The following is a 115343-nucleotide window of genomic DNA, read 5'->3' as shown; positions in this document are numbered from 1 at the left end:
CAACGGCGAGAACTGCGTTATCAAAAATTCCGTAATATTGGTGTTTTCTTAGAGGCCACGGCATAGTTGATTCCAGATTGATTAGCTCAACCTTGATTCTGAATTTAAGGCACAAATCTGCCCTAACCACTACCTAGCTAGGGAGCTTAGATCGCCTACGAGTAGGCGGCCTTGATTCTGAGTGATATAATTCACGAGGTAACATTTTTTTACATTTCCTCGGTGGCCTCTAAATGCTTCACCATGGAAGTGCTCGTTCTGGTCGCGACCTGCAACCACTAACTGCTTAAAGACAAGAGAGAGATTCTCAAAATTCAACGGGAGTGAAATGGTCTCAAACAGGGAATCCCTTCGGTTGGTTTTAAAGCTGTGGTTGTGCTGCGGCAACGATTAACTTGCTTACTAACTACTTAAAAATTGCATCAGCGAATCTCAAGTTTCCGATAGCTTAGATTGCTGGAATTGATGAGAGCGAATCAGGATATTTCATGGCTTCTCTAATAGAACGGCACGCTCTGATTACAGGAGCGAGCAGTGGAATTGGCAAAGCAACGGCCTTAGCGTTTGCCGAAGCTGGGATTCATTTGGCGTTAGTCAGCCGCTCTGAATCGAAGTTGGCGGCGGTCGCCGATGAGGCGAGACAGGCAGGCGTTACAGTGAAAACTTATCCGCTGGACTTGTCTCAAGTAGACCAAGTGAAAGAGCGCATGAGTGCGATCGCAGCAGATTTTGGTCCACTAGACATCCTGATTAACAATGCTGGCATTGCCTACACCGGCAGTCTAATGGAAACTCCATTAAATGACTGGCAACAAGTGCTGGATCTCAACCTGACAAGTGTGTTTCAGTGCATCCAAGGTATTTTGCCTAGCATGCGCGATCGCCAACAGGGAACCATCATTAATGTGGTGTCCATTGGAGGGCAGCAAGTTTTTCCCAACTGGGGAGCTTACTGCGTCAGTAAGTTTGGCCTCATGGCCCTCTCCAAAGCCCTAGCGGCTGAAGAACGAGCTAACGGTATTCGTGTCTCTGCTATTTGTCCAGGCTCAGTTAACACACCGCTTTGGGATACTGAGAGTGTTCAGGCTGACTTCGACCGCTCGGCGATGTTAACACCAGAAGTTGTGGCTCAAGTAATTCTACAAGCCGTGCTTTTACCCAAGCAGGCTGTGATGGAAGAGTTAACCTTGATGCCCAACGCAGGAGTGTTTTAAGTTTTTCCCACTCCTGATTCAGCAACACCCACTTTGCAGCTACAAAATCTCTAACTTATGACTACTGCTTCTTCCAACAGTGCTACCGGCTCTAACGTACCTACTGTGTCTGATTCCATAACCCCTGAAGTTCGGCCCGATCGCAATACACTTCATGGTCAAGAGGCCAAAGTAGTTCCTCCTGCGGATAACGAACTCAAGGATGAGATGGCAGATGCCGTCCGGACTCTTTTGCTAGGGGTTGGAGAAGATCCGGAGCGAGAGGGATTGCTGAAAACTCCCAAGCGAGTGGCAGATGCTATGCGCTTTCTTACGAGTGGCTATACCCAGTCTTTAGAGCAACTGGTGAATGGTGCCATTTTTGATGAAGGCCACAACGAAATGGTCTTGGTGCGAGACATTGATGTTTTCAGTCTCTGCGAACATCACATGTTACCGTTTATGGGCAAAGCGCATGTTGCTTACATCCCCAACCAAAAGGTGGTAGGTCTGAGCAAATTAGCTCGGATCGTTGAGATGTATGGCCGTCGCTTACAAGTGCAAGAGCGCCTAACTCGTCAGATCGCTGAAGCGGTACAACAGATTTTGGATCCCAAAGGTGTGGCTGTTGTCATAGAAGCGACTCATATGTGTATGGTGATGCGGGGTGTGCAGAAGCCAGGCTCTTGGACAGTCACCAGCGCGATGGTCGGTGTGTTTCAGGATGACCAGAAAACTCGTGAAGAGTTTCTCAACCTGATTCGTCATCGTCCTTCTTTCTTCTAAAGCACCATTCTGGGTGACCTAACCCCCAGCCCTTCCCTAGCAGGGAAGGGGAGCAAAATAAAAAAGGTAGGGGTGAGTCTAACTGACCCCTATTTTTTGTGTTTGTTGAAGTTGGTGAAAGAGTTGAGCCACCTGGGCTAAATCCTTGTCGCCGGGCGATCGCTCAACTCCACTTGAGAGGTCGATACCGTCGGGTTGTAGTTGAGCGAGTGCTTGAATAATATTGTCTGGGTTTAAGCCGCCAGCTAAAAACCAAGGACAAGCGGGCGCAAATTGTTGCAAGCTTTGCCAGTCCAGGGTGACACCTGTGCCTCCTAGCATTCCAGGGTGATAAGCATCCAGTAGAAGGGTATGAACGTGACTATAGTAAGCGGCGGCTTCCTGGAGTGCTGCTGCCGTTTTGATTCTGAGCGCTTTAATCACTTCTGTGTCTGGTAATGTCTCACGTACCTGAGCACAGAATTCTGGGGTTTCTGCGCCATGCAGTTGAACAGCGTTCAAGCCAGCGATCGCGACGACTTGACTAATCTCAGCTAACGTTGCGTTGGCAAACACACCGATCCGATCTACTAAGTGACCTGTTTGGGGATTAAGGGGTAACTGCTCTACTACCTGACGAATTTGGTCAGCCGAAACATAGCGAGGGGAAGCTGGAACACAGATAAACCCTAAAGCCGTAGCTCCCAGTTCTGCGATCGCTCGTCCTTGGTCTGGTTTGGTAATGCCGCAAATTTTAACCCGCATGCTGACTTGTAAACTCGTTAAGTAGGTCGTCGGTAAGATATTTAACCAAGGTTCAGGATTGATCGAGGTGGTTGCGATCGCGAACGGTTGCCGAAACTGTTGCGGATTTGTAGCAAAAGTTTAGTGGACTGTTAACTCTTAAGACAAATCCTAATTATTTAGAAGGCTCTTTTTATAATCCTTCTTGTTTGTATAAGTTTATCAATGCAGGAGACGAAATCTTGCTTTATCCGACCTTACTAGCGCTACAGGTAGCCTCGGCTCGCTCCACTGATTGGAGTCCCACTATCGGGCTAATTATGACTGCTTGCTGCTTATTTGCAGTTGCGATCGGTCGCTTTGCGATCAGAAAGAAGGGTGTAGGTCCAAAACTTCCTGTCGAAACCCCTGCTCTCTTTAGCAATTTTGGCGTTCCTGAGTTACTCGCCACCATGAGTTTTGGTCATATCTTAGGTGCAGGTGTCATCCTGGGGCTCACCAACGCAGGTGTTCTCTAGACTCCGCACTTTTTGAAACTCTCAATCTAGTTCAGGTAGTAGCGCTCAGCCTTGCGAAGTTTCTTGACAGGCTAGCACTACTACTTTTTTTTGCCTATTTTCTAGCTGCTGATTATCTACGGCACCGCTAGCCTGATGTTTCCGTGAGCCATTGTCTATGCTAGTAGGGAGAGGGCTCTAGCTAGATGGTTGTTTCATAAAATTAGTACCGCATACATCGGCTGAGCCTGACTTAGCTGCACCTTTAGGAAAGGCAGCGCAGAACAATGGGGCTGGGTTTTGGCCGCATTGATCAACCTCAATTTAGGAAATTCCTATGCAGGCAGGCTGGCGAATCGGATCTGTATTTGGTATTCCCCTCTTTATCGACCCCAATTGGTTGTATGTTCTCGCGTTCTTTTCGATCCTCAACAGCGAGAACTACCTCAAACAACAATCCTGGAATCCAGCTTTTGCTTGGGCTGCGGGTTTCATGCTCGCTCTGTTGCTGTTTACCTCGGTACTGCTACACGAATTGGGTCATAGCCTGGTAGCACAGTCGCAGGGAATCAAAGTTAACTCGATTACGCTGTTCTTGTTTGGAGGGATTGCCTCCATCGATCAGGAATCTAAAACTCCAGGCAAAGCGTTTCAGGTTGCCGTTGCGGGGCCTGCGGTTAGCCTCAGCTTATACCTGCTGTTGCGAGCGATCGCGCATATTCTGCCAGCTCAGAGCGTGGTTGCAGTCGTCACCGCTGATCTATACCGCATCAACTTAGTTTTAGCCTTATTCAATTTGATTCCTGGATTGCCACTGGATGGAGGCCAAATCTTTAAGGCGGCAGTGTGGAAGGCGACAGGCAACCGATTTCAAGGTGTGCGTTGGGCAGTACGATCTGGACAAACTTTGGGCTGGTTTGCCATTATCCTCGGAATGTTCGTTGTCTTTTTGGACTCAGACTATTTCATTAGTGGATTGTGGGTAGCCTTTCTGGGTTGGTTTATCTTGCGAAATGCTAGCGCTTACGATCGCATGACTGACTTGCAAGAAGCCTTGATGCAGATCAAAGCCGCAGATGCGATGACCCGAGAATTTCGGGTAGTGGATGCCAATCTCACCTTGCGTCAGTTTGCGGATGACTATTTGCTAGAAGTTGCTCGACCTCCCACTTACTTTGCCGCTTCAGAGGGGCGCTATCGCGGGATGGTGGCAGCTGATGACTTACGCCAAGTGGAGCGGAGCCAATGGGAAAACCAAGCCCTACAAGCGGTGCTGCATCCACTGACCGCAATTCCTGCGGTCCAGGAGTCTACTACTTTGATTGAGGTGATCAATCAAATGGAGACTCAGCAGCTCAACCGGATTACCGTATTGTCTCCAGCTGGTACTGTTGCAGGCGTGATCGATCGCGGTGATATTGTCCGAGCAGTTGGCAATAAACTGAATATTCAAGTGTCTGAAGCGGCCATTAAGCGCATTAAGGAAGAAGGCAGTTACCCTCCAGGCTTGCCCTTGCCTGCGATCGCTAGAACTACCGCAGAATCATTTTCTCTAGAAGCTAACTAACCGCTACTGGCCCAGAGCCAACGGGTGATCGGCTCAGCTCTGCTTGGGCCATGACGGCTTGCCACTCCGCGTCTGAGAGCGGTTGCGGCACTAGTTGCACTCCAAAGCAGCGTTGCAATGCTGTAGCTAAGGCTTCTATAAGCGTTTGAGTCAGGGCTGCTCCCTGTAAAGATAAAGGCAACTTCGGCAAACGCAGGTTATCGGGGCCAAACACTTGGGTAAAGAGAATAGCATCAGGTTCTAAGCGCATAGAGCCATGCTGTAGAATTACAGACCCTCGGCGTAGCTGGGCACTACCAATCAGTTTTTCGCCGTTCGGCAGAACTAAATCTGCGCTAGTGGCTGTGCCAAAGCAGTTGGGATTGTGAATGTAGCCTCGGCCCGCCTCGCCATATTGCAACTCAACGCCAAGCGATCGCCAGCCCTGAATTAAAAACTCGCAAATGGCTTGGTATGCTTGCGTGCGGTTGCCTGGAAAACTGGAAGTAATCACGGCATAGGTTAAGTCGCCTTGATGCAGAACAGCGCGACCGCCAGTCGGTCGTTGCACCAACGCTAATGGCCTTTCCTGCCAAGTAATTTCTTGCCACTCAGCAGGCCACTGCCGCTGATGGAAGCCCAAGGAAATTGCTGCTGGAGCCCAAGTGTAAAACCGTAAGGTGGGTGGGTGAAGTCCTAAGCAATGCTGACGAAACAGCCAAGCATCCAAGGCCATCTGCACTCGGCCTGGCGCTTGGAATGGGGGAATGAAGCGCCACGGAGTTGCTAGACTCAAGCGGCACTAAACTCAGCTTGAAGGGCATCGTCGTTGTCATCGGCAATAGAGGCGACCACAGTAATGGCACGGGAGATTTCCCCCGGCGATAACTCTGCAACGGTGCGGGTGGCCACAACGACAACTTGCTCATCAATCAGAGCAAAACGCGCTTCAAAGGTGTCGCTCCAGTTCATCTCCAGCAATTTGCGTAAAAGCTGGGCTTCATTTTGCACAGGTAGCTTCAAAATCTGCGCCCAAGTGGTAAAAGTATCGTCGTCTGTGTTGCCCGTGAGTTGGACAAAGACTTCAACGCTGCCGTACTTAAACTTCCACAGATGGCCGCTCTCGGTATGGTTGACCATCGCGCTTTGGTCTTGATCCAAACTAGAAATCACTGTTTCAATCACATCTGCGTGATTGTTCTGAGTAGAATTCTCGATTAGCTCGTTAACCAGCTGATTGCTAGATAAACTCTGGGTTGAGACAGCTTCCGCATCGGGTTGATAGTTAGTCATAGGAGTTCCTGCTCAGTAGAGTAGATCGGCGTGACGCAAGTACCAATCTACCTCACGTCTCGTCGGTTGTCGCTACCCCAACTGTAGCTTGTGAGGGATTTTTCAATCACGGAATAATTCAAGTAAGGGCAGGTCTTGTGCCCACCCTGTCACCCAGCAGGGCAACCACAAAGAATTGCCCCTACGGGCAGCATTTCATAATGTGCAATGCCATTATGTGCGTTTAGGCGATCGCCAGACCGCTAGGCGGTGGCTTTGGCGTTTTCTGGCTTGCTGGTGCTTGGTTTGCTGATGCCACTGATAAACATGGGGACAAATTTTTGTAAAAAAGCTTGAGGGTCACGCTTCCAAGCCCGTTGCACCACGTCAATCCGGGTTTGTTGCAGATCGGGCGCCAGTAGGGTTTGGGGCAACCGCTCCATCAGGTATTGAGGGCGTTGCCACAATGGCATGGTCTCCGCGATCGCCATCAGTTTCTCAACCCGACGAATTTCAGCCCCAAGCGTAATGTCCATACCTGATTCAAAGGCAGCTTGCTCTACAGCCCCATACTTGCGCTTGGCTAAATCTACTTTCTGAGCGTGTTCTGGACTCTTGCGAGCCAGTTCTGCTAGCCAGCGGTTGCCCCAGCGTACATGCCCCGCTTCCTCAGGCAAAATCCGCTCAATGGTTTCCCGGATTTTGATATTTTCCTCAGTTTGCGGCGCTTTTTTCAAAGCATGAATGTGAGCTGAAAAATACTCACAACCGCGCTTTTCAGTGACATTAATGGCTGCTAGAACTGAAATCAAGAATTCATCGCGATCGCGTCCTAGATCCACAGCCTCGCTATCAAGTAAGCGCTCAAACTCTTGAATATAAGAAGAACCAGGTGGCAAGCCGACATTGGCACCCAAATCCACCAAGAGATCCGTCAGCCACATGGCGTGCCGAGCTTCATCAGAAATATGTCGAGAAAGATCACGGATTAGCTCCGGAGGCTGCCCATCCAACTGTTCGATTAAATCAGTTAAGTCTTTGCAACTGCGCTGCTCACTATAGCGGTAGCGGTTGAGAGTGACTAAATGTAGCTCGCGATCGCGCACTACTTGGCTCAAAATCTCGCGTGCGCCCAGCGTGTTGAGCAGCTTGCGAGGATAAGCAACAGTCATACTTTTTATGTGGTTTTGTAAAGCAACTCTCTCATCCTAGCGTAGTCATTCCTGGCTTAGCCTAGAAAATTGATGCGCTATGCGAGCCATAAAAAAGCCACCCCGTAGAGTGGCTTGCAAACTACCCTGAGCGGTAGCTAAAAAACTAGATGTTCAGGGCATTCAGGAGATTAGACATCGTAGTAGAGCGCAAACTCGTAGGGGTGAGGCCGTAACCGCATGGGGTTGACTTCGTTGTCGAGCTTGTACTCAATCCAGGTATTGATAAAGTCTTCGGTGAAGACGCCACCCACAGTCAGGAACTCATGGTCTTCTTCCAGAGCCTTTAGGGCATCGAGCAGAGAGCCAGGGGTGGAAGGAATCTTCGACAGCTCTTCAGGGCTGAGGTCGTAGATATCCACATCCAAAGGCTCACCCGGATCGATTTGATTCTTAATTCCATCGATACCTGCACAGAGCATGGCTGCGAAAGCGAGGTAGGGGTTAGAAGTCGCATCAGGACAACGGAACTCCAAGCGCTTCGCTTTGGGGTTAGTGCCAGACAGCGGAATCCGGATAGAAGCAGAGCGGTTGCCTTGGGAGTAAGCCAAGTTTACAGGCGCTTCAAATCCAGGCACTAAGCGCTTGTAGGAGTTGGTGGTGGGGTTGGTGAGAGCCAACAGAGCAGGAGCATGCTTGAGGATGCCACCAATGTAGTGGAGAGCCATCTGGCTCAGGTTGGCGTAGCCATCACCCCAGAATAGAGGCTGACCACCTTTCCAAATGGATTGGTGAGTGTGCATACCAGAACCGTTGTCGTTAAACAAAGGCTTAGGCATGAAAGTAACAGTTTTGCCGTGACGCTTGGCAACGTTCTTGATCACATACTTATAGGTCATCAAGTGGTCTGCGGCACGAACCAAGGTGTCAAAGCGGAAGCCCAGTTCGCACTGACCGCCCGTAGCAACTTCGTGGTGATGCTTCTCAATGGGCACGCCGCACTCAGCCATCACCAGCAGCATTTCGGTCCGGATGTCTTGCAGCGTGTCGGTGGGCGCAACGGGGAAATAGCCTTCCTTGTAGCGAGGCTTGTAGCCCAAGTTGCCGCCTTCTTCTTTGCGACCAGAGTTCCAGCGACCTTCTACCGAATCCACATGGTAGTAGCCTTCGTTCTCGGTTTGGTCAAACCGTACATCTTCAAAGACGAAAAATTCTGCTTCAGGACCTAAGTAAGCGGTGTCACCAAGGCCCGTGGAGGTGAGGTAATCGACTGCTTTTTGAGCAATGGTGCGGGGACAACGGCTGTAAGGCTCACCCGTTCTAGGCTCTTGAATACTGCAAATAATGCTGAGAGTAGGCTCAGCCATGAACGGATCAATCCAAGCGGTGTTTGGATCGAGCACCATTGACATGTCTGATTCATTGATGGCTTTCCAGCCCCGGATGCTGGAACCGTCGAAGGGCACCCCGTCGGTGAAGCTGCTCTCATCGATTTGGTCATGATAGACCGTGAGGTGCTGCCAGGTTCCTGGCATGTCAATGAATTTAAGATCAATCATCTTGATCTGTTTTTCTTTGATCAGATTCAAGATGTCTTGTGCAGTCGCCATGAATTACTCCTTAATGTCTGGGCAAATCTAGGAAGGGAGAGGTCTGCGAGCGATGGAGGTCAGCCAGGTGATATAGATGGAGCACAACCTGATTCAGAACTGCACTGCCTCAACAGTGTGACAAAGGTAGAGCCGAGACATGAGCAGTCAGCCAATCCCAAAGTCACTAGCGGTTGATGGGTGATCAGTCACAACTTTTACTTGATGATTCCTGCGACTCGTTATTTCTAGAGGCACTTTGCATTTTGCAATGTTTGCGGCGTCTTTTAGCACACACTCATCGGCAGGGTTGGTTATACCTGAATCATCCTAAAAATAGGGTTGGGGATAGTTTGTATCCTTTGCTACCAAACTCTCTTGAAGCTTACCAAAATACGGACGAAATTAATCTTGATCGTTGTCCTCCTTCAGCCTTCTCTTGAAAAATGAAAAATTGTAGCGGAATTGACAGTTTTTCATTTTTAGGCTGAGTTGGCCCTTAAAATAGTATCAGAAGCTACAGTTCCGTATTTCTAATCACTATGATTTTTGAAACTGATTTTGACCAACAAGAGGCCCTGAAATATCGGCCAGGCCAGAAGGTTGAGCTGAAGCATCAGCCAGGTATGGTGGACGTGATTGCCAGTTACGACCCGATGATGGTACCGCCCATTTCTCTGGTGAGTGACCCTATGCCTCGCTACCCAGAAGAATTGCACGTTTTGCCAGCTCCAGCCCTGAGCCGCAATTGGCTGAGTTTCTCTGGACAAACTCAGTATCCAGCTTGTTCGTTGGGCGATCGCGAAGCATCACGGCGGGTGAATCGTGAAGTGTCACGTCAAGCGAACCGTCGAAGTCAGCAGTCAACATTTGGTCAGCGCTCTAAGGACAAAGTTTTCTCTTAAATCTTTAACCCTACTAATTCCTACTATTTCTAAATGTTGAGAATAGTAGAAAATAAGGCACATAAAACTTAACAGATTAGAAGCCATTCAGCTCGAATTCAGCGCCAATTACGCTGATCTTGCCGTGGTAAACTTAACCCTAAATCCTAATGCACCAGCCCGACTCACGGTTGAAGTCAGCGCTGCGCTAGGGGTACAGAGTCATTTTGTGCAGTAAGCTGTAGCAATTGCATGGGCCATCTTCAACCTATTAAAACGTCAGCGTTTAGTAGCTAGAATGACTGACTATTGACAGGTTGACGCGGGTCAAAAATAGCAAACACGTATAGGAACCACTTAGGAGAGTCATTTCATGCGGGACGCAGTGACAAGCCTGATTAGAAACTACGACATTACGGGCCGATATCTTGATCGGGACGCCCTTGACTCACTGAAATCCTACTTTGGCAGTGGCACAGCTAGAGTTCAGGCCGCAGCAGTCATTAATGCGAATGCTGCCACCATCGTCAAGCAAGCAGGATCGCGCCTGTTTGACGAACTTCCGGAATTGATTCGTCCTGGTGGTAATGCTTATACCACTCGTCGCTATGCAGCCTGCCTGCGGGATATGGACTACTACCTGCGTTATGCCAGCTATGCTCTGGTCGCAGGAGATATGGACGTTTTGGATGAGCGAGTTTTGGAAGGTCTACGGGAAACCTACAACTCTCTAGGAGTTCCCATCGGCCCCACAGTACGTGGCATACAATTAATGAAGGACATTGTCAAAGAGCAAGCAACCGCCGCTGGTATTGCTGATCCTGCCTTTGTGGATCAACCCTTTGACTACATGACTCGTGAACTCAGTGAGCAGGACGTTTAATTGCTCGATTAACCCCTAGGTTTTGGGGTGAGTCTTGGCATTCAGGTTTGAGTTAGATAGGGGTAGGTTTGGGAGCAAGATTTGCGAGTGGGCAAAGGTTGTTGCTGAGCTTACCCCTATTAGTTTTGCCCTTACTACTTTTTAAGTTTTGGCATTTGCTGCCAGGATTAAAGGTGCCGGAAGTCTAACTCAGCATCCAGTTCTAATACCCAAACCACATCTCCCTTAACGCTGCTAGTAATAACAGTTTGATCACCACGACGACTCAGCCTAGCAGCAACCTCAAGTGCTTGGGCTCGGTCTTTAACAACTTTGAAGAAGCTGTAATACTGTCCCTCGACTGCAATGGCTGACAATCGGTGCTCCAAATCCGGGACTCGGATATGGCAGGGACGATATTGGTTGCGAGATTCCAAGACTTTAGCTGTTGCTGGGCTTGTTTTGATGCCCGTTGCCTGTGCCGTGGGTGCTGAATCAGTCTGAGCCGGAAGATCTAGATAAGCCTCTCGCTCCAAGACCCAAATTGCATCCCCTTTGATGGTCGCCGTTATTACGGCTTCTTCACCTTTGTTGGCGAGGCGGTTGGCGATCTCTAGAGCTTGCTGTCGCTCTTTCACTAGCTTAAGTAGGCTGTAGAACTTACCATTCACACGAATTGCAGCAACGCGAGCGTCTAAGTCGGGTACGCGGATGTGGCAAGGCTGATATTGAGTTCGAGACTCTAAAATGCGAGGAGGAGGATTCACGGTCGTCTGCGAAGAACCTTCGGTGGCATGGTGGAAGATGAGATGGCCTCAAAAGCTTTATTTTATAGGTGTTCCTTCATTTTAATTTTTTAGTGCAGTTCCTTGGCTAAGCAACGACTCGATACCTTACTAGTAGACCTAAGACTCTGTGATTCTCGACAGCAGGCCCAGCGCTTGATTCGAGCTGGAGAAGTTAGAGTGAATCAGCAGGTCGTGGATAAACCGGGTACCGAGATTGACCCTACGGCTCAGATTGCCGTGAAGCAGCGATCGCCCTACGTCTCTAGAGGCGGCGAAAAACTAGCCAAAGCCCTAGAAGCCTTTCCCATTGAAATCACTGGACGCACTTGCTTAGATGGCGGCATTTCTACAGGTGGCTTTACCGATTGTCTGTTGCAGTCAGGAGCGCAGAAAGTCTACGGCATTGATGTTGGCTATGGGCAAGTAGCCTGGACCTTGCGTCAAGACCCCCGTGTGGTCCTCCGAGAGCGCACCAATCTCAGGCACTTAAAACCAGAAGAGCTGTACGAGCAAGGTCAGCCCGATGCTGATCTAGGAGTTGCCGATGTCTCCTTTATCTCCTTAACGAAAGTATTACCCGCCCTGTGGCAATTGCTCAAAGAACCGCGAGAAGCAATTTTGCTTGTGAAGCCACAATTTGAAGTGGGGCGATCGCGCGTTGGCAAGAACGGCGTAGTCCGCGACCCCAAAGACCAAGCAGAAGCGATCGCCCAAGTGATCCAAACTGCCCAAGCCCTCGGCTGGCACTACCAAGGCTTAACTTGGTCCCCCCTACAAGGCCCAGCCGGAAACATCGAATACCTTTTATGGCTGAGCATGAGTGCTTCTGCTCCTACCCCGGATCTAGGCGCGATCGTCCAGATCACCAAAGCGGCTCAGCAAGCACTTACAGGAATGAAGGATGAGGGATGAAGGGGTTAAGCGGCAAGTGTCGGAGGGCGGCGAGAAAAGTTCAAGATATCGAAATACTTCTACTAAAGCTCGTTTGGAGGGGGTCTGGGGGACGCAACCGTCCCTCAGCGGGGGTTTGGGGGCGAGTGCCCCCAAGCCTTGGTAACTCAGCTTCACTAGCTACCCCAAAAACTCCCCAATCTCCTGCCGCAAGCGATAAACAATCGTATTCGGCTCAATTTGGCTCAAAATATCTTGAATCACCGTATTTGGCCCTTGTGGTCCCCAAGTACAACCTTGCTCCAAATACACCTGAGCTGCCCGTCCGATCGCGTAGGCTCCATACCCAGCCGCCGCTGCTTGCACCACAGCTACCCCAGCATAGGCAGAAAAGTTAGCGGGATTCTCACCCGAAGCGATCGCCGCCGTACTCTTGCCTAAACCCAACAAGACTCCACTGCCCAACTCACTCAGCAGCAAACTACCAGAACTGAGCAAAATGGTTTTCCAAAGCTTCCCAGCTTCATAGCGAGTCATCGGTAGGCCATAGAGCCGCGCCAACTCTCGAATTAGCGCTAAATCCGCCACCACACCTCCCGCTAAATCCAAAAACGCGATTGGATTTAAGGCGATCGCCATTGCTTTATAGCGCGTAAACTTCCAGATCAGCGCCTCCGCTTCCGGACTGCACAGCTCAATCGTCGTTTGGGCAATCTTGGTTTCGGCCTCCCGCGCTTGCCGCAGGGCATTCAACGCTAGGAGCGATCGCCCTTCCCGGTTCAACAACGTCAGCAGCTTATCTTGCAACGGCTCAATCTGGGGTGGGGGCGATTCCCACTCATAGGTGACACGACCATCGGGCCACTCTACCCGCACTTGCAACGGGGCAGGCTCAGCCGCCACCATGACAATCTCCTCAGTCGAGAGCAATTGCTGGAGGCGTCGGCTGTCTCTGGTGTTGGCTCCTAGTTGCTGTAGGTTTTTATAAATCGCTTGGCGATCGCGATCAGGATACAGATCAATTTTGTTAAACACCAAAAGCAGCGGTTTTTGAGCATCCCGCAATTCGCACAGCGCTTGATACTCAGTGCGAGTAATATCACCAGAGACCACGAACAAAATCAGATCTGCTTGGCGCGCCACATCGCGAGCCATTTTGGCCCGAGCCTGTCCTTGCACCTCATCCAAGCCAGGCGTGTCAATTAACTCAACTTGCACCTTGCTGTCTGCATTCGGCACCCAACGCACCGAGCGGGGCCATTGCGTGACCCCATTCAGCGGACCCGTTTGCAAAACTTTTTGGCCTAACAGAGCATTCAATACGGCTGACTTCCCGCGACTTACCAACCCAAAGGTAGCAATCCGGATCACTCCTTGGTCCAGCTTATTCAGGGTGGCAGCTAAGCTCTCTAGCTCTGTTTGCAAAGCCGCTTGTAACTCTAAATTGTTAGGCAGCTTAAATTGCCGCAAACGGTGGGTATGCCGTGCCAAGATTTCCCGTAGGCTGGCTCTAGCTCGACTAAAATGTGATTCTTGAGCAGTAGAACGAGCGGAACTGGAGACAGACGGAGAGGTAGCAGAAGCGTTAGGTTGAGAGGAGGGAGGATGACTCAAGGCTAGTACTGGAAAGACTGACCGCAGATCTATTCTCCTCTACCAGCTCCAATTCGTGGCTAGCCAGCTGTAGGTTTGGCAACGGGATAGATGCCAATGGTAAGGCTGGCTCTGTGGCCGCGATTAATTGCAATTGAGGTTGTGGCTGAGGAGAGGGATTGGGAGTAAAGCGCTCTGTCACCTGCTTTACTAGAGCCTGGAAGAGACTCAGTTGCTGGTTTTGCTGGAATACGGTTTTGAGAACTTGAGTCAGGCGATCGAGACTGAGGGGATTTTCTGCCTCTGAGCGAATCGAGGCACTTTGTTCCTCAAAATATTCACTCAAACTCAATCCGGCTAAGCGAGTTAAATAAGCAGCACTAGCACCTTGCACAGCTCCACCTGCCACATAGGTAATGGCATGGCTCTTGAGCACGGTACCGATCGCCTGGGTAGATAGCTCGACTAAACCTAATTTCAGCAGCAAACCCGCCATTGTCTTAGCAATGGTCTGCGCCTGTTGTAAGGAAAACTTTTGCTGATAAATGGCACTCAGGTCTAGAACTAGCTGAGCATTAATGGCGCTAGTGGCTAAGAGATCTAGAGCAGGGACGGGGCTGGCAAAAGCCGTAGCTGCGGCAATCCATTGGTATTGCTCAATCAGCGGCAAGGCCCGATCGCGGCGAACCTGATTTAGAACTGCCTGCACCTCTGCCTTCAATGCGATTGCGCTGCGCCAAGTGGTTGCCCAAACCAATTGCTGACTCTCCTGAGCTAACAACTGCTGCAACCGCTCGGAGAGTAAATTAATTTCGGGTTGGGGCTGTTCCATCCATTCCTGCACTGACCCATCGGCTTGGTGTTGGCGCACTTTCAAAGGGCTAGGAACTGCCGCGATCGCGACTACATCGGCACTACTTAAATAATCTTGAGTGCGCGTTTGCAGTTGCTTGAGCACCAGCGATCGCTCAGTGGGTAAATACTGATCTTGCTTGTTCAGAACTAGAAGTAAGCGCTGATTGGCCGTAGCCAGTTGTTGCACCACCTGCAACTCTGACGCAGTCAAATCTCCTGCCACCACAAAGATAACTGCGTCTGCGGTTTGCGCCTCAGCGATCGTATCGGCATCGAGGGTGGAAGTTTCTGCTGCGAGCAGGGCGGGTAGATCTTGCCAAGAAACAGATGGCGATAAAGACAACCCTTGCGCTTGCAGGACGTGAACTAAAGAAGTTTTGCCCACCGCTTGTCCCCCTACCACGGCAACTCGAAGTACCTGCCGCTCTAATTCCGGAGTTAAGGCTTGAAGCTGCGCTTTTAGGGTTGGAATCCGGGCAATGGTTTCCGGGCGCACCTTGTCTAAGGTGGCTACTTCAGCTTGTAACCGCTGAATTCTGTCTTCAACTTCCGTGAGGCTTTGCTCAACCTGTAGACGGCTCACAGGAGACGCTGGAGCAGAAATGGGAGCAATTTGAGCGTTAGGTTTCTGCAGAAACCAAAGACCTGTCCCTGCTGCGATCGCTCCTAGGGTGACTAAACCGCTGACCTCTGCCAACGAGTGTGCCATACTCTCTAGAAACCACAGCCCAAAGGTAAGCCCTACTCCCCCGACTAAAACAGGTCGCCGCCACAGGACAGTCATAGAATTACCAGCAATTGATAAAAAGTTTTTGTTAGCAGTTCTAGCCTGACTAGTATCACTTCTGCGGCGAAAAATTCCACGCCTGACCAAAAGTGTTACTTGCCCAGCTTCACATTGCCCTTGATACCTCTATTCTACGGGTAGGACTCTGCTTCTAGAGGGTGTAGTCGGGTGGCTGACAAATTCAAGACAAAAATAAAGCTCTGTAGCGATTAACTACAGAGCTTTATTTTTATTTGGTGGCGGGGCATGGATTTGAACCATGGACCTTCGGGTTATGAGCCCGACGAGCTACCAGACTGCTCTACCCCGCGTCGGCTTTATTAATATAACCAAAAGCTTCTGAGATTGCAACCCCCAATTTCTAAATTAGGGATAATTCACCCAAAACGTCTAAACGCTTGAATGAACTCAGGGTAATAAAGCTCTCGGTTAGAGTCTCTGCGATCGCCGGTGTCACCCAACCCAGCTGCTTCAGAATGTGAATTGCTGCTGCGTATTTAGCTCGCTTAGCTCCATCCACCACCTTAATGGCTAGCCCTAAGCCTTCACCCACTCGACCAATGCACTGCACGCCTTCAGCACCCGATTTGCTGACCAACTCGCCTTGAGTCAGACGCATGACCTCGGTGTCAAACTCGCCCTCTCCCGCCACCATATTTGGGTGATGGGTCATGGCTCGGACAATTCGCTCCATATCTAAACTGCTGCCAGAGGCAAGCTGGGCATAGAGGGTCGCCATTTGTCCCAACTGCAAGAAATAAGTAGGAGCACCGCAGTCATCGCGTGCACCTATAAATTCCTCGGCTGGCATGCGGAGCAGCTCGGCAACCTTAGCCAAAATCAACTTCTGAACTGGATGATTGCGTTGTAAATAATTAGACAGCGGCCAGTTGCGTTGTTGACAGACTGCTAGCATCCCAGCATGTTTGCCAGAGCAGTTGTACTCCAATGGGCTGCGCTTGCCTTCAGGAGTTGGGCATTGCAGCGCCGATGGATCAATGTCGCTCCGCCACAGGATATTAAAAGCCTGCCGCACTTGCTCAATCGTGCCCTTGTGCGAGCTACAAATAATCGCTAAATCTCGATCGGTCAGGTTGTAGCGCTCTAATGTGCCCGTTGTGGTTATAGATAGCGCCTGAAACGGCTTGAGTGCAGAACGCACAAAGGTAGCAGTTTCTGCATTGCCTGCAACTGACAACACCCGCCCTCGGTCATCACAGGCGACAGCTTGGACGTGATGGCTGGACTCGACCAAACCTTCACGCAGTAATCTAACTTCTAGCTCAGCGGCTTGAGTTCGTTTTCCCCTAGTCATGGCTAAGACTTTGACATACTCCAGTTCCCAAGGCAAGCCTAGCTTACAGAGCTATAACACTTGCAATATTTTGGTTAATTTTTGTGGGACTAATTTTGTCGGCTAATGTTCTGGGGCTTAGATTTGGGGCTTAGAGGTATTGCCAAACAATGCCACCACAACAGAAAAGCGCGATGAGACCTCCGAAGCTGCGCTGTAAACGCCGTAAAACCGGTTGAATTTCGTAGCTGACAATTAAGCGATCGCGCGTCAGCACTTCCGGCGGCTTGGGCCAATATTGACCGTCATACCAACCAGACTCTTCGTAGAAGACAGTTTCGTTGAGGAGGCGATCGCGAATATAACTCCAGCCCAAATATAGGCGGAGTAAAGGCAGCGCCACCATCAAGCTGGCCCCTGCTGCACCGCTGAGCGCAAACTGCACTGGATGCTTCACCCAGGAAAAGCTGTAGGTTGCCACTGGCCCAACCACAACCCAACTGCAAACCCAAATCCAGAGCATTGTGGTGAAGTAAGTTTGCAGAGGTAACGTAGCCCAACGGAAAAACCAAGACTCCTTCAAGTCTTGGTATTCGTTGAGCGGTTGCTGCTCAGAAGGAACGGGACAAATAGGGGTAGAAATATCCATAGGCAACACTAGCAAGTGCAGAGGCTACCCGAGAGCCATCTAGTCCCTTTAATTTACCTAATCCTTTGCCAACGTGGAAAATTCAATTTTTTCCGCATGGCCCCAAAAGGCTTCAAGATTATAAAATTCTCGCTGCTCTGGCATAAAGATGTGGGCAATAACATCGCCGTAGTCTTGCACCATCCAGGTACCATCGCCTTGGCCTTCTGTGCGGAGTGGGAAGCGTTGGGATTCTTCCTCTACCTTGTCCTCAATGGAGCGTGCGATCGCCCGCACTTGGACACTGGAGAAACCTGTGACTAGGACAAAATAATCTGCTAAGTAGGAAACCTCAGAGACTTTGAGGATGACAATGTCAGCTCCCTTGCGATCGTCGGCCGCTTCAGCAACCATCAAAGCCAATTGCTTACTAGTATCTTGCTTCGCCACATCAGCCGGTTGAGATGAAGTAGCAACCGCTGGGTAAGAACGTACTTTGAAATCGGTCATTATTTAGTTCTCAATTCCTTGTGTAATAACAGAATTCGTGGGATGCGATCGTTTCAAGAACCAATTGCGCGTGAGAACAGTTCGAGGATGAATTAGCCGATGGGTATTGAGAAAATACTTCAAAGAATAGTCACAAGTTAAGTAAACTGCTTGGTGTAAATCCTGCAAACTGCTTTGTCGCAAGGCCTCTAATTCAGGATTCTCTCCTCGCCCTGGCTCTAAACTATCTGCTAAAAAGACAACACAACTCAATAAACCCATTCCAGGTCTACCTAATGTGTGGTCACAGATAGCTTGCAAGACTTCTTCGTCTTCAATCCCAAACTCATCTCTAGCTACAATGGCACTTGCGGGTGCATGAAGTAAATGAGGATGGGCCGCCTCTACAGGGTCTATCTCCAAACCCTCAGCTTCAGCCATTTCCAGGAGACGTTGGGGCTTGAAATACTTTGCGAGATCATGCATCAAGCCTGCCTGGGCCGCTCTCTCTACATCTAAACCATGATGCTGAGCTAGCTCTACAGCAGTTTGCTCCACTCTCAAAATATGCTTGAGCCGCGCGTCAGGCACATTTTCTGCTAGCCAACTCAACACCCGTTCGCGTTCTACTATACCTGGCTGATGGTCAATGCCAGGAGGGCGAGGGCCAGAAGCATTTGGAGAGTGATTAGAAGGACGATTGCCCAAACTAGAAGATGGTTTGACCTGCAAAATTTTTGAGGAAAGATTTATTCAATCTGTCTCCCATTTTAGCCGAATTATTTGTAGCAGCACCTAAAGTTAGGGGTTTGTAAACCGTACAAAAATGCCCAGATACCACGATACCTGGGCTAGCTCTGGTTTTCAGTGTGAAGTTTCTCTCCCAGAAGAATTAGAGATCAACCAAAGATTTTTCAGTCACAAGTTCTGGTAAAACAGGGCGCTTATTAGAAGCGTTTGCTGCCACAGTCTTAAACAGAGCTTCATACTGGTTAAGTGCTTGGTCAAAGGCATAGCGCTCAACCGCAAACTGTCTACCTTTCTGGCCTAGCAGTTGGGCTTTAGCAGGATTGGCGTGCAGTTCTAAGATGGCAGCGGCCAGTGCTTCAGGACTTTCTGGCTCAACCACAACACCCCCCCCACTTTGCTGGACTGCTCTAGCAGCCGTTCCAGTGTCAGGAACGGAGGCAATAATGGGGCGACCACTCGCCAATAGCACCTGGGTTTTGGATGGCATATTGAAAGAGATCACATTGCTCTTTTGCACAATCAAGCCAATGTCCGAGGCGGCGAGCATTTCCGGCAATTTCTCTCGTGGTGCAAAAGGCAAGAGCAGTACATTATCTGCCCCTCGAGATTGGCAGTAGTTTCGCAAGCCTTGCAGCGCTTTTTCCTCACCTACAATCACTACAGCGATTTCGGGAATGTGGCGTAGGCGGGTAGCGGCTTCAACGACTGTTTCTAGTCCTTGGGTCAGCGCGATATTGCCAGAGTAGAGGACGACAAACTTGTTTTCGAGTTTATGGGCGACTCGAAAGGCATTGTTTTCTTTAGGCAGGGGTCGGATGAAGTTGACATCCACCCAGTTGGGAATGCAGACCATCTTGTCTGGATCAACTCCCTTCGCGGTGAGGTTGTCCACGAACCCCTCCGTAATCACGCTGATTTTGGTAGCGGTGCGATAAGCAAATTTTTCTAAGGCTGAGAAGACACGAATCATAGTCTTACTCTTCAACAGCCCGACATGCACCGCTGCATCAGGCAAAATATCTTGTAGATTCAGTACCACTGGGCAGCGTCGTATCCAGCCGAGTAGCGCAGCAGGAACACTAACGGGTAAAGGTGGAACCGTGAGCAAGATGACATCAGGCCGCCAACCGCGCATGGCTTGCAGGAAGCTGGTCAAGACAAAGCTGCCATCTAGGAGAATGCGATCGAGTAAACCAGGCTTTGGCTTCACCCAAACAAAACTGCGTTGGATTGTAACTCCGTTTTTTTCTTCAGTGACATACCACTTCCCTTGATATTCGTCGTAAATGCGACGTTGGGGGTAGTTGGGCATGCCAGTGACGACGCGAACTTCGTGGCCTCGTTGCACCAATCCTTCTGCCAATTCGGTCATTAAGGGGGCAATCCCGATTGGCTCTGGATGGTAATTATAGGAATAAATTAGAATTCGCATAGTCGCTAAACTTAGATCGTTCTACGGAGCTGCGAGTCCAACGCACACCTTCAGAGTTTGCCTATATTGCATAGGACTCTAGAATGTTGCTGCGTCCTCACTAGCAACTTAGCGATAGATCACATACTTAAGAAACTTTAATGGTTATGCTTCAGCGAATCTTTTTGTAGGATTTTGTTCTTTTAAAGATCCGATGAACCTTTCCTCTAAAAGCGGCTGTTTTTCTGAGTAGGGCCACTGAACCTAGAGACACCCCGAATTTTGCGCTGTTTGGTCGTCTACAATGGGTTTTCCCTGCTAACGGCAATTGTTGAGATGACCGCTGACACCGCCACAGCTCGCTTGGTTGAAGTCTTTTCAGCTATCCAAGGCGAAGGACTAAATGTAGGCACGCGCCAACTTTTTATTCGGTTTGCTTTCTGCGATTTACGTTGCCACTTCTGTGATAGCGCTCATACCTGGACTGCCCCTGCTACTTGTCAAGTTGAGCGATCGCCTGGACTACGAGATTTTGAGACGCATCCTAATCCAGTGACTTTACCCACTTTATTGGAGTGGGTGCAGCGGCAAAATCAGCCAGGGCTACACGACAGTATTAGCCTGACAGGAGGCGAACCTTTGCTGCACGCAGCATTTTTAGCCGAATTTTTACCTCAAGTGCGTCAGCAAACAGGACTGCCCATTTACCTCGAAAGTGGTGGGCATCGCCCTGAGCAGTTGGCAATGATTTTGCCGTATCTAGATGCGGTGGGCATGGATGTGAAGCTACCTAGCGTCAGTGGTGAGACTTTGTGGCAAGCTCATGCCGAGTTTCTTCAACGCTGTCATGATGCCTCGGTAGAAGTGTTTGTCAAGGCGATCGCCTCCCAAGCCACCAAACTAGAAGATTTAGAGCAGACGGCTGAATTAGTAGCTACGGTGGATCCAGCGATTCCAGTCTTTCTTCAACCTGTAACTCCCCTAGATGCTGCTCACTCCCTGGGTCATGATTTTTCGCCACCCACTCCCGCTCAAGTCCTGACCTGGCAAACTCTGATGAAGCGCTATTTAAAACAAGTTCGGGTTGTCCCCCAAACTCATAAAATGTTGGGCCAACGGTAGGGGTGAACGCCATTCGCCCCTACAAGAATCTGTAAGGCAGAGTTAGGGAGTTGGTATAAGTTAAAACGGAGCTGAGTGTTTCCCCAACTCCGTTTAAGTCAGCCAAAAAGTCTCGGCAACGGGGCGTAATGATGAATTTGTTACAGTTCCGGACGGCTACCCTTGGCTTTGGCTTTAGCTTTCGCTGCACTGCGCTTCAAAGCTTCCAAACGGGCTTCGTATTTGCCTCGTTGCCGCTTCTTGGGAGTTTGATCAATTAAAGCTTTGAGGGCACTACCTAAACTCTTGTAAGCATTGGGTAAGCTGTAGCCGAATCGAGTTGCTAGGGCGATCGCCTTCTCATCGGCATCGATCGCTTCTCGGACTGTACGCTCGTTATTGTTCTTCTGGAACAAGCGGTAGCCCGAAACCCCGCACAATCCTAGGGCCAGCAACAACAGCAACCCATCTTGGACCCAAAGTTCTCCTACAGCGCCACCCAGACCAATGGCTAAAGCTGCCATTTCCCAACCATCTTTGGGGATTGTATCGTTCTGGATGCGAGCGACTTCGTGCCAAAACAGTAAGTTACGCTGATCGATCGCTAGTTGCTCCCAGCGAATTAAGTCAATCTGAATTTCAACTTGATCCTTGCCAATCTCTTCAGCCGTAATCAGGGGAGGGTTAACAGTTGTGGCTCCCTCCACCATGACCCAACTTTGCAGTTCAGGGGGTAGCAAGGCTTTTAAACGCCGGAGTTCGCTCATCTCGGCTCTGGTCGTGGAGGTTGCATACGATGTCATAGTCCGGGCCTTGGCAACTCGCAACAAGAAAAGATACTACTTTGGAGTATAGCCGTCTTTCTATGCCAATAATTCTCTGCTTATCTAGTTAATCTAGGGCATTAGACGAGAATTACATCAGCAAGAATAAACTAGCGATCGCCTCCGCCTTATTTATTATTTACTCAGAAGGAAACGTGCCTCGCCGCTTCCGGGCCTCCATTGCTCGCTCTAACAGCTCTAAAAGTCCCGGTGCTTGTTCTTGCAGCGCCAGTAATAGTCTTTCTCCTTCTTCTTCGTAGCCTGGGTCTTGCCCAGTCTCCATCACAGCTTGCAATCGTGGCATCGCAACTTCATCTACGATTTGCACTAAGCCTGCTAAACAGCGGTTAAATTGGCGCTCTGTCAGTAGAGAATCTTCGAGAGGGAATTCAATAATGGCTCGAATTTCACCATCAGACGGATCATATTCCCATTGCAGCATCTTAGTTTCCCAAGAGATGCACAACATGGTTTGCAGGATGGCATTTTTATAGGGGTGATTTTGGATGTCCGAAAGGACTTGAGGGGCAAATAGCTTAAAGAATTTGCCCTCCTCGTCTAGCTGAACCACAATGACGAAGTTTTCTACATTATCCGCCTCAACACCTGTAACGATACGGTAGTCTGCTTCATCAAGATCGTAAGTCCAACCTTTGTTATCTAAATATTTGGCAATCTGTTGCAATGTCGCGCCCATAGGTGCCTCATCGGTGATTCGCTAAGCAAGCGGGTGAAATCAAAATGCTTAATCCTCTGCCCTATTGAATTTATCTGAGAAGAGGTAATCAGACAAAACCCCCACCAAGGGTGGGGGCAGAGCAGAGGCATAGATCACAGGAGGTAGATGCTGACAGACTAGAGTTTGGCTTCTTCTCGGACCAGCTTATCCCAACCCAGGTCTTTCAGATTATTGTTCCGACGGAGGGGCCGAGTCACTAGTTCTAGGATGTCGCGGGAGTTGGTAAAGCCGTGAATCTGGGCGAAAGTAAACTCCACAGACCATTTGGTATTGATGCCCCGCGCTTCCAGAGGATTGGCGTGGGCCATACCAGTGATCACTAAGTCTGGTTTGAGTTCGTGAATCCGTTGAATTTGGTTGTAATTGTCAGGCTTTTCGACAATTCGTGGAGTCGGCACTCCCATTTCGTGACAAGTCTTCTCTAGTAGCGCCAGTTCAGCCGCTTGGTAGCGCTTGTCCATATAAGGGATGCCGATCTCTGGACAACTCATGCCACAGCGAATCAAGAAGCGAGCCAGAGAAATTTCTAGCAAATTGTCTCCCATAAAGAAGACAGATTTGCCCCGAATTAACTGGAGGTAATCTTCCAAGCTGGCCCAAATCTGAGCTTCCCGCTCGGCTAAACCTTGGGGTTCAATGCCGAAGACTGAGCAGATTTTTTCTAGCCAAGCCCTGGTGCCATCGGGACCGATGGGGAAGGGAGCACCAATCAGCTTGCATTTGCGACGACGCATGAGTGTAGTAGCAGTGCGGCTGAGGAAAGGATTTACCCCAGACACATAGTAGTTTTCTTCGATTACGGGTAGCTCGGTGTAACGTTTGGCAGGTAGCCAGCCACTGACTTTAATCCCTTGCCGCTTCAACTCCAGGGTGAGTTGTGTAACGACAGGGTCAGGCAATGAGCCAAACAGAACGAGAGGAGGATGCTCGGCGTATTCCGATTCTTCGGCGGCGACTTCTTCTTTCTTGCGGCCAAAGTTGAGCAATTTAGCGATCGCATTTTGCTCATTTTTACCTGCTTCGGTCGTCGCAGGCTTGTCTGGGCAACGCTGAGCCATGGCCGCTAGAACGGTGTCTTCTCCTTGAGTAAAGGCGTAGTCCAACCCATTAGCGCGGGCTACTACAATCGGAATTCCGATTTCTGACTCTAGCCTAGGAGCCAAGCCTTCCAAGTCCATTTTGATGATTTCGGTGGTGCAAGTGCCGATCCAAACAATCACGCTGGGGTTGCGATCGCGCTTAATCTGATCGCACAAGCGCTTGAGTTCTTCGTAGTCGTTGAGCTGGGCCGAGATATCTCCTTCTTCTAGCTCTGCCATCGCATAACGAGGTTCGGCAAAGATCATCACACCCATCGCGTTCTGTAGGAAGTAGCCGCAGGTCTTGGTGCCAATGACCAGAAAGAAGCTATCTTCAATTTTTTGGTATAGCCAAGCCACGCAACTAATCGGGCAGAAGGTGTGATAGTTACCAGTTTCACACTCAAAATTGAGGGCTTGGGGCTGAGTATCAGCAAGGGTCATGAACGGTGTTCCTCTCCAGGGTTCTATTAATTTGGGGCGGCTGGTGCTTAAACCATCATTAGATCTAGTTCTTCGTCTTCTCTCTTGGGCGCTGGGGCGGGGTTGAGATAGAAATCGGACAATAGAGCAAACAGATCCCGATCAGGAGTATCGGTGGGTACGACACCTTCGGGTTGAGCCAAGATCTGGTCAGCAATGTTGAGGTAGTAGTCGCAGACAACGTTCAAGGAAGGATCGGACTCGGCCATCTCGAACAAAGTTTTGCCCTTGACTCGGGAAACCCGGATGTCTTCGATCAGAGGTAGCACTTCGAGTACAGGCATGGGCACTTCTTCAATGTACTTGTCAATCAAGTCGCGCTTGGAAGTCCGGTTGCCGATCAAGCCAGCGAGGCGCAGAGGGTGAGTTCTAGCTTTTTCTCGGACAGAAGCCGCAATCCGGTTTGCTGCAAATAAAGCGTCGAAGCCGTTGTCGGTCACGATTAGACAGTAGTCGGCATAGTTGAGAGGTGCCGCAAAGCCACCACAAACGACGTCGCCCAAGACATCAAACAAAATCACATCGTACTCATCAAAGGCGTTGAGTTCTTTCAACAGCTTGACGGTTTCACCTACGACGTAGCCACCGCAACCTGCCCCAGCGGGTGGACCACCAGCTTCCACGCAATCTACGCCACCATAGCCTTTGTAGATGACATCTTCTGGCCAAACATCTTCGTAGTGGTAGTCTTTGGCTTGCAGTGTGTCAATGATGGTGGGAATCAAAAAGCCCGTGAGGGTAAACGTGCTGTCGTGCTTTGGGTCGCAGCCAATTTGTAAAACCTTTTTACCGCGCTTGGCTAGAGCGGCTGAAATATTGCAGCTCGTTGTCGATTTGCCAATTCCGCCTTTGCCATAAACTGCTAGTTTCACGCCAGTCTCTCCTATAGCTTCGTATCAAAATCTGGGGGACGCATTAGCTGCACGGCGCTTGGTGTGACCGTGGAATGCGCTTTAGTCAACCTGTTGAATGCATTATTGTTGAACCTCCAAGGAAAAGAAAGGGGGTGTGGAGACGTTTGGAGGCGCATAACGATGCTAGGGAGTCTTTAAAGTTCTGTAAGAGCGTTGAATCTGACAGAACCCACTTCAAGGTTATAAAACCCCAACCAGACAATTTTATTAAACTATATTTATATAAATTGGAACAAAAAACAAAAAATTGTTCTGACTCAATTCTTATGTGGAGAGGATTTGGACTCTTTCAAACCGCGATCGCTCTCAACCCAATCAATCTCTCACCTAAAGCCTCAGAAATGATTAAGCGGCGATCGCGACACTCTAGGCTCCCTTTATCTCTGCTGTAATGGTTCGAACCTGAGAACGCTTGAATACTCAGCAGTTTTAGTCAGCAGTGAACAATTGAGTGAAGGGCGATCGCCAACTTGAAATCAACCTGCGATAAGTACATATCCTCAGGCGAAAAAGGCAAGACCAGGCAGTTTCAAGAGTTTTGTTAAATATGGTGAATTTTGCCCTGATCAGCCCCAAAGCTTTATCAAACGTCACATCGCATCTAATTCTCCAACAATATCCACAAAAAATTGGGGCGAGATTCACTCACCCCAACTCGTAAAGATGACAAAGATGGTGATTACTTTTGTTCTGGGTGCTCGGTGTTGGGAGAAGGCAGACCCAGGCGATTAATGGCAGCAATCAGTTGGTACAAGCGGCCTAAATCGCGTTGATTGAAATACAAGGCCAATCTAGGTAAATCGATTGTCTCGTCTGGAGCTTCTTGTGGCAGAGTTTTGCTTCTTTCGATCCGACCCTTCACCAAAATGTCGCCGAACTCTTCATTCAGCTTTTCTATATCTTTATCCATTAACTCGGATTTGAGCCGAATGATCAGTAGACTGCCGACATAACGACTAGAGTGAAACACTCGATAGAAACTCGCGATCGCCTCGCAAGCTAAATCTAGATCATCAGTAACCGTATACAAGCTGGGGTCTTCTGGACTAATTAAGCCTCGCTGTAGCAACTGCTTGTCAATGTATTCAGCCCAGCTCCGCCAATAATCTCCACCTGGGCGATCGATCAATACCAGAGGGACAGGAGCAGATTTACCCGTCTGACTGAGCGTTAAAGACTCAAAAGCTTCATCTTGTGTCCCAAAACCACCCGGAAATAGCGCTAGAGCGTCACTTTCCTTTAAGAACACAAGCTTACGAGTAAAGAAATACTTGAAATAGACCAGCTTGGGATCGCCTTGGATGAAAGGGTTGGCTCCTTGCTCAAAAGGCAAATGAATGTTGAGGCCGAAAGATTGACCTACTCCCGCTCCTTCATTGCCTGCCTGCATAATGCCGCCGCCTGCTCCGGTGATCACCATGAAGCCTTGTTCTGTGATGCGACGGGCAAACTCAGCAGCCATTTGATACTCAACACTGTCAGGTTGAATCCGGGCAGACCCAAACATAGAAATTTTGCGAACGTGGCGGTAAGGATAGAAAGCCTTAAAGGCTCGCTCCATATCCTGTAAGGAAGCAGTCACAATCTTCCAATCCAAGCGGTCTACTTCACCCTCGGCCATCCGTATAATAGTGACCAAAGCTTGTTGAATTAACTCTCCCTGCTCATGTGTCGGCAGACGATTAATTAATTCAGTGAGATTGGTCTGGAGCGATGCAAGCTCGTTGAAAGATGACGAGGAGACCATGAATGCTTCTCAACTGGCGGCATTCTATTCTACCGAGATTCCCAGACGATTTGTACGTTCCAGAAGGAAGCTGAGGCCTGAGGGATCACGATAGGGATCAACGCTGGAGGCATAAAAATTAGCAAGAACACACTAAAACTTTGTGTAGTCGTTAAGGCTGAAAAATATAAAAAAATGCAAAAAGCGCTTCGGCATTTACATCCCAAGCGCTGATATTAAGAGAAGGCTTAAGTTCTAAGACATTAAAGCAGACAAAGCTTCGTAAACCAGGCTATTGAATCAATTAAGACCTGAGATACAAAAGATTTCTCAACAAAATGGTTTGGCCCGATCAACTTAAAGATACTTTTCTAAAGTGTTCGCTAGGGTGGTCTTTGGTACAGCGCCAACTACCATATCCACTCGCTGCCCTCCCTTAAAAATCATTAGCGTTGGGATGCTGCGGATACCATATTGGCTAGCAACGCTAGGATTTTCATCGGTATTGACTTTGACGACCTTGATTTGCCCGTCGTACTGTTGGGCAATTTCGTCAACGACAGGAGCGACCATCCGACAAGGACCGCACCAAGGAGCCCAAAAATCGACTAAAACTGGAACTTCACTCTCAAGTACTTCTTGCTTAAAACTAGAATCCGTAACTTGTGCGGCTGCTGACATGCTCGGAAATCCTTGCCTACGTTGTTTTCCAAAATTTTATCATAGACAAAACAGTCCCCTTGGCTCTTAAAGCTTATACATTTAGGTAGAGATTCCAGGGCTCCAATCCTCAGAAAATCTTCCTTTAAAATTAAGAACCGCCCGAACGGTAAGTCCAGGCGGAGTGTGGTGTGAGGAGTGAACGGAAACATGCGTCTCCGCTACTTCTATTGTAAGCGACAGCTTTATTTTTTCCAGGGTTCCTGGGTAGAGACCGGAAAAGTTTTAAGAATTTGTTGGGAAGTAAAATTACTTGCCCATTCCTAGCTGTTGCGCTTTCTGATAAACCTTGCCTTCGGTGAGCAAAGAGGGAGCAATTACGACTTCAACTTGCTGCATTTCCTTGATGTTTTTAGCGCCTAAGGTGCCCATGCTGGTTTGCAAAGCACCGAGGAAGTTGTGAGTACCGTCATCAAGTTGGGCAGGGCCACGGAGAATTTGCTCTAAGGTGCCTGTGGTACCGACTCGAATCCGGGTTCCGCGTGGCAGAACGGGGCTAGGAGTGGCCATCCCCCAGTGGAAACCGCGACCTGGTGCTTCGGCTGAGCGAGCAAAGGGAGAACCAATCATCACCCCATCTGCACCGCAAGCAATACACTTACAGATGTCGCCACCTGTTACCAGTCCGCCATCCGCGATCACGGGGACGTAGTTGCCCGTTTCTTGGTAGTAGTCATCCCGCGCTGCGGCACAGTCGGCGATCGCGGTAACTTGAGGCACGCCCACACCCAGGACTCCACGAGAAGTACAAGCCGCACCTGGGCCAATGCCGACCAATACACCTGCTGCTCCTGCTTTCATCAGGTTTAGGGCCACTTCATAGGTGACACAGTTGCCTAGAATCACAGGCATCGGCATTTCTTGGCAAAACTGAGCTAGATCCAGGGGCACAATGGACTCTGGAGATAGGTGGGCTGTAGAAACAACCGTTGCTTGAATAAAGAACAGATCAGCGCCTGCTTTAGCCACAATCGAACCAAACTTGGCCGCTCCAGCGGGAGTTGCGCTAACCGCAGCAATACCGCCTTGGCTCTTAATTTCTTGAATTCGCTGCTCGATCAGCTCTGGTTTAATCGGCTCTGCGTAAAGCTCTTGCATCAGGGGAACAAACTCGGTGGTTCCTACCGAAGCGATTCGATCCAGAATGGGGTTGGGGTCAGCATAGCGGGTTTGAATGCCCTCTAGGTTCAATACACCCAACGCTCCCAACTGAGATAGGAGCACAGCCATTTTGACATCTACAACCCCATCCATTGCACTCGCAATGATTGGGATTTGCCGTTCGATGCCACCAATCTTCCAGCTTGTATCGGCCAAGCTCGGATCAAGCGTCCGCTGACCGGGCACTAACGCAATTTCGTCGAATCCGTATGCTCTACGAGCCGTCTTACCCCGCCCAAGTTGAATTTCCACGCTTCTATTTCTTCACAAGACCATTTGGACTAGACTACCAAATTTGGGTGAAGGATGGGTCTTGTCAGCGTTAAGGATTTGGTCTTTTTCGATTAAGGGTGTGGCGATCGCGTAATTTTGTTTGTCTATCCGGGAAAGCACTAAGCGGTTTTTAGTTTAACCCTGGACTATCTATTTCTTTGTCAAAAGCTAAAAGAACTTAACGATCAGCCTGCTGGCCGAAATTCTCAATCTTCAAAAGACTCATCTTGCTGGGTATGGATGGTGGGCGATCGCAGGACAGAAGCAGCTCGTTAGCTCGTTACAATATAGATAGAAGCGTAGAGGTTCGATGATTCGGACTCGCTAAGTTTAAGATTATTTAATCAATTCCCAGTCACCCATTCGTTGAGACTCGGCACTCAGACTTTGATTCAAGCTGAAACTTTAGACCTTTTAGAATGGCCGCGCCTGTGCCAACATTTATCGACCTTTGCGGCTACCAAGTTGGGGGCGATCGCAGCGCGACACCTCACCATTCCCAATACATTAGATGAAAGTTTAGGGTTGCTGGCCCAAACCAAAGAAGTTTATCAACTAGAAAGTCGCCTCGCATCGGGGCTTTTGTTTGAGGGCATTAGTGATATTGGGGAGGCGCTAGAACGGGCAGAGCGCCAAGGGCTATTGACTGGAGAAGAATTATTTGCGATCGCGACGACATTGGCAGGAGCACGTAACCTCCGCCGCGTGATCGACAACCAGACGGATGTGCCCGTCTTAACTGAGTTAGTAGCAGAACTGCGAACTTATCCAGAGTTAGAGCAAGAAATTCACCGCTGCATTGACGAGCGCGGCAAGGTGATGGATCGAGCTAGCCCCAAATTGGGCGAAATTCGGGAGCAGCAAAAGCAGGTGCGCGATCGCGTCTATCAAATGTTGCAAAACATCCTGCAACGGCAATCAAATGCGGTGCAGGAACAGTTGATTACGCAGCGAAGCGATCGCTTTGTGCTGCCAGTGAAAGCGCCGCAGAAAGACGCGATTCCAGGCATTATTCATGACACCTCTATGAGTGGGGCGACGCTGTATGTCGAGCCTCATTCCACGGTGCAGTTAAATAACCAGTTGCGGCAACTTCTCCGGCGAGAACAAGCGGAAGAAGAAGCGGTACGTCAAGTGCTAACCGCTCAAGTGGCTGAAGTTAAGGCGGACTTGGAGCGGTTGTTGGCGATCGCGACGACGCTCGACTTAGCCACTGCCCGCGCCCGCTACAGCTTGTGGTTGCAAGCCAATCCGCCCCGCTTTGTGGATCGAGTGGCAGGGGAAAACGTGACGTTGCGAAACTTGCGCCATCCACTTCTGGTCTGGCAACAACAGCACGAACAAGGGCGAGCCGTAGTCCCCATCGATCTAATGATTCGGCCCCAAATTCGTGTGGTCGCCATCACCGGACCCAACACGGGCGGTAAGACCGTGACGCTGAAAACCTTGGGCCTGGCGGCTTTAATGGCGAAGGTCGGACTGTTTATCCCGGCTCGTGAACCTGTGGAAATCCCCTGGTTTGACCAAGTTCTGACTGACATTGGTGATGAGCAGTCAATTGAGCAGAGCCTTTCCACGTTTTCCGGGCACATTCGCCGGATTAGTCGCATCCTGGAAGCGATGACCGAGCGATCGCTGGTGCTGCTTGATGAAGTCGGCGCAGGTACCGATCCTTCGGAAGGTAGCGCCCTAGCAGTAGCTTTATTGAAGTACTTAGCAGATCAGGCTCAACTGGCGATCGCGACCACTCACTTCGGCGAACTCAAAGCTCTGAAGTACCAAGACGATCGGTTTGAAAATGCCGCCGTTGAGTTTGATGATGTATCGCTCTCACCCACGTACCGCTTACTGTGGGGCATTCCTGGCCGCTCGAATGCTTTGACGATCGCTCGCCGTCTCGGTTTAAAGGCAGAAATCACCACCCAAGCTCAGCAATATGTGGGTGGCGCTTCCGAAGAGGTAAACGAGGTAATTGCGGGCCTGGAAGCACAGCGCCGACAGCAAGAAACTAAAGCCCAAGAAGCCTCCCAACTGCTAGAGCAAGCGGAACGGTTGCATCGCCAAGTTTCTCAGAAAGCAACGGCACTCCAAGAGCGAGAGCGGGATTTGCAACTGGCACAAGAACGAGCGGTACAAGATGCGATCGCCCAAGCCAGAGGGGAAATTGCCCAGGTAATTCGGCAGTTGCAGCAAGGCCCCATGACCGCCCAGGAAGCGCAAAAAGCCACCAACGCGCTGAACGAAATTGCGGGTCGCCGTCTGCCGTCGAAACAGAAGCCAGCACCACCCAAGCCTGCTTTCCGTCCCCAAGTGGGCGATCGCATTCGGATTCCCCGCTTAGGTCAGACCGCCGACGTCCTTAGCGGTCCTGATGACGATGGCGAGCTGACCGTGCGGTTTGGCTTGATGAAAATGACAGTGAAGCTCCAGGATGTCGAATCGCTGGACGGGCAAAAGCCAGAAATAGTAGCCAAACCCAAACCAGCTCCAGAACCTGCTCCGGTAGAGGTAAAGCCTGCTCCGGTGATTCGCACCTCTCGCAATACCGTAGATATTCGAGGCAGTCGTGTAGCCGACTCGGAAGCCACCCTTGAAGCAGCGATTAGAGAGGCTCAAAGTCAGGGAACCGTGTGGATTATTCATGGTCATGGCACTGGCCGTTTACGCCAAGGCGTGCATGAGTTTCTCAAGCACCATCCCCAAGTCGAGCGGTTTGAACTAGCTGAACAAGCGGAAGGCGGTTCAGGCGTAACGGTTGCCTATCTCAAATGAAGGTGGACCATTGAGTTAGTAAAATTGCAACAGCTCAGGAGCATTTCTGCGATCGCGGCGGTCTATCTTAGGAAAGAGGCGGACTGGATCTGTCTCTATCCAAGAGGGTGATTGGATTGCGTCAGGCTACTCGTTAGACTAGCTAAAATGGCCCTTAAACCCTCGCATTCCTATTTTCTTCTGTTAGGTAAAAGTTAAGAGCTTTACCTGATGCCCCCAGTCTTGTTTCAAGACCTGTAACCGTCTGCTTGTGTCTTGCCCCGTTCTCTATCCTGAAGATATGCGCTCCACCGTTAAGCCGCCTGCTTCATCTCAATGGGAAGAGTTTCCCCTACCCTCCCAACCCGACTCTGGACAACTGGACAATATCAAAGCTCATCTGGACTTGATATTGCTGGCCCTAGAGGCATTGGCAGGAATTGGTTCTGAGGCCATGCTGCAAGCAGCCACAGATCTAAACCTAGAAGAGATGGTGAGCGATCGCGTGGCTCTATGGCGGTTGCGGCAGTCGAGTCCGCTACGTAAGGGCCAAGGGGGGCGCAAGAAGTTGGATGTTGAGGAGGCGCGATCGCTCGTTTTAATTAGTTGTCACCTGGCCAAACAGCACCAAGAATTAATTCGTCGAGCTGTGGCGCTACTCGAACAACTCACAGAACAAAACAAGGAACCTCACCAAGCAGCGCTTCTGGGAGATTATTTAGACAAATTCAATAACACCTATCAGGAGCGCATGGAAGAAGGGGAAGACACGCCACCCGACATCCTGACTCACTTGGCGCTCAAGCTGCTGATCGACCTCTTGTTCTACAGTGCGCCTGGTGGCCCTCGTCGTTTCTGGCTAGCCCTCTTGGATCGTTCACGGGATGGCGTAGCCGCTGTCTAACCCTGTGGGTTAGCACCCTTGCTTCACTCAGTTCCGATTGCCTAGCCTACTCCGACGCATTCCAGAACCACCCATGCCTTTTTTGTCTACCTCAGTCCTGCGACGGTATACTCCGCCCACCTGCACCCTAGAAATCGTTGCCAATGATTCGCCCTTGTCCCGTTGGGCAGGTCGTCCACTTCTGAGAAAACTGCGATTTCATCTAAGTTTGGATGACCCTCGTTTGACAGACTCTGAGCAGGTTTCTTTACGGGGCGATCGCTTTCAGCTAGATGAACTGTCTGATGCGGTGAGTGCCTACGTTCAAGACTTCCTCAATCAATCGCCCGCTTTGATCAGTGCCGGGGGGCGATCGTCAGTCGCAACCCTGGAAGCACCACCATTAGTTCCTCCTCCCATTGATCTCAATGCTGCCAGATCTGCGAGAACTGCGGCGCTGAGCGTCATCGAGCCAGAACCGGATGCTCTCTCAACTGAGCAATCTGGTGAGCTAGCCAGTGCGGCGGAGGCAGCGGCTCCCTCGGCTCCATTGGTGCTTGAGTCACCCAGAATTTTTCTGGAACCACAAGGGCTTCTATCCCACAGACTTCACCTAGGATCTCTAGCCAGTGGATTGTCTAGACCATTCATCACGTTAAGCGCCACTCAATTGGCTGACTTAGCCACTGCGTTAGATGAATATGCGGCAGATGCGATGGCGCTGCCTGAGCTGAATCAACGTAGCTGGGTTCCAGTTCTGCCAGCTTGGGCACCCACGGCTGCGGCTGTTTTGCTAACCGCTGGTGTGACTGCTGGAGTAGTCAAGAGCCTGGATCAACCGACGCCTGAACTAAAAACAGCGGTCTCCCTTTCGACCCCTCAAGCGACCGGGCAGCAAGCAATGGTGCCAGGACAAGTAGCAACTGGACCTTTAGGTGTTCCTGCTCCTCCTCAAATGGTGCCGCCACCGCCACCCGCAGGAGCGCTCAAGTCAGGATTGCCGATTGTGCCAGTACCAGATACGGCTGCTCCGAATGCGATCGCTCTGGCTCCAGTGCCGCCCGCTCCAGCAGGTGCTAGTTCAACTCCTGCACCTACTACCAATAAGCCGATCGCCTCAATTCCGGTAGAGTCTGGACCAGTGGCTCTAGCACCCCAAGCGGAATCCGCGCCACAGCTTGAACTGGAAAATGTGCCGGAGGCAGAACCTGTGCCGCCACCACCAGCAGCAAAGCTTCCAACCCTAGATGCAGCTCGCAATGCCGCAGCGCCAGAGGCAGCAGGTGAAACTGCTCGTTCGGGTGCAGAGGCGGCTCAAGCTCCTGCGGCTGACGAAGCTGCTGATTCTGCGTTTGATAGCATTCCTCAAGTAGCCGAAGTGAGGAGTTACTTTGAGGAGCGTTGGCAACCACCGGAAGGATTGACGCAGACGCTAGAGTACACGCTTCTGATTGGGGCAGATGGCTCAATTCAGCGCATCGTTCCTTTAGGCCAATCGGCAGGAGACTACATCGATCGCACGGGAATGCCTTTAGTCGGTGAGGCTTTTGTAACTCCGATTCAGGGAGGCCAACCTCCACGAGTTCGAGTGGTGCTAAGCCCAGATGGACAGGTCCGCACTTTCTTAGAATGAAGCTAAGCTATGGCTTGCGAAGTAAAGGCAGTGCTTTCCCTAACCCAGGCAGGCTAATACCGTCTATGCTTTTGTGTGCACTTCAGGAACTGCCCTTGTGATTCATGTAGCTGTTGTTTGAATTGATACATTGAGCCACAAAGCCAATTGAATTACAAGGGGCGATCAGTAAACTATGCAAGATATGGGACCTCAAGTTCACAGCCCAGGCTGGCTTATTCAGTCTTGGGCATCTTTTGCTCTCGCAATTTCTGCAACAGCCATCGGCATTGCTTATCTGCCCGTAGACAACTGGACTAAAGGGTTTATGGGCATGGGCCTAACCTTCTCGGTTGGCTCTACATTCAGCGTTGCTAAAACTACCCGTGACTCCCATGAGGCGAGAAAGCTAGCTTACAAACTAGATGAAGCAAGGGCAGAAAAGTTGCTCAAAGAACATCACCCTCTCGTTTAGGCTGAATGCTGCTCCAAGCCCAGATAAGCATAAAAAATAAGCAAGGGTGTCTAGTTCCCCTTGCTTATTTTTTAGCTCTCTCAGCGATCGCTCAATCAACGCTAACAAATCACTTACGGCGAATTCTCAGCTTTTGACGACGACGATTGGTAGCAATTACAGCTCGGTCAACTGGAAAACCTGGAAGTGGTATGACTTGATACTTCCGTTCTTCTTCTAGCTGCTTAAGTTCGGTGTAGTCTACCCAATGAATGCAGTCTACGGGACAAGTATCGATCGCTTCTTGAACAATGTCTTCCGGATCGCCATCCTGACGAATTACTCGCGATCGCCCATAATCTGGCTCGATATAGAAGGTATTTCGTGCCACATGAGCACAATGCTTACAGCCAATGCAGGTAATCTCATCAACGTAGACTCCCTTCTGCCTAAAACTGCCGCCCAGTTCTGGCTCCAGACCAGAGCGTTCAGCAGCGTCCCGCCAGTGACCACCGAGTTCTGGTTCAAAACCAGTTCGCAAGTCTGCTTGGCCTTCACCTCCCACATGCGAACTGTTAGGGTCTGCGAAAGGTGAAGGAAAGTCAGGCATTACGCACTCCAGCGCTGTAGCACTAAGCGAACTGAACCGTCTTCATTTTGTTGTTGCTCAGCAACTTGAAACCCCGATTGAGCGCCTTCTCTGACAATGGTGTGGTAGGCGTAGCGCTGCGTCACTTTGTTGAGGAAGCGATCGACAGACCAATTTTGTTGCCAAAACTGCAAATCTGCCACTAACTCGTAGGCACTGCCGTTCCAGCTAAAACCAATGTCGTAACCATTCTTCTGTTCAATAGTGAGATCAGCCGTGGTGGTTTGCCCACGATATCCTCTGACAGCCTGAGGACCAGACTTCCAGTCAACTCCTAGATCGCTCAATGCTGCTTGTAAGGAGGTGAGGTTGCGGATTTGAGTTTTAATTTGGCTAAAGTGTGACATAGTTTTTTGTCAAAAAATTAAACAAGGACAAAACTGAATAAACAACTTACCACTCACTAAAAGTAGCCTGAGTGGATACCGTCGTAGCCTGTTGCACCGTTGTAGCAAAAAACTCTGAGGTCGCCTCATGGCTGAGTACCTGCCCTAGCTGAGCTTCAATGGCTGCGGTAACTTCAGCACAAGAGGCACCGACAATCCCGGTTACTTTTTCCAGGACCCGACCATCTGGGTAAATCACAAACTCCAATGTTTCCATGCTTTGGCTGAGGGCTGTAGGGTGATTCTAGGTAGGAGCGCGTTCAGGGGTCACTAAAACGCTGCATTATTAAATGTTTATATGATTTTAAGAGAAGGGAACTCAGTTAGCCACTGGGCTGAATTTTTATTAACCGAGATATAAAGAGTTAAAGCTTAACGAAACTTGTTATTTGAAGTGAGTTTACTCCAGTAACTGTCAGTTTCGCTTAACTCTCCAAACCAGTCAAGGGAGAGCGAGACCGCAAAATTAAGGTTTACAAAAATATAAAATCATTTCTAATGTTTCTGCTCTTCCGCCTATGGGTTGATCTAACACCTAAATAACCCAGGATAATGAGAGTCTAATTTGATTCATGTAATCGGTAATGAGCGAAGCGCAAGCGACAAATTTGAACTATTCTCCATCCAGTTTTTCGTCTGTAAAGGCACCCATTCGAGTTGGAATCCTTGGCTTTGGTGGATTGGGTCAGGCAGCGGCTAGAGTTCTCGCTCCTAAACAAGAGATGCTCTGGGTCGCAGTAGCTGACCAAAAGGGATACGCCTATGCATCTGAAGGGTTATCTCCGCAGCAATGTATCACAACATATCAGGCCCAAGGTTCTATTGGATACTTAGAAACTGGAGGTGTGCTGAGTAATAGCAGCATTGCTGACTTGATTCAACAGGTAGGTAACGTCGACGGCTACTTCTTAGCGTTACCAAACTTGCCCAACACATTTATGGCTTCTGTGGCGCGGCAGTTTATCGAAGCAGGTTGGCAAGGCGTACTGGTGGATGCGATCAAGCGCACTAGTGCTGTGGAACAGCTTTTGGGTATGCAAGTGGAATTGCAAGCGGCAGGAATTACCTATATGACAGGGTGTGGAGCGACTCCTGGCTTGTTAACGGCGGGTGCGGCTTTAGCAGCCCAAAGTTATGCGGAAATTCACAGCGTCAAAATTACTTTTGGGGTAGGGATTGCTAACTGGGAAGCCTACCGAGCAACCGTGCGAGAAGACATCGCCCATCTGCCTGGCTACAACGTCGAAAAAGCGAGAGCCATGACCGATGCCGAGATAGAAATGCTGTTGGACCAAACCAATGGTCTAATTACGCTAGAAAATATGGAACATGCTGATGATGTGATGTTGGAGCTGGCAGGCATCTGCCCTCGCGATCGCGTTACTGTGGGAGGCGTAGTTGATACTCGTAACCCCAAAAAACCCCTCAGCACTAATGTCCAAGTGACGGGACGAACCTTTGAGGGCAAAATCTCAACTCACACCTTTACTTTAGGGGATGAAACCAGCATGGCTGCTAATGTCTGCGGTCCCGCCTTCGGTTATCTCAAAGCTGGGTTTAATCTGCGTCAGCGTGGGATCTACGGATTGTTGAGTGCTGCGGAAGTGATGCCGCAATTTGTGCGATAACAACTTCGGGTGATTACTTCAGTCTTTGAATCATTTACACTAGGAAAATTGATTTTTGCCATATACAAAGTCAATTTTTCTAGTTCTTTGCCGTAGCATTGCTCATCCCCTGGGGCTGAAAGCCTTGAGGGGTCTAACACCGTGGTAGTTCCAGCCTGAATACGTAAGAATCATTACCTTGGTGAGGACCTATGAGTTCTTGCCAAGTTGGGATGGTTTGGCAAAGAACTACAAATAGCAATGACGCCCCCTTCAATTCCTGTAGGAACGCTGTTACGGCAACGGTACGCAATTCAGCAAGTTTTAGGCCAAGGTGGATTTAGCCGCACTTATTTAGCGCTGGATGTGGAACGTTTTAATGAACCTTGCGTGTTGAAGGAGTTGGCGGTACCGCAGCAAGATGGAGCTTTATTGGCAAAAGCCGAGGCTCTGTTTCAGCGAGAAGCTACGGTACTCTACCAAATTCAGCACCCGCAAATTCCTCGGTTTCTAGCCGCTTTTGAGGATAATCAACGCTTGTTTTCTGTGCAAGAGTTTGTAGATGGTCAAACTTACCGTCATCTTTTGCAAGAGAGAAAAACGCAAGGAAAAGTGTTCTCAGAGCTAGAAGTCTTGCAGTTTCTCAGCCATCTGTTACCAGTTTTGACCTACATTCACGATCGCAACATTATTCATCGTGATATTTCTCTCGAAAACATTATTTTACGGCTGCGACCCAGTCGAGCTGAAGAGGTCGCTGCTAACTCTACTCTGGGTTTACCCATTCTGATTGATTTTGGGGCGGTCAAATCGGTTGCTAATTACCTCTATACTGCTTTTCCTTCGTTCTCCACGTCTTCTTATCCTTCGGAGATTACTTGTGTAGGCAAAGCAGGCTACGCACCTCCAGAGCAGTTACAAACGGGTAAGGTGCATCCTCATAGCGATTTATATGCTTTAGCTGCCACTAGCTTAGTTTTGTTAACTGGCAAAGAACCGAAGACTTTGCTGGATAGCGGCACCTTAAACTGGCAGTTGCGCCCCTATGCGCAGATTAGCGATCGCTTTGAAGCCATTTTGTCCAAGATGCTGTCGTTACGTCCAGGCGATCGGTACCAGTCTGCTCAAGCAGTGCTCACCGATCTGCAACCTCTGCTAGAAACGGCTGTACCGACGACCCAGCTAAATTCCGGGGCCAATGTTGCAGCTTCTGCCGCCGTTATTTCAGGCTTATCCATTCTGCCGTCCAAGTTAGGCCAGGCTGTTAGTGGCGATCGTTCCTTCATGCAATTTGGAGCCACTAACCAAAATAAAACTTTGAAAGGTTCCAGAAAATGGCACCGCTGGATCGGCGTGAGTGTTGGCATTGCCATCACGTTGCTGTTAGCGCTAACAGTACCAATGCTGTGGCGCTTGACCGTAGCAGGTGGACCACAGCGCAATGAGGTTTGGGTGTCTGGAGCCCGCATTCCTCAATCGGAAGCATCTCAAATCATTGGCTCTAAGCAAGATGCCAATGCCACTTCATCTAGAGCGAATCAGGCTGAACCGATTCAGTTTGACGCAGGAGCTATTTCCAGCGTCATCCAGGGCAACTTACAAAACCAACCGGTGAAATCTTATGTTCTTAGGGCCGCTCAAGGTCAAATTATGACGGTGGCTCTGACTGGACCTGAGGTGACAATGAACTTACTAAGGTCTGATCAACAAGGCATTGATGCGGCTGCTTACGCCACTCAGAACTGGACGGGTCAGTTGCCCAAAGATGACGACTACTTAATCCAAGTGGTTGGTGCTGGGGCTTACAAGCTAGAAGTAGCGATTACACCGCTAAGCCAGGCGATCGCAGTCTCTACCCAAGCGATCGCTCGCATTACAATTGCTCCTGGGGCAACGGGCGCTAAAGTTGCCGGAAGCGTTGTTCCAGAACAGCCCCGCCGATACTTATTAGCGGCTAGGCGAGGCCAAACAGGAGTAGTTAAGGTGATACAAGGGTCGGTTCGTATCCAGGCGATCGCACCCAATGGTCAGTCTATCGGTAACTTGAATGGGCAACAGCCGCAAGCTTGGCGCGGCAAATTTCCTGTCGATGGAGACTATACACTCGAAATTTCGTCTCTCAAGCCTGAAAAGTTTACGATCTCCCTGCAATTTCTCTAAGGTAGCCGCGAGCTGCAAACTCTCACTCATTCTTCCAGATTTAAGCTGCTAGAAGTTTCAGGCTCTCCTGCCTCCTCTACCTCATTCACGCTGCCAAGCGATTGATTCACGAAAGGTAGCGTAGCCCCTGTAAGGCCACGCTTGATTCTGGCTGGTGTTTCATCAAAAGTGATAAACAAAGGGTGAACAGCTTCCGCTCCCTCATTCAAAATATGTTCATAGCGTGGCGGCATGAGCCATTCATATCCACGATCGAGCCATACTTGAGTTTGTCGCCAACGTCCCAGTAAGGTAGAAAAGTCTTCTTGAGGGCGATGAATAAAGACTAAAATCTCAACTCCTGTTTTAATCTTCCATTCTGGATCACACATCATAATGGCTACCTCACAAGGCAGCCGAACTAATTCCTTAGCCCTAGGACGAGTCTGACTATAATCAGCAGCATTATGCTCTTGAAATCGCTCAGCTTGGTTTACCCTGACTAAGGGTAAAGGAATAGTAATAATGCTCTCTTCAGAACGGCGCATGCTAGGCACCATTTCTAAGTAAGGCCGATGCTGTTTTAATAGAGCGATCGCTGCTAGCTGGTTACTGTACTCAGCTAATAGCTCTTCGTAATGAGATGGTTTAATCGCCATAACTTTATTAAACTTTTGGAGTAAGCAATAGACCTTTTCTGTATTGTACCTAGGCTTAAAAGTTCAGAGTTCAATGTTTCGAAAGCAGCATTGTCTGAATTAACATTGCCTGAATCAACGCTAGTGAGAACTTGTACTAGCTGAACCATCCTTAACTCAGACTCTCCTACCTACAAAGAAACCCCCTACTAAAGAGCAGAGGGTTTAGAGAAACTGAAAGTCAAAGCCTTTTAATGTTTAGCCAATGCTTTCGAAAACCTTGAACATAGGCAGATACATGGAAAGCAGAATTGAACCCACCATGCCTCCTAAAAACATGATCATAATCGGTTCCATAATGCTAGTTAGAGCTTTTACTGCCTGCTCCACCTCATCCTCATAAAAATCGGCGACTTTCATCAGCATTTTGTCAACTTCCCCAGTTTCTTCCCCAATGCTAATCATCTGAATAGCCATGATTGGGAAGACTTGTTCTCTCTGGAGAGCAATGCTAATCATGCCGCCTGTCTGAATTTCTCTTCGGGCTTCATCAATCGCATTAGAAACGACTTGGTTACCCGCCGTATCTCTCACAATCTCTAGAGCTGTAAGGATGGGCACTCCAGAACGGGTTAAGGCTCCAAAAGTACGGCAAAAACGAGCAGTTGCGGTCTTCTGAATCAAGTCACCAAACAAAGGTGCTTTCAGGGACAAGCGATCGATAGTTTCGCGACCTGCCCGTGTTTTGTAGTACTGCTTATAGGCAAAACTAAGGCCAAAGAGAATCAGAATTAGGCCTACAACGTACTGGGGAGTTCTTAGGAATTTACTAATAGCGAGCATAGCTTGGGTAAAAGCTGGCAGCTCTGTTCCTAATTCCTCAAAGATAGAAGCAAAGGTTGGTAAGAGGAAAACGGTCATACCAATAAAAATAACCGTTGCCAAAACACCGACGGTTACAGGATAAGCCATTGCTGACTTAATCTGGTTTTGCAACCGAGCAATATCTTCTAAAAGTTTAGCTAGACGATTTAGTACCTCGTCGAGTACACCGCCTACCTCACCTGCTTGCACCATGCTGACGTACAACATATCAAAGCACTGGGGATGCTTGCGCATTGCATCCGATAGGTTAGTACCTTGCTGTACGTCTCCATTAATTTCTAGAAGTGATGCTTTGAGTTTAGGATTTGTGCATTGCTCAGATAGCACACCTAAACTACGAACCATTGCTACCCCAGCATTCACAAGCGCAGCAAACTGTCGGGAGAAAACGGCCTTATCTTTGACTGAAACGCTCGTGAAAGCAAGCTGAAACTTTTGAAGGTCAATCTTACTAAGGTCAAGGCTCTTGTCCTCCTTAAGGTCTTGGACCACAAAGCCTTGTTCTCTTAACGTAGAACGAGCTTCACCCGGAGAATTTGCAGTGATTTTTTGTTTCTTGGCATTTCCTCTGGCATCACGTGCACTGGCAATGTAAGTAGGCATAGTGCAAATCTGGCTGAAAGTGGTTAAATTGGCTCAAAATTGGTTTAGGGGAGCAGCGAAGCCTAACTTAGTATCCGCTGTCAAAAACAGCGATGCTACTTCTCCCCAGATATTTATTAACTTATCTGACCTGTAAAAATTACTCGAGACATGGCTAAATGGTAACGGTTTCTAGTTTCTGCTAATCAGCATGACTGATTCAATAAGTCATTATTAGTCAGAAACTAGAACTTGCTTACAACTTAACTAGTGTCTAGCGGCTGTACCTGCCTGGGCCGCAGCAGGTGCTCCACCAATCATCCGCTGCATCTCGTCAGGTCGTGAAGTCTTCGAGATGGCAGCCTCGAAAGAAATACTTCCAGCTTTATAGAGATCGGACAAAACTTTTTCCAAGGTTTGCATCCCTAATTTACCGCCTGTTTGAATCGCAGAATAGATTTGGGATGTTTTTCCTTCTCGAATCAAATTAGCAATAGCTGGGGTGACAACCATGATTTCCTGAGCCATGATTCGACCGTATTCACCCGGCTTGACGTTCTTTTTGGGAACGAGAGTCTGACTGAAGACGGCAACTAAGGAGTTGGATAATTGTACTCGTACTTGCATTTGCTGCTCCGGGGGAAACACGTCTACCATCCGGTCAACGGTTTGTGAAGCAGAACTGGTATGCAATGTACCAAATACTAAGTGGCCTGTTTCAGCGGCTGAGATGGCAAGCTGAATCGTTTCCAAGTCCCGCATTTCACCTACAAGGATGACGTCTGGGTCTTCCCGTAAAGCCGCTCTTAGCGCATTCGCGAAACTCTTGGTGTCTTCACCGACTTGGCGCTGGTGAATCACGCTCTTAACTGATTCATAGACAAATTCAATTGGGTCCTCAACCGTGAGAATATGCTCTGCGCGAGTCATATTGATGTTGTTGATCATGGAAGCCAAGGTGGTTGACTTACCCGATCCGGTTGGGCCAGTAACGAGCACCAAGCCTCTAGGCTTTTCTGACATTTCTCGGACAATGTCTGGCAACCCTAAGAGGTCCATGCTAGGAATTTTGGAACTTAAAGCTCTTAAACAAGCGGCGTAGGTTCCTCTGTCCTTATAAACGTTGACTCGGAAACGAGCCAATCCTTTAACACCATAAGAGCAATCTAGCTCCCAGTTCTGCTCCAAATTCTTCCGCTGGGTGTTGTTTAACATGCTGAAGATGAGTCTCTGGCAGCTCTCAGACGTCAGGACTTCGTGCTCTGTGGGAGTTAAGTGACCGCTGACGCGAATGTAGGGGGGCAGTCCAGAAGAAAGGTGCAGGTCTGAACCACCCCGCTCAATCACTTCTTCCATCAGGTCTTCAATCATTAATTCCATAGATTTCTCTCACAAATTTCAAGGTAGATGGGTAAGATTCGCCTATAGCTGGGGGCGATCGCAAAAGTAGTTAACTCAGTTTTCGTCAATCTTGGAAACGAGGAGTAGTGCAGTAAGGGCAGTCTATCCATTCTGGTTTAGCCTCAGCTCCGCAAACCCGACAAGTTAGGGAACTCTTGCGCTTAGCTTTAAGCTCAGCTTCCAAGCCTGTGTCAGTAAAGGTTACCCGTTCCACTTCTTCTAATGTCGTAGCACCTCGACGCACTAAGTTAAGACTGTAGGCGAGTAAGGTCTGCATGCCTTCTTCAACGGCAACCTCTTTGATCCGCTCCGTAGGTGCACCTTGGGCAATCAGAACTTGCAGTTGCTCCGTAATTCGCATCACTTCATAAACACCATTACGCCCTTTATAGCCAACGCCATTACAAACAGAGCAAAGCTGATTTTGCGCTCTAGCTTCCTGAATTTGCTCTGGCTGTAGTGTGTTCGCTTTATAGAAAGTGACTCCAGCGTCGTGAGTGCTAGACATCCCAAACTTGGCTAGTTCGTTAGGGTCAGGGTTATAAGGAATCCGACATTCGGGGCATACCCGTCGCATCAGACGTTGAGCCACAACTCCGAGCAGGGCACCGGAAACCATGAATGGTTCTACGCCCATTTCATCCAGACGGGCGATCGCGCCAGCAGCGTCATTGGTGTGAAGGGTGGTTAATACCAAGTGCCCAGTCAAGGCTGCCTCAATCGCCGTTTTCGCGGTTTCCTTGTCCCGGGTTTCACCCACCAGAATCACATCTGGGTCTTGTCGAAGGAACGCCCGCAGAATGGCCGCAAAGTCCATACCCTTTTCACGAATGACCTGGACTTGATTGATACCCGGTAAAGAGTACTCAATTGGGTCTTCTGCCGTACTGATATTGACGCCTGGATCGTTACGTTCTGCTAAAGCTGAGTACAAAGTAGTGGTTTTACCAGAACCAGTCGGCCCCGTCACCAGAATTAGGCCGAAGGGACGTTTAACCATCTCTTGGACAATCTGCAAGGAGTCTGGATCAGAGATCAACTTATCTAGGCCCAGTTGAGTCGCTGAGTTATCAAGGATTCGTAAAACTACCTTCTCGCCATAACGGCTAGGCAGGGTGTTGACCCGGAAGTCAATTTTGCGGTCCTGAAAAACCCGCCGAATCCGACCGTCTTGGGGAGCTCTACGCTCAGCAATGTCTAGTTCAGAAATAATCTTGAAGCGGGCTGTGACGGCTGGAATGATTTTTTTGGGTAGTGGATCAAATGCCTGACGTAGCACTCCATCCTTGCGGAAACGAATTCTTAAGTATTCCTCTTGGGGTTCAATGTGGATGTCAGAGACTCCGTCTTGCAACGCTTTGATGAGGATTTTGTTGACCAAGCTAATGACTGGAGCGTCGGATGCTCCTTTGGCGACATCATCTAGATTGGCTTCCATATCTTCAGGGGCATCCTGAAGATCCAAATTTTCTAAGCCTTCCAAGTCAGATTGAACATCAACAGACTTTTGAATTTCGATTTGCTTAGTTTTCTCAACTTGCTCATCTAAGTATTTAGAAATCAGCTGGTTGTAGTCTTCCAGCGTGATCACCATCCGAGACAAAGCTAAGCCTTGAGCCCGCAGAATGCGATTGAGGTCATCCTGAGCGTCTAAGTTGTCAGGATCAACCATTGCGACCAAGACACCAGGGGGGGAGTCATGCCTAGAGAGCGGTACTAATCGGTAGCGGCGGCAAATGTCAATGGGGATCAGAGTATCAATTAAATGCCCCACCTGACTTGCAGTAATGTCACTGACTTCAGGGTCAAGGGACTCAACCCCATAGAGAATCTTCAGTTCAAAAAGCTGCTGTTTCTTGTATTGCCGCAGCAAGTCGGGAGTAAGTTGACGCCCGGTAATAGTCTCTAGAACTTCTGTAATCGGTCTGCCAGATTTACGACTCTCAATCAGAGCCTGCTGCATCTGTTCGTGGTTGACATACCCAGACTGAATGAGCTTATTCCCAAAGGGAGAGAAGTCATTCTTGACGATAAGGGCGCGCCGCTGTGATGAAGAGTTAGTCATAGCTGATGAAGAAGATCTCCTTTTTAAGTGTTCCCACAAGTCCTGGGCAGAATTACGAGTAGTAATATGATGTTTGGTAAATCTATGATCCCAACTCTTTATTCTTTGGATTCTTGAGTACTTCTAGCCTTGACAAGCTGGGAGGTTTAAAGGTCACGTCTAGGGACTGCTGTATCATCTCGATCCTTTAAACTCAAAGCGCTATGACAGAAGGTGTGAGTTGGGAAGGCAAAAATTAAATTGGCTTTAGGTATTTTTGCTGTTTAGCTAACTAGCAGTTGCCAAAGCGTAGGCTATCTACCTTTGGTTTGATGTTTAGACTATAACGAAGTTCTCAGGATCATAGCCCTTGAGCTAAAAATTAGTAGGATTTTGCAACACACTTTGGTGGTATTGCACTTATAAATAACTCATTGCCCAATTTGTGAATTTTCTGACTCAACTATTTTAGTTGGGCAGCTAAGCGTCTTGGTCTAAAGACTTAATTTACAGATTAGGCAATTCTGGGGCTGCGATCGCAATTGCCAAGTCAGTCGGGGCACTTACTGACCCAGTCGTTACAATTAGGAATGGTATGTCGTGGAAGTTTACGGCTGCTAGCTCGTGGTTGGCCAGTTGAGAGTTAGTCATCTCTTGGCGATAGAGTTTCCTTTAAGGCATTTTAGGGAATGCCAAGAGCGGGGTTGTCAAGGTAGCATTCTCTTAATGTAGGATTAGTGCACAATGATGGGTGAAGAAAATCAGCTAGAGAACCTTCAAGATCTGACAGTTGATTCTTCTGGGTCTCCTGAAGAAATAGCCGACCAAACCATGTCAACAGAAGCAGATTTAAATTCCGAAGAATTCAACTTGGCCTCCCAGGCCAATGATGATAGTCCTACAGCAGCAAGCTCTGAGAATGGAACTTTCACTTTGGAGCCTGATAATGCTGCAAGTGAATCTGAATATCAGGCAGCTCTAGAAGAGTTATCTCAAGAAGTGGAGTCTCTCAGGACTCAGGTAGACGACCGGACTAATCAATATGTCAGGATCGCCGCAGACTTTGATAACTTCCGCAGACGAGCTCAGAAAGAAAAAGAAGAGCTAGAAGAAAAGATTAAGTGCTCCACCATTACCGAGTTGTTGCCTGTCGTAGATAACTTTGAGCGAGCTCGCTCCCACATCAAGCCGCAAAATGACGGCGAGATGAACATTCACAAGAGCTATCAGAGTGTCTACAAGCAGCTAGTAGACTGCCTGAAGCGAGTTGGCGTTTCGCCGATGCGATCTGAAGGTAAAGACTTCGACCCAAACCTGCATGAAGCAGTGATGCGAGAAGCCACAGATGAGCATCCAGAGGGCACCGTTGTAGAGGAGTTAGTCCGAGGCTATATGCTTGGCGATCGCGTCTTGCGTCACGCAATGGTGAAAGTTGCTGCTGCTCCAGACCCCGTGGTAACCTCTGAGGAGAGTGACCGAGGTCATGGAGACAGCTGATAGGCTTTGATTTGACAGGAATCCTTGTGAGCTTCAGATGCAGTTACGGGTAGTCTAGCTTCTGAGTGCTTAAGGGTTGAATTAGTTACGGAATCTCAAAGCATGGTTCCTTGCTTTGAGATTAGGGTTCCACAAACGCTCAAGCTCTGTCCACTTCTGTTGTCCTACATTAACCGCCGCTAGCTATGGGAAAGGTCATTGGTATCGACTTAGGCACGACGAATAGTTGTGTTGCTGTCTTAGAAGGCGGGCAACCGAACGTTATCTCGAACTCTGAGGGTGGGCGGACAACTCCGAGTATTGTGGGATTTGGTAAGGCTGGCGATCGCTTAGTTGGGCAACTGGCTAAGCGTCAAGGCGTAACCAACGCTGAGAATACAATCTTCAGTATCAAACGATTTATCGGTCGCCGCTGGGAAGATACCGAAGCTGAGCGCGGTCGGGTTCCGTATGGGTGCATTAAAGGTCGAGACGAAACCGTTGATGTGCAAGTGCGCGGACGGACCTATACTCCGCAAGAGATTTCAGCCATGATCTTGCAAAAGCTCAAGCAGGATGCTGAAAACTATTTGGGTGAGCCTGTTACCCAAGCTGTGATTACAGTTCCTGCCTACTTTACAGATGCTCAGCGGCAAGCAACTAAGGATGCAGGGACCATTGCTGGCTTGGAAGTCCTGCGCATTATTAATGAACCGACTGCTGCTGCCCTTTCTTATGGCTTAGACAAACAAGATCAAGACCAACGAGTTTTGGTTTTTGACTTAGGTGGTGGCACCTTTGACGTTTCCGTTTTGCAGTTAGGCGATGGAGTATTTGAAGTAAAAGCCACAGCAGGCAACAATCACCTCGGCGGCGATGACTTTGACAACTGCATTGTTCGCTGGATGATTGATTGCTTCCGCGATCAAGAAGGCATCGACCTCTCAATGGATAAGATGGCACTTCAACGTCTGCGGGAAGCGGCGGAAAAGGCCAAGATTGAGTTGTCTAGTACAGTGACAACCTCCATCAATCTGCCCTTCATCACTGCCGATGAGACTGGACCCAAGCATTTGGAGATGGATCTCAGTAGAGCTAAGTTTGAAGAACTGGTCGGACATTTAGTCCAAGGCACCATTGACCCGGTTAGTCAGGCCCTAAAAGATGGTGATCTAAAAACTGATGACATCGATCGCATTATTTTAGTGGGTGGTTCCACTCGGATTCCGGCGGTACAAGACGCAATTCGGAAGTTCTTCGGCGGTAAAGCTCCCGATCGCTCTGTGAATCCTGATGAAGCAGTGGCTTTGGGTGCTGCAATTCAAGGTGGAGTGCTGGGTGGCGAAGTCAAAGACTTACTGCTCCTAGATGTGACTCCTCTATCTCTAGGTATTGAGACGCTAGGCGAAGTCTTTACCAAGGTGATTGAGCGAAATACAACCATTCCAACTAGTAGGACTCAAGTTTTCTCGACCGCAACAGATGGTCAAACCTCGGTAGAGATTCATGCTCTCCAAGGGGAGCGGGCGATGGCTAGAGACAACAAAAGCCTAGGAAAATTCCAGCTGACTGGGATTCCTCCAGCTCCTCGCGGTGTCCCTCAAATTGAAGTAGCTTTTGATATTGATGCGAACGGTATCTTAAAGATCTCCGCCCGTGACAAAGGTACAGGACGCGAACAAAGCATCCAGATTACCAACACAGGGGGTTTGAGTGACAGCGAAATTGAGCGGATGCGGCAAGAAGCTTCTCTCTTTGCTGACGAGGACACCAGACGCAAGCAGGTAGTCGAACTGAAGAACCAGGCAGACAGTTTGTTCTACAGCTACGAGTCTACAATTAGAGACAATGGTGCTTTAATTGGGGACGCTCTCAAGGCTCAAGCTAACGAAAAAGCGACAGAGTTACAAGCCGCTCTTGGCGATCGCTCCATTAGTATTGAAGAAATGAAGCAGCGGCTCGATACCTTCCAGCAAACCTTGTTTGCAATTGGAGCAGCTGTTTATCAACAAGCAGCAGATTCGAGCGACGATCAAGATTACTCTTTCACTGACGGTGACCCCACGTTTGATGGCAGCGGTAACTCTAAAGCTTCTCAAGATGAAGACGAAGATGTGAATTTCGATGATGATACAGTAGCCGCTGACTACGAAGCCATCGACTAGCCCCGGTGGTAATGCTCGACTCTATTGAATGGTTCGTTCCGCTCTTTTAGTTATTTTTTTATCCTCAATCACCCCCAGAACAGCATTCTATGGCCCGCGATTACTATGAAATACTTGGTGTCTCTAGAGACGCTGACAAGGAGGAAATTAAGCGTGCCTATCGTCGTTTAGCACGAAAGTACCATCCTGATGTCAATAAAGAGGATGGGGCTGAGGAGCGCTTCAAAGAGATTAATCGGGCTTACGAAGTTCTTTCCGAGCCAGAAACTCGTTCTCGCTATGATCGTTTTGGTGAAGCAGGCGTAGGCTCCGCAGCGGGAGCTGGCTTCCAAGATATGAGCGATATGGGGGGCTTTGCGGACATCTTTGAAAGCTTCTTTAGCGGCTTTTCTGGGGGGATGGGCTCAACTGGGCGGAGACGTGGCGGTCCAGCGCGAGGAGATGACCTTCGTTTAGACCTGAAGCTAGACTTTCGCGATGCGGTTTTTGGTGGCGAAAAAGAAATCCGGATTAGTCACTTGGAAACTTGTGCAACTTGCAGCGGCTCTGGTGCTAAACCGGGAACTAGACCGCGTACCTGTTCTACTTGCACGGGTTCTGGCCAAGTGCGTCGCGCGACTCGCACTCCCTTCGGTAGCTTTACTCAGGTCTCAGTCTGTCCGACCTGTAATGGTTCTGGGCAGATGATTGAGGATAAATGTGAGGTTTGCAGTGGTAACGGCCAAAAGCAGGAAACCAAGAAGCTGAAGATTACAGTTCCTGCTGGGGTTGATAACGGCACTCGGTTGCGAGTTTCCAGTGAAGGCGATGCTGGGCAACGGGGTGGCCCACCTGGCGACCTTTATGTTTACCTCTTCATCAACGAAGACCCAGAATTTCAGCGAGATGGCATTAATGTCCTTTCGGAAATAAAAATTAGTTACCTTCAAGCGATTCTAGGGTGTCGCTTAGAGGTGAATACAGTAGATGGTCCAGCTGAACTCCTGATTCCCCCAGGGACACAGCCGAGCACTGTATTAACGCTGGAAAATCGAGGCGTGCCTCGCCTGGGTAATCCTGTCAGTCGGGGGGATCACTTAATTACGATTTTAATTGATATTCCAAATCGCATTACGGCTGAGGAGCGAGAGTTACTCGAGAAGCTAGCCAAAATCAAAGGCGATCGCACGGGTAAAGGCGGATTAGAAGGATTTCTGGGAGGACTGTTTCGGGGATGAGCAACGCTGAATCATTGACGAACTCTGGTAGCCCAGATGCTCAAATTGATCTGCGTGGCACCCCCTGTCCGCTCAACTTTGTGCGAGCCAAGCTCCGCCTAGAACAAATGGCTCCTGGTTCACTGCTAGAGGTCTGGCTTGATCCAGGAGAACCGATTGAGCAAGTGCCTGACAGTCTAGCAATGGAAGGCTACGGCATTGAACTAGTGGAAGATCGGAGTGAATTCTTTGCTTTAAGGGTTCGACGGCCAACTGTTTCTACATGAATGTTGCTGGAGTAGAACTCAATGCTGCCGAAGCTACACCCCAGCTTCTCGGAACGGTTGTGGCTGTTCAAGCAAATTATTATCAGGTGCGATTAGACACTGCTCACTTGTTGTCTGCTGAGCCAGAGACATTAGAAGTGACAGAGCTGTTATGTACCCGTCGCGCTCGGCTGAAAAAGATTGGTCAGCAGGTGATGGTGGGCGATCGCGTACAAATTGAAGAACCGGACTGGGCAGGTGGTCGAGGCGCGATCGCCCAGGTTTTGACGCGCACATCTGAGTTGAGTCGTCCCCCCATTTCTAATGTGGATCAAATTCTGTTGGTGTTTGCTTTAGCAGAACCGACGCTAGACCCACACCAACTGAGTCGATTTTTAGTCAAAGCGGAATCGACTGGAATAGACGTAGTGTTGTGTTTGAATAAGCGAGATTTGCTGACACTAGCCGAACAGGAGCAATGGTGCGATCGCCTCAACCAATGGGGCTATGCACCAATTCTGATTAGCGTGTATCAAGAGGATGGCCTGACGGAATTACAACAGCGCCTGAGCCAAAAAATCACGGTAGTGGCGGGGCCTTCTGGCGTTGGCAAGTCGAGCTTAATTAACCATTTAATTCCAACGTTGGACTTACGGGTCGGTCGCGTTTCCGGCAAGTTGGGGCGGGGTCGCCACACCACTCGGCATGTGGAATTGTTCGAGTTACCTACTGGAGGGCTGCTAGCTGATACGCCTGGGTTTAACCAGCCGGAAGTGGATAGTGCGCCAGAAGAGTTAGCTTACTGTTTCCCAGAAGCACGACAGCGCTTGGCAAGTGCCAACTGTCAATTCAGTGATTGCTTGCACCGTGATGAACCGAACTGCGCGGTTCGGGGTGACTGGGAACGCTACGAAGATTATCTAAATTCGCTGGATGAAGCAGTCGCTCGGCATACCGCGATCGCCCGCCTCAAAGACGCAGAATCAACCACTAAAGTGAAAAGCGGAGAAGAAGGACAAGTTCAGTACGAACCTAAACTGGAAACTAAGCGGTATCGCCGTGTGTCTCGTCGGGTGCAACAACAGAACCTCAAAGAACTATACAAAGATATGGATAGCGGTTTAGTTGAGCCTGACTAACCGTGACTAGATTTCCGCTGAGTCAGCGTAGCAAGAACGAAATGCTCTGAAAAGAGCCGATGACAAAACCAAGAATGCCACCTAAATTGACGATCGCTTGTAATTCGCTACGGACGATGCCTTGAATTGCCCCTTCTAAATCAGCCGCAGAAGTGGCTTTGACTCGATCAATAATGACCTGATCGATGTCTAAAATCGGAATTGCTTGCGCCACAATAGATTCCAAATCTCGCTCTAAATATCGTTCTAGAACCAAAGCGAGTTCCTGACTCACTGTTTCTAAGGAAGCATTAACCACAGCGGAATTGCGTAAGCGGCTGAGCACAATCGTCGCGATGTTTTCCCAGTCGATGGATTTGCTCAAGCCCTGCAAGACCTCAGCTCCCCGATTCTGCACATAAAGCCGCACGCTGTCACGCATGGTTTTGCGTAGCTGCCGAACGGTAGAGACAGGCAAATTCTGCAAAGACAGATTTTGCAACCACTCCCGCAAGCGCTGTTTTACGGCTAAGGACAAAATTAGCTCGGCAATACGAGTGTTGCTAGCTTCCCGTTCATCCAGGCAGAAGGTGCGTAGGCGGGTCAAAGAGTTACGTAGCCCAAAGAGATTGGCAACGACCCAATAAGTACCACTCGCTTTTTCCCGAAAGCCCTCATCAATAATTTGAATGTTGCGATCGGTCAAAAAATCGATTAGGGCCTGACGAACCACATCCGGTGGTAGCACGACTTGTAGAAGCCAGTCTGACAATTTGCTCGCTTGGTCTTCTGTCAGTTGAAACTCCAACAAAACCTGATCAAAAATCTGGTTCAACTGAGTTTCTAAAAAATCTTCTCGCCGCGCTAGGACTTTGAGCAAGCGCGGCATCGACTGGCCCAACAAATCCCGTAGAATGCCACCTAAAATCTTGGCGGTTTTTTGCTCTTTATCTGCCTGAACTTGATCCAGCCCTAACTGTAGTAACCACAGAATGGCTCCTTGAACTCGCTCTGTCTTCAGCAGGCGACGGGCTAGATTTTGCAATTCCTCTGGAGTCAACAAAGACCCCATGATGGTGTCTGCAATTCGTTTCGCCAAACGTTCCTGATTTTTGGGAATCAAGCCAGGCGTAAATGGCAGTTGCTTCTTGCCCAAATAATAGGGCCGATAGGGGCGAAACAGCATCTTGATGGCAATATCATTGGTGAAGTAGCCAATGATGCCACCGACGACAGGAGGACCAGCGAAAAGCCAGAGGTTAGACAGCTCCAAGGTACTTAGTCAGATCCTTTTGTCACAACTAATACTCCCATCGTACCCCCGGCGATTGGGTAGTGTGTGGCTTCAGAGAAACCAGCCTGACGAGCTAGATACATCTGCTCAGAGCCGATAGGGAACTTTTCTAGACTAGGACTGAGGTAAGCATATTCTTCGCGCAAGCCAAATTGTTCCGCCAAGGGCACCACAATGGTATTCAGATACCAAGCTTGAAACGCTTGAAAATCTTGATTGGCAGGACGATGAAAGTCGAGAATCGCTGCTTTGGCCCTTGGTTTTAAGACACGATGTAATTCTCTTAAGCTACGGGGAATATCGGTCACGTTGCGCAACCCGTAACCCATTGTCGCTGCATCGAATTGAGCATCTGAGAAGGGAAGATTTAATGCGTCCGCCTCCACCCAATCGATGATGGCAGGACAAGAGCTAGCTTCTAGCCGTTGCTGAGCGATCGCTAACTGGGCTTTAGAAAAGTCTGCGCCAACCACTCGACCCGTCGGGCCAACTTGCCGAGCCAACCGCTGGGCTAAATCACCGCTGCCACAGCACAGATCTAAGCAAGTGTCTCCTGGTTGGCAATTGCTCCATTTGACCGCCATTTGTTTCCAAATTCGATGCTGCCCCAAGCTCAGCCAATCATTAAGTTGATCATAGATGGGAGCAATCCGGTCAAATAAAGCTTGAATCGGAGCGGCTTGAGCCGCATTTTGTAGCTCTACAGTTTGTTGAGAACTAAGGCTGTTTTCTACTAAAGAAGTTTTGCGATCGCAATCGGGTGTCATTACCAAACTTATAAAACCGCATCAAAATTAGGCCAGTTACACTAGCCTACTACTCTACCTTGGCATTGAAGACAAGCTTGGTAACTAAACATGCCGATGGGTACCCATGATTTGGAAGGTTTTAGGAAGTTTGGTGAGCGCGATCGCACCCACCCCTCGATCACCCAAACTATGGAAATGCATTTTTGGCCCAAATTAAACCCTAACCCTAGACCACGGGACGATAGTAACGAGTGCAGGTTAAAGCCAGTGCCACTTGCTGAGCCGATAAGTGAATCAAGGTCAACTCGTCTTCCCGCAACTTGCAAGGCTTTTTCCATTGCAGCGAGAGTACTGCCAAGACTTCACCACGATAGGTAATAGGGACAATGAGATGCGCTTGCACGCCAGAGGTTTGATAGTGGCCGACACTAGCCAAAGCATCATCTGTGGGGATGTTGACCGCAACTTGCATTTGCTGATTGGCGATCGCTGCTTTCGCTAGTGGATCTTGGTCTAGCCAGTTTTCTAGACCGTCTGCTGTACTGTAAGTGCCCTGACCTGCCACTAAAGCGTTACCTTCTACCAATTGCAGAATGCAGCCATGCGCCAGGAAGTTTCTGCCAAAGGCGATCGCAATCGGTTCTAAGCAATCCTCTAAGCTGGAGGAGCTTTGGGCAACATGGACAATGGCGGAGAGTAAATTTGTCTGGGCCTGGGCTCGTCGTAGCTCCTCAGTCCGCTGCTTCAACAGTTCGTAAGTTTCTGCGGCTCGTTGCACTACAGCCTTGAGTTCGTTAGGGTCCCAGGGCTTAGTGATGTACTTGTATACCTGTCCAGAGTTGATAGCCTCTACTAGGTCCTCAACATCTGTAAAACCTGTCAGGATGATCCGCATGGTATTAGGAAATTGCGGGACGGTTTTACTGAGAAACTCCGTTCCCTTCATTTCTGGCATGCGTTGATCTGAAATAATCACCGCTACTTCACCTTCGGTGGCGAGCACGTCCAACGCCATGACGCCGCTCTCAGCTCGTAGGACTTGAAAATCACGCCGAAAGGTACGGTAGAGCAAATCCAGATTATCTGGTTCATCATCTACCACGAGCATTTTGGGCTTTTGAGGTTTTTCTAGGCTCATTAACTGACGACTAATATTATCAAGTTCGGGGATCGCAAGTTCTGGGATGGCGTTGTCCATACGGGTGTTAATAGATTTCTGCGGAAGATCTGGGTGAGCAACTCATCCACTTTATTCAAAGTTCCCAAAGACACTCGTGAGACTACAAATAAAGTCGTAAATGATAAATGCCAATGTTATTTGACTATCAACTTAACTTCAGTTGTTTAAATTGGCCTCACGGCAGGTCAAAGGTTGGATAGATTGGACCTTAGACCGAACCAGATGCTATGTCTAATGCTAAGTCTATAAGTGAAGAGGTGAAGCACTAAGCTAAGCCCTCCTAGTGTGGCCTCCAGTTCCGTATTTCTAACCTGATGCAGAGAAATTTCTAGTAAAGTTTAACTGCTTTCCTAGCTCAGGAAATTTGTATAATTTTGACTTTAAGTTTCGAATCTTATCGAGTTTTAAGCTTTCACCTGCTATCTCAGGATTGCTCAGAGCTGCGTGATCCCTAGCAACCCCAAGCATTTTATGAATTTCCTGTCGAAAGAACGAGACACCAATATTCTTGTTGTTAGGGATTGACAGTAGCGAAGGTTTGAGGAGCACGCTTCTGTAAGGTTTCTCGACGCAGCGGTAGGCTGATTTGGGTCATTTCTTCGGCTTGAATCTCCCAAATCGGCAGTTCGGAAAAAGTGTAGGTCACATAAGGACGCTGAGCGAGCTGGCTCACGTAACCCATGTAGTCGCCCATCATTAGATAAACTCCCATGATTGCAGCGGCGGCAGTCGCAACTAAGCACCCTGCCAGCATCAAAGAAAATTCTTGATGCTCAATGGCTTCTTGCATCAAGCGCAAGGCCCAAGTCACGAGGGCAATAACGACCATCAAAATAGCGAGAACGATCAAAGGAGTAAACATTAGTTGTTTACGAAAGGCAATCTTTACGGATTGTAACAGAAATTAAGATAGCCTAACCGGTAAGCTCCGTCCGGGATCTAGACCGCTGTCTGTGATTTCAGTGAATTGCCTTTGTTATCAGTTTGTTGTCAGGAGAGGCTAGAGAGTAAAACTAGCCAAAATTACAGCAACCTTACGGGCACCTGATGGTCAGCAAGGTGATGTTTAATCTGGCTTACCGTTAACTGACCGTAGTGCAGCAGAGAAGCCAGCAGAGCTGCTTCGGCCTTGCCTTCAGTTAAAACCGTATGGATGTGCTCACAGTTTCCGGCACCGCCAGAGGCAATGACCGGAATCTGCACTTGCTCAGCGATGGTGCGGGTCAGCTCTACGTCGTAGCCTGCTTGGGTGCCATCCGCGTCCATGCTGGTAATCAGCAGTTCACCCGCTCCTCGTTGCTCGACTTCTTTGGCCCATGCGATCGCATCGAGTCCTGTATTTTCTCGCCCACCCCGCACAAACACATCCCAACCAGGGTTGGTGAGATCTTGCCGCCGCCGAGCGTCAATGGCAATGACAATGCACTGTCTACCAAAGCGATCGCTGGCTCGATTGATTAAATCTGAGTCCCGTACCGCCGCAGAATTTAAACTGATTTTGTCAGCTCCCGCTCTTAACAAATTTTTAATTGTTTCTAAGTTTTGGATGCCTCCACCTACCGTCAAAGGAATGAATACTTGTTCGGCAGTGCGGTGAACGACATCAAAAATGATGCCTCGGTCTTCGTGGGTTGCCGTGATATCCAAAAAGACCAGTTCATCAGCCCCGGCTGCGTTATAGGCTTGCGCCAACTCCACCGGATCGCCAGCGTCACGCAGATCTACGAAATTGACTCCTTTCACTACTCGTCCTGCTTTTACATCCAAGCAGGGCAAAATCCGCTTCGCTAACATCGCAGTTTCCTTGCACAGTATCAATATGGTGCCAGCAATGGCGGTTGATTGTGTAACCTCTACTAGCCCATTTGACTTTACCGCAGGAGCAAAGGCCAGGGTTTTCGAGGAAACTAAATTTCTTGCCTCTAGGGATGCTGTTGCAACAGCAAGACGCTGATAGACTGTGAAATGGTTTGTAACAATTGAGTTCAACTGAGTTCAACCATGAAAGTCGGTCAAAAAGTACAGCTTCGCCGTTTGAGAGATCGGGTTCCGCCTGCTGTCATTAGTAAATTGGGCCAAACTGGCACCATTCGTGATTTCAGGATGGTGGATAGCAGCAGTGTGGGCGTGCTCGTAGAGTTTGATGATAAATTTGCGACTTGGTTTTTTGAGGATGAAATAGAAGTAAGCCAATAGGACGGTTGCTGAAGTGAGCCAGTCTTGAAGCGCTCCGTTCTTACAGTGGTTGACGCTGAACCTACCGCTAAGCTGAGGACAGCCTTCAGTGCAGCCATTTAGCATAGAAGTCCTAGGCAGCAAATGAGTTGCGCGCTGTTGTTATAGGAAGCTTTTAATGTCCTTAATTTTGACGTTTTTGGGAAAAGGTGGCACAGGTCGGACAACGGTTGCGATCGCCACTGCCAAACGCTACGCCAGTGAAGGTAAGCGAGTCCTGCTCGTCGGTCAAGCGCCAGACCCAAACTTGGGTGGGTTGTTAGGAACTGTTTTGACGGCTGACCCTCAGGAAATTGCCTCTAACTTGCAGGCTGTGCAATTGCAAAGTGCTGCTTTGCTAGAACGCAGTTGGGAAGAAGTAAAGAAACTGGAAGCTCAGTATTTGCGGACTCCCATCTTAAAGGCTGTGTTTGGCCAAGAGTTGGGCGTGCTACCCGGTATGGATAGTGCTTTGGCCCTCAATGCTTTGCGGGAGCACGATGCCAGCGGTCAGTATGATGTCATTGTCTATGACGGTTCCGGCGACCAAAGTACACTGCGGATGCTGGGTATGCCCGAAGTGCTGAGTTGGTATGTGCGCCGCTTTCGCAAGGTGTTTACCGATTCCGATCTAGGCAGAACTATTTTAGAATCTCCCTTTATTCAGCCTTTAGTTGGCACCGTGCTAAACGTCAGTTGGTCACCGGATAATTGGGCTCAGCCGACGAATCAGGTGAGCAATATATTAGACGACGGGAGAGCCGCTGTTACCAATCCTCATCGTGTGGCAGCCTACCTAGTTACCACCGCCGACCCAGCAGCGATCGCAACGGCTCGTTATCTGTGGGGCAGTGCTCAGCAGATTGGTCTCACAGTAGGCGGGGTGATTTTGAATCAAGCAATGGTGAGTCAGGCTGTGGCCCAAACTGTCACCACTGAGTTTGATCCGCTCAAAATTAATGCTTTTCCAGTGCGAACAGGGGATGATTGGCAACCTCTAGTCGATGCGTTGCCTGACTTTAGCCAAGCCGATCAGGCACCTAGAGCGATCGCAGTCAATGTGGCCGAGCGCAAAGTCGCTCTGTTCCTCCCAGGCTTTGACAAAAAGCAAGTTAAGCTGTCTCAAAACGGCCCTGAAATTACGATTGAAGCAGGGGACCAACGGCGTAACATTTCCTTGCCACCGGAATTAAGCGGTAAACCCGTGACAGGTGCCAAATTTCAAGATGGTTACTTAATCATCTCGTTTTAATCTATAAGATCTGTTGAGCACTAATTGCCTGGACTAGGCATGGAATCTAGAAACCCTATGTCTGACCCAACTCCCTTAACTCCAGACTCCAACGTTTCTCCAGCAGTTGAGGTGGCACAAGGCCAAAATACTGCCGCAGATCTAGAGGTGCAAGCCAATACCGCTGCACCTCTGAGCACAACTGCTCCAGAGGCTGCTAATCGGAGTGCCAAAGCTCGGCAACTCCTAGGTATGAAAGGAGCGGAAGCAGGAGAAACCTCGATTTGGAAGATTCGCCTGCAACTGATGAAGCCGATTACCTGGATTCCCCTGATCTGGGGAGTCGTTTGTGGTGCAGCTTCTGGTGGACGCTTCAGTTGGAGTCTAGAGAATGTCTTGATCTCAGCCGCTTGTATGTTGATGTCGGGACCCATGCTGACGGGCTACACCCAAACCATCAACGATTTTTATGATCGAGATCTAGATGCGATCAACGAACCCTACCGCCCCATTCCTTCGGGAGCCATTTCTCTACCTCAAGTCAAGGTTCAAATTTGGGCCTTGCTGCTGGGTGGGATTGGCATTGCCTACGCTCTAGATCAATGGGCAGGGCATACATTTCCCACGCTGACGGCTTTGGCGGCAGGGGGTTCGTTGGTGTCTTATATCTACTCGGCTCCACCGCTGAAGCTGAAGCAGAATGGCTGGTTGGGTAACTACGCGCTTGGCGCTAGCTATATTGCTTTGCCTTGGTGGGCAGGACATGCGCTGTTTGGGGATCTCAATCCCACAATTGTGGTTTTAACGTTGTTCTATAGCTTTGCGGGCTTAGGCATTGCGATCGTGAATGACTTTAAGAGTGTGGAGGGCGATCGCCAGCTAGGTCTAAAGTCGCTACCAGTCATGTTTGGTGTTACCACTGCTGCTTGGATCTGCGTCCTGATGATTGATGTGTTTCAAACCGGGGTTGCAGCTTATCTAGTTAGTATTCATCAGAATTTGTATGCGGTCATTTTGTTACTACTCGTAATTCCCCAAATCACGTTTCAGGATATGTACTTCCTGCGTGATCCCCTCAAGAATGATGTGAAGTACCAAGCGAGCGCTCAACCGTTTTTAGTGTTAGGCATGCTAGTCGCGGCTCTAGCGCTAGGCCATGCGGGTGTTTAAGCTTGTTTTAGCTAATTTTTTGCCTAAAAAGGTTATGAACACTTGACTTTTAGACTGAGGTTACGATAGGACGATTTCGATCATTGGGGTGCATATTGGGATACCAAGCCCTAAAATTAAGAGCGAAGAGCGGCTTGGTGTGTGGTGGCGAGTGAGGAGCTACAGTGGCAAAGTTTATCTCAAGGCTCAGGGGTTTTTCGGCCAAGTTCAATAATGCTGAGTCAGCAGAACCTGGACCAATCGCCTCCAATGATCAATCGCAACCTAAAAAGCGGCGCAAGAAAGTGCCCAAATCACCAGGGAAGCGGCTAAAGTCGAACGTTAAGCAATTATCGACTCAAGCCGTTGCTCGCGTTGAAAGATCACGACTCGCTCCCATTCTGCGACCATTCCGAGGCCCAAAACCGCTTCACCAGAATCGCTTATTTTGGTTGGGGCTCGGTTTGACTAGTGGTATCTGCGCTTTGGGAATTGGTTGGTGGTCTCTGGAGAGTACTTTACCGGATACCGGGAGTATCTTTACCTTTGTCCGAGACGGCACCCTCACGATTAAAGCCGCTGACGGAACTATCCTACAGCAGTCGGGGCCTGCTACAAGAGAAAAATTGACCATCCGTCAATTTCCCAAAAACACGGTCGAAGCTTTTATTGCAGCAGAAGATCGGCGTTTCTATAAGCACAAGGGCGTAGATTACCAAGGGATTGTTCGTGCAGCCCTCTCCAATGTTGTCTCAGGGGATTTGGTGCAAGGCGGCAGCACGATCACGCAACAGGTAGCCCGCATTGTATTTTTGAACCAAGAGCGTAGCATTACGCGCAAATTGAAAGAAGCCATGCTAGCTCGAGAGCTAGAGCGGCAGATGCCGAAAGAGCAAATTCTAGAGCGCTACTTGAATTTGGTTTATTTGGGTTCGGGGGCTTATGGTGTCGCTGATGCGGCCTGGGTTTACTTCAGTAAGCCAGTGGACAAGCTGACTTTGCCAGAAACCGCAATGATTGCTGGGTTGCCTCCTGCTCCTAGTGTTTACTCACCTTTGGTCAATCCTGACTCTGCCGTCAAGCGGCGCAACGTTGTGTTGCAGCGGATGTTTGATACTGGCTACATCAGCAAGGCTGAGATGGAAACGGCGATCGCGGCTCCTCTGCAACTCAAACCCAGCACTCCAAAGCGCTTGGTGATCGAAGCGCCCTATTTTACCTCCTACATCCAGCAGGAGCTACCCAAGTATGTTTCTCCAGAAGCGTTGGAACTGGGTGGCTTAACGGTTGAAACCACCTTAAATCGTCAGTGGCAAAAGACAGCAGAAAAAGCAATTAAAGATGCCGTAGAGCTAGATGGCTCGGCGGAAGGTTTTAGCCAAGCCGCTTTAGTCTCGCTCGACCCCCGCAACGGTGAGGTAAAGGCGTTGGTAGGAGGTAATGGTTATGGCAAGAGCCAATTTAACCGAGCGACCCAAGCCCAACGGCAACCGGGTTCTACCTTCAAAACCTTGGTTTACACGAGTGCGATCGCGGCTGGGTTTTCGCCCACCGATGGCTATTTAGATGCCCAATACACGGTTGATGGTTACAAGCCCCAGAACTACGGTAAGACCTATCGGGGATGGGTCTCGATGCGAGATGCCTTAACCTATTCTGTCAACGTGGTTGCGGTCAAGGTCTTGATTGACGTCGGGTTCGATCCGGTGGTCAAGATGGCGAAAGACATGGGCATTCGGTCTAAGTTAATGCCGACTTATTCCCTAGCCTTAGGAGCGTCGGAAGTTAACTTGCTAGAGCTGACTAGTGCTTATGGGACATTAGCCGCTCAAGGGAATGCAGTTACACCTCACGGCATTACTCGGATTCTCAATCGACAGGGACAAGTTCTTTACAGCGCCGACTTTAAGCCCAAACGAGTGGTTGATAAAGGTACTGCCTCCATCCTCACTTGGATGCTAGAGGGTGTGGTGCAGTCTGGCACAGGTCGGCCAGCGCAGGTAGGGCGGCCTGTTGCTGGAAAAACAGGCACTTCTGAGGAAGCTCGTGACTTGTGGTTTATCGGCTATATTCCTCAGGTTGTGACTGGGGTGTGGTTGGGCAACGACAACAACGACCCTACTTGGGGGACAAGTGGTACGGCTGCTCACACTTGGCGTGAATTCATGACTAAAGTTGTGCAAGGCATGCCAGTCCAGAAGTTTCCCGAGTTACCAAGTTTTGAGGGGCGCAAAGGCAGCATCAAAGCTAAGCCTGTCACGCCTAAACGTGAGCTTTCAGGCAGTACTGCGCCTGAAACTGGGGCTGCGAATAGCGAGAGCTCTGGTGGTGGATACGATTCTGGAAGTAGCTACGATTCCGGTGGTGGCTATGATTCTGGCGGCGGCTATGACTCCGGCGGTTATGAAGACTCAGCTCCCAGTGAACCTGCACCTGAACCTGCAGCAGAAGAAGCGCCACCCAGCGACTATGCACCCGTGGAAGAAGCCCCTGTGGAAGAAGCTCCCATAGAAGAAGCCCCTGCAGAAGAAGCTCCCGTAGAGGAAGCGCCTGCGGAACCTGAACCACCTGCTGATTCTGAGCCTGCGCCACCCGCATTCTGAAGAACTGTCTTAGGAAGGGGGATCGAATCCAACTCTGGGGAGAGCCAGCCTCTGAGCAAGCTCTGCTACTGTTGTTGTACTGTAAATTAGTATTTCAAATCGTAGAGAGGTTATTAAGATGTCTTTATTAATTGCGGCGGCGGCAACAGCAGAAGTTGCTACAAATACTCCTCATTTCCCCATCTCTGCCACCTTGGTTTATATCGTTGGATTTATTGCCGCTGCGTCAATTGGTTCGGTCGCTTGGTACAACTCTAAGCGTCCTGTAGGCTGGGAAGATAAGGATCGCCCTGACATTGTGCCTGAAGTTGAGAAGGAAGAAACTCCTGGCATTGGTCAGCCTCGCTAAGCTTTTTAGAAAATTGATTGAAGTGGTCTCTGTGTGGGAACTCCAGTGCATTAGCTGGAGTTATTTTTTGTCGTCTAACCACTGAGCATAAAGCTTGCGAATTGCTCTCTTCACTCGCGACATTGCCATCCTTAAAGATGAGAGCCGCGATCGCCTGAATTAACTAGTGGCAGTCTGCCGAACTGCACGCTTAAGGCGAACCATGAAAAAGCCATCCATCTGTTGACGATGGGGCCAAACTTTGACCCAGCCTTGAGGGGTGGCAAAGGCGGCAGCCGGGGAGTTGGGTGCGGGTGGCTCGATCTGCCAATCGGAATGTTGAGCGAGAAAAGCCTCAATGACTTGCTCATTTTCTTGTGGATGCAGCGTACAGGTAGCGTAAACCAGCACGCCATCGTGTTTGAGCCAAGTGGCGGCTGCGACTAAGAGTTCCTGTTGCAGCGTTGCCAACTCTTGCACACGATCGGGAGCTTGTCGCCAGCGAGCATCAGCATGACGGTTGAGTGTACCAAGGCCAGAACAAGGTGCGTCGAGGAGAACGCGATCGCCCTTGCCGACAAATTGCGGTTGGTTGCGGCTGTCTCCAATGCTGATCTTGGTGGAGTGGATGCCCAAGCGTTCTGCGTTTTCCTTGAGTTTTTTCAGGCGAGATGGGGTGCGATCGCAAGCCCAAATCGTGCCTTGATCTTGCATCAGTTCTGCGAGATGCAAAGCTTTACCACCCGGAGCCGCACAAGCATCAATTACAAACTCGCCAAGTTGCGGGTCAACCAGATAGCTAACCAACTGAGCGCTAGCATCCTGCACCATCCACCAGCCTGACTGAAACCCTGGCAATTTCTGAATCGCACCCGCAGGCTCCAGTAATCGCAAGGCTTGAGGCAAATGGGGCAAACGTTGCACCGCCACGCCTGCGGCTTGCATCGCTGCCTCTACTTCGTCGAGGGAAGTGCGAAGAGGATTGATTCGCAGGTCAATGTGGGGCGGGCGATTCATCCACTCGCACAATTGCTCGGTTTCGGCTAAATCCAGTTGGTCGAGCCAAACTTGAACGATCCAGTCAGGATAACTGTGCAGAGTTCCTAACCGCTGAACAGGATCAGACGGAAGTTGCAAGGGATCGCTAGATGTCTCCGCTAAGCGGATGTATTGGCGCATGAAGCCGTTGACAAACCCCGTTAGCCCTGGAAAACCGTTTTGTTTGGCTAGCTCAACGGTGGTATTGACCGCAGCCGAGGCGGGAATCTGGTTCAGATAGCGTAGCTGATAAAGCCCCAAGTGCAGAATTGCCCGTAAATCTGGAGGTTGTTGATGAGCTTTCTTTTTGCCCAACTGATCGATCAGCGCATCTAAAGTGCGTTGCCGTCTGACGCTGCCATACACTAGCTCAGTCACCAGCCGTCGATCTTGGCTACTGAGTTCAGCATCTTGCAGGACGCGATCGAGCGCCACATCCGCAAAGGCATCTCGTTGGATCGATCGCAGGGAGAGAAAGGCAAGTTGGCGAGGGTTGGGCACGGGCAAAATTAGGCAGCAATGCGCTTGTCGTATTCCAGCTTGCCATAATCCAGCTTCACAATGCGGTCAGCGAGATGGAAATAGTGGTCGTCGTGGCTAATCACCAAGACAGATTTGCCTCTCTGCTTCAGCTCTGGCAAAAGTTGCGTGTAGAAAATCTCTTTGAAGATTGGGTCTTGATCGGAAGCCCATTCGTCAAACAGGTAAATTGGGCGGTCTTCTAGATAGGCGGTGAGCAGCGCCAGTCGCTTGCGTTGCCCCTGAGAAAGCGTGGTGGTCGATAGGGTGCCATCTTGAACCCGAACTTTGTGGTCGAGGTGGAGCTGAATTAGGTACTCTTTGGCTTGCGGATCGAGATCAGCGCGATCGCCCAAACCCAACAAGCGATCGAACAGGTAAAAGTCAGCAAAAACCACCGAGAAGTGCTGCCGATACCATTCTCGGTTGGCATCAGTGATTGGTTGACCATCGAGTTTTAACTCACCCGCTTCAGGACTGTAGAGTCCTGTAATCAGCTTGGCGAGGGTTGATTTGCCGCTACCGTTACCCCCGACGAGAAACACTACTTCTCCCGGTTGAAAGCTTAAACTTAGTGGTCCCAACGAGAACCCGTCTTCTTCGCGCTCGCCTCGGTAAGCATGAGTTACATCTACGAGATCGAGTCGTTGCCAAGCTGGATTGGGTGGAGGAGGGGCGATCGCCGTTGCCTCAGTGGCATGTTCACTCAAAGCTAACCCCAACGCCTGAATCGCGTCTAGGGCTACGGTGGCTCGGCTCAGAACGGGAATCACCCCCAAAATTCCTTGGAAAGGCAGCATTAAATAGAGCGCAACGAGGGCATAACCAGACAAAATTTCAGGACTGGTGCTGATAAAGCGGGGCAAGGCGAAGAGCAACAAACCGATGATCAAAAAGGTGGCGAGAAGTCCATAGCCTCCAGCGATCGCAAAGGTGGTCATGCCTGCGATGTTGTGGTCACGAGCAGCTGTGGCAGTCACATAAAGATCTTCGGTCAGGAAGCTTTGTCGCCGCTGATAATGCAGCTTTAGCTCTTTAATGCCTGTGATGATTGCCTGGAAGTGATGTAATAGGTTGTCTTGTTCTTTTCGAGCTAGAGAGAGGGCTTTTCTAGCCCTACTAATAATTACTTGCAGGCTAGCAATCACGATTGCCAGCACTAGCATCATCAACCCAAATACAGACAATGAAAGCCACGCGAGGTAGGTGAGGCAACTGACCAGAATGGCAATATCAATGCAGAGCACTGGAAACGAGAAGAGGGCATTGGCAACCGATTGAATGTCGTCTGTAAGGGTAGCCAGAAGCCGAGATGCGCCTAGTGCTTCTAGTTGGCGTAGGGGGGAAGCCAGAATTTGACGACTTAACAACAGCCGCAACTCAAAAATTGAGCCTTGGGCCAGTCGAGCTAACAAAATCTGCGAGGCGATCGTGGTGAGCAACAGCACTAAGCCTAGACTCGCAAAGTTTCGCATCAAGGCAGCAGTGGGCGGATTCTGGCTGGTTAAGCTGGTGTTGGTCAGGGCAATGAGTCCGGTACTACTCGCACCGCCCAGCAGCCCAGTTAGCATCGCCAGTAGAACACTCACCCAAGAGGTTTTGAGCAGCAGATAAACCAAGTTCACAAGAGTTTAGCCTCACAACCCGATAGTTAAGCAAGGTCTCAAAACCAGAACTTCACATTCTAAGTCGGTATTTCCGCTTATAACCTAACAAAGAGAAAGCCATGCTTTTGAGGGCATGGCAACCGGGATGAACGTACAAGATTCAAAATTGGGGTTTTTCAGAATTTACAGTTGTTGCGGGTTCTGCTTACGCTTCCAAGCAGAACCCGCAACAAACGCTCCAACACCCAAAAGTCCTACGAGAGAAGCAGGTTCAGGAACCGATGCTGTATCCTTCTTTGCAAAGAAACTCACTTCATAGAAAGGCTCTTCACCGTCCTCAGCTAAGTAAGGAGCGAATGCAATTCCTGTTGCTCCATCCAAGGCATCTAAAGCCTCTGAAAGAGAACTGGAAGAAACTTGAAAGCTAGACAAAAAACTAGGAAAAAGAACCGCGACAAAGTTGCTATCTAGCGCATCCTGAATAGGACCGAGACTGAAGGCGATCGCATCTACAGTATCTGAACCCAGCAGATCGTTGCCAACATAGAAATCAACATCTTGAAATGTCAACGACTGGCCATATCCTGTGACTGTAGCCTGAGAAATGGCTTTGGCGTAGTAGCTGATGTCAAAACCAAGGACAGGGCTGGTTCCGGGTGTCGTGTCATCAATCGTAAAACTACCTGTGATTGGGAAACCTTCGTAACTACTTTCAAAACCAAATATCCGGGCAGCTTCAGCGGGGGTAGCATGAGCCGCGATCGCCAGCACCGAAGCACTAGCAGCCGCGATCGATAACTTCTGGATCGTTGTTGCCATAGTCATGGGTTGTATTTCCCTCAATAACAAAACTCGGCAATGGGTCCGTTGCGTGAAGATACGTAGAAACTGGGTTGAAAGAAGCGCTCCAAACTCCAGCTTCCTCAACACAGAAACTATTTTGATTGCAATCAAATAGCTTGAAAAAAGTTGATGGAAAGGGACTTTGGTAGAAGCAGCCCCAACATTTAAGTCTCGTAAGATCTTGTCATACGCCTCCATAAATCCATCTCCGTATTCGGACACTCTTCATTAAAAATTGATACTCACACGGTATTAGCTTCATGAAGTTGCTATCTGGGAGGCAGCACCACTTAAGTAGCGATGACTTTCTTTTCTAGAAGTAGACTGAAAAAAACTGCGGAGTACCGGAAATTGCCGCTTAAGTTCGAAGAAGTGTACTGAATGCTATATATTCTCTAGTCGCTGCTACTCACCGCAACTCACCCGTGACAGGAATGCCTTGGCTGTAAAGCAGTAGCACAAAATTGCCCCCGACAGAATTAATAACAAAGCTTGCATGCTAGTCAATCGGATTGTCATCGGTTCAGCCGCTTTCGGCCTTAGCTTTGGCTTAAGTTTTTTTGCTGAGCGCAACTTGCAGCGATCGCTCCTCACCGGGTTGATTGCTCCCGGTGCCTATGCGGGTGCCGTTGCCATTGACGATCGCCAGAAAAAGCAAGCCAGATTAAAGGGGCAGGCGATCGCGGGACAGTTGCAGGCTTACGAGCAACGGCAAGCCGAAATCCAGCAAGCCCTTCTGAGTGCAACCGCAGAAAGGCAACAAGCCGAAACCAGTTTGAGCTTTTTGCAAGCTGACCTTGAAAAGCTTCAAACTCGAATTGCTGAACAACAACAGCAAGATCGGGAATTAGGTCAAGCGATCGCTACTTTGGAAGGCCGCAAGCAGCAACTGGAAGCTAGTTTTCAGCAGTGGCAAGAACGGCTACAGGATTTGGCGGCGCAGGAAGGTGAAATCCAGCAAGCGATCGTCACTACGAGCGAGACACGGCAAACTTTAGCGGTTGATGTGGGTCAGCTCCAGCAAGAACTGACGCAACTCAAGGCTCAAGCTGCTGAGTTTACGACTCAGAAACTCCAACTCCACGGCGAAGTTGCTGCACTGCAAACGAGCAAGCAGTTATTAGCCGCAGAAACCCAAGATTTGCAGGCGCAAATTCAAACGCTAGAGCGATCGCGACAAACTCTAAACCAGTCTCTGACGGACCTAGCAGCCATCGATATAGAGCCGTTGAAGGCGGAGATTCAAACCATCATTTCTGCTGTGGATGTGCAGCCATTAAAAACGGAAATCCAAGGATTAGTTGCAACGATCGACATTGAGCCACTAAGAGCCGAGATTCAAGAGCTAGCGGCAGCCATCAATGTGCCGTTGTTGAAAGCGGAGATTCAAGAATTAGTCACTGCGATCGATCTGCAACCGCTGAAGTCGGAGATTCAAGAATTAGTCACTGCGATCGATGTTCAAAAGTTGAGATCAAAGATTGAAGCATTAATTTCAACCATTGATGCACAGTCATTGAAGTCGGAAATCCAAACCATCATTTCCGCGATCGATGTGGAACCACTGAAATCGGAAATCCAGAAGATTGATTTACAACCGCTGAAGTCAGAAATTGCAGAACTAGTTGCCGCGATCGATCTGCAACCGCTGAAATCAGAAATTCAAGACCTAGTTACGGCGATCGATACACAGCCGTTAAGAGCGGAAGTTCCAAGCATTGATTTGCAACTGCTGAAATCGGAAATTGCAGAATTAGTTACAACGATCGATCTACAACCGCTGAAATCGGAAATTGCGGGGTTAGTTGCAGGGATTGATCTCCAACCCTTGAAGTCAGAAATTCAATCGTTATTTGCGGCGATCGCCACTCAAAGGCGCGAGCTAGAGACATCCCTGGAAACTCTGCTAGCACAGGTTTCGAGTCGAGAATCTCTTCCTGGCAGACTTATAACAGTTGAATCCGTACTTCCAGCGATCGCGCCACCGTCTGAACTGCCTGTTCCTACATCTAATCCAGATGTAGATCAAAGACCTTTTTTACCTCCTGAGTGGCACGAGCTGATTAATCAACTTTCCGACTCTGAATATTGGGCATTAGAAGCGATTCTGCGACAAGACGCGGAAGAACTGCGACAGATTGCTGATGCGGTGCCCACCATGCCGCAAATGCTGGTGGATGCAATTAACGAGAAAGCGGATGCCATCATTGATGACCTGATTTTTGAGCCTGGAACCTCCTCGCTGATTCCACAAATTTATGAGGACTATGAGGAGTATTTGCAGCGAGCGATCGCAGTTGTAGGTCGGGAAAGTTTCCCGGTCACGACCATTGATGTTGAGGTGGCGGATGTGCCAGCAGCGATCGCGGCGCTACCCTCCAAACTGGGCACCTGGAAATGTCGGGTGATCTTTGAGAGTGGAGCCAATGCTTTATTAGTCACCCCGGATAGCCAAACCTTAATTAGTGGTGGTAGTGACAACAAGCTGCAAGTTTGGGCGTTGGAAGGTAAATGGGTGCAAACCCTCCCTCACCCAGAAAACTCTGGTTCGATTTATGCCCTAGCTCTACATCCCGGTGGCAAGCTGTTGTTTAGCAGTGGCAGCAGCAACACGATTAAAGTCTGGAATCTCAAGGCAGGGAAATTATTACGCACCCTCACTGGACATACAACCGCCGTAAATGCGATCGCCGTCAACCCAGACGGACAATTGCTCGCCAGTGGCAGTGCCGATCGTAGCATTAAGGTATGGGACATCAGAACTGGGAAGTTAATTCAAACTATCAACGGTTATGGCTTCATCACCTCAGTGGTTTTCAGCCCTCGTCCTGACAGAGACATTCTGGCCAGTGGTGATCAAAATGGCACCATTCACCTCTGGAATTTAGACACCAAAACAAGTTTCAACTCGCTGCCTGCTCATGGCAGTAAAGTTTGCTCAATAGCATTTAGCCCCGATGGCAAAACCTTGGTCAGTGGTGGTGCAGATGGCACCATCAAGCTTTGGGATTTAGGCCCAGACGTTAGTTCTAGCCTCGCGTTGCATAAAGGTCAAGTATCGGCAGTTGCCATTAGCCCCAATGGTCAGTTCTTAGCCAGTGGCGGTGAAGATGGCACACTGAAAGTTTGGAATTTAGAGTCGAGAGAATTACTAACCACTTTGAGCGACCATACGGCTAAGATTTGTGCGATTGCCTTTGCGCCAGATAGCAATACATTGGTTAGCAGTAGCGCCGACCAAACCATCAGAGTTTGGCGGTACAGTTAACAGACACTTGAACCAATCCACATCAGCCACTACAAGACCGAGCAAAGACACATGGCAAAGCAGAAACTTTCTAAGCGCGTATCCACAGCCTTGATCAATGCTTTGGGTGCGGGAGTCGTGCCCAGAATTGGTCTAGAGCAAATTGCCGTGGGTCGGGAAGTGGAAGCCAAAGCTCTAGTGCAAGACCTGGAAAACACGGCTGAAGGTGGCGCAGCCTTTCGGTTTGTCGTTGGTCGCTACGGCTCTGGTAAAAGCTTCATCCTGCAACTGATCCGCAATCAAGCGATGGAGCAAGGCTTTGTAGTCGCCGATGCTGATTTGTCTCCCGAACGCCGCTTAGCAGGAGCCAGTGGACAAAGTATCGCCACGTATCGAGAGTTGATGCAAAACATCGCTACGAAAACGAATCCAGACGGCGGCGCGATCGCCCTAATTCTGGAGCGCTGGATTAGCGGTGTCCTTACTCAAGTGGCGCAAGAAAGCGGCAAGCGTCCCAAAGACGAAGGCTTTGATGACTTGGTAGAAGTCAAGATTCGCGAAGTCGTGCAAACCTTAGAAGGACTAGTTCACGGCTTTGACTTTGCCAGCGTAATCATCGCTTACTGGCGGGGCTACCGCACCGACGACGACCAGCTAAAAGATTCTGCTCTGCGTTGGCTGCGAGGAGAATTCTCGACTAAATCCGATGCGAAAGCAGCCCTAGGCGTGAAGGTGATCATTGATGACGAAACTTGGTACGACTACATCAAACTCTTTGCCAAGTTCGTCTCAGGTATCGGCTACAAAGGCTTACTGGTGCTGCTAGATGAGGCGGTGCATCTCTACAAAATCACCCATGCAGGTTCCCGCCAGAACAATTACGACAAGTTGTTGGCAATGTTTAATGACACCGTGCAAGGTCGAGTCGGACATCTCGACATCATCATCGGTGGCACGCCACAATTTCTCGAAGATTCCCGCCGAGGACTCTACAGCGACCCCGCCTGGCAACGCCGCACCGCTCAAAGTCGCTTTGCTCAACCAGGCCTGCAAGATACATCTGGCCCGGTAATTCGACTAGAACCCCTCACCCAACCAGAAATCCTCCAACTGCTACAACGTTTGGCAGAAGTTCATTCCGCTCACTACGCTTACCAAACTTCGCTGAATAATCGCGACCTACAAGCCTTCCTCAAAGAAATCACTAATCGCCTCGGTGCCGAAGCTTTACTCACCCCCGGCGAAATTGTCCGCGACTTCATCAGCGCCCTCAACCTGCTCCACCAAAACCCCAAACTCTCCCTCACCCAACTTCTCGGCGGCACCAATTTCCAACCTACCCGTTCAGGCAAAGACGCCAAAGTAGACGAAACCGGAGAATTTGCAGAATTTACACTGTAATCGCAGGAATAAAGATTAGTAGCGATCGCTTTCACTACTAATTAAATTTCAGAGGGCGATCGCTTAATTTAGAGTAAATCTTTCCCAGTTCTTAGGTTGAATAAGAGTTGAATGTTCTACTTACTATCGATAAATCCATAACTTTTTATAACTTTCCTTGGAATTTCAACAAGCAGCAAACATTCGTTCGGAGATCAACAAAATTATTATAAAAACGTGTTTGGAATATTGGCTTCATCCTTAGCATCTGGCAGTGTATAAAAACTTACTTAGAACAGTCTAGAGAAGATTTTTATTGTTGGTTGTGAGGTTATTTTAACCAATGCAGTGGAATTTTATATAAAAGGATCCTCACTTTCACTACTGTTGAACCTGGAGAGAGCAATCACTATTTTTTTTGACTTCCTGCTAATGGTTGAATTGAGACAATAAGAGTTGCAGAAAATTCTATTGCAGAGGTTTAGGAATTGGGCGATCGCAGAGTGAAGCTCACTTTTAGCAATCACACAATACTTGCCTAAACCCCCATGTTCAATTTACGTAACTCTCTCTTCTCTTGCTTAGCGATCGCTACCCTCGCTGGAATTAGCCTGTCTGACAGCCGTCCCACAAACGCTAACCCTGTTGGCAACGTAGCCCAAGCCTCGACTGTTGCTGCTACAACCAGCACCAAGCCAGTCAAAGTGTTTTTCCCCACCAGCCGCAGCCAACAAGATTTCTCTTATGTGGCTCCTGTAGTACGACGCACCCAAACTCAAGGGGTGGCCCAATTTGCCATTGAGCAATTAGTCGCAGGCCCAACCAGTCAAGAAAGACAACAAGGTTTTAGAGCCCCGATCAATTTTCAAGGTAGCTCTAACTGTGGTCGAGACTTTAAGCTTGCTGTGTCTACAGGCGTTGCCAAGTTACAGTTCTGCAAGCAAGTAGTATCCGGCGGCATTGGTGATGATGCGCGGATTAAAAGCTCTATCAGTGCCACATTAAAGCAATTCCCTAGCATTAGTTCAGTGGTACTTCTCGATCGCAATGGCAACTGCTTGAATGACCAAAGCGGCGAAAATCGCTGCTTACGATAGAGCTACAAACTGTCATCACTTCAATTTGAGTGATGAGTAAAGCGATCGCTTTTAACTTAATTGGTAAAGGGCGATCGCTTTAGTGGACTGGAAGCAGAAAATCTTAAGTTTCACCATTCTAAAAACACATTGAGATTTTCTATCTATTTCTCTAAATCGGCATACTATACGGAAAATTTTTGCCTACCTATCGAAGCATCAGTATATAGAAATTGTCTATTTGGTTATGCCGTTTTAACCAAGAAGCAACTAAAGCCGGAAAACTTATCTCTCTCTATTATCTGTAAGGAGTTGATCATGAATATCGCTTTGTCTCGTGTGGAACTTCAGGAAATCGCTAAATATCACAGATTACTTTTATGGTCTCTTCTTGCCGCTATAGCCGCTAATTTATCTTATACTTCTGTAGAAGAGACATTCATAAGTATATTCGTATGTTTGGCCGCGTCAGCACTTCAAATATTTGCGTTATACAAGTTAGGTAAATCCCTAAAAATTTCAACTACGTCGATGATATTATTTATGATTAGCTTGTTTATACCACTTATAGGTTTATTGACACTGCTTTTAATGCACGACAAAGCAATGAAAGTAATGAAAGCTGCTGGCGTAAAAGTAGGATTTATGGGTGCTGACCCAAGTTCTGTTTAAATTTATCACCTGCTTTTACGAGTCGGTGAATTGTGGAATCTTAGGTGTTGCCAGGATTAGCAATCGCGGTTTTGTGCCAAGCCTTAGAGATGAGCCGTGAGAGCGATCAAGCTCGAATAGATGCTTGGTTGTTAAGTCAGTTTCAGCAGTAGTAGCCAGATCCGGTAGGGTGGGTTACTAACGCAAGCACACGAATTTGTATGAGCGATCGCGCCTATCACCGCTTAGCCCCCTTTATTCAGGAATATATTTATAGCCACGGCTGGACCGATTTGAGGCAGGTGCAGGCAGAAGCTTGCCGAGTGATTTTTGAGACGGACGCTCATCTGCTGATTGCAGCGGGAACGGCGGCGGGCAAAACTGAAGCGGCGTTTCTGCCAGTGCTGACCTTGCTGTATGAGGCACCCCCCAAAACGATTGGCGCGATGTACATCGGCCCGATTAAAGCGCTGATTAATGACCAGTTCGATCGCCTCAACGATTTACTGAAAGAAGCGGATATTCCGGTGTGGGCTTGGCATGGGGATGTGGCGCAGAGTCAGAAACAAAAGCTGCTAAAACATCCCAGAGGTGTACTGCAAATTACACCCGAATCATTGGAAAGCTTGTTGATTAACCAGAGCAAAAACCTCGATCGCTTGTTTGGTGAATTGCGGTTTGTGGTGATTGATGAGATTCATGCCTTTATTGGTTCGGAACGGGGTTGCCAAATTCTCTGCCAACTAGCGCGACTGGCGAAGCTGACACAAAACTATCCCCGTCGGATTGGTTTGTCTGCAACGCTTGGAGATTACGGGTTAGCCGAAGATTGGTTGCGATCAGGCACGCAGCAATCGGTGATCACGCCAGAAGTGAAAATTGGGCAACGCACTCTACATTTGTCTTTGGAGCATTTCTATCGCTCGGAGCCAATCCGAGCTAAAGGAGACTATCGGGATGCGGCGTTTAGCCCATACCAGAATTACTTATTCAACCAAACTCAGTCGCGCAAGTGCCTGATTTTTGCCAACAATCGCACCGCTGCCGAAGAAGCGATCGCCAGTCTCCGCCAAGCCGCCACCGCTAAAGGCTTGCCCGATATTTACCATGTGCATCATGGCAGTATCTCCGCCACTTTACGAGCAGCAGCGGAAGATGCTATGCGGGCTCCCACGCCTGCGGTGACAGCAGCAACCGTCACCTTTGAAATGGGGATTGATATTGGGCAGTTGGAGCGGGTGATTCAGCTAGAGTCGCCTCCTTCGGTCGCCAGTTTTCTGCAAAGGCTAGGGCGATCGGGGCGACGGGGAACGCCTGCGGATATGCGCTTTGTCTGTGTGGAAGATCCGATCGTAGACCCAGAATTTTTGCCCGATCAGATTCCCTGGCAACTGCTACAAACGATCGCTATCCTTCAGCTTTACCTGGAAGAACGTTGGATCGAGCCGATTCAACCGTTGCAGTATCCCTTGAGCCTGCTCTATCACCAGACGATGAGTACGCTGGTAGCTTTGGGAGAGTTGTCCCCTGCTGCCTTGGCTCAGCAAGTGCTAACACTGCCAACTTTTCGAGCGATCGCTCCAGAAGAATTTCGCCAACTTCTGCGCCACCTGATTGAGATTGACCATATCCAGAAAACGGCAGAAGGCACGCTAATCGTTGGGCTGGCAGGTGAACGGATTGTGCGGAGCTTTAAGTTCTACGCCACTTTCCCAGACAGTGAAGAATACACAGTGCAAGAAGGCACAACAGCGATTGGCAGTATTGCGCTGCCTCCGGATGTGGGCGATCGCGTCGCTCTAGCAGGGCGAGCGTGGCAGGTGCTAGAAATTGACGACAAAACCAAAACGGTATTTGTGCAACCCAGCGCTGGGGCCGCCAGTAGCGCTTGGCAAGGAGGGGGCGGCACGCTGCATACCAAAGTGCTGCAACGCATGCGCCGAGTTCTATTTGAGGATACCGAGTATCGTTACTTGCAACCGGGGGCGAAGGAGCGACTGCAAAGTGCTCGGCAATGGGCTAAACGAGTCGAACTTGATCGCCACCATTTGCTGCAACTGGATGACCGAAGCTGCTGCATTTTTCCCTGGCTGGGCACCACCGCTTACCGCACCTTAGAACGATACCTGAAGCTCTGCTGCCGAGACTCCTTGAAGATCAAAGGCATTGGGGGGCGATCGCCTTACTTCTTTACAGTACAGTTAGGCAAAGCCAAGCTCGAAAACTTGCTATGCGAAATTGTGGCGATCGCGGATGGCAAGCTGGCGGCTGAAGAACTACTGGGTCCGGATGAGGTACCGAGACTACAAAAATATGACGAATATGTCCCCCCAGAACTTTTGCGGAAAGCCTTTATCTTGGATCATCTAAATACCGTAGAACTAGGGAGTGTGGTGCAGAAATGGTCTTAAGACATTTGTCTTGATCCACGGAGGCTGAAAGTTACAGAGAGTATCGCTCAAGTGTCTCACCCACGGGGCTACCCGGAAAACCGGAAGCTGGCGTTGTGGTTTATGTTCTCAGTACCTAAAACAAATAACCTATATCAGTGATGGGGCGATCGCGATCGTCTCGCTACACTGACTTTATCCTGAGTGACTTTGATCACGCCTGCCCGTATGATTCGTCACACTGATTACCTCAGTAAAGTCACTAGTATCCTGTGCGCGTCATCAGCCAAAAATATGAGCAGCTTCACCGCATCTACCAGGGTTGAATCACGAGGTTGCCTCCGGGCAAACCATAAGATTTGGAGCAACAGCCGCATCCGGGAGTCAGTTACTAGCTTGGATGCAGGTTGGCTGGCAAAAGTTCCCCAGTTGGTCTGTGCGAGCTACTCCAAACTCTCCTTCCCTGTTGACTCCTTATGTTAATTCAAGAACCTACGGTCGAGCGTTATCACCCTGAGCCTCATTTTCAGCACTTCACGAAGGGAATTGAACACGCTCAGGAAACAATCTATGAGTTCTTGATTCATACAGTCAAGCAATGCTCCCCAGAGGTTGCTTTAACCGAGTTTGAAAGCTTATTTGTTCACTCAGTGAACATGACCAGCTCGGAGGTAAACCAAGCACTGTATCAAATTATTGTTGCCAATGATGAGCAAGAGTTTCGTAATACTCTCAAACGCTCTTGTTACATCTTAATCAACAACTGGAATACCAGTAAAAAATATCAGATAATCCAACAGCTAGTTGGATTATTTCCTAAGATTAAGTTCAATCGCAAAACAGCTTCTCTCATCCTAACTCGCCTCAATAGTTGGCTAGAGAAGTTTGTCGGCAGTAGCGATTATCAAGAGCTAGAGTTATTTGTTTCTGCTTGCACATTTCAACCAGAAAGACCTTGGAGCCATCGCTACACGTCTTATTTGTTAGTTTCTCAGTTTGTGAATACCACAAATTCGGTAGAGCAGCGAGAAACAGCCAGAGTTCTATCAAAACAGTTAAAGGAGCAGTACAAACGAGATCTAGCTTTATATGTAGCTCGGTCTCAGTCTAATGTTGTGCAGACTGTACCTCTGAAGAACCCAACTCTGCTAGGAGACGAGGTACTGCTCTTAATTAAGAGATTAGTCGCTAAGAAATGCGTATTTAGCTATACCAACTTGGCTAACATTTTCTTGAAGCAAACCCATGAGTTAACTTATTGCCAGTTTAAGGACAGTCTCAAAAAGTACTTGATTTACTCTATGAGTAATCAAGATTTAGCAGAATCAGTGAAAAAATCATTGTTTGGTAGTTTGGAATCCCTGTACGAAATTCATGATGAGCGGGATTTGGATGATGCTTTGTTACTTAGAACTTGTAATCGAGTTATTGAATGTTTAACCACTGAGAATCGTAAAGAGCCAAGTTCTCTATTTGCGTTATTTGTCATGCAGAAGAGTCCAATTACATTGGTGATTCTGCTGCTCAAGTTAATTTTAATTTCCAAAAACTCTCGGACTCATCTAGAGTCTTGTATTGCTGACTTGATTCGGCACTATGAGAATTTGCAAGAAGCGGACTGTCAGTGGGTGATTCACTTTTTGGAGATCTTCAGCGTCATCTTCACCGTTTATGCAGAAGATGTAGAGTACAACTTGGTTAAGGTAGACCCGGAAAACTCCAACGGTTACCAGAAGCAGAATTTAGCGGCTTATCAGGTCTTCTCGCAGTTTCGTGGCAATGTGGAAATACCTGCCAGCTCTCGGGCTGAGGTTGCGATCGCCTTGACTGAATAGCCTAAGTTAAAAATCAACACCGCGCTTCAAATCCACTCCCTTCTCGGCATAGTGCTTGTGGCAAATCATTTCAGAATGCACACTAGCGAGATCAAAATAGGCTGGAGGATTATTGCAACGCCCGGTGATGATAATTTCGGTGTCGCGCGGTTTGCGCAACAGTGCTTGCACAATCGGTTCTTCGGGCAGCAACTCTAGATCTACCGTCGGATTCAGTTCATCGAGAATAATGGTTTTGTAGAGTCCAGAAGCGATCGCGGCTCTGGCAAGTTCCCAGCCTCGTTCAGCTTCCACATAGTCGAGTTCTTGCTGCTGGCCCCGCCACACAATCGCATCTCTGCCACAGCGTTGGTGATCGACTAAGTTAGGATAGCTTTGCTGCAAGGCGGCGATCGCGGCATCTTCGGTATAGCCAGAGCCCCCCTTCAACCATTGAATAATCAAGACGCGGTGAGATTTGTCTTGGCTAATGCCTTTGCCGATCGCTTGCAACGCTTTTCCTAGCGCACTGGTGGATTTGCCTTTGCCAGCCCCAGTGTAAATCTCAATGCCATCAATCCCTTGCTCTGCGGCAGTGGGATGGTGGTGGGGTTTCATTTCTGAGTGTAGGTTGGCAATGTCAATCAAAGCTGGAGGAGCCGCCCGCCCGGTGGCAATGATCTCCATGTGCTCTGGCTTCTGCTTCAGGGTCTTGACCACCTCATCGACTGGCAGCAAACCTAAGTCGAGCACCGGGTTCAGCTCATCCAATACCACGACTGAGTACAGACCAGAGGCGATCGCACCTTTTGCTACATCCCAGCCTCGCTGTGCTTCTAATCGATCGAAGCGAGTGATGTCATTTAGGCCAAAATGCTCGGCTCGTCCAGTCCGAACTTGGTCAATCAGGTGGGGGAAGCCTCGTTGTAGAGCTTCGATCGCCGCATCTTCCTCATACATGCGACCTGGCCCTTTAAGAAAACGTAGGAGCAAGACGCGAGTTTGGACAGAACTGTTGATGCCTAAGCCAATCGAGCGCAACACTACGCCCAGCGCTGCTTGGGACTTGCCTTTGCCCGCTCCATCGTAGACATGAATTTGTCCCTCTAGCCGCTCAGAACGTGCTTGAGCGGTTCGAATGCCAACGCCAGTTCTTACCATAGCTCTCAGTTTTCTCGTGCAGTTTCATCTTAGCGGAGGTGCTGTCAGCTTTACTTGAAATAAAATTCAGAGATTATGGGCTGGAAAAGTGGCTGAAAAAGCTAGTTTATGGAAACGGCTGTTGAGGAGGTAGACCCGTGTTTTCGTTTGTTTTGCCATTGCGGGCTATCTTATTTCAGCTACTCTTTTTATTCATCGCGATCGCGATCGAGTCGGTGGTATTACAAGAGCGATTAAAGTTGAGCCGTAGAATTAGTCTGGAATATTCTGCTTCGATCAATCTCTTATCTACTGCCATTGGTTGGCTCTTTTTCTTTACGCTGGAACCTGCTCTGCCTCTGGATTGGAAAGGCCCATTAATGAGCTATATCCTTTTTAATGCTCGTTCCACGAATACAAATACTCTGTTGATCATGGTTGGTTTATTTACCTTTTTTGGTACTTTTATTGTTGAGTTGCAAGGATTAGAACTGTTAGAAATATTGCTGCAAAGAAACAAGAAAGAAGAAGTAAGCACTCAAAAAATCCTTCGTTCTCGTGATAAGCTGCAACGTCGGGAGCTGAGCCTGGCTGCTACTAACCGAGCGACTACAATTTTATTAGCGAATGCTTGTAGCTACAGTGTTATTTTGTTGATCTTATTGGCGCGTGCATTCGACCTGAGCTTTAAAGCGAATGGACAGAGTTAAAGAAATTTTTGAGACGCTACAAAAGTTACTACTGCCGCCAAAAGCTTTTTCTTGGCAAACTTTGATTTTGCTAAGTATTTTTTCTTGTCTGATGGCAGCCTTGGCGGGTGATTTAGTTCGGGATTTGCTAGCAACTTGCGGCTGGATTTTTTTGATTTTTGGGGTAGGGTGGTTCACTACTGAGAACCCGATCCAGATCGGAGGTCTGTCTTTAGGGCCTTGGATTACAGGCATCTTAGTGAGTATTTTTTTGTTTGGTGAATGGCTAGATGAACGTCCCTCGCTACTGTTTATTAGCTGGCCCTTGATTTCAGCCGCGATCGCTTCTTTAGGAGAGTTTATTCAATCAGGCCCTCGGTTTAGGGCTCCCACCCCAGCAGGCCGTCAAAGACTAGTCATTCTTTTTTTAAGCAATTTAATTATTAGTTGTTGGTTTCAACTTTACTTCGTGATTCAAGGTTGGTTAGAAATTTACCCCAGCTTGTTAGCGAATGATTTCAATCAAAGCAATTTTGTTGTGCGTCTAGGGGTACAAACAACCCAAGCGCCAACGGGTGTGATTATCCTAAACCAGGCAGAGGCTACGCTAAAAGCGGAACTGGAACCGCGTTCTTGGTCAGAGGTAGAGCGGTGGCTCTTAACGCTCAAACAACAGCCAACCGAGTTTGAAAATGCTGTAATGCAACAACTGCCTGCCTCGGAAGAAAATGCTTTATGGCAATTGCAAGCGCAATTTTTGCCCGATCAACCAGATTACACTTTGCAGTTGCTCGCTCTCTGGCAAGGGCCGAGTTCTGACCTTGCTAGCCACTATCTCACCAAAACCTGCCGCATCACTCAGGGAGAGAACCCACCTAACACTGCTTCACCCGCTCCTGAAGCTGCTGTTTCTGCCTCGCCTAGCCCTGAAGCTGGTGTCTCTGTCCCGCCTGTCCCTCCAGCTTCAACGCCAGACAATGGTTCCCTAGCGCCCAGCAATGAGCAAAATTCTGTCAGTCCAGTTGCACCTATCTCTCCTACAGCTGTGACTTCCGAAGTGCCGCTGCAAACGACAAGCACTAGTAAGATTGAATGCGGATCTATTAGTCGGCCTACTTTAGTTCAACCAGGCCCAACTTTGCAATCCTAGGGTCTGCTTTGCAGGAATTGCTGAAGGAGTGAGAAGGTGAATCTCGGCAGAATCTTTACGATCGCCACCAATGTCTTTTGGGAAGTCATCCGCGATCGCATCCTATATTTGATCGGCTTCTTTGCCTTGCTGCTGATTATGGCGCTGCGATTGCTGCCAGAAGTTTCGGCAGGCACAGAAAACAAAATCTTGCTAGATGTCGGGTTGGCGGGGATTACAGCCCTGAGTTTGATCATTGCCGTATTTGTGGGCACTGGCTTGGTTAACAAAGAAATTGAAAAACGCACTGTCTTGGTGCTAATTGCCAAGCCGATGAGTCGCGCTGAATTCATCATTGGCAAACACTTAGGTTTGTCCGCAGTTTTGGCTGTACTCCTGTCGCTCATGACTGCAATTTATCTGGGGGTGCTAACTTGGGCGCAGATTCAGTATCCGCTGGTCAGCATCTTGGTGGCGGTGCTTTATTTGTTTCTAGAGTTGTCTCTAATCACGGCAGCGGCAATTTTGTTTGGGGTGTTTACCAGTTCGCTGTTAGCCACTTTACTCACCTTTGCCGTTTACTTAGTAGGACATTTCAGCCGCGATTTGGTGACGCTAGGCAACTTAGCTTCTAGTCCCGATTTGCGCCGTCTCACCAAAGGCATCTACTTATTTCTACCTGATCTAGCTCGGCTCGACCTCAAGAACGAAGCAGTTTATGGAGTCTTGGCTGCTCCCAGAGAATTGTTGCTGAATGCAGGATACGGGCTGGTTTACACAGTGTTGCTGCTAGCGATCGCGATTTTGATTTTTACTCGACGGCAATTCTAACGCTGACTCTGGAAACTGGAGTTACGACTACAGGAACGCAACCGAGTCAGGGTGAGCACAATCTCATCAATGGTTTGTCGTAGGGTTGAGGCGGGTTGATTCGAGTGGTTGACAATGATGCTAAACACAAGTGGCTGATACTGAGGCGGATTGAGGTAGCCTGACAAAGCGGCAATGCCCGACAGTGTGCCCGTTTTCGCTTGTAGTCGTCCTTGGGCTGGGGTGTCTCGAAAGCGGCTTTGTAAGGTGCCACTCACGCCTGCAACTGGGAGTGAGGCGCGATAAATCTCAGCTTCTGGTAACTGGGCGATCGCTTGTAAGGTTTGCACTAAAGCAGCAGGACTAACTAAGTTATGGCGAGACAATCCTGAGCCATCCGCCAAAACATAGCTATCCGGTTCCACTCCAAGTTTGGTTAGAGTTTGCTGGACGACTGCTAAACCTTGCTCAGCAGTAGATAGATCCGCAACTTGTTTCAGGGTAGCTCCAGTATTGGCTCCTAAAGTCCGCAAAATAGCCTCGGCATAGAGATTGTTGCTCTCTCGATTAGTTTCGATCAGCAGGGTTGATAACGGGGGAGAGGCGATCGCGGCAATTTCTGTCTCTGCTCTAGTAGTGGGTGTGTGGGTAACTAATGTTTGGCCAACGCGAATTTGTTGAGCTGCTAAAGCTCGCTGGAATCGGCGCAAAAAATTCTGGCTGGGTTCAGCGATCGCTACTGCTACAGGTTCTGGTGGTCCACCTATCCGCAGTTGTCCTTGTACTTGTAGCAACGGCTGGCTCAAATCCCGCCCTACTTCTACAAACTCATCTCCTGTGTCTCCGACGGTTACTGATTGGTTGTTGATGCGCCAACGTCTCGCCTCTGCTGGATCATTCCACTGCACTCGCAACGGCTGACCCACTGCTTGCGGCCATAGCTGGAGCCCGACTGCGTTTTGATTCAGGATTAAGCCGTTGATGGGTGCGCCGTACCCCGCTTGGATGTCACCCCATTCCCATTGCGAGTTAGGCACGGGACCACGAAAGTAGGATTCGTCCCCGAGCAACTGATCAACTGATTGAATGCCTTGACGACGTAATTGCTGCACCAAAAGGCCGAGTTCCCGGTCTGTCAAACTAGGATCGCCTCGCCCAACAATGCGTAGATTTACCTTCCCTTGGCTCTTAACCTGGTATACCGAGGTGCGAATGCGGAACTGTGGCGTTAATTGATGCAGAGCGACCGCAGTGGTCAACAACTTGGCGTTAGAAGCAGGCAAAAAGTAGCGATCGCTGTCCTGAGTATACAAAGTTTCCCTTGGAGCGTTCGTCGAGGCCAAGGTTTGAATCAGGATGCCCCAGCGGGCGCGAGCAAAGGCGGAACGATTGGTAGAGGAGGCTCGTCCTACTGCTTGCAGCGGCTTTGGACTGGATATAGAGGAAACGCTTTGGAGGATTTGGGCGATCGCAGAGTCTAATTGAGTAGGACAAATGGGCCCAGGCGTAGCATTACCTGGAGTTGCTAATCCAGCTTTTGGTTGTGCTCCCATCCCCGCTGTTCCTATTGCAAAGAGACATAGCAATGAGACGATCGACTTGCGGAGAGTGATAGACATGTTGCCGCTTGCCTAGGGGCAGTAAGTTTTAAGTGGAGATGAAGAGAGTATAAAAGGATTGACAAGATTCGGAGGGACCGCAAGAGGAGATCACGGAATGAATAGCTTTCCCTTACAATAGCCTCATCTTGATCCGAACTCAGTACACGCAAATCTCATTGTAATACAAGGCTATCTCAGTAATGCTACTTATGAAAACCCGTGGCCGAGAAAGTGAAAAACCCCTTGTGCGCTCAGATGCTCAGCGGCAAAGCTCCACCGGCAGTTCGTCATCCAGGTTGGCGCTCCTTTTCTCTTTACTAGCATTAGCATTGAGCGGCTTTGCTGCCTATCAAGTGTGGCAACTTCAGCAAGCAGCTAAGCCTGCCGATACCACCCAGACTCAGACAAAGCCTGAAGCTGCAAAGGATAAGTCACCAACTGCAACTACTAGTTCACCCAGTGCTGTGCCAACAGAGGCAGGCAAATTGGTTCAGCCAGGACTCGACAATAAAGCAGAAGTGACTTTGCTATCAGCGGAACGCATTCAAGATCCAGACACTGGCAAGTCTGATGTCGTCAATGTCAAATTACGGATTCGTCGTCTTGCTGAGAACGTCAGCGCCTACGACTTCATCAATGTAGGAGGTGCTACTGCCCAAGATTCAGGTAGTGATATCGCCACCTATGAACCTGTGGATGCCATCAGAAAATCAACGGGTCCAATTTCTTTAGAGGGGATTCGCAAAGGCGCATCGGTGGATGCTTATGTTTGGCTGCGCGTACCAGAAGCAGTTAAGACCTTAAATATCCGCGTACCGGAAACTGCATTGTTTCAAGCAGTCAAGGTTGCGAAATAACGCCTTTGGTAGATGACCCGCAGTAGAAGGGCGGAGCAGTAATAGGTTGTGTACTCAAGCGAGTACAGCCAACCTCTCAAATAGTTCCGATGCAAATCAGTCTACGAATCAAGGCGCTCTATCAAGTAATTCGGTGCCTGGGCCAGGAAATGCAGCATCTACAACCCTCAATCTTGGAACTGCCGCTCCTGCTAATTTAGTCGCATCTCCCACATCTAGTCCCAATCCTCAAATTCAGCCAGGACAATTTGTCCAACCTGCCTTAGATACCAAGGCCAAGGTAGAGTTGTTGACAGTTAAGCGCATTAAAGAGCCAGAAACAGGCAATCGAGATGTCGTGAATGTGCAGATGCACGTTCGGAGAGCGACATCAGGGTATTTCACTATTTCAATTGCGTCCCTCTGCGTCAGCCGATGCTTATGTTTGGCTCTGCATTCCTGAAGGAGTCAACGCGATCGATATTTTTATCCTCAAACGGCAGCTTTTGAAGATGAGCTGATCGCGAATTAACCATTGAATATGAAGGGGCAGGCACAAAAAAGGGCAGGTATTGTGCCTGCCCCTTATCAGTTCTAATTGTTCTGCTGAGTTACAGCTTGGTGCCACACTCTGGGCAGAAGTTGTTGGTAGAGATGTTTTTCGCACCGCAGCTATTACAGTAAATCAGCTCTGCTGCCTTTCCTAGCTTGTCGCGCTCTGGCAAACCAATCATCTGGGCATTGCTCTTGCCAGGAGCCACCATTGGGTAGCAGTTCTCATCTCGCTTCACCCGAGCTTCTACGAGTACGGGACCGTTATGGGCTAGCATTTCGGCGATCGCATCTTGCAACTCCTCGCGAGAATGGATCACCATTCCTTTAATCCCAAAGGCATCTGCTAGCTTCACAAAATCAGGCATGCCAACTTCCATGTTGGAGGAAGAGTAGCGTTCGCCGTAGAAAGCTTCCTGCCATTGCCGCACCATGCCCTGCCAACCATTGTTGAGGATGACAGTTTTGACGTTGATGCCGTATTGAGCCAAGGTGGCTAGCTCTTGGAGATTCATTTGGAAGCTAGCGTCACCGCTGATACAAATCACCTGTTCATCCGGTAAAGCAACTTTAGCTCCCATTGCCGCAGGCAAGCCAAAGCCCATCGTTCCTAGGCCAGCGCTGGAAATCCAACGACGAGGGCCATTCTTGAGAAACTGGGCTGACCACATTTGGTGTTGGCCTACATCGGTAGTGTAGTAAGCGGCAGGCGCTTGACGGCTTAGTTCTACAATGACTTCCTGTGGAGCTAAGCTGCCCGGATACTGAGGCACTACGAGTGGATAATCTTCTCGCCAGCGGTTAATCCGCTCTAGCCAAGCCTGGGTTTGAGTGGAGTAGCGACTATCTCCGTCTTCGGTGCTGCGTTGTAATAAGTCCGTTAACACTTGTCGGACATCACCCACAATGGGAACTTGAGGTGCTCGGTTCTTGCCGACTTCAGCAGGATCGATGTCAATGTGAATGACTTTAGCGCGGGAGGCAAATTCGTCTAGTTTGCCAGTCACGCGGTCATCAAATCTAGCCCCAACTGCAATCAGCAGATCACACTCGGTGACAGCAAAGTTGGCGTAGGCTGTCCCATGCATACCCAACATGCCAAGAGCCAAGGGGTGAGTCTCTTCAAATGAGCCTTTGCCCATTAAGGTTGTGGTGACGGGAATTTGGAAGCGCTCTGCTAGCTCACGAACTTCTCTATGCGCTCCAGCCGCGATCGCGCCGCCTCCGATGTAAAGCAGGGGTTGCCGAGATTCTCGAATTAGCTTGAGTGCTTGTACAACCTGGCGCGGGTTGCCTCTAACTGTGGGTCGATAACCCGCTAGCTTAACGCTGCTAGGGTCAACGGGTACATAGTCAAATTCTTCTAAGGCTACATCCTTAGGCACGTCAATCAAGACAGGACCAGGACGACCAGAACTGGCAATGTAAAACGCTTCAGCCGTGATCCGAGCCATGTCTCTAGGATCGCGCACCACATAAGAGTGCTTGACGATGGGTAGCGTAATGCCCCAAATATCGGTTTCTTGGAAAGCATCACTGCCGATCGCAGCTCGTGCGACTTGCCCAGTCACCACCACTAAGGGAATGGAATCCATGTGAGCCGTGGCAATACCAGTCACTAGATTGGTGGCACCGGGACCAGATGTGGCGAAGCAAACGCCAACTTCACCCGTAGCCCGCGCATAACCGTCAGCCGCATGAGCCGCTCCCTGTTCATGCCTGACCAGAATGTGGTGAATGCCGCCAGCCGCCTCAGCGCGGTACAGCTCATCATAAATTGGCAGAATCGCGCCACCGGGATAACCAAAAATGTGTTTAACGCCGTGACGTTTCAAACTATCAATTAATGCGAAAGCACCAGACGCACGCTTGACCGCTACACTCTGCAACTGCACAGGAAGACCTCTCGACCGCTATAGGTTAAGGTGGATGACTTTTGTATCTAATGATGCATTCAAGACTAAGACTTCAGTTTAGATCCCAATCCTGATCCCTGTCGATAGATAAGTCTCAACAGTTTCTAGATTGGCTGAAATAGATCAAACCTACACCTGATAAAGGGTAGAGGTGTAGCTGCTGTCAGGAACTGATGACAGTCCTAGTCCGATGCGATTAGATCACATCTTGCAGAACTCGGCGGGTGTTTTGCCAAGCCCAAATTCCTCCCATACTAACTAAAATGCTCATACCTAGGAGCACCGCTCGTAAACCAATTGCATCGGTGAGCGGCCCCGCGATCGCGAGTGGTAGGCTCAGCGCGATGTTAACGACATTATTTTGAAAGCCAAATACTTTGCCCCGCATGGACTCTGGCGTTTGTTGATGGATTAGAGTTTGCATGGGCACGCCAATCATCGAAGCACCCACGCCCAAGAAGGCACTTAAACTCAAACCGATCCATAGGTTCGTGGTAAAGGTAAACATACTCAGGGCAAAAGCCATGCATAAGAACCCAATCAGGGGTAGGGGTTTGTGATGGAAGCGATCGCCCCAATGACCTAGCACTCCTGCCCCAAAAACCATACCAATCCCTGCTGCGGCTAGCAGAAAGCCAAATTGATTGGGTTTGAGGCCAATATCTTCTACCAAGTTAATGGCGAGAACCGTTAGGGCAGCAAAGACAGAATACAAAATAGTGAGTTGGAGCAAAGCATTACTCACCAGTCGCTCTTTCCTGAGGTAACGCAGCCCTGCTTTGAAGTCATGCCAAGGATGAACCGCTACCAAGTGATCGCTGACATGCTTTTCTCGAATTGGGATGAGCCACAAGACGGCTCCCGCAATCAGATAAAGCCCCCCCACCAAAATCTCCTGGCCGAAGTCACCCCCAACTTTCGCCAAGCTCAACAACGGTTCACCCACGGCAAATCCAATAATTAATGACCCCAGCATCGTCGTTGTAAACAACGCATTGGCGGTCATTAACCCTTCTTTTTCCACCAAGAGCGGAATGGCTGCCTGTTCTGCGGGCGCAAAAAACTGAGTCAGCACTGATTCAGCGAAGGTGATGATCAGGAGAATCAGAAACGCCTTGGGCAAGATTGGGATAAGCAAGGTGAGCAGGCCACGGCTGACATTGCAGATAGTGAGAATGTGCTTTTTAGGAAAGCGATCGACAAAGATGCCAGCCGCAGAACCAAACAGAATGGCAGGCAACGTGAAGGCGACCATCAGCACTGATCGCATCGAGTTTTCTAGCCCTGGTAGGGGTTTGTAATCTACCAGCAAGGTAATCAGCAGCACGAAAAAAACTTTATCCGCGACTTGCGAGAGTAATTGCCCCATCCACAACGCCAAAAATGCTCGATTTTTGATCAAGCTGCGAAATCCACTCTCAGGAGGGGGCGGGCTGACTGGAAGCATAAAGCGAAGTTGTAAAGTCCAGGGATTCTACCTCCCCTAGTGTGCGCTTTGCTAGCTCTAAGTGACCAGTTGCTGAGCAACTTTTTCGCTTGAGGCTATTGGGCGAGTGCTAGAGGAAAAAACAAAGAAAAAGAATTCGCAAGCTAATGACTGAGAGCCTAACTTAGCGGGGGTTTTTCAGGAGCAAGGTTTTTAGCTGGTTATGTTTAGCTTACAAAGAGACCTGATTCTCCATAGCTCTGTAGTAGGACAGTTAGAAAAATGGCTGCGGTAGTTGCAGTTGGTGATTGCTGAGTTGCATTTTCTACAGGCACCCACCATCCCTGAGCGGTTTGCGGCGATCGCCAAAGCTCTAAATGATCAATGGCTGGCTCGGCATAAAAACTGTCTGCTCCAGCACCCCACAAAGCAGAACTCCAATGAGTAAAGTAATCGTGACTGACTCGGTGAATTGGGAAGTCTCCGTATAAGGGTACACCCCAACCATCCAATGCGATCAAGGCTTTTACTTGACCACCTAACTGTTGCCAAGCCCAAGCTGCACCCACAGCTCCTGCCACACCTGCACTAAAACTCAGAAACACCAAGCCCGTTTGAGCAGAGCTTAGCTGATGCTGACGAAATGTTTCTTGGAGAAACTGCACGATATGAAATGCAGAATAGGCTGGATAACATTGTGCCGGAAAAATGAATAAATTTTCCGATTGATTTGTGTAATCAGCGGCCAATAAGTTTGGTGTAGAACGCAATGGCAACCCCTGGAGAAAACTTTGAGTTAGCTCTAAGTTGTGTACACCAGGACAAATAAGAATGCTCATAAATTTAGATTTACTAACAGCTAACTCTGCCATTTCAAGGTTGTTTCAGCGCATTTTGAGTGCCACCTCAAGCTGTGCGATCGCCCGCTAATTCCCGGCTCTAAGCGCCTTGCCATTAGCCTCTGATTACCTAATGACTCTCAGGGGAATATTAGAGGCAAATGTAGATCAGGCATAGATCCAGCCAGCGCAGTCAAAGCTGGGCCAGAGCACCAATCTGCTAACTAACCACTAGGGCAAAGAAATGGCTTTGATTCTTATCGTCGAAGATGCGTGGTTTACCCGCAGACTCATTAGTAAGACTTTGCAGGCCGCAGGTCACACCACAGTAGAAGCTAGCTGTGGTCGAGAAGGACTGGAGAAAGCTCTCACTCATGCTCCTGACTGTATTTTGCTAGATCTGTTGATGCCTGATCTAGATGGTCGTGAAGTGCTGCAAAAGCTGCGAGACCAGGAAAGCCGGATGCCTGCGATTGTCCTGACTGCGGATATTCAGTCGAGTTCTCGGCAGCAATGCTTAGATTTAGGAGCGATCGCCGTCCTAGGCAAGCCCCCCAACCCCCAAGAGTTAGCCGCCACCATTGACCAAGCGATCGCCGCCAAGGTAGGAGGAATCACTCCATGATGCCAACGGTCTATGAGCTAGACGCTTTGCAAGAGCTAGTCAATATTGGTGTCGGACGCGCCGCTAGCATTCTGAATGAAATGGTTGGCTCTCATGTCCATTTACAAATCCCCTATACAAAGTTAATCTCATCTGCCGAAGTCCAACGAGATTTGGAACAACAGCTAGGCGTAGCACCGATCTCAGCGGTACGGTTGGGCTTCAATGGTTCCTTTGCAGGCGTGGCTCAACTCGTGTTTCCGACCGATAGTGCCTCCAAACTAGTTGCAGTTTTGACTCGCGAAGAATTTGACTTATACGACTTGGATGCCGTCAAGATTGGCACTCTAAGCGAAGTTGGCAATATTGTGATCAATGGAGTGATGGGGTCGATTAGCAATGTCCTCCAGCAACATCTCAACTACTCGCTACCCATTTATTTAGAAGATACCGTTGGCAATCTCTTAACTTCCCACGACTTCGAGATTGCCAGCGCTACGGTTCTCATTGCCAAAGCTCGTTTCACTATCGAACAACTCCTAATTGCCGGAGACATCATCTTAATTTTCAAGTTGGGCGCTCTCGACACACTGCTCACAGCTCTAAATCTAGGCTTGGAAGAATCAGCATGAACGAAGCCCAACTGATTGCAGAAAAGTTTGGTTTACTAGACCAGATTCCGATGGGGGTCTGTGTGTTGCAGCAAGACTTCACCGTACTCTTCTGGAACAGCTGCTTAGAAAACTGGACCAAATTATCTAGAAATCAGTTACGAGGTCAAAACCTGACTGAGGTGTTTCCTCACTTACAGGCATCGCAGTATGTGAGCCGTTTGCAACAAGTTTTTGAGAATGGCACTCCTACCGTCTTTTCGGCCCAGCTTCATCAATCTTTGATTCCATCTTGCTTACCCAGTGGCCAATGTCGGGTGCAGCATACTGTTGTGACGGCGATTCCTGCGGCTGACGGCAATGGCTTTTATGCCCTGCTCTCAATTCAAGATGTCACAGACCTCAATTCCCAAATTCAAAATTATAGGCAAGCGCAACAACTAGCGCAGCAAGAGATTCAGGAACGCCAACGAGCAGAGGCTGCTTTGCAAGAAGCGCATGACGTTCTAGAGCAGCGGGTACAACAGCGTACAGCGTCCTTCTTGCAGGCAAACATGCAATTGCAGCGCGAAATTCAGGAGCGACACCGAGCGGAAGCGGACCTGAGGCGCAGTGAGGAGCGCTATCGTTCCTTGGTAGTTGCCACGGCTCAGGTCGTGTGGACCACAGACGCTACTGGCCAAGCGACGGCAGATTCTCCTCTGTGGCGGGCTCTTACCGGACAAAATGAGACAGAATTCAAAGGATTAGGATGGCTGGAAGTCGTACATCCTGAGGACCAGGCGCGGATCAAACGAATTTGGCTAGAGGCAGTTCGGACTAACTCACCTTATGCCGCTGAATATCGGGTCCGCGACAGAGAGGGTTGCTACCGTCACTTTGCCCTGCGGGGAGTTCCGGTCCTAAAGAGAGATGGCACGGTCCGAGAATGGATTGGCACTTGTACAGATATCGACGAACGTGTGCAGGCTGAAAACGATCGCAGCCAAGCAGAAGCTGCTTTGCAACAGGCCCACGACGAGTTGGAGCAGCGAGTAGCCGCACGGACTGCTGAACTAGCTCAAGCCAATACAGAACTGCTCAATGAAATTGTTGAGCGCAAGCAAGTAGAAGCCGCTCTGCAAAAAGAGCAAATGTTTCTCAAGATTCTGCTGGACAACGTGGAGTCGGGCATTGTGGCTTGTGATGCGGCGGGAAGCTTGACCCTGTTTAACCGGGCAGTACAGAGCTTTCATGCTTCAGACGTGCAGCTAATGCCGCTAGAGGACTGGGCTGCTTACTACGGGTTACATCGCCCTGACGGAAAAACTTTGATGCCGATCGAGGAAATCCCCCTCTTCCGAGCTTTGCAAAACGAAAAAGTCCGCAATGTAGAAATGGTGATTGTGCCTCCAGGGGGACAACGCCGCACCGTGTTAGCGAGTGGACAGGCGATCGCCGATCCTCAGGGCAAAAAGCTGGGGGCTGTGGTCGTTTTACACGACATTACCGAGCAAAAGCAAGCCGAGCAAGAACTAGCGCGATCGCTCTCTCTGCTGCAAGCCACCTTGGAATCTACCGCAGATGGCATTTTGGTCGTAGACCGAGACGAGAATATGGTGATTTGGAATGGCAAGTTTGCCGAAATGTGGCACGCTCCTGACCCCATTCTGTCTGCCCGGAGCGATCGCCAGTTTGTCGCCTACGCTCAGACTCGCGTTAAAGATCCAACCATCTTTCTGGCCCAGGTGTACAACTCTTACGAGCATCCAGATACAGCTAGCTGCCATGTGATTGAGCTAAACGATGGCAGAAGCTTTGAGCGTTATGCACAGCCGCAAAAGATTGCTGGTGAAACGGTCGGTACGGTTATTAACTACAGAGACATTACTCAACGCCAGCAAGCAGAATCAGCATTGCAACAGCAAATCTATCGAGCTGACCTGCTCAAACAAATTACTCAAGAAATCCGCCAAAGCTTAAACTCACAAGATATTTTTCGGACCACAGCCACTCAGGTAGGTCAAGCTTTCGGGGCAAATCGCTGTGTCATTCGCGCTTACATAGCAGGAGCAACTCCCCAACTGCCTTGTGTTGCTGAATATTTAGAACCAGGCTATGCCTCGACCCAAGTCGTCAAAGTGCCTCTGGTCAGCCAAGCTTATGCGGAAAAGCTGCTGGCTCAAGACCAAGCGATCGCTGTACCGAATGTTTATGCCAGCCATCTCTTTCAATCGGCTGTTGCTAACTGTGCTCAGGTCAATCTCCAATCAATTTTAGCTATTCGCACTTCTTATCAAGGAGCCCCTAACGGCACCATTGCGCTCCATCAATGTGATCAGTTTCGCCAGTGGGCACCCGATGAGATTGAACTCCTAGAAGCCGTAGCTACCCAAGTTGGGATTGCCTTAGCTCAAGCTGCCTTACTAGAGCAAGAAACTCTGCAACGAGAACGGCTAACTCAACAAAACTTGGCTCTAGAACAAGCGCGGCGGGCTGCCGAAGCTGCCAACCAAGCTAAGAGTGAGTTCTTGGCCACCATGAGCCACGAAATTCGCACGCCCATGAATGCTGTGATTGGCATGACTGAGTTGTTGTTGGCCACACCGCTAAATTCTCAGCAGCGGGACTTTGCGACCACGATTTGTAGCAGTAGTGAAACGTTGCTCACGCTGATCAACGACATCTTAGACTTTTCTAAGATTGAGTCAGGCAAGCTGGAACTAGAGCAACACCCGTTTGAGTTGCAAGCTTGCGTAGAGGAATCGTTGGATCTTTTGGTATCTCAGGCTGTGGAGAAGGGCTTGGAGTTGACTTATCTGATTCAGCCAGAAACACCAAGCCAAATCATGGGAGATGTGACTCGCGTGCGTCAGATTTTGGTGAATCTGTTGAGTAATGCCATCAAGTTTACTCAAGCGGGGACGATCGAGTTATTAGTCACGGCTCGAAAGATGCAAAGGCAGGCAGGCAATAAATTTCTGATCTTTGGCGATCGCTTAGAGGCAAGAAGAGAGATCAGAAATTTATTGCCTGAACTCTCCTCCAACTCATTTTACGAAGTGCCATTCTCGGTCAAGGATACAGGCATCGGCATTCCAGCTCAGCGGATGCACCGTTTGTTTCAGGCTTTTAGTCAAATTGATTCCTCCACTACCCGCCAATATGGTGGCACTGGTTTAGGTCTAGCCATTAGTGATCGCCTCAGCCAAATGATGGGGGGGTGCATGTGGGTGGAGAGCCAGGGCCAGGTAGCAGGTAATCCCTCTCCCGCTTGGCTGTCTGTTCACGCATCTAAGGCTGGGTCAGGTTCTACCTTTTACTTCACCATCCTGGCTCAAGTCGTTGCTTTCACGCCAGCGCTGAATGAGCCTGATTCTACAGCTCCCTTAGCGAGCCGATTCGCTGGGAAACGGCTGTTAATTGTGGATGATCACGCAGTTAACTGCGCTTTGGTCGTGGGGCAAGCCCAAGCTTGGGGGATGACAGTACGAACTGCGGCATCAGGGGACGCAGCTCTCACACGGCTACATCAAGGTGAGCAGTTTGATCTGGTGCTACTAGATGTTCAGTTGCCAGAGATGCAGAATTTAGCCTTGTTTAAGGCAATTCGGCAGCAGCCCGGATGTCGGCAGTTGCCGATCGCCTTCCTCGCACCAATGGGATGGTCCATAGCTAGCCCGGAAGTAAATGCTGCACCTTCGACCGCGTTGCTGTCCAAACCAATCAAACAAGCCCAGCTGTATGAAGTAGTCACCAAACTTCTAAGCGAACCAGTGCTGCCTCAAACCGTTGCTTCTATGAATCTAGCTACTTCGGATATCTCACCAGAATTACCTCAATTGCGGATTTTGCTCGCGGAGGACCACACCGTGAATCAGAAGGTGGCCTTGCTGCTGCTGAAGCGCTTAGGCTACACAGCCGACATCGCTGCAAATGGTTTGGAGGTGCTAGAGGCATTGCGTCGTCAGGTTTATGATGTGATCCTAATGGATATCCAAATGCCTCAGATGGATGGGTTGGAGACAACTCGTTGCATTTGTCAGGAATGGTTGCCTCATCAACGTCCTCGGATCATTGCAGTGACTGCCAATGCGATACAGGGCGATCGCGAGATGTGCTTAGAGGTAGGAATGGACGACTACATCAGCAAGCCAATCAAAGTTGAGGAATTGTCTACTGCTTTGCTGAGATGTGAGCTGAAGACTAGTCCCAGCGATCGCCCGCCCCAGATAGACCAGGTAGAACATAGCTCTGCGGCTGTCGATGCTCAAGTCATGCAGTCTTTCCGCAAGATGGTAGGTGAGGATGCAGGGGGCATCTTGGTGGAACTGATTAGTAGCTATCTCCAAGAAACTCCCAAGCTGATCCAAAGCATGCAGCTAGCAAGCGCCCAGGGTGATCTAGCGTTGTTGCGTTTACTGACTCACACTCTAAAATCAAGTAGCGCTACCCTAGGAGCTATCAGGCTTGCTGCCTTGTGTAAAGAGCTGGAAAGCAACTGTCAGGAGATGGCATCGATGAATTGGGTCGCCCAGGTCGCTTTAGTAGAGAAGGAGTTCACCGAGGTTAAAGCAGCCCTAGAACTGGAGCGGCAAAGGTGTCTAATATAAGCACGATCTTGGAGCAGCGAGACTCTCCATTAGTGTTAGTCGTGGATGACGATGTCTTCATGCGGCTACAGTTACGTCGAGCGATGGAGCAAGAAGGCTACCAGGTCGTAGAAGCCCCAAACGGAGAGCAAGGGCTAGAAGACTACAAACATCTGCATCCTGATATTGTCCTCTTGGATGCACTCATGCCGATTATGGACGGTTTTACCTTTTGCGCTAAGCTGCAAGCTCTTCCTAGCGGCGATCGTACTCCGGTTTTGATGATTACCGGATTAGAAGATGAAGAATCAGTCGCCCAAGCTTTTGCCGCCGGAGCTACTGACTACGTCACCAAGCCGATCCATTGGGCCGTGTTGCGTCAAAGGGTGAAGCGCTTAATTCAACAGAGCCAATTGCATCGCCAGCTAGAATCAGCCAATCAGGTACTACAACGTCTGGCTTTAGTAGATGGGCTAACTCAACTAGCGAACCGACGCTGCTTCGATCAGCACCTCTATCAATCTTGGCAACGTCTGGCGAGAGAGCGGTTGGCCCTCACCCTTATTTTGTGTGACATTGATTGCTTCAAAGCCTACAACGATACCTATGGTCATCAAGCGGGAGATGACTGCTTACAGCAAATTGCTAAAACCATTAGTAGTTGTGCCAGGCGTCCTGCTGACCTTGCAGCTCGTTATGGCGGCGAAGAATTTGCTTTGATCTTACCTTCTACCGAATCTAGGGGCGGGATTAAAGTCGCCCAGGATATTCAATACAAAGTCAAAGCGCTCCAACTCCCCCACAATAGTTCTCAAGCCAGTCATTGCGTGACGCTCAGCTTAGGCATTGCGACAGTTGTACCTCAATTTGATTCAAATCCCTCAGCCTTAGTTACCCTTGCCGATAAAGCACTTTATCAAGCCAAGGCCGCAGGACGAAATCAATACTGCACTTCCCAAACAAGCCTCTACTAAGCTTGAGGTGATTACTATTTGTGATGAACCATTGGTGATCAACCAGTTTAGTCAGCGATCGCCCAGAAAAAATATTTCTTCGGAAAGAAGATTTGACAGCTAGGATTCGCTATCAATAGCGGTATTGTCTGCAAGATATACAGCGTAGGTAGTGTCTCTCATCGGAGCGACCGCCGTTATAAAACATTTTTTAATTCCATCCCCCCGGAGGGGATGTTAGCCTAGGGAGACTAGGACGCGCTTGATGCAGAGCTTTTAAGCCGCTGCTAATGCGTCAGTGATCAACTAAAGTGCAAGGTCGAGGAACAAATAGTGGTTGCAACTCCCGAAAAACAGCAACAGCAAACTCCAACTTCATCTGTCCCGCAAGATCGAGTTGCTGTCTTGTTGATGGGTTATGGCGAAGTCGAAAGCTACGAAGATTTTGCGAACTACAACGAGCAAGCTCTTAACTTACTCACCGCTAAGTTCGCCCCAGTTCCCACTTGGATTTATCCTCCCCTAGCCAAACTACTTGCAGTTTTTGATCTGCACGAGTGGGGACACCAGCACGACAACTTTATTTCGCCGCACAATGCTATTTTTGAGCAGCAGCGAGCTGGGATTGAAAAAAACTTACAAGCTAGATGGGGCGATCGCGTCCAAGTTTTCAAAGCCTTTAACTTCTGTGCGCCATTTCTGCCAGAACAGGTGTTAGCCGAGATTAAAACCCAAGGCTTCGACAAAATTCTGATTTACCCACTGCTCGTTGTCGATTCCATCTTCACCAGCGGCATTGCTGTGGAGCAAGTGAATAACGCCCTCACCAAGTTAGTAGATGGCACCGAGCATTGGGTCAAGGGTCAGCGCTATATTCCCTCCTTCTACAGCGAACCGGAATATATTGATCTGCTAGCTAATTTGGTCGAGGACAAAATCAAAGCGGATTTAGCTGTAGCTCATCTCCCCTCCCAAACGGGCATCATTTTGATGAACCACGGCTGCCCGCACAAAGCCAAGGGCTTCACCTCTGGGATTGAAGAAAGCGAAGCACTTTACAATCGGGTTCGTGAGAAGTTGATTTATCGTTACCCCCTCATTTCTCCGGGGTGGTTAAATCATCAAACTCCTTTGATTGAGTGGACACAGCCTAATGCCGAACTAGCTGCCAAAAACTTGATGGATTTGGGGGCAACCGCTTTAGTATTTATGCCGATTGGCTTTGCGACTGAAAACCATGAAACTCTTTTGGACGTAGACCACATCATTCACGGTCTCCGTCGCCGCCGACCTGACGTGACCTATGTGCAGATGGAATGTGTCAATGCCCAGCCTGAGTTTTTGCAGATGGCAGCAGATTGGGCTAATCCCCAAATCGAAGCGTTGTTGGCAGAGCAGGCTCTGGTAGTAAACCCAAGTCTAGCCAAGGCTCAGGCGCAACATACCCATGATCACCATCATCATGGCCATCACGATCACTCTCATGGCAACGAGCATCATCACGATCACGGACACCATCACTAGAAAACAAGTGCGGCAAGATCTCTAGCGATCGCTGCCAAAAAGTCTATTGATAAACAAGAAAGGGGGTTACTAACCCCCTTTTTGCTGTGATTGTGATTTTAGTTGGGAAGATTTGCCAAAGCTAATGAGGCAACTTTTAAGAACGGGTGCTAGTTGCGGTACCTTCTTTGTTGCCATTATTCGTGCTGTCAGTATTAGTGCTGCCAGTAGTTAAAACACCTGCTTGAGATACGAGCACGTCCTGAGCAGAAGCCACAGAGACGCCGCGCAGCTTGCAAGTGTTCTCGACTAAGCTGCGAGCGAATTGGTCGAAACGTTCAGATAGTTTTTCGTCTCGTAGTTGACCGTTTGGGTCAAAGGCACTCCAAGCTTGTCCGATCGCAACTTGTTCTGGAATTACCCAAGCGTGGACCCAACGCATGATGACGCGCAAGTCATTTAGGGCGTTGCTATTAGACTGGCCGCCGAGCACACTAATCAATCCAGTCACTTTGTCAGATAACTGCTCAAAGCTCAGCAAGTCCAAAGCATTTTTGAGTACGCCACTGAGGCTGCCGTGATACTCCGGTGTGGACAAGATCAGGCCATCTGCTTGCTTAACGGCTTGGCGCAACCGAGCTACATCTGGGTAGTCCAAATACTCGTCTTGTCCCCCACGGCAAAAAGGCAGGTTCAAGCTGCGGAGGTCGATGACTTCTACTTCGGCACCGAGCGATCGCAAGCGCTCTGCTGCTACATGCAGTGCTTGGTAGCTATGAGCATCAGCGCGTAGACTACCACCAATACCAACAAATCTAACCATAGGTCTAGCCTTCCTAAAGAAATTCCGTGCAAGCTTGAAATAACTGCTAAAGCTTCAGCCGGAAACCAAGTCTGAATGAAACGCACAGATTTGGTGAGCTGAGAATTGGCTCGAAAAGTAACCTGAAAATATCTTATTGAAAAACGGAGTCATTACGACTACAATTAGCTTAACTAAGAAAGTTACATTTTGTCAAATTTATATGTTTTCCTTAGGGAAAATTAGAGATCAACTTTCTTGAGGATGGTTGCGGTAGATAGCTATCAACTAGATCAAGACCTGAATCAACTAGATCAAGACCTGAATCAACAGAGTTGTTACTCAAAGTCCTGAAGTCCAGGATTAGGAAAGTTAAACTAGATAAGAGATTTCCTAGCTTCTACTGTCAAGCTGAGTTTTGCAGCTACTCAGAGGAGTTAGGTTCAGGCGGGAGGCAAAAGGCAATCCAGTATGAAAAGTTTCCGCAAGGCACTGACAAATAATCGCTTGATGAGGAGTTCTGCCGTTACTGGGGCAATTACAGCCAGTTGGTTTTTACTCCAAACTGCGTTGTTAACGACCCCAGGGCTAGCTCAAGCAGGCCGCAACTCCCTCACTTATGGTGAGCTCTTGCGGAAAATTGATGCAGGTCAAGTATCACGGGTTGAGGTCGACCCAACCCAAAACGTTGCTAGAGTTCGGTTGGCAGGAGAGAAAAAGACGGACGCAATGCAGGAAGTACCTCTGCTGGAGCAGAATCCTGAGTTGATTGAGCGCATCCGGGCCAATGATGTAGATTTTGAAGTTCAACCATCTCCTGATAACAGTACAGCCGTTGGCTTGCTGGCAAATCTGCTGTTGATTTTTCTCTTGATTGCGGGTTTGTTGATTATTCTGCGGCGATCGACTAACGCCCCAGGTCAGGCGATGAACTTTGGCAAGTCGCGGGCTCGGTTTCAAATGGAAGCCAAAACAGGCGTCATGTTCGATGACGTGGCTGGGATTGAGGAAGCTAAAGAAGAACTGCAAGAAGTTGTGACTTTTCTGAAGAAGCCAGAACGCTTTACCGCTATTGGAGCGCGCATTCCTAAAGGGGTGTTGCTAGTCGGCCCTCCAGGCACGGGTAAAACTCTGTTGGCTAAGGCGATCGCGGGAGAAGCGGGTGTACCTTTCTTCAGCATCTCTGGCTCTGAGTTCGTCGAGATGTTTGTGGGTGTCGGCGCTTCTCGCGTCCGTGACCTGTTCAAGAAAGCGAAAGAAAGCGCGCCTTGCATTATCTTCATTGATGAGATTGATGCGGTGGGTCGTCAACGAGGGGCAGGTATCGGTGGTGGGAATGATGAGCGGGAACAAACCCTCAACCAGTTACTCACCGAGATGGATGGCTTCGAAGGCAACAATGGCATTATCATCATCGCGGCAACCAACCGTCCTGATGTCTTGGATTCTGCGCTGTTGCGTCCCGGTCGCTTCGATCGCCAAATTACAGTGGACCTGCCCAGCTACAAAGGCCGCTTGGGGATTCTAGAAGTTCATGCTCGCAATAAGAAGCTAGCGCCAGATATCTCTTTGGATGCGATCGCCCAACGCACTCCCGGTTTCTCAGGTGCTGATCTGGCCAACTTATTGAACGAAGCTGCTATCTTGACTGCCCGACGGCGCAAAGACGCAGTTACACCCCTAGAAGTCGATGATGCGATCGATCGCGTCACCATTGGCTTAACCCTCACCCCGTTACTTGACAGCAAGAAGAAGCGCCTGATTGCCTATCACGAAGTGGGTCACGCCCTCCTGATGACGCTGCTAGAGAAAACCGATCCCCTGGATAAAGTGACGATTATCCCTCGCTCTGGTGGGATTGGTGGATTCGCCAAACCTCTACCCAACGAGGAAACCATTGATGATGGTTTGTACAGCCGCGCTTGGTTGCTCGATCGCATCACCGTTTTCTTGGGTGGCCGTGCAGCGGAAGAGGAAGTGTTTGGCTATCACGAGGTGACAAAAGGCGCTTCGGGAGATATCCGAGCCGTGGCTGACTACGCCCGAGAAATGGTGACTCGCTACGGTATGTCTGATTTAGGGCCATTTGCGCTCGAAAGCCAAAGCAGCGAAGTGTTCTTGGGGCGAGATCTGATGAATCGTTCAACTGAATACTCTGAGGAAGTTGCTACTAAAATCGATCACCAAGTCCGAGCGATTGTCTTCCAGTGCCATGAGAGAGCCCGTACCTTGCTGAGGGAAAATCGGGCTTTGATGGATCGGCTGGTGGATACGTTACTAGATCAAGAAACGGTTGAAGGCGATCAATTCCGCCAGATTGTGGCTGAATACACCCAAGTGCCTAGCAAGCATCAGCCAGCGGCTCCTAGCGAAGTCAGCAGCATCTAGCTGGTAATACTTGTTGCGCGGACATCTCGTTCGCACAAGCGGGCTACTATCTGTTTTTGTCCCAAAATTGAGCCATAAATAAAGAGAGAACAGATTTTAAGGCTGTTCTCTCTTTGGTTTTGTCTACCTTAATTTAGAACCTTTAGTTGGGGCGGCTAGAAACTGAGTGACCAGCTCTTTGCTGAGCATACATGGCTCGTAACACTAGGGCTGGATCAACCCACTGCCCAGAATACTTCATCCCCCAGTGGAGATGGGGGCCAGTGGTACGGCCTGTCATACCTACTCGACCGATGCGGGTTCCGGCGGCTAGCTGCTGGCCTTCGCGCATCTGAATGCCACCTTCGCGATCGACTAGGTAACGACCTCCGTTAGCCGTTTCTACATGACCTTGCATATGGCAATAAATATGCTCCCACTCGCCCGACTGAACGACTACTGAGGTACCGCAAGCACTGTCATCAGATACTTCCACCACGGTACCGTTCCACCAACTCCGAATGTAGCTACCTTCAGGGGCAGCCAGATCTAGGCCGTGGTGAAATTCCTGGCTATAACCGCTAGGAGATTGGCGATAGCCAAAGGCAGAGGTATAAGCTTGAAAATTTTCAACTGGGAAAGAAGCGCCTTGCCAAGTGCTTCCTGTCGCTACTTGGTTGGTCGCAACTTCTTGTGCTCTAGCTGTTTCTTGGGGCCAATCAGAGGCAACGAAGCCTGCTAAACCCAAACCTGCAATCAGTAGGGCTTGTCCAATTCGAATCATAGTTTTGGGTTTTAGGAGCGATGTGGATGCTTGCTGCTTACTCCTCAACTGCTCAGCGGACTTACAATTGCGTTTCTCCATACAGCGTCCTTTACGGATGACGAAATATTTCTAAGGTTTCAATCAGGGGGGCAGGATTGAGTCTGCTGTAGCTCAAGCACTCAGATTATGTACGTCGATACACCCGTTTAAGTTCCTCAAGCGATCGCTGCCAGATCATCCTAGATCAGGAGTTGCTAGCTCAGAACCATTTTGTAGCCAGAAGCACGAATGGCCATCAATGCCACTAGCGCTTCCGGAGTATATTACCCTAGGCTGCTGGCAAATCTATCAGGTGTTTATGTCAATTCGTCACAGAGCCGCTGAATCAGTGTGATTTCGTTCTTATATCTGTTACAACTTTTTACAGTCCATTAAATTTCACAAACTGCTGCCATAGCCATGCAGATTAATATTTTTCCCATACCGCTAGTACTCGATACTACGGCGATCGCAGGGGCGAGTTTGTGGTCCCTAGGCTTATATTTAGGATTCTCATCCGTGAGCCAATGGGTGACGGAGCAAATCAATCGCTGGTTTAACTTTGCCGAGCGATCGCTCTACACGTCAGAAGCCGAGTTTGAGCGGACTCGCAAAGCCCGGGAAGCCCAAAATGCTTTCTACGCATCGGTCTTTAGCATTGTGCCGTTTCTAGGGGCAGGAGCGCTGTGTAACTACGGAGTGGAAATTAGTCTAGGTAAAAGCTGGGCTATCAGTTTAGGAATTTTGACTTGTATAGGCTGTGCTGTTTACGAGCTAGGCCGCCGAGATGGGCAGGCGGCGGGGAAGTGAGAGAGGTGAGGAGTTAGGAGTGAAGGGAGAGGAGTTAGGAGTGAGGAGCCGAGTTGAAGCGTAGTTCCTCAGCGACGATTTGACTGAGTTTTGTGGCAGCTCCGGGTTGGCCTCGGACGCTACGGAGGCGATCGCGGATTTGTTGCAATTGCTCAGGATGCTCTAGCCAGTCTAAGGCTAAGTCTGCAATTTCTTGCGGCTGCACAATTCCCACTTTTTCCGGCACGATTTGTTCCTGCGCCCAGATGTTAGGCCAAGCTAGCAGCCGAGGTTTGCTAAGAAACCACCAATTGATCAGTTTGGCGAAACTGCTGCCAACCCCAGGCAAGTTAACCAGTAAGCCAGGGATACCACCCCAAGCCCGCATAGCATCCGCTTGCTGCATAGGAATTAGCACAATCATGGGAACGGCCAAAGAACCCAACTCCGCAGTGTTCGCGCCGACTGTAGTCAGGCAAAGCTGGCACTGGGAGAGTAGGTCGTAGGCAGGGAAATCAGTCCGCAGTTCTACTTGAACTCCTGCTGCGGTTTTCAAATAAGGTTGTTGACCTGCTTCTGGCACCACTAAGTGCGCCCCTACACCACCAAATAATTGTGAAATTGAATTTTCCTCAGGATCAGCAAATTGAGCTAGGGTTTGCAGACTGAGGGTAGGTGCCACGGGAATGACGAAGCGAGTTTGGGGCCGAATCGCGTGGATGCGCTCCGCGATCGCTAAGGTTAACGGGACGCCTTGAGCTAGCTTGGCTGGCTTAGACCCTGGCAACAAGCCGATCAGTTCTGTGCTTTTGCCTGTGCTTGCATCTGTTAGATGGTTCTTGGGTCGCTCGAAGGTGCCTGCCTCTGCCATTAAGTCACCCACGACGGTAAATTTATGGGCTTGAGCGGGGGGAGCTTGAGCAGCAATTTCCGGTTTCATAACTCCAAAGCGATCGATCCAGCGCAGCCAACGAGCATCCCACTCGGCGTAGACCACGGTTCGGTACCCTAGCCGCTTACCGACTACCACGGGGAAGAACTGGTCGCCACCCAGAAACAACACTACCCCGCGATCGCGCCATTCCCAAGCGTCTACAGTTTTACCAGACAGCAAAAACGCAGCGAAATGCTCAGCCGCCTGAACTCGGTCAACTTCTGGGTAGCTCTGCGCGATCGCCGCTTCTTGACCACTAGCATTAGGGCAAGGAGATAAAACAACCGAAATTCGCACTTGGGCGCGATCGTCTCCCAGTTGCGCTCTCAAAGCCTTGACGACAGGTTTTACCCAGGTGGCTAGCTCTCCGGGGCCATTGGAGAGAATCAAAATATCAACAGCAGACACTAATTTGCTTCTCCTGCTTTTAGTGCTTGGTTAGCTTGCGTCAAAGTCCCTCCTCTTAGGATAAATTTTTCCTAGAGCGACTTTGATCACTCTATTGAATTCACTTACGGCTGTGGATGCGATCGCTTAGCTTCAGGTCAATTTCAATTTAATCCATTCCGTTCGTACTTCTTTGTGCATGTCTAGATAGGGAGCGTAAGCCATGACAGACCTAATCACTGCATCTAAACAGGGAGACATTGCCCAAGTAGAAACCTTACTGGCTCAAAAAGCAGACGTGAATGCTCAGGATGAGGAAGGCTCAACAGCTTTAATCGCAGCGGCAGAAGCAGGGCATGCGGATGTCGTTGCCACTCTGCTGAACCAAGGCGCAGCAGTCAACGCTCTAGACCGAGATGGCTGGTCTGCCTTAATGGGTGCGGCTGCGGCTGGGCACCTCTTGATTGTTCAATTGCTGCTCAATAAAGGTGCACAAGTCAACGCTAAAACCAGCTTTGGTTTGACGGCGTTAATGAGCGCTGCTGCTAAAGGCCATCTGGAAGTTGTGAAAACTTTGTTGGCCAGTGGTGCTGATATTGATGCCAGAGATAACCATAATTGGACTGCTTTTGTTTGGGCAGCGGAGGAAAAGCAGACTGAGGTGATGGAGCTGCTAAAGCAAGCCCGTCAAGGTTCCTAGCACTGTCATAAACTAAATAACTAGTTAAATAAGTGGTAGTTCGACTAAATTTTAGTCAAACTGTGCAAATTAGTGTTTTCCTTCCTGCATCCGGTTAATCAACATAGAAATCAAGAGCTTTAAGAGCCAAGCAATTAATGAATTAAATGAGGATCTTCTAATTCATTAATTGCTTAAAGCCCTGCTAAAAATAAATCATTCAAGCAAATTCAACAATTAAAAAATCACGAAGCTATTATTTATTTCGAGAAACAGTTATTGCTAATCTAGGAAACTTGAGCAACACATTCCGCTTCTGTAGGGGTTTTGCTACTTTGGTGCGATCGCTCAATAAAATTTTATAGGATAAAAATTAAGAAATATTAAAAATAAGTGAGTGCTTGCACTTGATTACTGTAAATAAATGTAAAGAAAGTTCTCAGTTTTTTTATCAAATTGTGTCAGTTAGTCGTCAAACTGCTCACTTGGTAAGGATTTTCTGGTAAAAACACTCATGGGCCACTAATTTGTCTCACCGTGCAAAACTTCGCCTCTATAACCTAGCGCTGGTTTTGGCAAGGCATGTCCAAGATGAGGCACCTTTGGTGAAACAAGCCCAAGTTGTCCTGTGAGTGGCTGAAAGGCGAATGGGTAGAAAGCTGGAGTTATATCCTTCCCCAGCCGATCCCTAGTGATGCCAATAAGAGAACACGTATAACAAGGAGCCCAACCGCATGTTCACCCACGTCAAGCCCACCGTTCGACACATTGCGCCTGACAACATCCAAGGACGCTCTCTGATTAAGGTGGTCTATGTCGTGCTAGAGCCGCAGTACCAGAGTTCTCTCTCGGCAGCGGTTCGCTCTATTAACCAGAACAACCCCAATGTGGCGATCGAGATCAGCGGCTATTTGTTGGAAGAACTCCGCAGCCCTGAGAATCTTGAGGCGCTTGAGCAAGATGTCGCCAACGCCAATATTTTCATTGCGTCACTGATTTTTATTGAAGAGTTGGCAGAAAAAGTGGTTGCGGCAGTAGAACCGCACCGCGATCGCCTGGATGTGGCCGTGGTATTCCCTTCCATGCCAGAGGTCATGCGCCTGAACAAAATGGGCACCTTCTCGATGGCACAGTTGGGCCAGTCGAAGAGTGCGATCGCCCAGTTCATGCGGAAGCGCAAAGAAAAAGCTGGTTCTGGTTTCCAAGACGGCATGCTGAAGCTGCTGCAAACCCTGCCCAAGGTGCTGAAGTACCTGCCAATGGACAAGGCGCAGGATGCCCGCAACTTCATGCTCAGCTTCCAATACTGGCTCGGCGGCTCTCAGGAAAACCTAGAAAACTTCCTGCTGATGCTGAGCGATAAATACGTCGCTAAGAGAGTGGGTCAGCAGAGCTTCGCGCCTTTGCAATACCGCGATCCTGTCACTTACCCTGATATGGGCATCTGGCATCCCCTCGCCCCTGCCATGTACGAGGATGTCAAAGAATACTTCAATTGGTACAACAGCCGCACCGACATTTCTGCCGACCTCAAAGATCCCTTGGCTCCTTGTGTGGGTTTGGTGCTGCAACGGACACACCTAGTCACAGGCGATGATGCTCACTATGTGGCAATGGTGCAAGAACTGGAGTGCATGGGCGCACGGGTCATCCCTGTGTTCGCAGGTGGTTTGGATTTCTCGAAGCCGATCGATGCTTACTTCCAAGACCCGATCGCCAAAACTACGATCGTTGATACTGTCGTTTCTTTAACTGGATTTGCTCTAGTCGGCGGCCCTGCCCGACAAGATCATCCCAAAGCGATCGAGTCTCTGAAGCGCTTGAACCGTCCCTACATGGTGGCGCTACCGTTAGTGTTCCAAACCACCGAAGAATGGCAAGACAGCGATCTCGGTCTGCACCCAATCCAAGTGGCGCTACAAATTGCCATCCCAGAGCTGGATGGCGCGATCGAGCCGATTATTCTCTCTGGTCGGGATGGTGCGACAGGTAAGGCGATCGCCCTGCAAGACCGAATTGAAGCAGTGGCTCAGCGGGCGATGAAGTGGGCAAGCCTCCGTCGCAAGCCCAAAGTAGACAAGAAACTAGCGATCACCGTTTTCAGCTTCCCACCGGACAAAGGTAACGTCGGTACAGCCGCTTACCTAGATGTCTTTGGCTCCATCTACAAAGTGCTGGAAGCTATGAAGCAAAATGGTTACGACGTACCAGAATTACCTGAGTCACCAGAAGCCCTGATGCTAGAGGTGATTCATGATGCTCAAGCTCAGTACAACAGCCCCGAACTCAACATTGCCTACAAGATGTCGGTGCCTGAGTACGAGGAGCTAACTCCCTACCACGAGCGCTTACATGAGTCTTGGGGACCTGCACCCGGACACCTCAACACCGATGGTCAAAACTTGCTGATCTACGGCAAGCACTTCGGCAATGTCTTTATTGGGGTACAACCAACCTTTGGCTACGAAGGTGACCCGATGCGGTTGCTGTTCTCTCGCTCTGCTAGCCCTCACCACGGCTTTGCGGCTTACTACACCTACCTAGAGCAGATCTGGAAAGCGGACGCGGTGTTGCACTTCGGTACCCACGGCTCTCTAGAGTTTATGCCAGGTAAGCAAATGGGCATGTCCGGTGAGTGCTACCCCGATAACTTGATCGGCAACATCCCTAACCTTTACTACTACGCAGCGAACAACCCATCAGAAGCCACGATCGCTAAGCGCCGATCCTACGCCGAAACGATTTCTTATCTCACACCTCCAGCGGAGAATGCGGGCCTCTACAAAGGGTTGAAAGAGCTAAGCGAACTGATTGCTTCTTACCAAACCCTGAAAGATAGCGGTCGCGGCGTCCCCATCGTCAACACGATTATGGACAAGTGCCGGATCGTCAATCTGGACAAAGATATTGCCCTGCCCGATCAAGATGCCAAAGATATGACGGCAGACGAGCGGGATAACATTGTGGGCCTGGTCTACCGCAAGTTGATGGAGATCGAATCGCGCTTGCTGCCTTGTGGCCTGCATGTAATTGGTAAACCACCCACTGCTGAAGAAGCGATCGCCACTTTGGTCAATATCGCCGGACTCGATCGCCCTGAGGAAGAAGTCAAGAGCTTACTGCGGATCATTGCGGAAAGCATTGGTCGCGACATTGACGACATTTATAAGAACAGCGATCGCGGTCTGCTCGAAGATGTGCAACTACTCCAAGACATCACCCTGGCTTGTCGAGCGGCTGTCGCTGCCTTGGTGAAAGAGCAAACCGATGCTGATGGCCGAGTCTCTAAAGTTTCGGTGCTCAACTTCTTCAACATGGGCCGTAAAGAACCTTGGATTGAAGCGTTGCAGCAAGCAGGCTATCCCAAAGTCAACGGGGACGACATCAAGCCCCTGTTCGAGTACCTAGAGTTCTGCCTCAAGCAAATCGTGGCAGATAACGAACTCGGTGCTTTGCTCAAAGCCCTTGAAGGTGAATACGTCCTTCCTGGCCCCGGTGGTGATCCCATTCGCAACCCGGATGTGCTGCCCACAGGCAAGAACATTCATGCCCTTGATCCTCAATCGATTCCCACGACAGCAGCCGTACAAGCCGCTCAAATCGTGGTCGATCGCCTCCTGGATCGGCAACGAGCAGAAAATGGGGGGCAATGGCCTGAAACTGTGTCCTTCGTGCTCTGGGGAACAGACAACATCAAGACCTATGGTGAATCCTTGGCGCAGGTCATGTTGTTGGTGGGGGTACGGCCTGTCGCTGATGCTCTGGGACGGGTCAACAAGCTGGAGATGATCCCGCTAGAAGAACTCGGTCGTCCTCGCGTAGATGTGGTCGTGAATTGTTCTGGGGTGTTCCGTGACTTGTTCATCAACCAAATGAACCTGCTCGATCGCGCCATTAAGATGGCTGCCGAAGCGGATGAACCTCTAGAGATGAACTTTGTTCGCAAGCACGCCATGAAGCAAGCCGAAGACATGGGCATCAACCTCCGTCAAGCAGCGACTCGCGTGTTCTCGAATGCTTCTGGCTCTTACGCAGCCAACGTCAACTTAGCTGTAGAAAACAGCACTTGGGAAGCTGAATCCGAACTCCAAGACATGTACTTGGCCCGCAAGTCGTTCGCCTTCAACTCCGATAATCCGGGGATGATGGAGCAAGACCGCAGCTTGTTTGAGTCAGCCTTGAAGACGGTGGATGTCACCTTCCAAAACTTGGACTCCTCTGAGATCTCCCTCACAGATGTGTCCCACTACTTCGACTCCGACCCCACCAAAGTTGTGGCGCGGCTCCGGGGCGATGGCACAGCACCCGCTTCCTTTATTGCGGATACCACAACTGCCAACGCTCAAGTGCGGACTCTCTCAGAAACCGTGCGTCTGGATGCTCGCACCAAGATGCTGAATCCCAAGTGGTACGAAGGGATGCTCAGCCACGGCTACGAAGGCGTGCGGGAACTCTCCAAGCGCTTGGTAAACACGATGGGTTGGTCAGCGACCGCTGGTGCAGTGGACAACTGGATCTACGAAGACACCAATGCCACGTTTATCCAAGATGAAGAAATGCGGAAGCGGTTGCTAAACCTTAACCCCCACTCGTTCCGCAAGATGGTTTCCACACTGCTGGAAGTTAACGGTCGGGGCTACTGGGAAACCAGCGAAGAAAACCTCGATATGCTCCGCGAACTTTATCAGGAAGTAGAAGACCGCATTGAAGGCGTTGAGTAGTCAGGTGGGCTGTTGAGCTTTTAAGGTGCTTAAACAGTCAGCACAAGTGAATTAATTGATCTGCTTAGGGGAGGCTCACAAATGTCTCCCCTTTTTGCTTGCGTTAAATTAAAGGCATCTGTTTGTGGAGTCCTGCGATCGCGCCATGACTAGCTTTACGGTTGACTTCAATTCGGTAATTGACCTGACGGACGAGCAGTTTTATCAGCTCTGCCAGAAAAACCGTGATTTGAAATTTGAACGCTCTGCGACCGGAGAATTGATCATCATGGCACCCACCGGAGGAGAAACCGGAAACCGTAACGCAGGTTTAACGGCTCAGCTTTGGATTTGGAATCAGCAACAGAAACTAGGCCAAGTGTTCGATTCTTCCACTGGCTTTAAGTTGCCGAACGGTGCCAATCGCTCTCCTGATGTGGCTTGGGTGCAGCAAGCCCGGTGGGATGCTCTGACTCCTGAGCAAAAAGCAGGGTTTATTCCCCTCTGTCCAGACTTTGTGATTGAGTTGGTATCGCCCAGCGATCGCTTGACCACAGTACAAGAAAAAATGCAGGAATATCGTGAGAATGGAGTGCAGTTGGGTTGGTTGATCGATCGCAAATCTCAGCAAGTGGAAATTTACCGCCCTAACCACGATGTGGAGATTCTCAAATCGCCCGTATCACTTGCAGGAGAAGGGATATTGCCTGGGTTTGTACTCAGTCTTGATTCTGTTTGGTAAAAGAGCGATCGCTTGCATTGCCTCTTCCTGGCCCAACTTCCTAGTTGACCTTAACTTGAGCAGGTAGACGCTGCCATCCTGTGCCCTCATAGCCAAAGTTAAATAGATGGGGATGCAAAATCTCCGCCAGGATTTCTAGGGAATCTACTAATCGAGGCCCAGGACGGTTGAAATATTGATTGCCATCTGTAATGTAAACATTGCCTGCTTGCACTGCTCGTAACGTCGGCCACTCTGGATGTTTAGCTAAGGCGATCGCATCTTGATGAGTGCGTTCCAAGTCATAGCCACAAGGCATCAAAATTATTACCTCCGGGTCGGCAGCTACCAAGGCATCCCATTGCAACCAAGGCGAGTGCTGACCCACAACACCAAATAGGGACTGACCTCCGGCTAACTCAACCAACTCAGGTATCCAATTGCCTGCGGCCATCAACGGTTCGGCCCATTCAATACAAGCAACCGTGGGGCGATCGCTGAGAGCTTGTGTTTTGGTAGCACAAGCCTCTACTCTGGCTTGTAGTTGAGTCAGGCTAGATTGGCTCTCAATCCCCAAGGCGATCGCTACTCGTCGGATATCGTCCCAAATATCCTTTAACGTATTCGGTTGTAGCGAAATAATTTGTGGTTGAGTCTGGGTCAGCGTAGCCACAGCTTGCTCAACATCGGCTAAATTGACAGCGCAGACTTCGCATTGAGCTTGGGTCAAAATATGAGTCGGTTTTAACTGCTCTAGAACCTCAGTTTTGACTCGATAAACACTGAGTGCGGATTGGAGCAAGTCAGTCACGCGATCGTGAATTTCGGCGCTTGTACCTTCAGGGTTAAATTTAGGTTCTGTGCAAATCGGGCGGGTTAAAATCTCCGCTGGATAGTCACACTCATGCGATCGCCCCACAATCTGATGCGTCAAACCTAGCTGAGCCAAAATTTCTGTGGCACTCGGGATCAGAGAGACAATTCTTAGTTCCATATCAGCCATCAGGATTGACTCTAAACGCTGTTATCAACCATAACTCTAAATAGTTCATGCCGAAACGCGGTGAGTTTTGATCCTTAAATAACGCCAAAATTGTAAAAAGGCTGCTAGTTTCGAGAAGTAGGATGAGGATGTTTTCACTAGTTTAAGGGATTGCTAGAAAGTTGCTCAGGACTTAATGTTGCAACATGGTTTCATCCAAAAGTTTGATTTTACTAACTTTCGATTGAATATGAGCGAGCGCAAACAAGCTGAATGGCAGCAGACAGAGCGCGATTGTTTACTGCGTAATATAGCGTTGCGAATTCGGCGATCGCTGAGTTTAGATCAAATTTTGGCGACAACCGTTGTAGAAATTCGTCAATTCTTGCAAACTGATCGTCTTTTAATCTACCGCTTTGATTCGAATCAGAATGGAACTTTAGTGGCTGAGTCAGTATCTCCTGAATGGTCGTTGTACCCAGCAAGAAAAAGTCATTCGGTTTGGCAATCAAGCTCAGATTTAAATACAAAACTGAATCAAAACCAGGTCATTAATGATACTGCTGAGAGCAATTATGCAGTTGAATTTTTGCAATTGATGAACCAGTTGCAAATTAAAGCAAAGCTAGTAGTGCCAATTTTTCAGGCTGATGCTGCCTTTGTCAATGAACCAGTAGAAGTAGATACTACCAGTACTGAACAATCATCTACTACTCAAACTGATGAACCAAATCAGGAGCAATCGTGGGGATTGTTGGTAGCCCAACAGTGTTCCGAAGCGCATTTTTGGCAACCTGATGAAGTGGAGTTTCTAGAGCAAGTAGCGACTCTAGTATCAATTGCAGTGCGACAAGCTGAATTGTTCAATCAACTGCAACAGCAAGCACAACGCGAACAACTGCTGAATCAGATCAACCGAGCCATTAATTCAACCCTTAATTCTGAGCAAATCTTAGATGAAATTACTCAGTGTATCGGTCGGTATTTTGCGGTCGATCGAGTGATTATCTTTCAGTTTCAGGCTAGTTTTATTCAAGTATTAAGTGAGTGGCGAGTGAACCCTGAAATTGGGTCAATGTTGAGCTTTCAAGCACCTATATCTGTATGGCCTGATCTGCTAGATTTAGATTCCGAATTTTATCATCGACGTGTTTTTCATGCCCCTGATTACGCAGCAAGAAACGTCACTATACAGCGGGTTCAGCAGTATCACCTTTCTGTACTCAGTGCTCCTATTTTTATTCAGGATGCCTTATTTGGTGGTATTGGTTTGCACACTACAAGTGATTACCGCCAATTCACCACAGATGAGATTTCGCTTCTAGAGAAAATTGCTGAACAAGCTGCGATCGCGCTTTGCAAAACCAAAAACTTAGTTCACTCTAAAACTCAAGAATTAGAAGTAGAGAAACAAATTTCTGAAGCAGTTAATCAAGCCAAGACTGAATTTTTAAGCACGATGAGTCATGAGCTTCGTACCCCTCTAAATGCAATTCTAGGATTATCTCAACTGCTACAAAAACAAATTTTTGGTTCCTTAAATGACAAACAGCAAGAATATATATCTTGCATTCATAGCAGTGGTGAACATCTCTTATCTCTGATTAATGACATCTTAGATTGCTCTAGGATTGAGGCAGGTTATGAAGAGTTAAGCCTAGCCCCTATTTCAATACCCGAACTTTGCCAGTGTTGCCTAGGTATAGTTAAAGAGCAAGCGTTAGCGAAAGGGCTACAGCTAGTTAGCACAATTGACAGCCAAGCTAAGACCTGCGTTGCCGATGAACGGCGTTTAAAGCAAATGCTATTGAACCTGTTATCTAACGCTGTTAAGTTTACGTCTGTAGGTCAAGTTTCACTATCCGTCTGTAAGCAAACAGATGGTTTTATATTTAATATCGCTGATACAGGGATTGGTATTGACGAGGCAGAAATTCCTTTGTTGTTTCAACTTTTTTCCCAAGTAGATGGTGAGTTAAACCGGCAATACGAAGGAACAGGTTTAGGTCTGGCTCTAACCCGTAAACTCGCCCGTCTTCACGGTGGCGATGTCACTGTTACTTCTACTTTAGGTTGCGGTAGCCAGTTCAGCCTCTATATACCAGACCTGTCGCTCACTAATCATGCAACTTCTTTTTCATCTTGACGTGCAGAATTCCTGCTTCTTCAAATACATCTCCAACCTGAGTAAAACCCAGTTTTTGATATAGATCTTTGACATAAAACTGAGCATGCAATTGTACTGTTTTAACTTTAGATTGGGTGAGAAATTCCAGTGCAGCCTTCATAATTCTGCGGCCAATCTTTTGTCCCCGGAACTCCGGTAAAACTGCTAGCCGTTCTATCTTGACTGTTTGCTCATCTAAATACCGTAGTCTGGTAGTGCCGATAGGCTGCCCATCTATGGAAGCCAAAATATGCTGGCTCTTTGGATCTAATCCATCAAAATCAAGTGCTGGATCAACTTTTTGTTCAACTTGAAAAACCAAGTGTCGAATCGCTTGAATCGACACCTCCGCTTCGGTGTAGGTCACGATTGCCAGCTTCAGGTTTTCCATCAGTTATTAGTCAAAGCTTCGGATGATGGCTTAATCTACTCCTTCAAGTGGCGCAAAGCCTTGACGTTGGATGTTTTCCGTAATTGCATAAGGCTCCAAGAATTGCAGTAGATAATCAGGGCCACCTGCCTTAGAGCCCACTCCGGAGAGCTTAAATCCGCCAAAGGGTTGCCGAGCCACGATCGCGCCTGTAATGCCTCGATTAATGTACAAATTGCCCACCTCAAACTCAGCCTGAGCTTGCTGAATGTGAGAAGGAGTGCGGGAGTAAAGACCGCCTGTGAGGGCAAATTGCGTGCCATTCGCGATCGCCAAAGCTTCAGCAAAATTCTCCGCCCGAATCACAGATAGCACTGGGCCAAAAATTTCTTCTTGAGCGATCGCGGCAGTAGGAGCGACTTCGCTAAAAACAACAGGCCCAACAAAATACCCCGTGTCTGGAGTTGGCATTTCTAACACAACTTGGGCTTCAGATTTGCCTTGCTCGATATAACTCTTGATGCGATCGCGAGCCGTGGCATCAATCACAGGACCGACTTGAGTACTCGGATGAGCTGCATCACCCACATTCAGCGATCGCGTTGCTTCTACTAGCCGAGCCACAAACCCTTCATAGATTGGCTCCACCACAATGACTCGTGAGCAAGCAGAGCATTTTTGACCGCTATAGCCAAAGGCGGACTGCACAACCCCTTGCACAGCTTGGTCTAAATCAGCGCTCTCATCAATAATGATGGCATTTTTGCCACCCATCTCAGCGACCACGCGCTTGAGGTGTCTTTGTCCTGGTTGCAAAATGGCAGCATCCGCATAAATGCGGCAACCCACCTCCTGAGATCCAGTAAAGGTAATCATGTGGATATCGGGGTGTTTCACCATATAAGCGCCAACCGTTGATCCTTTGGCTGGCACATATTGAAAAACACCTTTAGGAATGCCCGCCTCCACCAAAATTTCGGTCAATTTGGCAATAATCACTGAGGAAACCTCAGCAGGCTTGAGGAGAGTGCAGTTACCTGCAACCAAAGCTGCTACAGCCATTCCGGTCGGAATTGCTAAGGGGAAATTCCAAGGAGAAATGACCAGGACAATGCCTCTAGGTCGGTAGTAGTAGCGATTGGTTTCACCCGCTAAATCGTAACTATGCCCTGGTTCCAACCGCTCCATCTCATCGGCGTAATAGCGGCAGAAATCGATCGCCTCGGAGACTTCACCATCTGCTTCCCGCAAGGGCTTGCCAACTTCCAGCACAATCCAAGCAGCTAGCTCAGCGCGTCGTTGAGTGAGCAAATCAGCGGCTTTGCGGAGAATATTAGCGCGTTGCTGAGCAGGGGTGCGTTGCCAAGCTGGGAATCCTACCTTAGCTGCTGCGATCGCCTCATCTGCTTGAGCCTGGCTCATTAAACCAATGCGGCCAATTACTTCTATAGGGTTAGAAGGATTAACAGAATCTACCTGAGCTTCGGTCTGCTGATATTCGCCGTTAATCAGGGGCCAGTAGGGCTTTCCTAACTGCTGCTGCACCGTGGCGATCGCCTGCAAAGCAGGTTGCCGTTGAGCTAGCTCAGCATAGTCGGTATCAGGGACATTCTGAAAATGGGCTTGACGAGTAGAAACCGGAAGTGAAGTGGTATCTGCTTGATCTGCTGCCGTCACTTGTGGAGGTGCCAAAAGTTCTGCACTCGGTCGATCTTCAAGGTTTTGTCGCAGGAAGGAACTGTTGGCGGTATTTTCTAGCAGACGACGAATCAGGTAAGACATCCCTGGAATCAGGTCACCATAAGGACAATAAACTCGTACTCGATATCCCTGCTCAACCAGAGCTTTGGCAAACTTATCCGCCATGCCGTAGAGCACTTGCAACTCAATCCGTCGCCGAGGAATCTTGAGAGTTTGGGCGATCGCGATTGCATAAGCCTGCGATCGAACGTTGTGGCTCCCGATCGCTGCATAAAGATACTCGTGGTTTTCTAGCAGGATGCGCGTCAAGTTCTCAAAGTTAGCATCTGTAGAAGATTTGTCTTTGTAAACAGGTTCGGGCCAATCTTTTTGCGCGGCTTTAATGATCTCCTGATCCCAATAAGCCCCTTTGACCAAGCGCACTGTGACGGGATACCTGCGTTCCTTGGCCCAAGCGACTAAATCTTGTAAATCTTGCTCACTATCTCGCAAATAAGCTTGCAGTGTCACACCGATATCTGTACGGCTGCGAAACTCCTCTTCCATCAAGATTTGCTTCAGAATCGCTAGGGTCAAATCTTTATAGACATACTGCTCCATATCAAAGTGAATAGCGGCCCCCACTTCTTTCGCTCGTCGTAAAAGAGTTCGGATGCGACCGCTCACTTTGGCTTCGCTACCTTGAGCATCCAGTGGATCAAATTGAGAATAAAACGCGGTCAGCTTAACTGAAACCTGAACTTTATCAAGTTCCTCTCCCTCTGCTTGGTCAATTGCTTCAACTCTCGGCCAAGTTTTGGCAGCATTACTTAACTGGGTGATCAAGTCTAAATAGCGATTTAAATAGGATTGTGCTTCTACTTCTGTGATCACCGCTTCACCCAGCAAGTCAACGGTGAAGGCCATCTTGTCTTTACGCAGTCGTTCAATCGTTTTTAAGACTTGCTTGACGCTTTCCCCAGCAATGTATTTATGCGCTAGAGTTTCTACTGCAGTTGAAACGGTCGTGGCTGCGACTTGCCCTGGTAGTGAGTCTGGACTGGCAAAGTTGAGCAAGCCTTTAAGCGCCGCTGGCAACTCTACTGTTGGATCGCCCAAGTACTCTTGTAAATGTCGAGCAATCTCAGTTTTGCTACGCAGGGAGGGTAAGCAGTCAATAAAGCGAAAGAGCTGTACCCGCAACCCAGGATTACTCATAGCCCAAGCTAGCAACTTGTCATCCCAGCGCATTTGGTCGCGCATTTGGGCAAAAAAGGAGCGACTTTCCCGCGAGGCTATCAACAGTTGTTGGGCGATCGCTTGGGTCAGTTGTTCTAATGCTTGAACTTGAATTTCGTCGGCTCGACTGGAGATGTGGACAACCATAGATACAAGGCTCCCATTTGGCCAAAAGCTGCGGGTACGATCTCTCTACTTCCTATTGTGAGCGCTGAAATGCAAATGCGCTGGAAGCTTCGTTGTTACTCTAGGACTAGTTGGTTCACCAACCTGTGCTCTACTTAGCAAACCGCTGAAAGAGCAGTCACAAAGCTGCATTAGTTAAAAAGTGCTCTCGATTCGTGTCGTAACGTCGGAGAATTAAAAACTTTGCGATCGCCCGCCATCTCTGAAGATCTAAAGCAAAAAATTCTGTTAATTCACGATCGCCTTTGCTCAGAGTACGGTTGCCCCATTCCGTTCTTTCACGATCTAGACCCCCTGAGTGAGTTGGTTTCGGCGCTGCTGTCTCACCGAACTCGCAATGCTGATTCAGCCCGTGCCTTCAAACAGCTAGTCTTTCGCTTTCCGGATTGGTCAGCCGTTCGGGACGCTCCAACTCAAGAGGTTCAAACCGCGATCGCTCCTTGCACCTGGCCAGAACAAAAAGCACCTCGCATTCAGCAAATCCTGCTCTTAATTAGCGATCGTCATAATGGCGAGCTATCCCTAGACTTTCTAGCAGAGTTACCAGTCACCCAAGCAAGGGCATGGCTAGAGTCGCTACCTGGGGTAGGCCCTAAAACCAGCGCAGCCGTATTGTTATTTAGTCGGTTGCGTCGCCCTGCCTTACCCGTGGATAGTCACCATCATCGAGTAGCCGTGCGCCTAGGTTTGATTCCAACTAATACTGCCGTGGGACCAGCGCATGCTCTCCTAGAAGCCCAACTTCCTCCCGATTGGAATGCTCAGCAAGTCTACGACAATC

At 49.2% G+C, this 115343-nt stretch carries 96 protein-coding genes and 1 tRNA gene (2 of these 97 cut by a window edge); 49 read left to right on the top strand and 48 right to left on the bottom strand.

The genetic code is table 11. The features are described 5' to 3' along the window. From accA to folE, 3 genes are all read left to right on the top strand, one after another. Positions 1 to 66, top strand: the end of a protein-coding gene (accA, locus tag H6F68_RS13850) for an acetyl-CoA carboxylase carboxyl transferase subunit alpha (protein ID WP_190559801.1). 915 nt of this gene lie to the left of the window's left edge; 66 of the gene's 981 nt are visible here — the last part of the coding sequence; its start codon lies off the left edge, out of view; its stop codon occupies positions 64 to 66. Positions 67 to 488: 422 nt separating this feature from the next. Next, a complete protein-coding gene (locus H6F68_RS13845; protein WP_190559799.1) occupies positions 489 to 1214 on the top strand; it encodes an SDR family oxidoreductase in 726 nt (241 codons plus the stop codon). A 57-nt stretch (positions 1215 to 1271) separates the two neighbouring features. After that, positions 1272 to 1979 (top strand): GTP cyclohydrolase I FolE, encoded by a 708-nt coding sequence (folE, locus tag H6F68_RS13840; protein WP_190434647.1) that lies wholly within the window; start codon positions 1272 to 1274, stop codon positions 1977 to 1979. A gap of 78 nt (positions 1980 to 2057) precedes the next feature. On the opposite strand, the gene H6F68_RS13835 is transcribed toward folE, so the two are convergent. Then, positions 2058 to 2723 carry a phosphoribosylanthranilate isomerase gene (locus H6F68_RS13835; protein WP_190559797.1) on the bottom strand — a complete coding sequence of 222 codons (666 nt, stop codon included), beginning with the start codon at positions 2721 to 2723 and terminating at the stop codon, positions 2058 to 2060. A 221-nt stretch (positions 2724 to 2944) separates the two neighbouring features. Here H6F68_RS13835 and psaK point away from each other — a divergent pair, with 221 nt between their 5' ends. Together psaK and H6F68_RS13825 are read left to right on the top strand one after the other, a co-directional pair. After that, complete coding sequence (psaK, locus tag H6F68_RS13830; RefSeq protein ID WP_190560110.1) at positions 2945 to 3220, top strand: photosystem I reaction center subunit PsaK; 276 nt, start codon at positions 2945 to 2947, stop codon at positions 3218 to 3220. A 316-nt stretch (positions 3221 to 3536) separates the two neighbouring features. Further along, entirely contained in the window at positions 3537 to 4766 is a 1230-nt protein-coding gene (locus H6F68_RS13825) for a site-2 protease family protein (RefSeq protein WP_190559796.1), read from the top strand. Here H6F68_RS13825 and H6F68_RS13820 read toward each other — a convergent pair. The 4 genes from H6F68_RS13820 to glnA all read right to left on the bottom strand — a co-directional run bounded on the left by H6F68_RS13820 (position 4759) and on the right by glnA (position 8778). Then, positions 4759 to 5541, bottom strand: a complete 783-nt coding sequence (locus H6F68_RS13820; protein ID WP_242065499.1) for a biotin/lipoate A/B protein ligase family protein — start codon at positions 5539 to 5541, stop codon at positions 4759 to 4761. The two genes, H6F68_RS13825 and H6F68_RS13820, sit on opposite strands and share 8 nt — an antisense overlap. After that, positions 5538 to 6038 (bottom strand): YbjN domain-containing protein, encoded by a 501-nt coding sequence (locus H6F68_RS13815; protein WP_190555167.1) that lies wholly within the window; start codon positions 6036 to 6038, stop codon positions 5538 to 5540. The genes H6F68_RS13820 and H6F68_RS13815 overlap by 4 nt, the downstream gene beginning before the upstream one ends. 242 nt (positions 6039 to 6280) lie before the next feature. Next, a complete protein-coding gene (locus H6F68_RS13810; RefSeq protein WP_190434629.1) occupies positions 6281 to 7189 on the bottom strand; it encodes a ferritin-like domain-containing protein in 909 nt (302 codons plus the stop codon). Positions 7190 to 7359: 170 nt separating this feature from the next. Further along, positions 7360 to 8778, bottom strand: coding sequence for a type I glutamate--ammonia ligase (glnA, locus tag H6F68_RS13805; RefSeq protein WP_190434626.1), 1419 nt, complete (start codon positions 8776 to 8778; stop codon positions 7360 to 7362). A gap of 521 nt (positions 8779 to 9299) precedes the next feature. Here glnA and H6F68_RS28485 point away from each other — a divergent pair. Both H6F68_RS28485 and apcB read left to right on the top strand, forming a co-directional pair. Further along, positions 9300 to 9662 carry a hypothetical protein gene (locus tag H6F68_RS28485; protein ID WP_199300077.1) on the top strand — a complete coding sequence of 121 codons (363 nt, stop codon included), beginning with the start codon at positions 9300 to 9302 and terminating at the stop codon, positions 9660 to 9662. Positions 9663 to 10014: 352 nt separating this feature from the next. Continuing rightward, complete coding sequence (gene apcB / locus H6F68_RS13795) at positions 10015 to 10524, top strand: allophycocyanin subunit beta (RefSeq protein WP_190434623.1); 510 nt, start codon at positions 10015 to 10017, stop codon at positions 10522 to 10524. A gap of 167 nt (positions 10525 to 10691) precedes the next feature. Here apcB and H6F68_RS28480 read toward each other — a convergent pair whose 3' ends face one another. Next, positions 10692 to 11270 (bottom strand): hypothetical protein, encoded by a 579-nt coding sequence (locus H6F68_RS28480; RefSeq protein ID WP_199300076.1) that lies wholly within the window; start codon positions 11268 to 11270, stop codon positions 10692 to 10694. Positions 11271 to 11372: 102 nt separating this feature from the next. Here H6F68_RS28480 and H6F68_RS13785 point away from each other — a divergent pair, with 102 nt between their 5' ends. Then, positions 11373 to 12203: a TlyA family RNA methyltransferase gene (locus H6F68_RS13785; protein WP_190559794.1), complete on the top strand. Its 831-nt coding sequence runs from the start codon at positions 11373 to 11375 to the stop codon at positions 12201 to 12203. A 159-nt stretch (positions 12204 to 12362) separates the two neighbouring features. Here H6F68_RS13785 and H6F68_RS13780 read toward each other — a convergent pair whose 3' ends face one another. The 8 genes from H6F68_RS13780 to H6F68_RS13745 form a co-directional block, all read right to left on the bottom strand. Then, positions 12363 to 13796, bottom strand: coding sequence for a GTP-binding protein (locus H6F68_RS13780; protein ID WP_190559792.1), 1434 nt, complete (start codon positions 13794 to 13796; stop codon positions 12363 to 12365). After that, positions 13768 to 15414: a DUF697 domain-containing protein gene (locus H6F68_RS13775; RefSeq protein WP_190559790.1), complete on the bottom strand. Its 1647-nt coding sequence runs from the start codon at positions 15412 to 15414 to the stop codon at positions 13768 to 13770. Before H6F68_RS13775 ends, H6F68_RS13780 begins: the two co-directional genes overlap by 29 nt. 237 nt (positions 15415 to 15651) lie before the next feature. Beyond that, positions 15652 to 15728: transfer RNA gene (locus H6F68_RS13770), tRNA-Met, on the bottom strand. Between the two features lie 50 nt (positions 15729 to 15778). Next, positions 15779 to 16732 carry an asparaginase gene (locus H6F68_RS13765; RefSeq protein ID WP_190435073.1) on the bottom strand — a complete coding sequence of 318 codons (954 nt, stop codon included), beginning with the start codon at positions 16730 to 16732 and terminating at the stop codon, positions 15779 to 15781. A 130-nt stretch (positions 16733 to 16862) separates the two neighbouring features. Then, the gene (locus tag H6F68_RS13760; RefSeq protein WP_190434611.1) at positions 16863 to 17360 is read right to left on the bottom strand and encodes a CGLD27 family protein; all 498 of its coding nucleotides are present in this window, start codon (positions 17358 to 17360) and stop codon (positions 16863 to 16865) included. Positions 17361 to 17417: 57 nt separating this feature from the next. Further along, positions 17418 to 17849, bottom strand: coding sequence for a ribosome silencing factor (rsfS, locus tag H6F68_RS13755; RefSeq protein WP_190434608.1), 432 nt, complete (start codon positions 17847 to 17849; stop codon positions 17418 to 17420). Between the two features lie 3 nt (positions 17850 to 17852). After that, positions 17853 to 18560 (bottom strand): bis(5'-nucleosyl)-tetraphosphatase (symmetrical) YqeK, encoded by a 708-nt coding sequence (gene yqeK / locus H6F68_RS13750; RefSeq protein ID WP_399313923.1) that lies wholly within the window; start codon positions 18558 to 18560, stop codon positions 17853 to 17855. A 160-nt stretch (positions 18561 to 18720) separates the two neighbouring features. Beyond that, positions 18721 to 20010, bottom strand: a complete 1290-nt coding sequence (locus H6F68_RS13745; protein WP_190434603.1) for a glycosyltransferase family 4 protein — start codon at positions 20008 to 20010, stop codon at positions 18721 to 18723. A gap of 315 nt (positions 20011 to 20325) precedes the next feature. Between H6F68_RS13745 and H6F68_RS13740 the strand changes: the two genes are divergently transcribed. Continuing rightward, on the top strand, positions 20326 to 21111 hold the full coding sequence (locus tag H6F68_RS13740; RefSeq protein ID WP_190559788.1) for a 7-carboxy-7-deazaguanine synthase QueE: 786 nt from the start codon (positions 20326 to 20328) through the stop codon (positions 21109 to 21111). Positions 21112 to 21251: 140 nt separating this feature from the next. On the opposite strand, the gene H6F68_RS13735 is transcribed toward H6F68_RS13740, so the two are convergent. From H6F68_RS13735 to bchL, 4 genes are all read right to left on the bottom strand, one after another. After that, complete coding sequence (locus H6F68_RS13735; protein WP_370527488.1) at positions 21252 to 21857, bottom strand: DUF3318 domain-containing protein; 606 nt, start codon at positions 21855 to 21857, stop codon at positions 21252 to 21254. Positions 21858 to 22053: 196 nt separating this feature from the next. After that, the gene (locus H6F68_RS13730) at positions 22054 to 22611 is read right to left on the bottom strand and encodes a hypothetical protein (protein WP_190434592.1); all 558 of its coding nucleotides are present in this window, start codon (positions 22609 to 22611) and stop codon (positions 22054 to 22056) included. A gap of 158 nt (positions 22612 to 22769) precedes the next feature. Continuing rightward, the gene (locus H6F68_RS13725) at positions 22770 to 24176 is read right to left on the bottom strand and encodes a ferredoxin:protochlorophyllide reductase (ATP-dependent) subunit N (RefSeq protein WP_190434588.1); all 1407 of its coding nucleotides are present in this window, start codon (positions 24174 to 24176) and stop codon (positions 22770 to 22772) included. 47 nt (positions 24177 to 24223) lie between these two features. After that, positions 24224 to 25087, bottom strand: coding sequence for a ferredoxin:protochlorophyllide reductase (ATP-dependent) iron-sulfur ATP-binding protein (bchL, locus tag H6F68_RS13720; protein ID WP_190434586.1), 864 nt, complete (start codon positions 25085 to 25087; stop codon positions 24224 to 24226). Positions 25088 to 25395: 308 nt separating this feature from the next. On the opposite strand from bchL, the gene H6F68_RS29385 reads away from it, so the two are divergent. Then, complete coding sequence (locus H6F68_RS29385) at positions 25396 to 25521, top strand: hypothetical protein (RefSeq protein ID WP_277876068.1); 126 nt, start codon at positions 25396 to 25398, stop codon at positions 25519 to 25521. 287 nt (positions 25522 to 25808) lie between these two features. Here the strand turns inward: H6F68_RS29385 and H6F68_RS13715 are convergent, their stop codons facing one another. The 3 genes from H6F68_RS13715 to H6F68_RS13705 form a co-directional block, all read right to left on the bottom strand. Next, positions 25809 to 26876 carry an LOG family protein gene (locus tag H6F68_RS13715; RefSeq protein WP_190559786.1) on the bottom strand — a complete coding sequence of 356 codons (1068 nt, stop codon included), beginning with the start codon at positions 26874 to 26876 and terminating at the stop codon, positions 25809 to 25811. 336 nt (positions 26877 to 27212) lie between these two features. Continuing rightward, positions 27213 to 27536 (bottom strand): thioredoxin, encoded by a 324-nt coding sequence (gene trxA, locus H6F68_RS13710; RefSeq protein WP_190434580.1) that lies wholly within the window; start codon positions 27534 to 27536, stop codon positions 27213 to 27215. A 288-nt stretch (positions 27537 to 27824) separates the two neighbouring features. Further along, on the bottom strand, positions 27825 to 28988 hold the full coding sequence (locus H6F68_RS13705) for a GuaB3 family IMP dehydrogenase-related protein (protein WP_190434577.1): 1164 nt from the start codon (positions 28986 to 28988) through the stop codon (positions 27825 to 27827). Between the two features lie 408 nt (positions 28989 to 29396). Between H6F68_RS13705 and H6F68_RS13700 the strand changes: the two genes are divergently transcribed. The 4 genes from H6F68_RS13700 (at position 29397) to H6F68_RS13685 (ending at position 34730) form a co-directional block, all read left to right on the top strand. Next, positions 29397 to 31781 carry an endonuclease MutS2 gene (locus tag H6F68_RS13700; RefSeq protein ID WP_190560105.1) on the top strand — a complete coding sequence of 795 codons (2385 nt, stop codon included), beginning with the start codon at positions 29397 to 29399 and terminating at the stop codon, positions 31779 to 31781. 250 nt (positions 31782 to 32031) lie between these two features. Then, positions 32032 to 32664: a DUF3038 domain-containing protein gene (locus tag H6F68_RS13695; protein ID WP_370588109.1), complete on the top strand. Its 633-nt coding sequence runs from the start codon at positions 32032 to 32034 to the stop codon at positions 32662 to 32664. A gap of 73 nt (positions 32665 to 32737) precedes the next feature. Further along, the gene (locus H6F68_RS13690) at positions 32738 to 34276 is read left to right on the top strand and encodes a DUF4335 domain-containing protein (protein WP_190559784.1); all 1539 of its coding nucleotides are present in this window, start codon (positions 32738 to 32740) and stop codon (positions 34274 to 34276) included. A 175-nt stretch (positions 34277 to 34451) separates the two neighbouring features. Next, positions 34452 to 34730 carry a YiaA/YiaB family inner membrane protein gene (locus H6F68_RS13685; protein WP_190434567.1) on the top strand — a complete coding sequence of 93 codons (279 nt, stop codon included), beginning with the start codon at positions 34452 to 34454 and terminating at the stop codon, positions 34728 to 34730. Between the two features lie 109 nt (positions 34731 to 34839). Here the strand turns inward: H6F68_RS13685 and H6F68_RS13680 are convergent, their stop codons facing one another. Genes H6F68_RS13680 through H6F68_RS13670 form a run of 3 tightly spaced genes read right to left on the bottom strand, consistent with a single transcriptional unit; the run spans position 34840 to position 35961 of the window. Beyond that, positions 34840 to 35319 (bottom strand): ferredoxin, encoded by a 480-nt coding sequence (locus tag H6F68_RS13680; protein ID WP_190559782.1) that lies wholly within the window; start codon positions 35317 to 35319, stop codon positions 34840 to 34842. Next, positions 35319 to 35705: a DUF1257 domain-containing protein gene (locus tag H6F68_RS13675; RefSeq protein WP_190559780.1), complete on the bottom strand. Its 387-nt coding sequence runs from the start codon at positions 35703 to 35705 to the stop codon at positions 35319 to 35321. Before H6F68_RS13675 ends, H6F68_RS13680 begins: the two co-directional genes overlap by 1 nt. 46 nt (positions 35706 to 35751) lie before the next feature. After that, on the bottom strand, positions 35752 to 35961 hold the full coding sequence (locus H6F68_RS13670) for a DUF2997 domain-containing protein (protein ID WP_190434558.1): 210 nt from the start codon (positions 35959 to 35961) through the stop codon (positions 35752 to 35754). A 367-nt stretch (positions 35962 to 36328) separates the two neighbouring features. On the opposite strand from H6F68_RS13670, the gene H6F68_RS13665 reads away from it, so the two are divergent. Next, complete coding sequence (locus H6F68_RS13665) at positions 36329 to 37372, top strand: saccharopine dehydrogenase-like oxidoreductase (RefSeq protein ID WP_199300075.1); 1044 nt, start codon at positions 36329 to 36331, stop codon at positions 37370 to 37372. A gap of 240 nt (positions 37373 to 37612) precedes the next feature. Next, positions 37613 to 39511: a serine/threonine-protein kinase gene (locus H6F68_RS13660; RefSeq protein WP_190559778.1), complete on the top strand. Its 1899-nt coding sequence runs from the start codon at positions 37613 to 37615 to the stop codon at positions 39509 to 39511. Positions 39512 to 39537: 26 nt separating this feature from the next. On the opposite strand, the gene H6F68_RS13655 is transcribed toward H6F68_RS13660, so the two are convergent. From H6F68_RS13655 to H6F68_RS13635, 5 genes are all read right to left on the bottom strand, one after another. Further along, on the bottom strand, positions 39538 to 40149 hold the full coding sequence (locus H6F68_RS13655) for a hypothetical protein (protein WP_190555154.1): 612 nt from the start codon (positions 40147 to 40149) through the stop codon (positions 39538 to 39540). Between the two features lie 237 nt (positions 40150 to 40386). After that, on the bottom strand, positions 40387 to 41616 hold the full coding sequence (locus H6F68_RS13650) for a type II secretion system F family protein (protein ID WP_190434549.1): 1230 nt from the start codon (positions 41614 to 41616) through the stop codon (positions 40387 to 40389). A gap of 246 nt (positions 41617 to 41862) precedes the next feature. Further along, complete coding sequence (locus H6F68_RS13645) at positions 41863 to 42975, bottom strand: type IV pilus twitching motility protein PilT (protein WP_190434546.1); 1113 nt, start codon at positions 42973 to 42975, stop codon at positions 41863 to 41865. 85 nt (positions 42976 to 43060) lie between these two features. Beyond that, positions 43061 to 45061, bottom strand: a complete 2001-nt coding sequence (locus H6F68_RS13640) for a GspE/PulE family protein (protein ID WP_190434544.1) — start codon at positions 45059 to 45061, stop codon at positions 43061 to 43063. A 486-nt stretch (positions 45062 to 45547) separates the two neighbouring features. Next, positions 45548 to 45691 (bottom strand): hypothetical protein, encoded by a 144-nt coding sequence (locus H6F68_RS13635; RefSeq protein WP_190559776.1) that lies wholly within the window; start codon positions 45689 to 45691, stop codon positions 45548 to 45550. Positions 45692 to 45784: 93 nt separating this feature from the next. On the opposite strand from H6F68_RS13635, the gene grpE reads away from it, so the two are divergent. From grpE to rsgA, 5 genes are all read left to right on the top strand, one after another. After that, on the top strand, positions 45785 to 46537 hold the full coding sequence (grpE, locus tag H6F68_RS13630; RefSeq protein WP_190559774.1) for a nucleotide exchange factor GrpE: 753 nt from the start codon (positions 45785 to 45787) through the stop codon (positions 46535 to 46537). A gap of 185 nt (positions 46538 to 46722) precedes the next feature. Further along, positions 46723 to 48681, top strand: a complete 1959-nt coding sequence (gene dnaK / locus H6F68_RS13625) for a molecular chaperone DnaK (protein ID WP_190559772.1) — start codon at positions 46723 to 46725, stop codon at positions 48679 to 48681. Positions 48682 to 48770: 89 nt separating this feature from the next. Continuing rightward, positions 48771 to 49898 carry a molecular chaperone DnaJ gene (gene dnaJ, locus H6F68_RS13620; RefSeq protein WP_190434536.1) on the top strand — a complete coding sequence of 376 codons (1128 nt, stop codon included), beginning with the start codon at positions 48771 to 48773 and terminating at the stop codon, positions 49896 to 49898. After that, positions 49895 to 50164 carry a sulfurtransferase TusA family protein gene (locus tag H6F68_RS13615; protein WP_190555151.1) on the top strand — a complete coding sequence of 90 codons (270 nt, stop codon included), beginning with the start codon at positions 49895 to 49897 and terminating at the stop codon, positions 50162 to 50164. Before dnaJ ends, H6F68_RS13615 begins: the two co-directional genes overlap by 4 nt. Beyond that, the gene (gene rsgA / locus H6F68_RS13610; protein WP_190559770.1) at positions 50161 to 51282 is read left to right on the top strand and encodes a small ribosomal subunit biogenesis GTPase RsgA; all 1122 of its coding nucleotides are present in this window, start codon (positions 50161 to 50163) and stop codon (positions 51280 to 51282) included. The genes H6F68_RS13615 and rsgA overlap by 4 nt, the downstream gene beginning before the upstream one ends. Positions 51283 to 51304: 22 nt before the next feature. Here rsgA and H6F68_RS13605 read toward each other — a convergent pair whose 3' ends face one another. From H6F68_RS13605 to hisF, 5 genes are all read right to left on the bottom strand, one after another. Next, the gene (locus H6F68_RS13605; RefSeq protein WP_190434527.1) at positions 51305 to 52534 is read right to left on the bottom strand and encodes a DUF445 domain-containing protein; all 1230 of its coding nucleotides are present in this window, start codon (positions 52532 to 52534) and stop codon (positions 51305 to 51307) included. Positions 52535 to 52539: 5 nt separating this feature from the next. Continuing rightward, complete coding sequence (ubiE, locus tag H6F68_RS13600; protein WP_190559768.1) at positions 52540 to 53322, bottom strand: bifunctional demethylmenaquinone methyltransferase/2-methoxy-6-polyprenyl-1,4-benzoquinol methylase UbiE; 783 nt, start codon at positions 53320 to 53322, stop codon at positions 52540 to 52542. A gap of 208 nt (positions 53323 to 53530) precedes the next feature. Then, positions 53531 to 54502, bottom strand: a complete 972-nt coding sequence (locus H6F68_RS13595; RefSeq protein ID WP_190559766.1) for a response regulator — start codon at positions 54500 to 54502, stop codon at positions 53531 to 53533. Positions 54503 to 54998: 496 nt separating this feature from the next. After that, positions 54999 to 55346 (bottom strand): hypothetical protein, encoded by a 348-nt coding sequence (locus H6F68_RS29040; protein ID WP_242065498.1) that lies wholly within the window; start codon positions 55344 to 55346, stop codon positions 54999 to 55001. Positions 55347 to 55507: 161 nt separating this feature from the next. Next, positions 55508 to 56278 carry an imidazole glycerol phosphate synthase subunit HisF gene (gene hisF, locus H6F68_RS13585; protein ID WP_190559764.1) on the bottom strand — a complete coding sequence of 257 codons (771 nt, stop codon included), beginning with the start codon at positions 56276 to 56278 and terminating at the stop codon, positions 55508 to 55510. 207 nt (positions 56279 to 56485) lie between these two features. On the opposite strand from hisF, the gene H6F68_RS13580 reads away from it, so the two are divergent. The 5 genes from H6F68_RS13580 to psb35 all read left to right on the top strand — a co-directional run bounded on the left by H6F68_RS13580 (position 56486) and on the right by psb35 (position 62030). Continuing rightward, positions 56486 to 56680, top strand: a complete 195-nt coding sequence (locus tag H6F68_RS13580; protein WP_190555147.1) for a DUF2862 domain-containing protein — start codon at positions 56486 to 56488, stop codon at positions 56678 to 56680. Positions 56681 to 56837: 157 nt separating this feature from the next. After that, positions 56838 to 57950, top strand: a complete 1113-nt coding sequence (locus tag H6F68_RS13575) for an ArsA family ATPase (protein WP_190559762.1) — start codon at positions 56838 to 56840, stop codon at positions 57948 to 57950. 57 nt (positions 57951 to 58007) lie between these two features. Further along, on the top strand, positions 58008 to 59099 hold the full coding sequence (chlG, locus tag H6F68_RS13570) for a chlorophyll synthase ChlG (protein ID WP_190434506.1): 1092 nt from the start codon (positions 58008 to 58010) through the stop codon (positions 59097 to 59099). Between the two features lie 164 nt (positions 59100 to 59263). Beyond that, complete coding sequence (locus tag H6F68_RS13565; RefSeq protein ID WP_190559760.1) at positions 59264 to 61681, top strand: transglycosylase domain-containing protein; 2418 nt, start codon at positions 59264 to 59266, stop codon at positions 61679 to 61681. 118 nt (positions 61682 to 61799) lie between these two features. Beyond that, the gene (gene psb35, locus H6F68_RS13560) at positions 61800 to 62030 is read left to right on the top strand and encodes a photosystem II assembly protein Psb35 (protein WP_190555143.1); all 231 of its coding nucleotides are present in this window, start codon (positions 61800 to 61802) and stop codon (positions 62028 to 62030) included. 159 nt (positions 62031 to 62189) lie between these two features. Here psb35 and H6F68_RS13555 read toward each other — a convergent pair whose 3' ends face one another. From H6F68_RS13555 to H6F68_RS13545, 3 genes are all read right to left on the bottom strand, one after another. Further along, complete coding sequence (locus H6F68_RS13555) at positions 62190 to 63548, bottom strand: 16S rRNA (cytosine(967)-C(5))-methyltransferase (protein WP_190559758.1); 1359 nt, start codon at positions 63546 to 63548, stop codon at positions 62190 to 62192. Between the two features lie 8 nt (positions 63549 to 63556). After that, on the bottom strand, positions 63557 to 65191 hold the full coding sequence (locus tag H6F68_RS13550; RefSeq protein WP_190559755.1) for a cyclic peptide export ABC transporter: 1635 nt from the start codon (positions 65189 to 65191) through the stop codon (positions 63557 to 63559). A 165-nt stretch (positions 65192 to 65356) separates the two neighbouring features. Then, positions 65357 to 65998: a PEP-CTERM sorting domain-containing protein gene (locus H6F68_RS13545; protein ID WP_206755525.1), complete on the bottom strand. Its 642-nt coding sequence runs from the start codon at positions 65996 to 65998 to the stop codon at positions 65357 to 65359. 514 nt (positions 65999 to 66512) lie between these two features. Between H6F68_RS13545 and H6F68_RS13540 the strand changes: the two genes are divergently transcribed. From H6F68_RS13540 to H6F68_RS13515, 6 genes are all read left to right on the top strand, one after another. After that, a complete protein-coding gene (locus H6F68_RS13540; RefSeq protein WP_190559751.1) occupies positions 66513 to 69284 on the top strand; it encodes a tellurite resistance TerB C-terminal domain-containing protein in 2772 nt (923 codons plus the stop codon). Positions 69285 to 69335: 51 nt separating this feature from the next. Continuing rightward, on the top strand, positions 69336 to 70664 hold the full coding sequence (locus H6F68_RS13535) for an ATP-binding protein (protein WP_190559749.1): 1329 nt from the start codon (positions 69336 to 69338) through the stop codon (positions 70662 to 70664). Between the two features lie 527 nt (positions 70665 to 71191). Further along, positions 71192 to 71740 carry a GerMN domain-containing protein gene (locus tag H6F68_RS13530; protein ID WP_190559747.1) on the top strand — a complete coding sequence of 183 codons (549 nt, stop codon included), beginning with the start codon at positions 71192 to 71194 and terminating at the stop codon, positions 71738 to 71740. A gap of 297 nt (positions 71741 to 72037) precedes the next feature. Then, entirely contained in the window at positions 72038 to 72391 is a 354-nt protein-coding gene (locus H6F68_RS13525; RefSeq protein WP_190559745.1) for a hypothetical protein, read from the top strand. Positions 72392 to 72591: 200 nt separating this feature from the next. Next, positions 72592 to 74781 carry a DEAD/DEAH box helicase gene (locus H6F68_RS13520; RefSeq protein WP_190559744.1) on the top strand — a complete coding sequence of 730 codons (2190 nt, stop codon included), beginning with the start codon at positions 72592 to 72594 and terminating at the stop codon, positions 74779 to 74781. A 455-nt stretch (positions 74782 to 75236) separates the two neighbouring features. Continuing rightward, entirely contained in the window at positions 75237 to 76595 is a 1359-nt protein-coding gene (locus H6F68_RS13515) for a hypothetical protein (protein ID WP_190559742.1), read from the top strand. A 6-nt stretch (positions 76596 to 76601) separates the two neighbouring features. On the opposite strand, the gene H6F68_RS13510 is transcribed toward H6F68_RS13515, so the two are convergent. Next, positions 76602 to 77735, bottom strand: coding sequence for a cob(I)yrinic acid a,c-diamide adenosyltransferase (locus H6F68_RS13510; protein ID WP_190434469.1), 1134 nt, complete (start codon positions 77733 to 77735; stop codon positions 76602 to 76604). Between the two features lie 137 nt (positions 77736 to 77872). Here H6F68_RS13510 and fraC point away from each other — a divergent pair, with 137 nt between their 5' ends. From fraC to H6F68_RS13495, 3 genes are read left to right on the top strand one after another with little or no spacing between them, the layout of a single operon-like run. Next, complete coding sequence (gene fraC, locus H6F68_RS13505) at positions 77873 to 78424, top strand: filament integrity protein FraC (protein WP_190434462.1); 552 nt, start codon at positions 77873 to 77875, stop codon at positions 78422 to 78424. Beyond that, positions 78411 to 79553 carry a DUF5357 family protein gene (locus tag H6F68_RS13500; RefSeq protein ID WP_190559740.1) on the top strand — a complete coding sequence of 381 codons (1143 nt, stop codon included), beginning with the start codon at positions 78411 to 78413 and terminating at the stop codon, positions 79551 to 79553. The genes fraC and H6F68_RS13500 overlap by 14 nt, the downstream gene beginning before the upstream one ends. Positions 79554 to 79589: 36 nt before the next feature. After that, positions 79590 to 80363, top strand: a complete 774-nt coding sequence (locus tag H6F68_RS13495; RefSeq protein ID WP_190559738.1) for an ABC transporter permease subunit — start codon at positions 79590 to 79592, stop codon at positions 80361 to 80363. Here H6F68_RS13495 and dacB read toward each other — a convergent pair. After that, a complete protein-coding gene (gene dacB / locus H6F68_RS13490; protein ID WP_199300073.1) occupies positions 80360 to 81961 on the bottom strand; it encodes a D-alanyl-D-alanine carboxypeptidase/D-alanyl-D-alanine-endopeptidase in 1602 nt (533 codons plus the stop codon). The genes H6F68_RS13495 and dacB overlap by 4 nt on opposite strands. Before the next feature lie 191 nt (positions 81962 to 82152). On the opposite strand from dacB, the gene H6F68_RS13485 reads away from it, so the two are divergent. After that, positions 82153 to 82800 (top strand): hypothetical protein, encoded by a 648-nt coding sequence (locus tag H6F68_RS13485; RefSeq protein ID WP_199300072.1) that lies wholly within the window; start codon positions 82153 to 82155, stop codon positions 82798 to 82800. Positions 82801 to 82933: 133 nt separating this feature from the next. Then, positions 82934 to 83242 (top strand): hypothetical protein, encoded by a 309-nt coding sequence (locus H6F68_RS13480; RefSeq protein WP_190559736.1) that lies wholly within the window; start codon positions 82934 to 82936, stop codon positions 83240 to 83242. Between the two features lie 148 nt (positions 83243 to 83390). On the opposite strand, the gene ilvB is transcribed toward H6F68_RS13480, so the two are convergent. From ilvB to H6F68_RS13465, 3 genes are all read right to left on the bottom strand, one after another. Beyond that, positions 83391 to 85226, bottom strand: coding sequence for a biosynthetic-type acetolactate synthase large subunit (ilvB, locus tag H6F68_RS13475; protein WP_190559734.1), 1836 nt, complete (start codon positions 85224 to 85226; stop codon positions 83391 to 83393). Between the two features lie 217 nt (positions 85227 to 85443). After that, positions 85444 to 86694 carry an MFS transporter gene (locus H6F68_RS13470; RefSeq protein WP_190559732.1) on the bottom strand — a complete coding sequence of 417 codons (1251 nt, stop codon included), beginning with the start codon at positions 86692 to 86694 and terminating at the stop codon, positions 85444 to 85446. A 206-nt stretch (positions 86695 to 86900) separates the two neighbouring features. Next, entirely contained in the window at positions 86901 to 87512 is a 612-nt protein-coding gene (locus tag H6F68_RS13465) for a hypothetical protein (protein WP_190559730.1), read from the bottom strand. Between the two features lie 244 nt (positions 87513 to 87756). On the opposite strand from H6F68_RS13465, the gene H6F68_RS13460 reads away from it, so the two are divergent. The 5 genes from H6F68_RS13460 (at position 87757) to H6F68_RS13440 (ending at position 95775) form a co-directional block, all read left to right on the top strand. Further along, positions 87757 to 88137 (top strand): response regulator transcription factor, encoded by a 381-nt coding sequence (locus tag H6F68_RS13460; protein ID WP_190559728.1) that lies wholly within the window; start codon positions 87757 to 87759, stop codon positions 88135 to 88137. After that, positions 88134 to 88748: a chemotaxis protein CheC gene (locus H6F68_RS13455; RefSeq protein ID WP_190559726.1), complete on the top strand. Its 615-nt coding sequence runs from the start codon at positions 88134 to 88136 to the stop codon at positions 88746 to 88748. Before H6F68_RS13460 ends, H6F68_RS13455 begins: the two co-directional genes overlap by 4 nt. Next, the gene (locus tag H6F68_RS13450) at positions 88745 to 93319 is read left to right on the top strand and encodes a PAS domain S-box protein (protein WP_190559723.1); all 4575 of its coding nucleotides are present in this window, start codon (positions 88745 to 88747) and stop codon (positions 93317 to 93319) included. The genes H6F68_RS13455 and H6F68_RS13450 overlap by 4 nt, the downstream gene beginning before the upstream one ends. After that, on the top strand, positions 93307 to 94272 hold the full coding sequence (locus H6F68_RS13445) for a PleD family two-component system response regulator (protein ID WP_313930115.1): 966 nt from the start codon (positions 93307 to 93309) through the stop codon (positions 94270 to 94272). The genes H6F68_RS13450 and H6F68_RS13445 overlap by 13 nt, the downstream gene beginning before the upstream one ends. Before the next feature lie 312 nt (positions 94273 to 94584). Next, entirely contained in the window at positions 94585 to 95775 is a 1191-nt protein-coding gene (locus H6F68_RS13440; protein WP_190559721.1) for a ferrochelatase, read from the top strand. Positions 95776 to 95911: 136 nt separating this feature from the next. Here the strand turns inward: H6F68_RS13440 and H6F68_RS13435 are convergent, their stop codons facing one another. Beyond that, on the bottom strand, positions 95912 to 96577 hold the full coding sequence (locus H6F68_RS13435; RefSeq protein ID WP_190559719.1) for an NADPH-dependent FMN reductase: 666 nt from the start codon (positions 96575 to 96577) through the stop codon (positions 95912 to 95914). Between the two features lie 450 nt (positions 96578 to 97027). Between H6F68_RS13435 and ftsH the strand changes: the two genes are divergently transcribed. After that, entirely contained in the window at positions 97028 to 98944 is a 1917-nt protein-coding gene (gene ftsH, locus H6F68_RS13430; RefSeq protein WP_190555122.1) for an ATP-dependent zinc metalloprotease FtsH, read from the top strand. Positions 98945 to 99086: 142 nt separating this feature from the next. Here the strand turns inward: ftsH and H6F68_RS13425 are convergent, their stop codons facing one another. Then, a complete protein-coding gene (locus tag H6F68_RS13425; protein WP_190559717.1) occupies positions 99087 to 99707 on the bottom strand; it encodes a M23 family metallopeptidase in 621 nt (206 codons plus the stop codon). Between the two features lie 441 nt (positions 99708 to 100148). Here H6F68_RS13425 and H6F68_RS13420 point away from each other — a divergent pair, with 441 nt between their 5' ends. Then, a complete protein-coding gene (locus H6F68_RS13420; protein WP_190555120.1) occupies positions 100149 to 100538 on the top strand; it encodes a hypothetical protein in 390 nt (129 codons plus the stop codon). 34 nt (positions 100539 to 100572) lie between these two features. Here the strand turns inward: H6F68_RS13420 and H6F68_RS13415 are convergent, their stop codons facing one another. Then, positions 100573 to 101859, bottom strand: a complete 1287-nt coding sequence (locus H6F68_RS13415) for a lipid-A-disaccharide synthase (RefSeq protein WP_190559715.1) — start codon at positions 101857 to 101859, stop codon at positions 100573 to 100575. 202 nt (positions 101860 to 102061) lie between these two features. Between H6F68_RS13415 and H6F68_RS13410 the strand changes: the two genes are divergently transcribed. The 3 genes from H6F68_RS13410 to H6F68_RS13400 all read left to right on the top strand — a co-directional run bounded on the left by H6F68_RS13410 (position 102062) and on the right by H6F68_RS13400 (position 107959). After that, a complete protein-coding gene (locus H6F68_RS13410) occupies positions 102062 to 102538 on the top strand; it encodes an ankyrin repeat domain-containing protein (RefSeq protein ID WP_190559713.1) in 477 nt (158 codons plus the stop codon). A 713-nt stretch (positions 102539 to 103251) separates the two neighbouring features. Then, positions 103252 to 107238 (top strand): magnesium chelatase subunit H, encoded by a 3987-nt coding sequence (locus H6F68_RS13405; protein ID WP_190559711.1) that lies wholly within the window; start codon positions 103252 to 103254, stop codon positions 107236 to 107238. A 145-nt stretch (positions 107239 to 107383) separates the two neighbouring features. Beyond that, positions 107384 to 107959, top strand: coding sequence for a Uma2 family endonuclease (locus H6F68_RS13400; RefSeq protein ID WP_190560095.1), 576 nt, complete (start codon positions 107384 to 107386; stop codon positions 107957 to 107959). Between the two features lie 40 nt (positions 107960 to 107999). Here H6F68_RS13400 and H6F68_RS13395 read toward each other — a convergent pair whose 3' ends face one another. Continuing rightward, positions 108000 to 108941, bottom strand: coding sequence for a cobalamin-binding protein (locus H6F68_RS13395; RefSeq protein ID WP_190559709.1), 942 nt, complete (start codon positions 108939 to 108941; stop codon positions 108000 to 108002). A 229-nt stretch (positions 108942 to 109170) separates the two neighbouring features. Between H6F68_RS13395 and H6F68_RS13390 the strand changes: the two genes are divergently transcribed. Next, positions 109171 to 111066, top strand: coding sequence for a GAF domain-containing sensor histidine kinase (locus H6F68_RS13390; RefSeq protein ID WP_190559706.1), 1896 nt, complete (start codon positions 109171 to 109173; stop codon positions 111064 to 111066). On the opposite strand, the gene H6F68_RS13385 is transcribed toward H6F68_RS13390, so the two are convergent. After that, entirely contained in the window at positions 111038 to 111478 is a 441-nt protein-coding gene (locus H6F68_RS13385) for a GNAT family N-acetyltransferase (RefSeq protein WP_190559704.1), read from the bottom strand. The genes H6F68_RS13390 and H6F68_RS13385 overlap by 29 nt on opposite strands. Before the next feature lie 30 nt (positions 111479 to 111508). Next, positions 111509 to 114523, bottom strand: a complete 3015-nt coding sequence (gene pruA / locus H6F68_RS13380) for an L-glutamate gamma-semialdehyde dehydrogenase (protein WP_190559702.1) — start codon at positions 114521 to 114523, stop codon at positions 111509 to 111511. Between the two features lie 222 nt (positions 114524 to 114745). Between pruA and nth the strand changes: the two genes are divergently transcribed. Further along, positions 114746 to 115343, top strand: partial view of an endonuclease III gene (gene nth, locus H6F68_RS13375; RefSeq protein ID WP_199300071.1) — the 5' portion only. Its footprint extends 110 nt past the window's final position; the window shows 598 of its 708 coding nt (coding positions 1-598); the start codon lies at positions 114746 to 114748; its stop codon lies beyond the right edge, outside the window.

It is taken from the genome of Trichocoleus sp. FACHB-262, from assembly GCF_014696035.1.
Lineage (GTDB): Bacteria > Cyanobacteriota > Cyanobacteriia > FACHB-46 > FACHB-46 > Trichocoleus.
Note: the sequence above shows the minus strand (reverse complement) of the source record. Positions and strands in the feature narration are given on the sequence as shown.

Bases quoted from the DNA above. Each gene is read 5' to 3' on its own strand.
- H6F68_RS13845 (WP_190559799.1), top strand. From the start codon at position 489: ATGGCTTCTCTAATAGAACGGCACGCTCTGATTACAGGAGCGAGCAGT.
- folE (WP_190434647.1), top strand. From the start codon at position 1,272: ATGACTACTGCTTCTTCCAACAGTGCTACCGGCTCTAACGTACCTACT.
- H6F68_RS13835 (WP_190559797.1), bottom strand. From the start codon at position 2,723: ATGCGGGTTAAAATTTGCGGCATTACCAAACCAGACCAAGGACGAGCG.
- H6F68_RS13825 (WP_190559796.1), top strand. From the start codon at position 3,537: ATGCAGGCAGGCTGGCGAATCGGATCTGTATTTGGTATTCCCCTCTTT.
- H6F68_RS13815 (WP_190555167.1), bottom strand. From the start codon at position 6,038: ATGACTAACTATCAACCCGATGCGGAAGCTGTCTCAACCCAGAGTTTA.
- H6F68_RS13810 (WP_190434629.1), bottom strand. From the start codon at position 7,189: ATGACTGTTGCTTATCCTCGCAAGCTGCTCAACACGCTGGGCGCACGC.
- glnA (WP_190434626.1), bottom strand. From the start codon at position 8,778: ATGGCGACTGCACAAGACATCTTGAATCTGATCAAAGAAAAACAGATC.
- H6F68_RS28485 (WP_199300077.1), top strand. From the start codon at position 9,300: ATGATTTTTGAAACTGATTTTGACCAACAAGAGGCCCTGAAATATCGG.
- apcB (WP_190434623.1), top strand. From the start codon at position 10,015: ATGCGGGACGCAGTGACAAGCCTGATTAGAAACTACGACATTACGGGC.
- H6F68_RS13775 (WP_190559790.1), bottom strand. From the start codon at position 15,414: ATGACTGTCCTGTGGCGGCGACCTGTTTTAGTCGGGGGAGTAGGGCTT.
- H6F68_RS13765 (WP_190435073.1), bottom strand. From the start codon at position 16,732: ATGACTAGGGGAAAACGAACTCAAGCCGCTGAGCTAGAAGTTAGATTA.
- H6F68_RS13760 (WP_190434611.1), bottom strand. From the start codon at position 17,360: ATGGATATTTCTACCCCTATTTGTCCCGTTCCTTCTGAGCAGCAACCG.
- rsfS (WP_190434608.1), bottom strand. From the start codon at position 17,849: ATGACCGATTTCAAAGTACGTTCTTACCCAGCGGTTGCTACTTCATCT.
- H6F68_RS13745 (WP_190434603.1), bottom strand. From the start codon at position 20,010: ATGCGAATTCTAATTTATTCCTATAATTACCATCCAGAGCCAATCGGG.
- H6F68_RS13740 (WP_190559788.1), top strand. From the start codon at position 20,326: ATGACCGCTGACACCGCCACAGCTCGCTTGGTTGAAGTCTTTTCAGCT.
- H6F68_RS13735 (WP_370527488.1), bottom strand. From the start codon at position 21,857: ATGAGCGAACTCCGGCGTTTAAAAGCCTTGCTACCCCCTGAACTGCAA.
- H6F68_RS13730 (WP_190434592.1), bottom strand. From the start codon at position 22,611: ATGGGCGCGACATTGCAACAGATTGCCAAATATTTAGATAACAAAGGT.
- H6F68_RS13725 (WP_190434588.1), bottom strand. From the start codon at position 24,176: ATGACCCTTGCTGATACTCAGCCCCAAGCCCTCAATTTTGAGTGTGAA.
- H6F68_RS29385 (WP_277876068.1), top strand. From the start codon at position 25,396: ATGTGGAGAGGATTTGGACTCTTTCAAACCGCGATCGCTCTCAACCCA.
- H6F68_RS13715 (WP_190559786.1), bottom strand. From the start codon at position 26,876: ATGGTCTCCTCGTCATCTTTCAACGAGCTTGCATCGCTCCAGACCAAT.
- trxA (WP_190434580.1), bottom strand. From the start codon at position 27,536: ATGTCAGCAGCCGCACAAGTTACGGATTCTAGTTTTAAGCAAGAAGTA.
- H6F68_RS13690 (WP_190559784.1), top strand. From the start codon at position 32,738: ATGCCTTTTTTGTCTACCTCAGTCCTGCGACGGTATACTCCGCCCACC.
- H6F68_RS13685 (WP_190434567.1), top strand. From the start codon at position 34,452: ATGCAAGATATGGGACCTCAAGTTCACAGCCCAGGCTGGCTTATTCAG.
- H6F68_RS13680 (WP_190559782.1), bottom strand. From the start codon at position 35,319: ATGCCTGACTTTCCTTCACCTTTCGCAGACCCTAACAGTTCGCATGTG.
- H6F68_RS13675 (WP_190559780.1), bottom strand. From the start codon at position 35,705: ATGTCACACTTTAGCCAAATTAAAACTCAAATCCGCAACCTCACCTCC.
- H6F68_RS13670 (WP_190434558.1), bottom strand. From the start codon at position 35,961: ATGGAAACATTGGAGTTTGTGATTTACCCAGATGGTCGGGTCCTGGAA.
- H6F68_RS13665 (WP_199300075.1), top strand. From the start codon at position 36,329: ATGAGCGAAGCGCAAGCGACAAATTTGAACTATTCTCCATCCAGTTTT.
- H6F68_RS13660 (WP_190559778.1), top strand. From the start codon at position 37,613: ATGACGCCCCCTTCAATTCCTGTAGGAACGCTGTTACGGCAACGGTAC.
- H6F68_RS13655 (WP_190555154.1), bottom strand. From the start codon at position 40,149: ATGGCGATTAAACCATCTCATTACGAAGAGCTATTAGCTGAGTACAGT.
- H6F68_RS13650 (WP_190434549.1), bottom strand. From the start codon at position 41,616: ATGCCTACTTACATTGCCAGTGCACGTGATGCCAGAGGAAATGCCAAG.
- H6F68_RS13645 (WP_190434546.1), bottom strand. From the start codon at position 42,975: ATGGAATTAATGATTGAAGACCTGATGGAAGAAGTGATTGAGCGGGGT.
- H6F68_RS13640 (WP_190434544.1), bottom strand. From the start codon at position 45,061: ATGACTAACTCTTCATCACAGCGGCGCGCCCTTATCGTCAAGAATGAC.
- H6F68_RS13635 (WP_190559776.1), bottom strand. From the start codon at position 45,691: ATGACTAACTCTCAACTGGCCAACCACGAGCTAGCAGCCGTAAACTTC.
- grpE (WP_190559774.1), top strand. From the start codon at position 45,785: ATGATGGGTGAAGAAAATCAGCTAGAGAACCTTCAAGATCTGACAGTT.
- dnaK (WP_190559772.1), top strand. From the start codon at position 46,723: ATGGGAAAGGTCATTGGTATCGACTTAGGCACGACGAATAGTTGTGTT.
- dnaJ (WP_190434536.1), top strand. From the start codon at position 48,771: ATGGCCCGCGATTACTATGAAATACTTGGTGTCTCTAGAGACGCTGAC.
- H6F68_RS13615 (WP_190555151.1), top strand. From the start codon at position 49,895: ATGAGCAACGCTGAATCATTGACGAACTCTGGTAGCCCAGATGCTCAA.
- rsgA (WP_190559770.1), top strand. From the start codon at position 50,161: ATGAATGTTGCTGGAGTAGAACTCAATGCTGCCGAAGCTACACCCCAG.
- ubiE (WP_190559768.1), bottom strand. From the start codon at position 53,322: ATGACACCCGATTGCGATCGCAAAACTTCTTTAGTAGAAAACAGCCTT.
- H6F68_RS13595 (WP_190559766.1), bottom strand. From the start codon at position 54,502: ATGGACAACGCCATCCCAGAACTTGCGATCCCCGAACTTGATAATATT.
- H6F68_RS29040 (WP_242065498.1), bottom strand. From the start codon at position 55,346: ATGTTTACTCCTTTGATCGTTCTCGCTATTTTGATGGTCGTTATTGCC.
- hisF (WP_190559764.1), bottom strand. From the start codon at position 56,278: ATGTTAGCGAAGCGGATTTTGCCCTGCTTGGATGTAAAAGCAGGACGA.
- H6F68_RS13580 (WP_190555147.1), top strand. From the start codon at position 56,486: ATGAAAGTCGGTCAAAAAGTACAGCTTCGCCGTTTGAGAGATCGGGTT.
- H6F68_RS13575 (WP_190559762.1), top strand. From the start codon at position 56,838: ATGTCCTTAATTTTGACGTTTTTGGGAAAAGGTGGCACAGGTCGGACA.
- chlG (WP_190434506.1), top strand. From the start codon at position 58,008: ATGTCTGACCCAACTCCCTTAACTCCAGACTCCAACGTTTCTCCAGCA.
- psb35 (WP_190555143.1), top strand. From the start codon at position 61,800: ATGTCTTTATTAATTGCGGCGGCGGCAACAGCAGAAGTTGCTACAAAT.
- H6F68_RS13545 (WP_206755525.1), bottom strand. From the start codon at position 65,998: ATGACTATGGCAACAACGATCCAGAAGTTATCGATCGCGGCTGCTAGT.
- H6F68_RS13540 (WP_190559751.1), top strand. From the start codon at position 66,513: ATGCTAGTCAATCGGATTGTCATCGGTTCAGCCGCTTTCGGCCTTAGC.
- H6F68_RS13535 (WP_190559749.1), top strand. From the start codon at position 69,336: ATGGCAAAGCAGAAACTTTCTAAGCGCGTATCCACAGCCTTGATCAAT.
- H6F68_RS13530 (WP_190559747.1), top strand. From the start codon at position 71,192: ATGTTCAATTTACGTAACTCTCTCTTCTCTTGCTTAGCGATCGCTACC.
- H6F68_RS13525 (WP_190559745.1), top strand. From the start codon at position 72,038: ATGAATATCGCTTTGTCTCGTGTGGAACTTCAGGAAATCGCTAAATAT.
- H6F68_RS13520 (WP_190559744.1), top strand. From the start codon at position 72,592: ATGAGCGATCGCGCCTATCACCGCTTAGCCCCCTTTATTCAGGAATAT.
- H6F68_RS13515 (WP_190559742.1), top strand. From the start codon at position 75,237: ATGTTAATTCAAGAACCTACGGTCGAGCGTTATCACCCTGAGCCTCAT.
- H6F68_RS13510 (WP_190434469.1), bottom strand. From the start codon at position 77,735: ATGGTAAGAACTGGCGTTGGCATTCGAACCGCTCAAGCACGTTCTGAG.
- H6F68_RS13500 (WP_190559740.1), top strand. From the start codon at position 78,411: ATGGACAGAGTTAAAGAAATTTTTGAGACGCTACAAAAGTTACTACTG.
- dacB (WP_199300073.1), bottom strand. From the start codon at position 81,961: ATGTCTATCACTCTCCGCAAGTCGATCGTCTCATTGCTATGTCTCTTT.
- H6F68_RS13485 (WP_199300072.1), top strand. From the start codon at position 82,153: ATGAAAACCCGTGGCCGAGAAAGTGAAAAACCCCTTGTGCGCTCAGAT.
- H6F68_RS13470 (WP_190559732.1), bottom strand. From the start codon at position 86,694: ATGCTTCCAGTCAGCCCGCCCCCTCCTGAGAGTGGATTTCGCAGCTTG.
- H6F68_RS13465 (WP_190559730.1), bottom strand. From the start codon at position 87,512: ATGAGCATTCTTATTTGTCCTGGTGTACACAACTTAGAGCTAACTCAA.
- H6F68_RS13460 (WP_190559728.1), top strand. From the start codon at position 87,757: ATGGCTTTGATTCTTATCGTCGAAGATGCGTGGTTTACCCGCAGACTC.
- H6F68_RS13455 (WP_190559726.1), top strand. From the start codon at position 88,134: ATGATGCCAACGGTCTATGAGCTAGACGCTTTGCAAGAGCTAGTCAAT.
- H6F68_RS13450 (WP_190559723.1), top strand. From the start codon at position 88,745: ATGAACGAAGCCCAACTGATTGCAGAAAAGTTTGGTTTACTAGACCAG.
- H6F68_RS13435 (WP_190559719.1), bottom strand. From the start codon at position 96,577: ATGGTTAGATTTGTTGGTATTGGTGGTAGTCTACGCGCTGATGCTCAT.
- ftsH (WP_190555122.1), top strand. From the start codon at position 97,028: ATGAAAAGTTTCCGCAAGGCACTGACAAATAATCGCTTGATGAGGAGT.
- H6F68_RS13425 (WP_190559717.1), bottom strand. From the start codon at position 99,707: ATGATTCGAATTGGACAAGCCCTACTGATTGCAGGTTTGGGTTTAGCA.
- H6F68_RS13420 (WP_190555120.1), top strand. From the start codon at position 100,149: ATGCAGATTAATATTTTTCCCATACCGCTAGTACTCGATACTACGGCG.
- H6F68_RS13410 (WP_190559713.1), top strand. From the start codon at position 102,062: ATGACAGACCTAATCACTGCATCTAAACAGGGAGACATTGCCCAAGTA.
- H6F68_RS13405 (WP_190559711.1), top strand. From the start codon at position 103,252: ATGTTCACCCACGTCAAGCCCACCGTTCGACACATTGCGCCTGACAAC.
- H6F68_RS13400 (WP_190560095.1), top strand. From the start codon at position 107,384: ATGACTAGCTTTACGGTTGACTTCAATTCGGTAATTGACCTGACGGAC.
- H6F68_RS13395 (WP_190559709.1), bottom strand. From the start codon at position 108,941: ATGGCTGATATGGAACTAAGAATTGTCTCTCTGATCCCGAGTGCCACA.
- H6F68_RS13390 (WP_190559706.1), top strand. From the start codon at position 109,171: ATGAGCGAGCGCAAACAAGCTGAATGGCAGCAGACAGAGCGCGATTGT.
- H6F68_RS13385 (WP_190559704.1), bottom strand. From the start codon at position 111,478: ATGGAAAACCTGAAGCTGGCAATCGTGACCTACACCGAAGCGGAGGTG.
- pruA (WP_190559702.1), bottom strand. From the start codon at position 114,523: ATGGTTGTCCACATCTCCAGTCGAGCCGACGAAATTCAAGTTCAAGCA.